Raw genomic sequence first — 115,343 nt, 5'->3', positions numbered from 1 at the left:
TCCAAAAATCATTCATCATTGGTACTACATGCTTAGTCGATCTTTAATTTCACCAGCAACCTGCGAACCGACACGCTAGTTAAAGGCTAACCTGAATTATAATTCGCGCTTTTCCTCTCAGGTGGGAGAAGCCACGCTAGCTAGTTTGGGTTTGATCTCTTATTGGTCCCCGTCTTACGAGCGGAAGCTAGGGTAAGAGAGCTCTGAGCAGGTTATTAAGCTGCTAGTGCGTAGTTTTCGTCGTTTGCGACTATTTTTTTGCGGCTTTTAACGTGGCCAACCGCCCCACGGCATGCACCTCAGACTTCAAAATTCCTGTCGAATCCTAAATCAGCCCCAAGTGTTATTTGCATAGTACCAGAAAAGCTTACCCTGTCTAGCACTGTGCGTTTAAGTGCTTAAAATTAACGCAAATTACTCTTCATAATTCGTGCTTTATCTCTCGCCCAATCTTTTTCTTTCATATCAGTACGTTTATCGTGCAGTTTTTTACCTTTCGCTACGCCAACTTTAATCTTCGCCCAAGAGCGAGACCAGTAAAGTGCGGTTGCGACAAGTGTCATGCCTTCACGGTTAATACGACCGATAAGGTTGTCGAGCTCTTTTCTCGACATAAGGAGTTTACGGATACGTGTTGGGTTCGCCACGATATGAGTACTCGCTTGAGTAAGCGGAGTAATCGTCATACCACTGATGAATGCTTCGCCATCTCGGATGTAAACGTAGCTTTCTGCGATATTGGTTTTGCCTTCACGTAGGGATTTTACTTCCCAGCCTTGTAGCTCAAGCCCCGCTTCTATCTCATCATCGATGAAATATTCGTGGCGAGCTTTCTTATTAAGCGCAATGGTATTGCTACCGGCTTTTGATTTTGATTTATTCTTTGCCATAATGGCCTCATTATACGGATTGCACCCTAGTTGGGGAATCCTTTTTATTTGCGCTCTGGCCCAATACAATTAAAATTGCAGTTTGTGTTAATGTAACGCTGTCTTTAACAGGAGTCTATATGCCAAAGGTTACTCGTTCAGCATTAGTGTCGTTTAGTGCCGACCAGATGTTCAGCTTGGTCAATGATGTTGCTCGTTATCACGAGTTTTTGCCAGGGTGTTCTGGTTCACGTGTGATCGAATCTTCAGATTCAACTATGGTAGCTTCGGTTGATGTCTCTAAAGCGGGTATCAGCAAAACATTTACCACATCGAATCGCTTAGCGGATGGTGCTGAGATTTTGATGGAGTTGGTGGACGGCCCGTTCAAAAAGCTGCAGGGTGGTTGGTACTTTACTCCGCTCGACGAGCAAGCTTGTAAGGTTGAACTTAAGCTAGAGTTTGAGTTCTCTAGCCGAATGATTGAAATGGCATTTGGTAAGATTTTCAATGAGCTGACGAGCAATATGGTCAGTGCTTTTACTCAACGCGCGAAACAGGTCTACTAAGCCATGACTATTGAATCGGATATGATCCACGTAGAGGTTGTCTTTGCACTTCCTCAAGAACAGCGTGTGTTTACTTTGGTAGTGAACAAGCACGCGACCGTTGAAGAGATCATTGCGCAGTCTGGCGTTTTGGAATTGTACCCAGAGATCGACTTAGCGAAAAATAAGGTTGGTGTATTCAGCCGCAACGTTAAGCTAGATGCGACGGTTCGTGATAAAGACCGTATCGAAATCTACCGTGCATTGTTGGCCGATCCAAAAGAGATTCGTCGTAAGCGTGCTGAACAAGCGAAAGCGGCCGCAGCTAAATCGTAACGCAAAACAAATTTAACTAAGAAGAGAGCTCGCTATATTGGCGAGCTTTTTTGTGGCTGTTAGTTAGACACAGCAGCTAATTTGTAGCAGATATTAAAAAACCTGCTCATGAGCAGGCTTTGACGATTCTTGCTTGAGAGCTTTGTTGGCTGAAAGCTAGCGAAGGCTTTCGAAGAACTCATCACTGGCTTCAAAATCACCATTGATCGTTACTAGAGTGCCTGTAGCATCAAAGTTCACGACAAGGTTTTTCTGAATAGGGTCGTTGTGACCTTTTTGATGGTGGTAAATGTAATACCACGTATCTGGGTAGCCATTTTCGATAAGCATAGGTGAGCCCATAACGTAACGAACTTGTGTTTTTGTCATGCCAAACTTGAGCTGGTCGACAGCTTCTTGTTCAACATAGTTACCCTGATTGATGTCAATTCGATAAACCAACTTCTCTAGTAGAGAGCAACCGGTCAACATTGTTAGTGCAAGTGGAACTGCAACTAACCACTTTTTAATTCGCATAGTTTGAGATCTTTCTTCGCTAAAATACTGCCTGATAATAAACAAGCTCCAGCAAGAAGTAAAAAGCTCCTTGCGCTTTGAGCTTGTTATGACTGGCAATTTTGAATTAAGTTGCAAAATTGCCAAGAATTTTCGGTAAATTATCAGAAAGTTGCTGAATATGTAACCTAAGCTGCGATTAATAACTCTTTTGCGTTGGCAAGCGTCGATTCGGTAATTTGGCTGCCACCAAGCAGTCGAGCAAGCTCTGAAATGCGCTGTTGTTGATCCAAGGTGTGCATTTGGGTCTCTGTCTTACCCGATTTAGTGTTCTTAGCTACGAACAGTTGTTGGTGCCCGCAACCTGCCACTTGAGGTAAGTGCGTCACACACATCACCTGCGTAGATTCGCCCAGCTTACGTAGCATTTTTCCGACAACAGCCGCTGTTGGACCACTGATACCCACATCGACTTCATCGAAAATCAGGCTTGGTGTATCCACTTTTTGCGCCGTGATTACCTGAATCGCCAATGAGATTCGTGATAACTCGCCACCAGAAGCTACTTTAGCAATAGGCTGCATTGGCTGGCCTGGGTTGGTCGAAACAATGAAGGTCACGTTATCCATACCCAATGGAGAAGGGTGGGTGTTGGTGTTGTTCACTTCAATGGCAAACTGTGCTTTTTCCATGCTCAGTTCGTGCATGCTTTGCGTGATCAGTTTGTTTAGTTCTTTTGCGTAACGAGTTCGAGATTTATGAAGCTTCTCTGATTTAGCAACGAACGATTGGTATTGGTTTTCTACCTCGTTTGCCAATTCTTCCAACTTTTCATCAGAGCAATCAAGCGCTTCAACTTGTTGTAGTAAGTCTTGATGATGCTTATAAAGCTCTTCAGGCAACACGTGGTGTTTACGAGATATCGACATCACTTTTGAGAAACGTTCTTCAACATAAGCCATACGACCGGGATCGACATCAATGCTGTCTAGGTATGTTCTTAACTCGTTGTTGGTTTCTTCAATCTGAATAATCGCTTCAGAGAGTAAATTCGGTAATTCAGCCAACCTTTCATCGAGCTCAGCTAACTGAATTAAGGAGTTATTGGCCGATTGCAGAATACCAAGCGCATTAACTTCTTCGCCTTCATAAATAAGCTCGATAGCTTGCTGGCAGGTTGTGGCCAGTTCTCCGCTATTGGAGAGGCGCTTATGCTCTTGTTCGAGGTCTTCATATTCTTCCTCCCCAATAGACAGCTCATTTAACTCTTTGATTTGGTATTCAAGAAGTTGTTTTTGAGCTTGGTTTTGCTGGCTATTTTCACGTAACTCTTTTAAGTGATTATCCGCTTGTCGCCATGCTTGGTAAGCGTTACGTGTCGACTTCAATAGGTTCAAGTGGCCTGCGTATTGATCAAGCATGGCCATTTGGTAGTCGCTCTTCATTAACTGATGATGAGCATGTTGACCATGAATGTTGATCAGCAGTTGGCCAAGTGATTTCAATTGCGAAAGAGGAACCGGGCTGCCGTTGATGAATGCGCGAGAGCGACCTTCTTTAGAGATAGTTCTGCGTAAGATGCACTCACTGCCATCAAGCAGTTCGTTGTCTTCTAACCAGCGGGTAGCGTGCAGATTGTTCTCAAGTAAAAAAGCGGCACTGACTTCGGTTTTTTCTTCACCCTGTCTAACCATTCCTGCATCTGATCGTCCTCCAAGACATAAGCCTAAAGCGTCGATAGCGATAGATTTACCTGCACCAGTTTCCCCGGTGATTGTTGTCATGCCTTTAGAGAGTTCTAGCTGTAAAGACTTAACAATAGCGAAATTATTAACACTTAAATGAGCCAGCATTTTATTTACCTGTATAACTGAACATACTGTATATAAGCTCAGTATATACTGTTTCTTTATACAGTAAAGTCGACAGGTGAAAATTTTTTGCGATAGCTCTCAGAATTGAACTTGTCTGTAGATCACTGAAAGCAATATAGATTCCCAACTCACTCGTTCCTCCCTCTTGGGAATGACTGTGTGATGGGTTGGCGTGAAGATATAGATGGTGGGCTTTTAATCGGCAATAAAAAAGGCTGACGAATGTCGTCAGCCTTTCAAAATTATTCACTATTTACTTAGAACAGCTTACTCGACCAGCCTAGCTTGTTACGTAGGACATGGTAGTAATTGTAGTCTTTAGGGTGGATCAGCTTGAGCACATTTGGGCTTTGGTAAATGTGAATCTCATCGCCAGGAGAAACAGGCAGCGAGATTTGACCATCACAGCTCACTTCCTGAGTTCCGCGGTTATCAGGCGATACGATAAGCTTGATACGACGCTTGCCATCCACCACAAGTGGGCGACTTGAAAGGGTGTGCGGGAACATTGGTACTAGTGAGATAGCATTTAGGCTTGATGACAGGATAGGGCCGCCGCCAGAAAGCGAGTAGGCGGTAGAACCTGTCGGTGTTGAGACGATCAAGCCATCAGAACGCTGTGAGAAGGCGAAGCTGTCATCGATATATACTTCGAACTCGATCATGTGAGCAACTTGGCCGGGGTGAAGTACCGCTTCGTTGAGTGCCGCATTATGGCTTTTTATTTGGCCGTGACGGTGAATTTCTGTTTCAAGCAGGAAGCGTTCTTCTTCCATGAACTCGCCTTTGAGAACATCAGTAAGCGCACTCTGGAAATTTTCAGGGTTGAGGTCGGTAAGGAAGCCAAGATTACCTCGGTTAACCCCAATCACTGAAATGTCGAAACGTGACAAGATTCTAGCGGCACCGAGCATATTTCCGTCGCCACCGACCACAATGGCGAGATCGGCGCGCTTACCTAATTCAATCAGGCTAGAAAAATGTTCTTTTGGGATGTCGTCTAAAATAGTGGCGAGTCTGTCATCAACAAACACTTGATAACCCTCAGCACTTAACCACTGATAGAGCTCTCTATGAGTCTGAATTGCTTGCTGATCTCGAGGTTTACCGATAATGGCGATGACTTCAAATGGCTTTTTCATAACGTTTCCAAACGAATTAGGCTTGAATCAAAATTCTTCATCCCCATAATAAAGGCAAGTTGAACGTCTATGCGAGTGTTTTATATCAATTTGGGGCGCAAACACGCCTGTCACTTGCATTGAAAACGAATTCTGGAGATATCATGAGCAACGAAGAAAACAAAGTAACCGAAGAAGAGCTAGATCAGATCATCGCTGAAGCTGAGAAAGTTGAAGAAGCTGAGCTGAATGAAGACGCTGCTGATGAGCAGGAAGCAAAAATCGCTCAACTGGAAGCTGCACTGCTTTCTAGCGAATCTAAAGTGAAAGAGCAGCAAGATTCTGTTCTTCGCGCTAAAGCTGAAGTTGAAAACATGCGTCGCCGTAGCGAACAAGAAATTGATAAAGCGCGTAAATTCGCTTTGAACAAGTTTGCTGAAGGTCTGCTTCCTGTAATCGACAACCTAGAGCGTGCAATGCAAGCGGCAGACGCTGAAAACGAAGTGGTTAAGCCACTGTTTGAAGGTGTTGAACTAACGCACAAGACGTTCGTAGACACAGTTGCTAAGTTTGGTCTTAAAGAGATCAACCCTGAAGGTGAAGCGTTCAACCCTGAATTCCACCAAGCAATGTCTATCCAAGAAAGCCCGGATCACGAATCAAACACGGTTATGTTTGTAATGCAAAAAGGCTATGAACTAAACGGCCGTGTGGTTCGCCCAGCGATGGTTATGGTTGCTAAGTAATTACTTATTACGTTGCCAGCTGATTGATTAGCGTATTGACTGAGTAAGTCGTGGTGGCAAAATAAATCACTGGTTTACGTGAAATGAAAAGAGAGGCATATGCCTCTCTTTTTTTATGTCTATAGCTTGAGAGTCCACGTAAATAAGCATCAAAACCGTATTGAGAATGTCGTTCTTTTTATTTCATTTAGATCAGCGATTTAGAGTTTTGTGTTATGAAACTTGTTGTGAATGAGTAAATGTTTTGATGTCACATTTGTGATGTTTTTGTAAATAAACACTTTTAATTGTTATCTTTGTATGTAAAATCCACTGCCATATAGCGATTTTGATCGCATATATAACTATAAAAGTACAAATTTCAAACACAACAAACTGGAGAAGAACGATGGATAAATCGCTCTCAAGTAAAATTTTTGTAGGCTTGTTTGCTGGTCTACTTATTGGTACTGCTATTCAGTACCTATTCAGCGGTATTGCTATTTTTGATACGTATCTACTTGGTGCTGCAGAAGGTGCTGGTGGTATGTTCGTATCACTTATCAAGTTACTTGTAGTTCCTCTTGTATACGTATCTATTGTTTGCGGTATTGTTGAGCTAAAAGATATTCGTTCATTTGGTCGTCTTGGTGGTAAAACCTTTGGTCTTTACATTATTAACACCATCATCGCGATCTCAGCAGCGCTAACGATTGGTCTTATTTTCCAACCAGGTGCAGGTGCGAATCTAGCGGGTACGGTTTCTGAGACAATTGCGCTTACAACAACTGAAACACCAGACATCTTCTCTCTTGTTGTTAACATCGTTCCTAGCAACCCTGTAGAAGCGTTCGCAAGCGGCGACATGCTGCAAATCATCTTCATGGCAATTTTGACAGGTCTTGCTATTCAAGCGCTTGATTCTCGTGGTGGCCCAGCTATCAAGACATTCAAGATGGCTAACGAAATCATGATGAAGCTTATCGGCCTAGTAATGAGCTTGGCGCCTTACGGTGTATTTGCTCTGATGATTCAACTGGGCGCAACACTGGATGCAGACACGCTAATGTCAGTTGCTGGCTATGTGGCGCTTGTGGTTGCAATGCTAGTGTTCTGGATTTTCTTCTTCTACCCAATGATGGTTGGTTCATTCACTGGTATTTCTCCAAAGCAGTTCCTACGTGCAACGCGTGAGCAAGTTCTATTCTCACTATCTACAGCAAGTTCGAATGCAACAATCCCAGTAACTATGCGTACTCTTACTGACAAACTAAACGTATCTAAGTCAGTAGCAGGTTTCGGTGTACCACTAGGTGCAACAATGAACATGTCTGGTGTATCTATCTACATCGCACTAGCGACTATGTTCGTAGCAAACGCATTTGGTCAACCAATCAACACTGCTGATATCTTCACTCTAGGTCTAACTATCCTGCTTCTTTCTATCGGTGCTGGTGGTGTTCCAGGTGGCGGTGTAGTAATGGTAGGTGTTCTATTGCACCAACTAGGTCTACCACCAGAAGGTCTAGCGATTGTTGCTGCTGTTGACCGTATCTGTGACATGTTCTGTACTTCTTCAAACGTAGTAGGTGATACAGCGGTGAACACTATCGTTGCTAAATCTGAAAACGAAATTGGCGTTGAAGCTAATGAAGAAGCTGAGCTACAGAAAGCAGAAGCTTAATTCAGAGACTCTTTCCGCTATAGATTTAATCTGAGCTGAAACCCTGAGTAGATAAACGGAGCCCAAGTGGCTCCGTTTTTTATTGGGTGAGAAGGTCACTTTATCTACTTTTACTCAACAAACGATAGTGCGGCCTTAATTGTTGTGTGTGGGAGCCTCTTTGAGAGCCCGTTTACAGAAACAAGACTTTGCTACAAGAAAGGATAGTCGAGGGTGAATAAACCCAGTTATGGGACTTATATAGGCGGTAATGATATGTATTCGTGCCTAATCATTCCTTTTATTAAAATAAATGTAAAAAAATCCATTTTCACCCTTGAAAAGGCTTCGTGAGCCCTTATCTATGGTGCATACGAAAGCAAATTACATTTGCACTTAAATTTTGTGTATTAGGGTTGAATCCCTGATTACCGCCCCCCACATATGTGGGTATAGCAAAAAACTAATATAGATTATATTTCGGAGATAGCCTGATGGGTCGAATCATTGGTATTGATTTAGGTACTACTAACTCTTGTGTTGCTGTTTTAGACGGCGACAAACCACGCGTACTAGAAAATGCTGAAGGCGAACGCACAACAGCATCGGTAATCGCATACACTGACGGCGAGACGCTAGTTGGTCAACCTGCGAAACGTCAAGCAGTTACTAACCCTCAAAACACGCTATACGCAATTAAGCGTCTAATCGGTCGTCGTTTTGAAGATGAAGAAGTTCAACGCGATATCGAAATCATGCCTTTTAACATTGTTAAAGCTGATAACGGTGATGCATGGGTTGAAGCGCAAGGCCAAAAAATGGCTGCTCCTCAAGTATCTGCTGAAGTTCTTAAGAAAATGAAGAAAACAGCTGAAGACTTCCTAGGCGAAGAAGTAACTGGCGCAGTTGTTACTGTTCCTGCTTACTTCAACGATGCTCAACGTCAAGCAACTAAAGATGCTGGCCGTATCGCTGGTCTAGATGTTAAACGTATCATCAACGAACCAACTGCTGCTGCTCTAGCTTACGGCCTAGACAAGCAAGGTGGTGATCGCACTATCGCTGTATACGATCTTGGTGGTGGTACATTCGATATCTCTATCATCGAAATCGATGAAGTAGAAGGCGAGAAAACTTTCGAAGTTCTTTCAACTAACGGTGACACTCACCTTGGTGGTGAAGATTTCGATAACCGCATGATCAACTACCTAGTAGATGAGTTCAAGAAAGAGCAAGGTATCGACCTTAAAGCTGATCCACTAGCAATGCAGCGTGTTAAAGAAGCAGCAGAAAAAGCGAAAATCGAGCTTTCTTCTACTACTCAAACTGACGTAAACCTACCTTACGTTACTGCTGATGCGACTGGTCCTAAGCACATGAACATCAAAGTGACTCGTGCGAAGCTTGAGTCTCTAGTTGAAGACCTAGTTCAACGTTCTCTTGAGCCACTAAAAGTAGCTCTAGCAGATGCTGACCTATCTGTAGGCGAAATCACTGACGTTATCCTAGTTGGTGGTCAAACTCGTATGCCTATGGTTCAAGCTAAAGTAACTGAATTCTTCGGTAAAGAGCCACGTAAAGACGTGAACCCTGACGAAGCTGTTGCAATGGGTGCTGCTGTTCAAGGTGGTGTACTAGCTGGTGACGTTAAAGACGTTCTACTACTAGACGTTACTCCTCTATCTTTCGGTATCGAAACGATGGGCGGCGTGATGACTAAGCTTATCGAGAAAAACACAACTATCCCTACTAAAGCGGATCAAGTGTTCTCTACAGCTGAAGACAACCAAAACGCAGTAACTATCCACGTTCTTCAAGGTGAGCGTAAGCAAGCGACTTACAACAAGTCTCTTGGTCAGTTCAACCTAGAAGGTATCCAACCAGCACCACGTGGCATGCCACAAATCGAAGTAACATTCGACCTAGATGCTGATGGTATCCTGAACGTATCTGCTAAAGATAAAGCAACAGGTAAAGAGCAGAAGATCACTATCCAAGCATCAGGCGGCCTGTCTGAGGAAGAGATCGAAGCAATGGTACAAGAAGCAGAAGCTAACAAAGAAGCGGACAAAAAGTTCGAAGAGCTAGTAACTGCACGTAACCAAGCTGACCAAATGATTCACGGCACTAAGAAGCAAGTAGAAGAAGCTGGTGAAGCTCTACCTGCAGACGAGAAAGCTAAAATCGAAGCAGCTATCACGGCACTAGAAGAAGTTAAGTCTGGTAACGACAAAGAAGCTATCGACGCTAAAGTTCAAGAACTTATGCAAGCAGCTCAGAAGCTAATGGAAATTGCTCAACAGAAAGCTCAAGCTGAACAAGCTGGTGCTGACGCTGGTGAACAACCTAAGCAAGACGACGATGTGGTAGACGCGGAGTTTGAAGAAGTTAAAGACGACAAAAAATAATTTCGTCACAGAGTAGCCTGATTTCGTTGTCGGAAGTGCTCACCTACTAGCGTAGGCTCCGCGCTTCCTCCTAGAACTCAAGCTATCTGCTTAGAAATTTGTCTCGAAGACTTATTAATACGGGCGTCAGAGGTAACTCTCACGCCCGTAAATTTGTATTTAGACTTGTCGATCTAGATAATAGCTTTATTCGGCATTTCAGCCGGCAGAACTTTTATCTAGATTGATACACAGACTACTGAAGTGATCATTCGGTAGTAGCAATTATTTTGGTGACCTAGAACATGTCAAAACGTGATTTTTACGAAGTATTAGGCGTAAGCCGCGATGCATCAGAGCGCGATATTAAAAAAGCGTACAAACGCTTAGCGATGAAATTCCACCCGGACCGTAACCAGGGTGACGAGACCGCAGCAGATAAGTTTAAAGAAGTAAAAGTAGCGTACGAGATCCTAACTGACTCTCAAAAGAAAGCAGCTTACGACCAATACGGTCACGCAGCCTTTGAACAAGGTGGCATGGGCGGCGGCGGTGGTTTCGGCGGCGGTGGCCAAGGTGACTTCGGCGATATCTTCGGTGACGTATTTGGCGATATCTTCGGCGGCGGTCGTCGTGGTGGCGGTCAACAGCGCGCACAACGTGGTTCTGATTTGCGTTACAACATGGAGCTTTCTCTAGAAGAAGCCGTTCGTGGTGTATCTAAAGAAATCGAAGTACCAACTCTTGTAGAGTGTGATATTTGTGACGGTAGCGGCGCGAAAGCAGGTTCTTCTGCACAAACGTGTGGTACTTGTCATGGCCACGGCCAGGTACAAATGCGCCAAGGTTTCTTTGCGGTTCAACAGACTTGTCCTACTTGTAACGGTAAAGGCAAGATCATCAAAGACCCATGTAACTCATGTCATGGCCAAGGTCGCAAACAGAAGACGAAAACGCTTAACGTTAAGATCCCAGCAGGTGTTGATACTGGTGATCGCATTCGTCTATCTGGCGAAGGCGAAGCAGGGGAGCACGGCGCTCCAGCTGGCGACTTGTACGTACAAGTACACGTAAAAGAGCACAACATCTTTGAGCGTGACGGCAACAACCTTTACTGTGAAGTGCCAGTAAGCTTCTCTATGGCTGCTTTAGGCGGTGAAGTTGAAGTTCCCACACTAGATGGTCGTGTAAACCTTAAAGTGCCAGAAGAAACACAAACGGGCCGTATGTTCCGTATGCGTGGCAAAGGCGTGAAAGGCGTTCGTGGCGGCGGTGTGGGTGACCTAATCGTTAAACTAGTGGTTGAAACACCGGTTAAGCTAAGCTCTCGCCAGAAAGAACTACTGCGTGAATTCGAAGAAACATGTTGTGGTGAAGCGGCAAGCAAGCACAAGCCAAAGTCTGAAGGTTTCTTCAGCGGCGTGAAAAACTTCTTCGATGACCTAACTAAGTAATTGATAGTGATTTGAAACTTTTAAAGCCTGCCAGTGTGCAGGCTTTTTTGTATCTGTAGATCAAAGAAAGAAGCTCAGAGAATAAAGAGTCTAGATTTCTCAGATAGATTATCGAGCCCTTTGGTGGTTGCTCTTGTTACTTCCAACACGCTTCTGGCTCTGAAACACCCGAGTGGTGTAATTCCAATATATCGGTAATCGAATTTAAACATCCATCATTCACTTGCTGTGAAAGTGGTTCTGCTTGAATTGCATAGGTTGTACTACTCGCCGAAATCGCTAACGTGTATCGGCTGGTGTCGGTATCGCAAAACAAACATGTCCCTCCGGAAATAATATTCTCCGCTGCGGATGCATAGTTCCCCGTGTACAGCGTCTCCATTTCCAATTGTATCTTTGTCATATCAGCTATCGCGGTGACTCGGTGCGCTTTAATTACATGGCTCGTATAACTTGGATAGGCAATGGCACCAAGTATCCCCACGATGGCGACAGTGATCAATAATTCGATCAATGTCATCCCTCTAATGCTTAAGTTGTTGTTGTTGCATATATTTCTTCGAATCATCGCGAGTAGTTTCCTTTAATATCTCTGCCTATTTTTCTCCGGTGGTAGCATCGGCGCAAGATTAAATACGGTTACGAGCGGTATTACATAGGAAATTGGGAAATGACTCGCGGGTTTACTTTATTAGAGCTTTTAATCACGGTGTCGGTGTTATCGATACTGATAGCGACGGCTGCCCCGAGTTTTAGTTCAGTAACGCAAACTGTGAAGATGCAGCGATTGGCTAGCGAGTTGAATGGTTTCCTTATTCAGGCCAAGTCAGAATCAGTAAAAAGGAATCAAGATCTTTGGGTTCATTTCTCTATGGATAAAAATGAAGAGCAATCAACTGGAGATTGGACTATTTGGTTAAAACCGACCGAAGACTTGTCAGGAGAAACCTTACTGCAGTTGACGGGTGAACCTTTTCGTGACCTTTCTTTTTCTCATAATTACACCGGAGACAGAATTACTTTTGAGAGCGTTCGTGGGAGGCCTGCTCGTGGGACTCTCTATTTAGCTCCTAATACGGCTTCAACCGATCGGGTTTTGATCAAATTATCCAGCCCTCCAGGGCGAATTAAGGTGTGCGGTGAGTCGAGTGCGCAGTATGGCTATGATGCGTGTTAAATCGACAACGGTAGCTCTTAGCAAGCAGCAAGGCACATCATTAATTGAGTTAATGGTGGCGTCTGCGATTGGTGTGTTCGCGATTTCGATTATCGGTAGTGTTTTTATAACAGGGCAGAGAATAGCCAAAGACAAAGGCATTGAATTATTGCTGCTACAAAACCTAACAAGCACGATGCAGGTGATGAAGGAGGATATCCAACGGGCGGGCTATGATGGTTCTAATGGTTACTCAATCAAGCTGTCTGGAGCGAGTAACACCATCCAAGTGAGTGGCGGTGTTGCCGTTGGTTTTGTTTACTTCCGAGAGGGCTCAAGCGCAAGTAAAGAACATCGAAATATCGTTTACAGAAAAAATGGAACCAAACTGCAAATATGTGAGAAGGGCACCACTGTATCGGAGGCAATTCCTACATTTCATGAGGTTACTGGATGTTACTCACTGTTCGATGACAATCTCATTGATGTTGATGAGTTCAGCATTAATTCCCAAGTATTGGAGCAGAATTCTATCAAGAGCACGCTCACTGATATCAGTATTACAGCGTCAATCCCAACCGCAGGTGTTTCCAAATCTGTTTCGGTTTCCGTTAAGCAGAGGAACTGGCAATGATGATATTTAGAAAGCAGCGTGGTGTGGTGACGTTATTGATTACGTCAGTGCTTTTAATTGGTGCTTTAGTGGTGACATTAGGCACGTATCGCAGTGTATTCCATCAAATTAAAGTCGCACAGAATGAAGTGCAGGGCAGACAAGAACACTGGCGATCGGAAGGAGGCTTAGAGTGTACCTACTCCTACTTACTTGAATTAGACAAGACAATTGCTGATATCAAAGACGCGAGTACTCGTCCTGCAGATTTTTCTGATTGGTGTTCTCCTTACGAAAATAAACCGCAGATCGAAATCTCGGATAGTGCAATTTCTAGCGCTTACATCGTAGCGTCATCCTCAAACGTACAGTCACTTTTTAAGACAATAAGAGAAAGATCTCAGCTCGGTAGTGGGGCAATTCAGTCTACTGGTCCTATCGAACTTATTGGAACTTTGAGCCTGAAGCCGACAGTAAAAGAAGAACCGATCAGTGGTAATGAATATGAATGCGTGAGTGTTACTTTTGCCGACCTTTTTACTTACCAATACGATTCAATGCATGGTGATTCAGGACAAACGTTAGGCTTAGAAGTGCTCGACCCAAGTGCGGATGGTCCGTTTTCTGGTTTTGATGGCGTGTGTGACAGTGAATATAAAACGGAGATACCCAAAGGTAATTCGGGAAGTCGCTATTCAATCTATGCACCTGATTCCTCTCAAGGAACGAATCCGCCTCCCTTCCAAAAAGACTTTAACCCTGATCCTAATATGAACCCGTTTTACACCTTTTTTGGTGTTGCTAAAACCGAGCAAAATATTGTCGACCTGTCACAAGATACGGATTTGTTTAAGCATGTTCAGCTATTGAATGCGACTGAGTGCGGCACTGAGATTATGGAGCACTTTACGGCAGGGCAAACCAAGGGGCTGTGGGTTGAAGGCAACTGCCATATTAATGCTGCGGTTGCGGCCACAATCAATCCATCACAGCTGTTGGTTGTGCAAGATGGTGTGTTGGCACTAAATGGAGCCATGGCTTACAACGGAGTGATTTATCATTTGGTCGATTATCAAAAGAGCCATGTAAAAACGCGTGTCGATGACTTTTGGAAGAACCTTTTGCCGAATAACGTATTTGCGCCTTTTATTAAAGACATAGATAACGCCAGTGTCGTCAAAAAAAGTGTCGGGATTCAGTTTGCATCTGGTTTGCCTTCTGGTGGCCTTATTTTTGATTCACCTGCAGGTGTGACGACCATTGTTGGTGACATGGACTTAGATTTTCGTGCGGATTCTAATCCGATTGATCTGCCTTCAACTTATCAGTGGAAGCGAGGATCATGGAATGATTTCTAAGAACTCAGGTTTTAGCTTGATAGAGGTTCTTATCTCTTTTCTGTTGATTGGCGTTGCCTCGTTAGGTCTGGTTAAATTGCAGGTCTACGCTGAACAAAAATCGGATTTTGCGCTCCACAGCGTAGAGGCGCTGCATTTTGCTGAAAGGCAGATGGAGTATTATCGAACTCGGGTATCTAATGCAAGTGGGGCGGTAGGTTTAATTCCTTTTTCGGAACTAAATCAGGCGAGTCACTGTCTCAATAGAGGCAGTTCAGATCCTTTATCCGGTTTGTCGGGTTCTGCCTATGCCATGACCTGTGAAGTGACTAATGCAGGCGGTGCTTTGTCCGATGCGTTAAAAAATATTACTGTCACAATTGCATGGCGAGATCGTATGAACCATGCGCAAAGTATTTACCTCGAAACTATGCTCTCCAAATACAGTGAGTTTGATTGACCTTCAAGCAAACGTTTACTGCATGCCAAGGCTCATGCCACTTCTTTTACTGATAATTTTCACTCCTCGGACATTGTTTGCGTGCTAGTTAAAACTCTGTATATGGAATGGTGTTTTTTGTGTTTTTATATTGTTGTGGTTGTATGGTATTTTTGCAAAATATGTCTCCATTTATGGAAAATTAGGTGGAATCTTGTGCTTTTTAACAACGACTTTAATAGAATATGTGCTGTACCAATAGGCCGTGGTCAAAACTTATATTAGGCCTAAACAAAACAACATCACATATGGAGTTACAATGAGTAACCAAGCCGTAAAAAAAGCACCATCGACTGAGAAGATCAGTGGTATGGACCGCTTTCTAAACTTCATTGAACGCGCCGGCAACAAAATTCCAGATCCAGCAATTCTGTTCTTCTGGGCTCTAGTTATTGTATGGGTAGCATCTGCACTTTTATCGAATCTTTCATTCGACTTAATCAACCCTCAAACGGGTGCTGCTCTTGAAGTAAACAACCTACTAACTGGTGAAGCACTTGCTAGCTTCCTAGCGAATATGGTTACCACGTTCACAGGCTTCGCACCTCTAGGTATCGTACTTGTTGCTATGCTAGGTGTAGGCGTTGCTGACTCTTCAGGCTTCATTACGACTGGCCTTAAGAAGATGCTTAACTTCACGCCAGCTAAGCTACTAACGCCAATGCTAATCCTTGTTGCTATCGTGTCTCACACAGCAGCAGATGCAGGTTACGTTCTAGTCATCCCTCTTGGTGGTATCATCTTCCACGCTGCGGGTCGTCACCCTCTAGCGGGTATTGCAGCAGCGTTTGCTGGTGTATCAGGTGGTTTCTCTGCGAACTTCATCCCTTCAGGTATTGACCCGTTACTAGCTGGTTTCACTCAAACAGCGGCAAACGTTCTTGACCCTGAATACGTGATTAACCCTCTAGCGAACATCTTCTTTACTGGCCTATCTTCAGTTCTTATTGTTGCTATCGGTTGGTACGTAACTGAGAAAATTATCGAGCCTCGTCTTGCTAATACGCCAGTTGATGAAGATGCAGAAGCGGCACCTGATCTTGGTACGTTCACTGCAATCGAATCTAAAGCATTCCGTTACGCTGGTTGGGCAATGGTTGCGGGTATTGGTCTGCTTATCGCGGCTCTAGTTCCTGAAAACTCAGCGCTTCGTTCACCTGAAGGTGAGCTAACAGCGTTCTCTGCTCCAGTTATGAAGTCTATCGTTCCTCTGATCTTCATCCTGTTCATCATTCCAGGTATCGTCTACGGCCGTGTAGCAGGTACTTTCAAGAACAGCAATGACGTAATCAAAGCAATGTCAGAGACAATGGCTACGATGGGCGCATACATTGTAATGTCGTTCTTCTGTGCACAGTTCCTATCTGCATTCGGTCAATCAAACATCGGTACAATGCTTGCGCTTTACGGTGCTGAAGGTCTGAAAGCGATGGACCTTCCTGGTGAAGCAACGGTTGTTGGTATGATTCTACTAACGGCTTCAGTTAACCTGCTTGTAGGTTCGGCTTCGGCTAAGTGGGCGCTTATCGGTCCAATCCTAGTTCCAATGCTAATGGTTGTGGGTATCTCTCCTGAGCTATCTCAAGCGGCTTACCGTGTAGGTGACTCAGTGTCTAACATCATCTCTCCACTAATGGTGTTCTTCCCACTGGTTGTTGTTTACTGTCAGCGCTACGTTAAGTCGACAGGTATCGGTACTCTAGCTTCTCTAATGATGCCATTCTCGATTGCCATGCTAATCGGTTGGTCTTTGTTCTTGCTAGCTTACTGGGCTCTTGGTATCCCACTAGGTATCCAAGCACCTTATACTTACACTATGTAAGATTGAACTAAGCGATATTAAGCTTTATTCATTGCTAAGCCCGCACCGAAATGTGCGGGCTTTTTTTCGCTATCTTTTTCTATTTTTTTTATATCCAAGACTTTTTATATCAAAAACTTTTTATATTCAAAATAAAGGCACTCAGCTTATAATCCGGATTACGGCTAATTGTTGGCCGGTAAATTTAGGAAATCCAAGCCACATGAAAATTCTGCTTTTAGTAGGGTTAATTGTTTTAAATGGTCTGTTTGCCATGTCAGAGATTGCATTGGTAGCAGCAAAAAATAGTCGGCTGAAACGCTTAGCCGAAAAACACCGTTCCGCTCAGATTGCTCTTGAGCTCAAAGAAAACCCAACCCGCTTCCTCTCGACTATTCAAATCGGTATCACAGTAATCGGCCTGCTCAGCGGTATTGTGGGCGAGGCAACGCTATCGGCTCCACTGGCCGTTCAACTTGAACTATGGGGACTCGATCCAACACAAGCGAATATCTTGTCTACTGCGGTTGTGGTGGTGGGTATTACTTATTTCGCCATCGTTGTCGGTGAGTTGGTACCAAAGCGTTTTGCTCAATCTCAAGCTGAAAACATTGCTGTGTTAGTCGCGCTGCCAATCTTCTGGTTATCTAAAATCGCGACGCCGTTTGTGTTTGCGCTGTCGGCTTCTACGGAAGGCATTCTCAAGTTGATGGGGCGAGGTGGTGACGAAGATAGCGTAACTGAAGATGATATCCATGCACTTGTGAAAGAGGGCTCTGAATCGGGTGTGATTGAACGCGGCGAACAAGAGATGATTCGTAATATCTTGCAGCTTGATGATCGCCTTGTGAGCTCTTTAATGACTCCGCGTCGAGACATCGACTTTTTGGATGTCGACCAACCAGTAGAGCAAATCTTAAAGAAACTACGTTCATCAAAGCACAGTGTGTTTCCATTGTGCCAAGATCACCTCAATAAAGTGGTGGGTACGGTGTCAGCCAAAGCCTTGCTGAATCAGGCAGGCAATCTAAGCATTCAAGTGATCATGGGGCTGTCTCGCTCACCGATCTATGTTCCAGAATCGATGAAAGCTCTGCGTTTACTTGGCTACTTTAAAGAGTCGGGTACTGAGATGGCATTCATTGTCGACGAGTATGGCGATGTTCAAGGTCTTGTGACTCATTACGATATTCTTGAGGCGATTGCTGGCGAACTATCGAATAACCCGAACGATCTTTGGACTGAGCAAGTGGAAGACGGTTTGCTGGTGGATGGATTGATTCCGATCAGTGAACTGAAAAACCGTTTAGAGCTGTCGGATTCTGAGGGTGAAAGCGAGAGCTTCCAAACGTTGAATGGCCTTGTGACTTGGCTAATAGGACGATTACCTGATGCAGGCGAGGTTGTTCAATACCAACAGTGGCAGTTTGAAATTATCTCTGTTGAGAACAATCGCATTGTGAGCATCAAAGCGACGCCAATAGCCGATAGCATAGAAGACGCTAATAGCTAACAGTTCGACCAACTAGCAAGCGGCAATCGTTCATTGTCTCTTGTTGTCTATTATCTCTTTATTGTTCATTATCACGAAGATTAGGTATGCTTCACCGCATACCTAATTTCGTTTTAATCCTTTGTTTTCTGGAGTTCCCTTTGTCAGACCATCAATTCACCCCTCAAGATGAAATCTTCATGCGACGCGCCATCGAGGTAGCTAAGCAAGCAGAGAGTGAGGGAGAGGTTCCTGTGGGTGCTATATTAGTGAAAGATGGGGAGATTATCTCTGAAGGGTGGAACCGTTCGATTGGCAGCCACGATGCAACGGCACACGCAGAAATTGAAACTTTGCGTAAAGCTGGCCAAACCTTAGAAAACTATCGGCTGCTTGATACCACCTTGTATGTCACGCTTGAGCCATGTCCTATGTGTGCTGGTGCCTTGCTACACAGCCGAGTAAAGCGCATTGTGTTTGGCGCTCCAGACTTAAAAGCGGGCGCTGCAGGTACAGTGTTGAATTTGTTTGAAAGTCAGGCCTCATACCACTATGCCGACGTTGAACATGGCTTGTTAGAGGAAGAGTGCCGTGAGCAATTACAATCGTTTTTCAAGCGTCGTAGAAAAGAGATAAAAGAGAAGCGCAAGCAAGAACGTCTGCTGGAAGAGCAGCGTGTAGAAGCAGATATGAAGGCTGGTAACAAGAAGTAGCAGCGAGCTATCGGCACTCTCAATCGCACGAGTGCCAAGCAAACTGACTTGGTAATTACATTTACTCAGCAATCATCTGCATGAAAGCGCGATTGCGCCAAATGATCTTCTTCTTATTATTTGAAAGCATACGCTTACGACGGTTTGCAGCAACGGTCTTATCAAGGCGTTTCGATTTCAGTTTCTTCATCATTTCAATGATTTCCTATGTGTCGTCTGACTTTTTAGTTTGGACTAACGATTTAATTATAGTGTTATTCGTTTGTTTGGCCTGTCGCACACTTGGCTTACTTAGAAGAGCTGTTCTAGTCTAAAGCCAGCATCGCAGTGCAGCAGAGCATAATCTTGATTGTGGTGTGCCGTTATAAGGTTCGATTGTTACTGCAATATGACACTCGAGATCTCACCATTATTTTCCTGCTTGCGTCCCTTATCCCGTAGCGACGAAAGAAGAGTCGAAAAAAGTAATAAAAAAGAGCAATGCTAGATGGCATTGCTCTTTTGGTTTTACTGCGAAGGCTCAGAACTGCTTACTGTCGATTGAGCTGCGCTGATACTTGATTCAGCACCTGAGGTTTCTAAAGGTGGGATCACCACCAAACCTTCAAGGCTTGCTTCTTGTTCTTTATTACGCTGATTTACATGGCCAATAATGCTCTGGTAATAGCGGCGAATGTTCTCAACGTAATTCCTTGCTTCATCACCACGCGCATAGCCGTATCGAGTTTGGCTGTAGTACTTCTTCTGTCTCAACAGAGGAAGTCGATCTTTTACATCACCCCAAGCGTCAGGGTTGCCGCCTTGTGCTTTGGTTAAGCGGCGAGCATCCATCATGTGACCGTAACCTACGTTATATGACGCGAGGGCAAACCAGATCTTTTCATGTTGAGTAATAGAGTCTGGAACTCGGTTAACGATACGGCGCAGGTACTCGACACCGCCTTGTACTGACTGTTTCGGGTCAAGACGATTGGTAACACCTACGCTCTTCGCGGTTGGCAGCGTCAACATCATCATGCCTCGAACACCAGTAGGAGAACGCGCGACTGGGTTCCAGTGTGACTCTTGGTATGCCAAAGCAGCAATCAAGCGCCAATCAAATTCTTGCGAGTATTGCTGAAATAGTGGTGACCATTTAGGTAGCTTGCTATCCAATGCGCGGATAAAGGCACGAGTATCAACGTAGTCAAAGGTACCAATGTGGCCGATGTATTTCTCTTCCAATGAAGCCAGTTCACCAGACTGTTTAAGGTTACCGAAGAACTCAATCAGCAATGCATACAGACTCTCATCTTCTGAACGCTCTAAGTACCAAGAGATAGGTTGGTCTTCTGTTAGTTCAAAAGCCAAAGCTACATCAGGGTATAAACGCTGCGCCAACGAGAGCTCAATGGAGTCTGCAACGGTAAACAGTCGCTCTCCGGTTGATACTTCTTTTAGCAGGTCATTGATGTCCGCATTACCGACCGCATCGTAGATAAAGTCATCGTGTATGTTCTGAAGCTGTTTTAGTGTTGGTTCAAAGTGTGAGTCTTTCACCACAACTAAAGATGGCGTCAGTGTTTCATTTGATGCCGTTTCTTCTGATTCAGATTGTTCTTTTACAAATTCGGCCTGACGCTCGTTCTCAAACTTGATCAGTTGATCGAGGTTTCTTGGTCGCCATTGACCTTTCTTGTACACGACTTGTTGGCTTACATAGTAATAAGCAGGTGCGGCGCGATAAGCGCGTGTCAGGTTGTTATTTTGCGTTAAGCCAGTCGCGATAAGATCGATCTCACCTTTCTGCAGTGCAGGGAACAAGCCAGACAAACGGTAAGCGGGTTTAACCTCAAGCTTTACACCAAGCTCTTGCGCAAACTCACGAGCTAATTCGTAATCTAAGCCGGCAGGGCCATCAGGACCGATGTAATAAGAGAGTTGGTTATTTAGGGTGCCGACACGAAGAACGCCACGATCTCGTATCTGCTCAAGGACACTTTTAGGTTCAGATTCAATCTGACATCCAGCCAACCCAACTAGGGCGATGGTGAGCAGAAGGAACTTAGACGAAAAGATGAGCGTAAATTTAGGCATCAAAATGAAATCTCGAAAAGTGGAAGCCCCTTTATACCAAACCCCGCAAGGCTGGCAAAGCAGGTTTAATTAAACAGTTGTAAAAGTGGTGATAAATGCAGCAAAAGTACCATTTACGGAGAAAGATAAAAAAATCACGCAAACGGTTGCTTTTGGTGTTACGTCACAAAAAGAAATGCTTTATAATGCGCTCGCATTGAAGAGGTGGAATCGGCATAGGTTTGGCAACCTTCGGGAATAGCTTCGAAGAAAACAGTTAGGTTGCTCCTATAACCCACTGAATTTATTCCAATACTACCTTAATCAACTGCATAAGAGACGTAAGCACATGAGAATTTTGCGTGGCTCCCCAGCTCTATCTGAGTTTCGTGTTAACAAGCTTTTAGAGCTTTGTCGTGAATTAAGCTTACCTGTAACAGGTATTTACGCTGAGTTTGCCCACTTTGCTGATCTAACGGCAGACCTAGATGAGTCTGAAGTTGAGAAGCTAGAAAAGCTACTGACTTACGGTCCAACGATTGAAGAGCATGAACCTGAAGGTTTACTGCTGCTTGCAACGCCACGCCCGGGCACTATCTCGCCTTGGTCTTCAAAATCAACAGATATCGCACATAACTGTGGACTGGCTAAAGTGTCACGTCTAGAGCGCGGTACTGCTTTCTACATTGAAACCTCTGCTGAACTTTCTGAGCTTCAACTTGTTGAGCTGAAAGCAATCCTGCACGACCGTATGATGGAAGTCGTTTTCACTGACTTCGAATCAGCGGCGGCGCTTTTCACTGTTGCTGAGCCTGCTCCTTATGCGGAAGTTGACCTATTAGCTGGCGGACGTAAAGCGCTTGAAAAAGCAAACGTTACCCTAGGTCTTGCTCTTGCAGAAGATGAGATTGATTACCTTCTTGAAAGCTTCACTGAGAAGCTAGGTCGTAACCCGACTGACATCGAGCTAATGATGTTTGCACAAGCGAACTCAGAGCACTGTCGTCACAAGATCTTTAACGCTGACTGGACTATCGACGGCGTTAAGCAAGAAAAATCACTGTTTAAAATGATCAAAAATACGTTTGAAGTTACTCCTGATAACGTACTTTCTGCATATAAAGATAACGCAGCAGTTATGACTGGCTCTGAAGTCGGTCGTTTCTTCCCAGATCCAGAAACTCGTCAGTACAACTACCACCAAGAGAAAACACACATCTTGATGAAAGTTGAAACGCACAACCACCCAACGGCAATCTCTCCATGGCCGGGCGCATCTACAGGTTCAGGCGGTGAAATCCGTGATGAAGGCGCAACAGGTATTGGTGGTAAACCAAAAGCTGGTCTGGTGGCGTTCTCTGTATCTAACCTTAAGATCCCGAACTTCGTTCAACCTTGGGAAACTGACTTTGGCAAGCCAAGCCGTATCGTTACTGCTTTGGATATCATGCTTGAAGGTCCTCTTGGTGGCGCGGCATTCAACAACGAATTTGGTCGTCCAAACCTACTAGGTTACTTCCGTACTTACGAAGAGAAAGTAAACTCTCACGCAGGTGAAGAAGTACGCGGTTACCACAAGCCGATCATGCTAGCTGGTGGCCTAGGTAACATCCGTGATGAGCACGTTCAGAAGAAAGAGATCCCAGTAGGTGCAAGCCTAATTGTTCTGGGTGGCCCTGCAATGAACATCGGCCTTGGTGGCGGTGCGGCATCTTCAATGGACTCTGGTTCTTCTTCTGAAGATCTTGATTTCGCTTCTGTTCAACGTGAAAACCCAGAGATGGAACGTCGTTGTCAGGAAGTGATCGACCGTTGTTGGCAGCTAGGTGATGCGAACCCAATCGCATTCATCCACGATGTGGGCGCGGGCGGTATCTCAAATGCACTTCCTGAGCTAGTAGACGATGGCGAGCGTGGCGGTATCTTCAACCTACGTGACGTGCCAAACGATGAGCCGGGCATGAGCCCACTTGAGATCTGGTGTAACGAATCTCAAGAGCGTTACGTAATGGCGGTTGCTGACAAAGACATGGCAACGTTCGACGCTATTTGTAAGCGTGAGCGCGCACCTTACGCTGTGGTTGGTAAAGCAACAGAAGAACGTGATCTTAAACTAGAAGATTCACACTTCGACAACACGCCAATCGATATGCCGATGGACATCCTATTAGGTAAAACCCCTAAGATGCACCGTGACGCGAAAACGCTAAAAGCGAACAACCCAGCGATTGACCGCTCTGGTATCGAAATGAACGAAGCGGTTGACCGTGTTCTTCGCCTACCAACTGTCGCAGAGAAAACATTCCTAATCACGATCGGTGACCGCTCGGTAACAGGCCTTGTAGCTCGTGACCAAATGGTTGGCCCATGGCAGGTTCCTGTAGCTAACTGCGCAGTAACAGCAGCAAGTTACGACTCTTACCACGGTGAGGCGATGTCTCTTGGTGAGCGTACGCCAGTGGCACTTCTAGACTTTGGCGCGTCAGCTCGTCTAGCCGTTGGTGAAGCAATCACTAACATCGCAGCGACGAACATCGGCGATATCAAACACATTAAATTGTCGGCTAACTGGATGTCTCCAGCAGGTCACCCTGGTGAAGATGCAGGCCTTTACGAAGCGGTTAAAGCCGTAGGTGAAGAGCTATGTCCAGCACTGGGTCTAACTATCCCTGTGGGTAAAGACTCAATGTCGATGAAGACTAAGTGGGAAGAGAACGGCGAGCAGAAAGAAGTAACTTCTCCGCTATCTCTTGTTATTACTGCGTTTGCACGTGTTGAAGATGTTCGTAAGACGATTACGCCTCAGCTTCGCACTGACAAAGGTGCTTCAAGCTTAGTACTTATCGACCTAGGTAACGGCAAAAACCGTCTAGGTGCGACAGCACTTGCACAGGTTTACAAGCAGCTTGGTGATAAGCCAGCTGACGTAGACAACGCAGCACAGCTAAAAGGTTTCTACGAAGGCGTTCAAGCTCTAGTTGCGAACGACCAAGTTGTGGCTTACCACGATAAAGGCGATGGTGGTCTGTTCGTAACACTGGCTGAGATGGCGTTCGCAGGTCACTGTGGTGTTAATGCTGATATTGCAGCGCTTTTATCTGCATCAGAGAATAGCGAAGACACGCTAGCAGCACTATTCAACGAAGAGCTAGGTGCGGTAATCCAAGTTCGCAACGACGACCTAGACGCAGTACTTTCTACGCTTGCAGCCAATGGCCTAGAAGCATGCTCACATGTTATTGGTTCGGTTCAAGATTCTGATGAGTTGGTGATTAAGTCTGGTGCAGACGTTGTGGTTCAACGTAACCGTACTGAACTGCGTACTATCTGGGCTGAGACGACGCATAAGATGCAAGGTCTACGTGATAACCCAGTTTGTGCTGACCAAGAACATGAAGCGAAGAAAGACAACTCAGACCCAGGTCTGAACGTGAAACTAAGCTTTGACGTAAACGAAGATATTGCTGCTCCTTACATCAACACGGGCGCTAAGCCTAAGATGGCAATTCTACGTGAGCAGGGTGTTAACTCTCACGTTGAAATGGCAGCAGCATTCGACCGTGCAGGCTTCGAAGCGACTGATATTCACATGAGCGACATCCTAACGGGTCAAGCGGTACTCGAAGAGTACAACGGCCTTGTGGCTTGTGGTGGTTTCTCTTACGGTGATGTACTGGGCGCTGGTGAAGGTTGGGCTAAATCAGTTCTGTTTAACGATTCTACTCGTGACCAATTTGAAAACTTCTTCAAACGTGAAGATACTTTCTCTCTAGGTGTATGTAACGGTTGTCAGATGTTGTCTAACCTGCGTGAACTTATCCCTGGAGCTGAATACTGGCCACGTTTCGTTCGCAATGAGTCTGAGCGTTTTGAAGCACGTTTCAGCCTCGTTGAAGTTCAGAAGTCAGATTCTGTATTCTTCAACGGCATGGAAGGTTCTCGTATGCCAATCGCAGTTTCTCACGGTGAGGGCCGCGTAGAAGTGCGTGACAACGACCACCTAAACGCGATTGAGAACTCAGGTACGGTTGCACTACGTTACGTTGATAACAACGGTAACCAAACGCAGCAATACCCGAACAACCCGAATGGTTCGCCAAACGCTATCACTGGTTTAACGACTACAGACGGCCGTGTGACTATCATGATGCCGCACCCAGAGCGTGTATTCCGTACGGTTGCAAACTCTTGGTCTCCGGAAGGTTGGGGCGAGAATGGCGCTTGGATGCGTATGTTCCAAAACGCACGTAAGAATGTGGGTTAACCACTCTCTTACAGGCCGCATTAATCTAGGCTAGGTTAAGCAAAAATGAAAAGCGCAGATCGAAAGGTCTGCGCTTTTTTATTTCTCAAAATTTAGGAACCAGAGCGAAGAAATTAATGGTTGCAGTTTGCTGTTCTAAAAATCTCCACTACGCTAAATGTTATGGAATCAATTTGTTAGGCCATCAAATTCTGCATTTATGCAGAGAGTATCGTTTGGCTATGCAAAAAATTGAATCAATCATCGTGGCATAAGAGGGAACTATGAAAACAACAATCACAAAAGCAGTAGCAGTGGCAGCGATTGTCATGTCGTTAGCTGGATGTGTCGGTAGCAACGCCGTTACTGGTAAATTAATGAAGTTCAACGTTGAGGTTGTAGACAACCGCTACGCTCGTGCGGGTGTCAACTTCTTGCTTGCTCCGGTTTACGCACTCACCACCGCAGCCGATTACATTGTCTTTAACTCAATCGAATTCTGGGCGGGTAAAAACCCACTCACAGGCGCACCTCACATCTTTGATAGCAAAGTCGATACCATGATTGATGTGAATGACAGCCTTGATGATTCACTAAAAGAAGCCCCACTTGGTTTCAATAATCGTCAGATCGAATGGGGTGAGATGCAGCAAATTGATGAGAACACGATTCGTATGGACATCACTTATAACGATGGTCAGAAAGCCGTTCTGACTGGTGTTCGTGATGGCGACAAGGTCAGCTACTACATGGATGGTACGCTAGTATCAGAAACCTCTATTCAAGCGCTTGAACAGCTAGCCGCAGAGAAAGCGTAATCCTTTCAGCTAGATACCAATAAAAGAAAAGCCGCTGGATTTAACTCCAGCGGCTTCGTACTTTCTAGCATCTAGCGCTTAGATTAGTTGTTGCTGTGTAGCTCGCTGTTCAGTTCAACAGCAGACTTGTTCGCTAGACATTCAATTTGACCAGTGATCGAGTTGCGACGGAACAGAAGGTCAGAAACGCCAGCTAGGTCGCGAGCTTTAATGATTTCTACTTCGTTGCCTTCTTTATCTAGCATGCGAACTTTCGTACCAGCAGTCACATATAGGCCAGACTCAACAGTACAGCGGTCGCCCATTGGGAAGCCAAGACCCGCGTTTGCGCCTAGTAGGCAGTTTTCGCCGATAGAGATAACCATAGTACCGCCACCAGACAAAGTACCCATGATAGAAGCGCCGCCGCCGATGTCTGAACCGTTACCTACAACAACACCTGCAGAGATACGACCTTCAACCATGCTTACGCCAGTTGTACCTGCATTGAAGTTGATGAAACCTTCATGCATTACTGTTGTGCCTTCACCCACATGTGCGCCTAGACGAACACGAGAAGTATCAGCAATACGAATACCTGTAGGTACCACGTAATCAACCATTTTAGGGAACTTGTCGACACAATCTACAGATAGGGCACGACCAGCAAGGCGAGCTTCGATTTGACGCTCAGCCAGCTCAGGAAGGTCGATTGGACCCTCGTTTGTCCATGCGATGTTGTGCAGTAGACCGAAGATGCCGTCTAGTACTGTACCGTGTGGTTGAACTAGGCGGTTAGAGATGAGTTGCAGTTTTAGGAAGCCTTCAGCAATAGATGTTGGCTTCTCGTCTGTCGCAAGAACAACAAGAACAAGTGGCTGTTCAGATGCTGCTGCTTTTTCTGCGAAAGATGCGTTAGCTGCATCATCGTTTGCTGCGAATGCTTTCGCGAGTTCTGCGCTTTGTGCTGCAGAGATTTCGATAGCTTGGTTGCCTTCAGAGTAACCTGATACTTCTGCCACAGCGGCTACAAGAGCATCGCTTGGGTTTAGAAGTGGGTTAGGGAAGAACGCTTCAATGATTTTATTGTCGCGATTTTTGGTTGCCGTACCGAAGGCTAGTGAAAAGTAAGCCATGTTGAATCTCCATGTGTTGAGTCTTGATTTTGCTATTCCAAAACAACGGCTCGAATAACAAGCGCTGCCGCTAGCAAAGTTAATTTAATTGCGTTCATCATAAAGAGAGCGCCCTCGTTATGAAAGGGCGCATTGGGATAAAGTCTGTAAAATGATATTGCTTGTCTTTCTGGCGATAGTTTTCATTATCCGGATACTGCACCATGTTCTTAATGCTACGGCGTTTTATTCAACCACTCAGTATGCTTTCATTTCTATATCCGTCACTCATATTCAACTCACCTTGTTGTTAGCAGTATCAATAGGCTGAGTCACACTTTCTTTATAAATTTATGTTTATTATCAGAATTATTCGACTTCTGTTGATTAATCGCTTGTGCCTACAGTCCGAGTAAATACTCAAATTTTCAGCTGCGTAATTAAGATGAAGATCACTATAACCCTATATTAATTAAGTATATTTCCAGCCATAACGACATTAAAACGATTAATAAAGGATCTTCTATGAATTTTACTAAGTCTTTACTGGTGCTCTCTATCGGCGTAGCGATGGTTGGCTGTGGCTCGGACAATGATGATACGGCAGTGACATGTGATACTGCGGCTTCTTGTACCAAGTTTACCGTTTTACATACCAATGATAACCACGGTCGTTTTTGGGAGAATAGTAAGGGTGAGTACGGAATGGCTGCTCGCAAGACTTTGATCGATAGCATTCGTGCAGAAGTCACTCAAAACGGTGGTGAAACCATTCTATTGTCTGGTGGTGATATTAATACCGGTGTGCCTGAGTCTGATATGCAGGACGCGGTACCAGATTTTGTTGGTATGAACCTTCTTGGTTACGACGCAATGGCATTAGGTAATCATGAGTTCGACAATAGCTTAGATGTGCTAGAGATGCAGGCTGAACTGGCTGATTTCCCAATGCTAGCGGCGAATATTTATATCAAAGATGGAGACACAGTTACTGATGAACGCCTTTTCTCTCCATACAAAGTATTCACTATTAATGGGTTAAAGGTTGCGGTTATTGGCCTGACAACTAAAGATACGGCTAAATTAGTTAATCCTGACAACGTCGCGACAATTCACTTTGCCGACCCACAAGTTGAAATTAAAAAAGCCATAAAAGAAATCGAGGCCAATGAAACGGTTGACCTGATTTTTGCTACCACGCATATGGGGCACTACGCCGATGGTCAACATGGTAGTGAAGCTCCTGGTGATGTGTTACTTGCTCGTTCACTGGAGGAAGGGCAATTGGATGCCATTATTGGCGGGCACTCCCAAAACCCTGTCTGTATGGAAGGCAATGAATACGCAGACTTTAATCCGGGAGATGATTGTAAGCCAGATCAGCAAAATGGTACTTACATCATGCAAGCTCATGAATGGGGTAAGTATGTAGGCAGAGCTGACTTTGAGTTTTATGACGGTAAACTGCATTTAGCGAAGTACGACTTAGTGCCGGTGAACTTGAAAGAGAAAGACGAAAATGGTGATTATCAGTTTATCCAAGCTGAAATTGAACCCAACGCAACAGTTATTGCTACCCTTTCCGCGTATCAGCAACAAGGCCAAGAGTTGCTTGATGAAATTATTTCAAACACCGATGCGAAGCTTGAAGGTGATCGTAATGTTGTTCGATCTGAGCAAACCAATCTTGGTCATTTGTTAGGTGAAGCATACCGTACTTACGACTTAGTGAATGCTGACTTCGGTGTTATGAATTCTGGTGGTGTTCGTGATTCTATTCAGGCGGGAAATGTTACATATCGTGACGTGCTGACTGTGCAACCTTTCGGAAATTTCGTGACTAAAGCAACGATGACTGGGGCTGAGGTGAAAGCGTACTTAGATGTTGTTGCGACTATGACTGCAGGCTCAGGCGCTTACGCTCAATTGGATAATATTAGTTTAACCGTAGACTGTGATTTGGGTGATGTGACCATTCGTGACATCAACGGCAAAGGCTTTGACTTCGCGGACACCTACACGTTCTCCGTGATAAGTTTCAGTGCTGCTGGTGGTGATGACTACCCAGTAATTGATGTTGAATCGACGCAGTTAACGGATGCCTCAGTGCTACGCGAGTTCTTTGTTAAGAACCCCGATGTCACTGCAGCGAATTATGCACCAGTGGATGGTGATCTAATCTACATGAGTAATGGTTCAGAAGTAAAAGGCTGCCCTGCGAACTAATTTATAACTCATAAACAAAAACGACAAAGAAAATAGCCAGCAAATAGCTGGCTATTTTTGTATTAGATTTTCGTAGTTTGAGCTTAAACAAACAGCGCCTTGTAAGCCTGTTCTATCCCCTCAATCAGCATCTGCATACCGATAACGGCGAGTATCAAACCCATCATTCGTGTAATTACATTCAATGCGCTTGGTCCAACTGCTTTAACGAAGCGCTCGCCGAATACAAATAAGACATAGGTTAGGGTGCAGAGGAGGCCAAATGCCACAATGGTAATGATGGTCTCGTAAATCCCCTCTGTGCTGGCAAAGTTCATCGCAGTGGCAATGGTGCCGGGGCCTGCCAGAATTGGCATGGCTAAAGGTGATACTGCGATGCTTAGCGCCGCGTCTCGTTGGGCGTCTGAGTTGACTTTCTCTTTCGCTTTGGCGTGTGTTGAGTCACCTTGCAGCATGTGGAAGCCAATCAAAAAGACCAGAATACCGCCTGTGATGCGCAGTGCATACAGTGTGATACCAAAGAGATCAAAGATCAGTTTGCCAGAGAGCGCAAAAGTACTGACGATGATGAATGCGATAAACACTGAACGGAAGGCGATGGATTTGACCGTTTCTCTGTCATTGTCACCGGTTAATCCAAGAAAGATCGGAGTGTTGGCGATAGGGTTCATTATGGCAAAAAAGCCCATGAACACGGTAATGGTATGAATGATGAGCTCTTTCATATTAATCCTTTGAAAATATGCAGTTAAATGCGACAGCTGAATGTCTTTAATCTTAGATACAAATAATTATTAGAAATAGATAGTAGATGAAGTGTGAATAAAAAACAGCCAGCATAAGGCTGGCTGTTTGGTTTTAGTGATAGGTGTAGAGTTTTGGTCGTCTGTTACTGCTTGTTTCTCAGTTAACGGATTCTATTCTATGAATAGATCGTGGTGCTTGATGTTGCCGTTATGCGTTTTGAGATTCGCTTACTGCCACAGCTAATGCAACCGTCGTACCGACCATTGGGTTGTTACCCATACCGATGAAGCCCATCATTGCCACGTGAGCCGGAACAGAAGAGCTACCGGCGAACTGAGCATCAGCGTGCATTCTGCCCATGGTATCTGTCATGCCGTAAGACGCTGGGCCTGCTGCTACGTTATCTGGGTGCAATGTACGGCCGGTACCGCCGCCTGAAGCAACTGAGAAGTAAGGTAAACCTTGGCGAGTACGTTCTGCTTTGTAGATACCTGCAACAGGGTGTTGGAAGCGAGTTGGGTTAGTTGAGTTACCCGTAATACTTACATCCACTTCTTCTCTGTGCATAATTGCCACGCCTTCTCGTACATCATCAGCGCCGTAACACAAGATCTCTCCGCGAGGGCCTTGTGAGAAGCGGCGACGTTCTGTTTCAACAAGCTCGCCTGTTTGGTAATCGTATTGAGTGCGAACATAGGTAAAACCATTGATGCGAGAAATTAAGTAAGCCGCATCTTTACCTAGACCATTGAGGATTACCTTTAATGGGTTGTGACGTGATTTGTTGACGTTGAGTGCAATTTTAATCGCACCTTCTGCAGCAGCAAAAGATTCATGGCCCGCAAGGAAAGCAAAACAGTGACTTTCTTCATTTAGAAGACGAGCTGCTAGCGCGCCATGCCCAATACCAACTTGGCGTTGCTCAGCAACACTGCCAGGTTTGGTGAATGCTTGAAGGCCTTCACCAATGATATTCGCAGCTTGCTCAGCGTTGCTTGCTTTGCGGAATAGAGCTAGTGCTGAACCAAGGATATAAGCATCGGCAGCACTTTCAAAAGCAATAGGTTGGGTGTCCATCACCATGGCTTTTGGATCAACGTTGTGGGCTTTACAGTATTGGTTCGCTTGCTCCAAAGAGTCGAAGTTCATCTCTGCCAATACGCGAGTTACTGATTCATTAAATTGAGTGTTCATCATATCTTTCCTCTAAATTGGCAAAAATTATTGTTGGCGTGGATTAATGGTGGTTACAGCTTCATCGAAGCGACCGTAAGTCCCCGTCGCAAGGTCAGCAGCTTCATTGGCTGGTACACCTTGATTAATCGCCTTCATCATTTTTCCGAGGTTGAGATACTCGTAGCCAATCACTTCGCTGTGATCATCAAGTGCAAGCTTGGTCACGTAACCTTCTGCAAGCTCTAGGTAACGAACGCCTTTCGCTGAGGTTGAGTAGCTAGTACCTACTTGGCTGCGCTGTGTTTGACCTAGGTCTTCTAATGCGGCGCCAATTTCTAGGCCGCCTTCAGAGAATGCAGACTGAGTTCGACCGTAAACAAACTGCAGGAAGATTTCGCGCATCGCTACGTTGATCGCATCGCACACCAAGTCTGTATTGAGTGCTTCGAGAATGGTTTTTCCAGTGAGGATTTCGGCTGCCATCGCGGCTGATTGAGTCATGCCTGAACAACCAATCGTTTCGATTAGCGCTTCTTCGATGATGCCGCTTTTTACGTTAAGTGTCAGTTTGGCTGCACCTTGTTGTGGTGCACAAGTGCCCACGCCATGGCTTAAGCCAGAAATAGCGATGACATCTTTTGGGCTAACCATTGCGCCTTCAACTGGAATTGGCGCTGAATTGTGAAGATCACCCCTTTGAATAGGGCACATGGATTGAATTTCTGAAGAGTAGTGCATAATGTTTTCTCACTTATTAGAGTCATTTAAGACCTAGGGCGTTGAGAAAACAGGACGTGTTGGAAGAGGTGCGGCTAATTCACTACAGATCTTGAGTATCGATAATCCAAAGGTGTCATGAAGCTCGGTCTTAATAGACCAAGTCCATTTAAAATGGAGGAATAGCGATACATCCAACAGTATAACCTGTTTTCGATTCTGTAGGAGTCATTAGCACGGTTCGAAAGAACGGGCGGTTGAAGCAAAAGCTTAGGTGGAACCCCATCACCTGATGGCTATAGATTAGATCTGCATCACACTTTCGTGCAAGTGAATGTTTAGAGCGATTTCGACTATAAACAGAGTTCATTATATTTCGATAAGCATAAAAAAACGCCAATAACGGACTCTGATTAGAGGTGTCATTGACGTTTTTTAGAGAACTCCAGCTAGTTACGCTGCATCTTCTTCTGCGTCTTCAACAGCTTCAAGCTTCTTAGCTTTTTTCGGAGCTGGCTTACGCTTAGCACCTAATGCGTAAAGAACTTCTTCTTTGTTCTTTGCTAGGTACATTGCAAGTTCTTCTTGCTTGCCTTCATCTTCAACTAAATCGCTTTTGCCTAACAGTTCAAAAAGCTCATCAGCCATATCCAGCATTTTGTCGTATGCGTCGGCTTCGGCTTTAGAGGTAAAAGTCATTTTCTCTTCTCCGTTGCGTTCCACCACGTACTTGACGATAACAGCCATGGTTAATCCTCTAAGTTTGATAAATTTTACTGGCTTTTTATACAGTTTCTGATGTTAAAAGTCCAGTTGGAGCCCCAACTATGCGGCCTCAATCTTGATGTGTAGCCCAGTCTTCACAATAACTCATGAAAGATTTCAGTAGTGGGCTCTGGTATTTGTCCTTGTGTACCAGCATCCAGAAACGTCGTTTCATGTCGAGTGGCACATCGAGCGCTTTCACTCGGCCTGAATCAATCGCTCGTTGCGCCGCCAATCGTGATAAACAAGCGAATCCAAGATTGGCTGAAACTGAATTGATGATCGCTTCAGTGGTGTTGAGTTCAAAGGATTCATACCAATGTTCGATGCGAGGCGCAACGGCACGAAGGAAAAACTCGCGGGTCCCTGAGCCTGATTCACGTAGAATCCAGTGACTATCTTCCAAATCGCTTAAAGTCACTTTTTCTTTTGAAACGAGAGGATGTTGATTACTAACAATAATACACATTTCATCGCTGCTAAACTGACTCGAAATGAGTTCAGGGTGTAATGTTTTTCCTTCAATTAGCGCGATATCAAGTTCATAATCCACCAACTTTTGGCAGATCAGGGCACTGTTTGAAATGAACAAGCTTTGATCCTGATGCTGAGTTCGTTCACGAAAGCCAGATAGAATAAATGGCGCAACCTGATTACCTATTGTGTCACTCGCGCCTACCTTTAGATTGCCACTTAAGGGCTGGTCGTCACGGAACAAAACATCAATACCAGCAGCACGATGTAATATCTCATCGGCCAATGGGAGCAACTTATGCCCTTCTTGGTTGAGAATTAATCGGTTGTTGACCCGGTCAAATAGAGAGTGACCGAGTTGTTTCTCCATTTCGCCTAGTGCCATGCTGACCGCAGCTTTAGACAAAAACAGCGCTTCTGATGCGGCGGTAAGCGTCGAATGCTGGGTAATGGTGACAAACACTTTGAGTTGTTTAATTGAAATATTAGCCATCAGATCCCTAGTTTTACTCTGCTGGTGAAAATGGGTTATGTTCAGTGTTGATGAACACTTGTTATATATAATTGGATATTGTTTAACGAAGCGCAAGCGTATTATGGCTTCAACAAGCTGATGAGTTCACAAGTTTAGTGAATTAAGTTTAAGAGAGGCTGACATGATTCAACGTATTAAATATAGATTAACAGGAGCTCCAACACCCATGGCAGGGTTAGCACTAGCAATCGCAAGCTTAGGCTGGTGCTGGGATGGAGTTTTAGTCGCACAAGGTATTTTGCACACTCCAGGCTTAGTCCAGTGGATCAGTGCAGGTATTGCAGCGGTATTGCTTCTTGTTTTAGCTGTGAAATTTTTGATTCATGGCCACCTATTGCGTGAAGATCTTGCTCACCCTGTTGTCGGCAGTGTGGTACCAACATTTGCGATGGGGTGCATGGTGGTGTCAGCGTCTTTGGCGCCAATCTCTCAATTCTTACAAGAAGCTATGTGGTTGGCTTCTGTGGCTTTGCACGTTGTGTTTCTAATGAGCTTTTTGTACCACAGAGCTAAAAACTTTGAGATTCACCACATGGTACCAAGCTGGTTTGTGCCACCGATCGGTATTATCGTCGCTGACGTTTCTTTCTCTGGTAATCCAGTTTTAGAGCCAGTAGCTAACGCGACTTTGGTATTCGGCTTATTGGTTTACGCAGTAATGCTACCAATAATGGTTTACCGCTTGATCTTCTCTCACGAAGTGCCAGATGCGGCAAAACCAACGATTGCGATTATGGCAGCACCGGCAAGCCTATCTTTGGCGGGTTATCTAACAGTGACAGCAAGCCCTTCACCAGTGATTATTGGTTTGCTATTTGGTATTGCAGTGTTGATGACGTTCATTATCTATATGGCGTTTTTCAAACTACTTCGTCTTCCATTCAGCCCTGGTTATGCAGCGTTTACCTTCCCAATCGTGATTGGTGCAACAGCCTTGTTTAAACTGGCTGCGTGGATGCAAGCACAAGGTATTGAAGCGCATTACATCAATCAAGTGTTTGGCCTAGCGTATCTTGAATTGATTGTGGCTACATTGGTAGTGGGTTATGTCGCTGTTCGTTATTACATGAACTACAAACCTCATCGTGTTTTAGGCGCGGTAGCGGGTAGATTGTAAGAGGCGATAGTTCAAAAGATAAACGAAGCTTAAGTTTTCAGTATTTCATAAGCTTATATTGCTCATCCAAACTTAGCACTTATGCTAATCTGGCTTTATATTGTGGCAAGATTAGCGTGAGTGCACTTTGTTTACTGTTTACCATTCCAATAAAGTTGATACTTTAAAAATTCTTCTCGTTCACTTAATCAAAAGTGACCCTTTAGCCAATCCCTTCGAAAAAGAGCAGATTCTGGTTCAGAGCCCGGGTATGTCTCAGTGGCTTAAGATGGAACTCGCCAAAGAATTTGGCGTAGCAGCAAATATCGATTTCCCACTCCCAGCAACCTTCATTTGGGATATGTTTACCCAAGTGCTTCCTGATGTGCCTAAACGCAGTGCTTTTAACAAAGAAGCGATGACGTGGAAGCTGATGAGTTTGCTACCCGCGAAACTTGACCACCCTGATTTCTTACCCTTACAACGCTATCTTGAAAACGACGAAGATGATTCGAAGCTGTATCAATTGGCTGAGAAGATTGCCGATATCTTCGATGGATACTTGGTATATCGTCCTGAGTGGATGGCGATGTGGGAAGCGGGCGAGCCCGTTACAGAATTGATTGATGGTGAAGGGCAGCAAGAACACCCTTGGCAGCCAATTTTGTGGAAGGCACTCTACGAGCAAACCCTGTCTCAAGGCCAATCGAAATATCACCGTGGTAACCTGTACCACGACTTCATTGAAGCGCTAGCCAACCAACAAGGTCAGCTACAACGCTTGCCGAAACGTCTGTTTGTGTTTGGTATATCGTCGCTGCCTCCTCGTTACATGGATGCCTTGAAAGCGCTGGGTGAGCAGATTGATGTTCACCTGATGTTTACCAACCCTTGCCAACATTACTGGGGCGATATTCGTGACCGTAAATACTTGGCTAGAGTGGAAGCGCAACGTCGTAAGCAGTTTGCTCTGATTGATGGCTTGCCTCAGCTAGAAGGCGAAGTCTCACCATTGAAAGACGGTATTGAAGCCAACGTTGAAGACGAACTGCATACTAGCCAAGCGGTAGGCAATAGCTTACTCGCGTCTATGGGTAAGTTAGGTAGAGATAACCTGTTCTTGCTATCTCAATCAGACAGCGAAGAGCACGAGTTCTTTATTGATGTAGAGAGAGACAGCCTGCTGCATCAACTGCAAGCCGATATTCTCCAGTTAGAAGAGCACCAAGACGATCACATCTTAGATTCCAGCAACCACAAACAGGTGGTTGAGCTGGGCGATCGCTCGTTGACGGTACACGCTTGTCACAGCCCTATGCGTGAGGTTGAAGTTCTTCATGATCAGTTGTTAGCAATGTTTGACGCTGACCCGACATTAAAGCCACGCGACATCATCGTGATGGTGGCAGACATCAATGCCTACAGCCCTGCGATTCAGGCGGTATTCGGTAATGCTCCGGGGGAACGTTATATCCCTTACTCGATCTCGGATCGAACGGCAGACCAAGAGAGCCCAATTCTGACCGCGTTCATGCAGCTGGTCGCGTTGCCGAACACGCGTTGTTTAGCGTCTGAGCTGCTAGAGCTACTAGAAATCCCAGCGATGATGGCACGCTTTGGTATTGATGAATTTCAATTTGAGCAAGCTAAGCAGTGGGTTGAAGAAGCGGGGATCCGTTGGGGAGTTGACTCGTCTACTGCAACCGAGTTCGACTTACCTGCTACTGAGCAAAATACCTGGCTATTTGGTATCCAGCGAATGTTATTGGGTTATGCGATGTCGGATTCTGCGGGTCTGTTTGAAACCGAACACTCTCCAATTGCAGCTTATAACGAAGTTCAGGGCATTAACGCTGAACTTGCAGGTAAGTTAGCGCACTTTATTGACCGTATTGCCCATTACCGTCAACGCCTTACTGAGACGCAATCCATCGATATGTGGCGTGAAACCTTGCTGCAAATGATTGACGATTTCTTCGCCGTTGAGCTAGAAGGCGAGGTGGTACTTAAGTCGATTCGCGATGCGCTTTCTCAATTGAATGAACAGCTTGATGATGCCTTGTACGAACAAGAGTTATCGCCAAGCATCATTTATCAGTATTTAAATAATAAACTGTCGGGCGCGCGTATCAGTCAGCGTTTCTTAGCGGGGCAAGTTAACTTCTGTACCCTGATGCCGATGCGTTCTATCCCGTTCAAAACCGTTTGTCTATTAGGCATGAATGACGGTGTTTACCCTCGCTCAATGCCGCCAGAAGGTTTTGACCTAATGAACGGGCGCACACGACCGGGTGACCGTTCTCGTCGTGATGATGACCGCTACCTATTTTTAGAGGCGATGTTGTCGGCCCAAGAATGTTTGTACATCAGTTATGTTGGCCGCTCGATTCAAGATAATACTGAGCGAGTACCGTCGGTATTGGTTTCAGAGTTGATTGAGTACTGCCAGCAAAACTACTGCCTAAGTGAAGACCAAGCGCTACCAAGTGATGATTCAGGCAGCAAGCTGACTCAAGCGATCAGCTTTGAGCACACAATGACGCCGTTTAGCCCGGCAGCCTTTACTCAAGGTGATGCAAGCCATGTATTGAGTTACGCCAAAGAGTGGCTTCCTGCGGCTAACCGTTCCGGTGAACGCAGTGGCGAATTCAATCGTGCTTTGGATGACTATTTGCTTGGTGCGACTTATCCGTTAGAACTCGATCTGGTTGAACTGCAGCGTTTCTGGCGCTTGCCGGTACAATACTTCTTTAATCGTCGCCTAAAAGTAGTGTTTGAGCCACCGCTTCCGGTAATGGAAGACGATGAGCCGTTCGTGCTTAATGGCTTAGAAAGCTTCCAGCTTAAGGATGCTCTGCTGCAAGTGTTGCTAGACCATCCAGAAGGGGCTGATGAAGCGGTTCGCTTGTTTGTTTCTGAGCAAAAAGCTCAAGGTCGATTACCGGTTGGTGCTTTTGGTGACATTGAATTTGAAACCAACCGTGTTCAAGCGGAAGACTTAGCCAAAGAGATTCGATTTGTGAGTGGATCACCGCAACAAGATCTCGAAGTTAATATCGAATTTGATGTGTTAGGCGAGGGTAAACCCGTTCGTTTGATGGGTTGGCTTACTCAAAACTATCAATCGGGGCTGGTACGTTTTCGTAGTGGCAAAATTCGTTCGCAAGATTACTTGGGCGCGTGGATCGATCACTTGTGTTGCGCAGTGATGGGGCACGGCAAAACGACTCATATTATTGGTTATGACAGAAAAGAAGGTGTGGTTCACCAAACGCTACAACCTATCGGTGATGCGCAGCAGGCGAAGAGTTTATTGGCTGAGTTAGTGCGACTGTTTTATCAAGGTATGACGGCACCACTGCCGTACTTCCCGAAAACCGCCTTGGCCGGCGTTGAAGCGGGTTTTAGCCGCGGTAAATGGGTCGATGATGAAGAGAAGTCGCTCAAGAAAATGGCCGATACTTTTAATGACAGCTTCGCTTTCACGGGCGAGGGTCGAGATACCTACATCTCGCGTATTTGGCCTAAGTGGGACGATGAGCTGGCGGCTGAGTCGCGTATGTATTCAACGCTTGTGTTACAGGCGGCAAGGTTGGCTGCTGCCGATCTGGAAGATCAGGAGTAAGTGGCTGTGATCGATAAGATCAATTGTGTGTACGCTGAACTAATGAAAGACGAAAGAGAGTCGTTGGTAAGCATTTGGGACGCTTGCTTTCAAGGTGAAGGGAATCAAGATGAAGAGAAGCAAGGTACAGGAAATAAAGTGGCCGCCAGTAAATCATTATTAGTGTAGGGCGTTCGCTGTACGGCCACAGGTCAGAGGGACCATTATTCTGTGGTTCTAAGTAGGCAATGAGTACAAAACTCGAATCGCGCTCCTGAACTCGTGGGCGCATAGTAGCGAGGCGATCCGAATTGATCCGTGAGAGAGATCGCACTAACTATTAACAAATCAGCGTAGGACGTAAATTGAATGACGTTTTCCACGCTAGGTCACATTTGTAACAACATATTTATCAGAAGGCAGTAAGGCATGACGACCACAAGCAGTGTTCAGGTAATTGCTCCACAGACACTCAATACCATGACGTTTCCACTTCATGGCGCGCGTTTAATTGAAGCATCGGCGGGTACAGGTAAAACATTTACCATCGCTGGCTTATACTTACGCCTACTGCTCGGACACGGCACGGCCGCACCACAAGGCGAGCTTACAGAAGCTACCCGACATCACGAGCCGCTCACTGTAGATCAAATCCTGGTCGTGACTTTTACCGAAGCGGCAACTGCAGAGCTACGTGACCGTATCCGTGCTCGAATCCATGATGCTCGCATTGCGTTTTCTCGCGGGCAAAGTGACGACCCAGTGATTGCTCCTTTGCTGCAAGAAATCGAAGATCATGCTGGCGCTGCAAAAACACTGCTCAATGCCGAAAGGCAAATGGACGAAGCCGCGGTCTACACCATTCACGGCTTTTGTCAGCGAACGTTGACTCAAAATGCCTTCGAGTCTGGCAGCCGATTTGATAATGAGTTTGTGACAGATGAAAGCCATCTTAAAGCGCAAGTAGTAGCCGACTATTGGCGTAAGCAGTTTTACCCGCTACCTATTCAGCTAGCAGGTGAGGTGCGTAATATCTGGGGTTCACCGGCTGCATTGTTAGCAGACGTCAATCGTTATCTGACGGGTTCTCCATTGAAGCTCACCGTCGACGCGATGTCGGGTGATTTGCAAACTCTGCACAACCAGAACCTAGACAAAGTGAAGCAGCTCAAAGCGCTGTGGTGTGAGTCTGAAGCGGACTTTTTGGCTTTGATCTCTGGCTCGGATGTGAACAAACGCAGTTACACCAAGAAATCTCTGCCGACATGGCTAGAGGCGGTGACGGCATGGGCGCAAAGCGACACCCATGATTATCAATATCCAGACAAGTTAGAGAAGTTCTCTCAAGCCACTTTAATCGAGAAAACACCGAAAGGCACCGCACCGCAGCATGTCGTTTTCGAAGCGATTGAAGATTTCTTAAATAACCCTGCCGACTTGAAAGCTCCGTTATTGGCGCATGCGATTACCCATTGTCGAACTATGCTAGCCAAGGCTAAACAGCAGAAGCAGTGGTTGTCGTTTGATGACTTGCTGACCCAGTTATCCGCGTCGATAGATGTCGATGAGCAATCCTTGCTGGTGGAAAGAATTCGCACACTCTACCCGGTGGCGATGATCGATGAATTCCAAGATACCGATCCGCTGCAATACAGTATTTTTAGCCGAATCTATCTCGATAATCCGCAGTGCGGCTTGTTTATGATCGGTGACCCGAAGCAGGCGATTTATGGCTTTCGTGGCGCAGATATCTTTACCTATATCAAGGCGAGAAACCAAGTTAGTGCTCACTACACCTTAGGCACTAACTGGCGTTCAAGTGCGGATATGGTCAGTGCAGTAAACCAAGTGTTTATGAATTCAGACAGTCCGTTTATCTATGATCAAGATATTCCATTTTTGCCTGTTGCAGCCAGTCCATCGGCTGATAAGCGCCAATGGGTGATGAACGGAGAAACTCAGCACGCACTCACCTTTTGGCTACAAGAGGCTGAAGACAAGCCGTTGCCAAAGGGCGAATATCACAAGGCAATGGCTGAGGCGACGGCGAGTCAAATTCAAACCATTCTGACTGCTTCTCAAAACCAGCAAGCCTATTTTGATAACGGCAAAAAACAACATGCCGTGAATGCGGGTGATATTGCTGTCTTGGTTCGAACTGGTAGTGAAGGTCGTCTGATCAAGAATGCACTCTCTGAACAAGGCATTGCAAGTGTGTATTTGTCTAACCGAGACAGTGTATTCACCAGCTTGGTTGCGCAAGATATTCAACGCTTGTTACAAGCGGTGCTGACACCTGAGAATGACCGTGCATTGCGCGCGAGTTTAGCCTCTGAGTTGTTTGCTCTGGATGCGTCTTCATTGGATGAACTCAACAACGATGAAGTCGTGTGGGAAAACGTCGTTAACGAATTTCGAGAATATCGTAAGTTGTGGCTACAGCGTGGCGTACTACCAATGCTTCGTAGCGTGATTAGCAAGCGACATCTCGCGGAACGCTTACTGGAAGAAGAAAATGGTGAGCGCTCACTCACTGATTTGATGCACATTGGCGAATTGCTACAACAAGCAAGGCAGGAACTCGACAGCGACTACGGCTTGTTACGTTGGCTGGCAGAAGCGATCTCTGATGCTCAAAATGGTTTAGGCGGCAGTGAAGATGACATTCAGCGTCTTGAGTCAGAAAGAAATTTAGTTCAAATCGTTACCATTCATAAGTCGAAAGGTTTGGAATATGACTTAGTATTTCTGCCATTTGTCGCGAGTTACCGAGAAGCGAGCGAAGGCAAATTCTACGACCATGATTCAGATACCACAGTACTGGATATTACAGGTAGTGACAGTGCCTTAGCTCAAGCGGATAAAGAGCGTTTGGCGGAAGATCTACGCTTGATTTATGTAGCACTGACTCGTGCGGTTTATGGCTGTTTTATTGGTATGGCGCCACTGCGTAAAGGGCGTTCAACCAAAGAGCCGACCGGCGTGCATTTGAGTGCGATGGGCTATTTGGTTCAAAACGGTCAAGAGCAAGGTATTGCCGAATTGCATCAGGCTCTTGCAGCCATTGAGGGCAAGAACTCAAGTGTGCTGCTAGCCGAGACTCCAACCGCGCACGAGCAAGTGTTTGTACAGACAGAGCAAGTGAGCGAAGACTTACATGCGAACGAGCTAAAAGCTTCAATCGACAGGGCTTGGCGTATCACCAGTTACTCGGGGCTTGTAAAGCAAGGCAGTCACGGTGCGAGTCATGACGCGACCATTGAGGTATCTGGCTTTGATATTGATTCGGCTGATGAGCAGGATGAATCTGAGTTGATTGAACCTGAACGATCTATCTTTACGTTCCCACGTGGTGCTCGCCCAGGTACTTTCTTGCACACCTTGTTTGAGGAGGTTGAATTTACCGAACCAGCAACCAGTGAGCATAACACGCAAGTAATCACTCACTTATTAGAATCAGAGCAATATGAATTAGAGTGGCTACCTGTGCTTCAGCAACTGGTCGACACGGTGCTGAACACCGCGTTGGATGGCAAAAATCTAAAGCTAAGTGAGAAAGACTCGACTCAACGATTAGTCGAAATGGAGTTCTTGTTGCCTATCGAAGTGTTGGCCGCATCTGAACTGAATCAAACCATTCAATATCACGACCCGTTATCGGCTAAAGCCGGCGACCTAGGTTTCCAAACCGTGCAAGGTATGCTGAAAGGTTTCATCGATTTGGTGTTTGAGCACCAAGGTAAATACTATGTACTCGACTGGAAATCGAACCATTTAGGTGATGATGTTGCTGTCTACCATGGCGAAGCATTGAAATCAGCGATGGCCGACCATCGCTACGATCTGCAATATCAAATCTATGCATTGGCTCTGCACCGCTTTTTACGTAGTCGTGTTGCCAATTACAGCTACGAACAACATTTTGGTGGTGTTTATTACTTGTTCTTACGAGGCATGGACGGCCAATCTCAGCAAGGGATTTTCTCGGCGAAACCAACATTGGCTTTACTTGATGAAATGGATCAATTGATTGACGGTAAAGTGATAGACCGACGTTCAGCACAATTGAATGACGATGAAACTGGACAGATGGGGCTCTTATAATGACAACAACGACCACTAATACCAGCATAGAGACTGCGAACACAGCAAAGCCAGTTTCACTTATCCCTGAGCAACTTGTGGATGTACTCCAGTTTCTTGCGGATAAGGGTTCTATTCGTCAGTTGGATTATCAATTTGCTCGTTTTATTGCTCAGCAAGCCACGAGTTACTCTCAAGAGATCGGCTTTCTTGCTGGGGTAGTGAGCCATGAATTAGGCAAAGGACACATTTGTACTCAGCTGATACAGCAGCATACGACAGGCCATGAACAAACGGCAGATCTAGCCCAGTTACTTGGGTTGTACGGTGAAACGGCTCTGCAATTGAACCAAAAGTTGTTAGGTATTGATTGGTTGGCGGTACTTCAATCGTCCAATTTAGTTGGAGCAACCAATGACTGTGTTAAGCCGCTGATGTTTGATGGACAGCGTGTCTACTTACAGCGTTATTGGAACTACGAGGTGGTACTGGCAAACACGTTAAACCGTTTAAGTAAGCCGGTAGAGTTTAATACTGAACAGAAAAAGGCGCTGACGGAAACACTCAATCAGCTCTTTGCACGTAGTTATCACTTTCTGTTTAACGCTTTAGCCAAGGCTGAAGCAAACCAACAAACGTCTCAGGTACTGCGTCAACAGCTGGTATGTGATCATCTTGATATCGTCGATGAGCAATCTCTGAATTGGGGCGCAATCGATCAAGCGATCGTCCAAGCTAAGCAGGTAGCGGACTTAGGTGTTCTAGACAGTTTGGTACCGATATCGGCATGTTTGAACTGGCAAAAAGTGGCAGCAGCAGTAGCTCTGAGTCGTCGCTTTGCGGTGATTTCTGGTGGACCGGGTACTGGTAAAACAACCACGGTAACCAAGTTATTGTCGGCGATGGTCGAGCAATCACTCAGCCAAGGTAAAACCCCAACGATTAAGCTAGTGGCACCAACGGGTAAAGCGGCGGCGCGTTTAACTGAGTCGATTGGTAAAGCGATTGAGCAACTGCCTTTAGCGCCTGAAGTAAAAGCCAACATACCAACGGAATCGAGCACTTTGCACCGATTGCTTGGTGCGATTCCTAACCGGGCTGAGTTTAGACACAACCGACGCAATCCACTTCACCTTGATATCTTGGTGGTGGATGAAGCATCGATGGTCGATCTGTCGATGATGTATAAGCTGGTGGATGCGCTTCCTGAGCATGCAAGGCTTATCTTGCTGGGGGATAAAGACCAACTCGCTTCCGTTGAAGCCGGTGCGGTGTTAGGTGATATCTGTTCATTCAACTCTGCGGGTTACAGCAGTGCACAAGGCAACTTGATTGCGGAGATGACGGGTTTTGATGCGATAGCCAATACACAGCAGGCAAAAGCGGGAGCCGTTAATTCTCCGGCGATTGCAGATAGTCTGTGTATGCTGCAGAAGAGTTACCGTTTCGATGCGCGTTCTGGTATTGGGCAGTTGGCAAAAGCAATCAATAACGGCTCTGCAAATCAAGTCGACCAAGTGTTCGGCAAAGGATTTGGCGATATTGAGAACCATCCTCTATCGAGCGACAGCTATAACTTGATGCTACGTACCTTGGTTCATGAGTATGGTGCGTATCTCAACCGAATGAATGTGCCATTGGAAGAGTTAGAGACTCAAGACGCGAGAGCCAAATCGGTACTCGATTTGTTCAGTCAATGCCGACTGTTGTGTTCTATTCGTGAAGGTGATTTTGGTGTTAAAGGCCTCAACCACCGAATTGAAAGAGCGCTTGCCGCAAGACGTTTAGTGAACCCACACAACGACGAGCTGTGGTATCACGGGCGACCTGTCATGGTGACGCGAAATGATCATGGCTTGGGATTATACAATGGTGATATTGGTATTTGTATGCTTGAGGCGGATTCAAGCCAACCTGATTCAACTCCTCGCTTGAAGGTCTATTTTGAGTTGCCCGATGGCAGCGTGAAAGCTGTGCTACCAAGCCGAGTGCCCGATCATGAAACAGCTTATGCGATGACGATACATAAATCTCAGGGTAGTGAATTTGATCTGACCTTAATGATCTTGCCGCCGGATTTCAGCCCTATTTTAACGCGAGAGCTTATCTATACCGGTATTACACGTGCCAAGAAACGACTGATGATGTTCAGCGACACAAATGTGTTGAAGCGTGGGATTAAGGTGAAAACAGAGCGAGTGAGTGGTTTAGGCAGTCGCTTAACGAATTAGTTGTTAATTACTGCTAGAAAGGACTTGAACTTAAGCTAGATAAACACAAAGCAACCATCCCTGGTTGCTTTGAACGTTATTAAGACTCTTTGCTTAAAAACGCTCGAGTAAACGATATGTGGTTTATCTTGTATTTTGCTTGGCAATTCAAAATAAACTCTTTTAGATTCTCGCTCACAGGGAACACGCAGTGTACGTCTAGCCCTTCTAAGAATTGGTTATCAGCCATATCCCAAAAACTTTGCAGCGAGTTACAAACAATGGTTCTCATATCAATGTTGCTCTTTTTGCTGTTTATATTAACGAGCAGAGCTAATGTTAGCGTGCTGACCGTCAACGGGTATAGCAATCCGTGCAGTGACCACCTCAATGCATGTGATATGACAACCGAGATGGTAATTCCAATAAAAACATTTGTTATTTTGTTAAAGCGACCAAATTCTATACAACTTTACGTGTGAGTTAAAGTGCATAGTTAATAAATCTCATATAGAAAACGATTACGTTTACAATTATTTTTATGTTGAAGTGAGATTTTGCTCCAAAACTTTATTTATACGTTAAGTGCTAGGATCTTTGAGTTACGTTGATAGTTGTATAGCCCTTGTTTTTCCATCGGTAATTCATCAACTGCTATCTCGTAAAAACCTTGTTCACGGAACCAATGAAGGCTGTGCGTAGTAAGGACAAAGATCTGGTCGATATCACGAGATTTTGATTGGTGGCGCATGTAATCCAGCAGTAATTGCCCACGATTTCCATCACGATAATCAGGATGAATTGCAACACACGCCATCTCTGCCATGTGATCTTCCGGGTAGGCGTATAGCGCTGCGCAACCAATAATTAGCCCGTCTTTTTCGATAATGGTAAATCGATGGATCTCTTGCTCTAATTGTTCTCTTGATCGGCGAACCAAGATGCCTTGTTCTTCTAAAGGGCGAATGAGATCAAAGATACCACCGATATCATCAATCTGAGCTTGTCTTACTTGCTCGGCACTCGCCATGACCACTTGCGTGCCAATACCATCAAAAGAGAACAGCTCTTGGATTAATGCGCCATCGACTTTGTAGCTGATGAGGTGACAACGAGGGACTCCGGCACGACAAGCAGAGATCGCTCCTTTCAAGAAGCGCAGTGTTCCTGTGCTCATGTCTTCGGCAGGCTTTTGAGATTCCGTTAAGCGTTCTAGAATTTGCTTGGCGTCTTTAGGGAAGAGTTCGGCGAGTACAGTGCCGCTTTCATCTGTTACCCCTTGTTCGGAGCAGAAACCAATCAGTTTGTCGGCTTTTAAACGAATCGCAACTTGGGTGGCGACTTCTTCAGAAAGCAGATTAAAGCTTTCGCCTGTCACGGAACTAGCGATAGGGCCCAGCAGTACGATGGATCCTTGGTCGAGTGTGCGATTTATTCCTTCGATATCGATTCGACGAATACGCCCGCTGTGGCAATAATCCGTACCGTCATCCACACCTAGCGGCTGAGCCGTAATGAAGTTACCACTCATCACATTGAGTTGAGTACCTGCCATCGGAGTGTTGTTCAAGCTCATCGAAAGGCGCGCGGTGATAGCAAGTTGCAGCTGTCCAGCAGCTTGCATTGCTACACCCAGAGAATATTCATCAGTGACCCTAATGTTCTTATGATAAGGCGTATGGCAATCTTGTTTTGCTAGCAGTTGGTTGATCTGTGGCCTTGCCCCGTGAACGAGAACAATCTTCACGCCAAGGCTGTGGAGTAGGGCAATGTCGCTAATAATGTTACCAAAGTTTCTATCGGCAACAGCTTCGCCTCCCAGCATAATGACCATGGTTTTGCCACGGTGAGCATTCACGTAAGGGGTTGATTGTCTGAAACCTTTTACTAGCGCTGTACTTCTTAATTTCACAGAACAAGTCCATTTGTGTTTATTTATTCGTTAATTTAGCATTTAAATTCAAATCTAAACAACACCTTTTTGGAATAAAGCGCAAACTATTCTTATGTAGGCTTCAATATATAAACTGTCTCAGTGTAGAATGCGCATAGCATCCTTATGAGTCGTAAACGAATGCAGCAAGCTCCAGCTACAAAGAACAAGATCGATGAGATCACTAAAGGCCTCTATAGTGAAGCAGATCAGCGCAATCAATCTAAGTTGAAGCGTAAGATCATTGAGCGCTGCTTAATGGTTTTAGCCTTGGTGGGTTCATTTGCTGTGGTTTCTTTATTTGGTGATGTGCTTTCCCGAGTGCAAGATGCGGCGACGCCTGATCATCTAATATATGGCACTTGGATAGAGCAGGATGTTGCACATTATGCGACAGATGAGTTTGTACTGAATGCTAATGGTGTGTCAGTTCGTGGATCTGTTGTTTCGACGACCTTTGATTTTGACGGTAATTACTTTGAATACAAGGCGGGTGATAAAACCTATCGCTTCCGCATGACCAACTCTGACAATACAGAAATGGTGCTCGATTCTGACAGTCACTACAATCCCATCTTCCGTCTTAAAGGTCACATCGATAACTCCGTCCGATAGGTTATCTTATTGTAAACTCTTACAATCTACGATTGTGTTATCTGACTGTTTTTGTCATCCTCGATGCATAGAATTTTTAGGATGACTCTTGTGATTAAAAAATGGCTTCCCCTAGTCGCGGCCTCTTTGTTATTTGGCTGTGCTCAACCCACTGATCTTGCTCAACAACACCTTGATGACGAATTTCCTCGTACCTTGAATAAGGTCGATCAGGTTGAATCCAATAAACCAAGAGACTATACCGCATTTGCAGAACAAGCTGAGATGGTGGTTTCTAAATCCCCTTCAATGGCTAAAATTTATGAGCCGCTTTATCAACAACTCAATGAGTGGGCGATGCTGAGTGGAGATCCAAGCGAACTCGCTAATTTTGGCGTTCAAACTGCTCAACTAGGTGGTGGTGATAAACAAGGCAATGTTTTGTTTACAGGCTACTTTTCTCCTGTTATGGAACTGCGCCACGAAGCGAATGAAGAATACCGTTACCCAGTTTACGGGCTTCCTGAGTGTGGTAAAGAGTGTCCAACACGCGAAGAGATTTACAACGGCGCATTAGAAGGTCAAGGCCTTGAGTTAGGTTACTCAGCAAACCGTATCGACCCATTTATGATGGAAGTGCAGGGCAGTGGGTTCGTGCACTTCGGTGATGATGATACGCTGCAGTATTTCGCATACGCAGGTAAGAACAATAAAGCTTATGTAAGCATTGGCCGTGTTTTGATTGAGCGAGGCTTAGTTCCACGCGAAAAAATGTCACTAAAAGCAATCAAAGAGTGGGTGTTGGCAAACGATCCTGAAGTGGTCAAAGAGTTGCTTGAGCAAAATCCATCTTTCGTGTTTTTTGAAGCGAGAGACGACTTGTCAGTAATGGGCAGTGCTGGGATTCCTCTATTGCCAATGGCTGCAGTAGCAGGCGATCGCTCTATCTTGCCTATGGGAACTCCAATTTTGGCTGAGGTTCCTTTATTGAATGCGGATGGTACTTGGAGCGGTGCGCACCAATTAAGATTGTTATTGGTTTTGGATACGGGCGGCGCGGTTAAGCAGAACCATTTGGATCTCTACCATGGTATGGGGCCGCGAGCAGGCACTGAAGCGGGTCACTACAAGCATTTTGGTCGCGTGTGGAAGCTCGGCTTAGATGGCAGCGCAACCGAAGCGCCTTGGGCTTTGCCTCCTGAAAAGGTTGAGTAAGCGACAATAAAATAGGGCATTGAAAGCGAATCGCTAATCCCCTAGACTTTTTATTCAAGAGTGCGTATAAAACGCACTCTTTTCTTTTTCTCAGAAATAAATTGGCGGCAACAATGCGTGAATTGACCACTCCAGCTTCAGAAAACTATGACCAACGATTTGGTGGCACTCGTCGTCTGTATGGCAATAGTGAAGTCGACATACTTAGAGCTGCACACGTGTGTGTTATCGGTATTGGCGGTGTAGGTTCATGGGCTGTTGAAGCACTTGCTCGTACTGGTTTAGGTGAGCTTACTTTGATCGATATGGATGATGTGTGTGTGACTAACATCAACCGTCAAATTCATGCAATGTCGGGCACGGTTGGTAAGAGCAAAATCGAAGTGATGGCCGAGCGTGTTAAGCTGATTAACCCTGAGTGTAAAGTTAACCTGATTGACGATTTCATCGGTCCTGATAATCAGGCGGAATACTTATCGAAAGAGTTCGATTTTGTGTTGGATGCGATCGATAGCATGAAGGCTAAGGCTTCGCTATTGGCGTATTGCCGCAGTAACAAAATCAAAGTAATCACCACTGGTGGTGCGGGGGGGCAAATCGACCCAACGCAAATCAAAGTGGCTGATTTGACCAAGACGATTCAAGATCCGCTAGCGAAGAAGCTTAAAGATACCCTTCGTCGTCATCATAATTTCCCTAAGAATCCAGCACGTAAGTTTGGTATCGATTGTGTGTTCTCGACTGAACAGCTGAAATACCCTCAAGCTGACGGTAGTGTATGTGCTGCGAAAGCAACAGCTGAAGGTCCAAAGCGCATGGATTGTGCGACGGGCTTTGGTGCGGCAACCGTAGTAACGGCGACTTTTGGTTTTGTGGCTGTTTCACGTATTGTAGAAAAGCTGATTCAAAAGCACGCTAAGTAACGTCTCTATTCAATTAATAATCGACTGGATATTAAAATGACCACATTCCCAAGCTCTCCATTCGGCACTGAAATTACCAGTGATGATATCGTCGCGAAGATGCAGACATTCAGCGGCTGGGAAGACCGTTATCGCCAAGTGATTCAATGGGGTAAGAAACTGCCAACTATGCCTGATGAACTGAAAAGTGAACAGGTGATTGTCTCTGGCTGTGAAAGCCAAGTGTGGTTGGTTTCTCAGAATATCGATGGTGTTTGGCACTTTTGTGCTGATTCTGATGCTCGCATCGTTCGCGGTCTGATTGCATTAGTGATGGCTGCGTATGATGGTAAAACATCAGAGCAGGTTCAAGCGTTCGATATTGACGGCTACTTTGAAAAAATCGGTCTAATCACACACCTAAGCCCATCTCGCGGTAATGGATTAAAAGCGATCGTTGCTCAAATCCAAGAGCTAAGTGCGTAGTCCATTACGAACAAGCAAATATAAAAAGGGTTGACGAAGAACATCAACCCTAAACAATTTTGCTACTCGCTACAGCATATCAACGGCTTTTTCTATCGCCGCTATGAGTTTTTCAACATCATCCATGTTGTTGTAAATACCAAATGAAATTCGAACCGTTCCTTTCACTCCAAGTGCATCCATTAATGGGTGAGCACAGTGGTGCCCTGCACGTACCGCGATACCTTGCTGATCCAACAGCGTAGCAATGTCTTGGTGGTGAACGCCATCCATCACAAAAGTAATCACACTTGAATTTGGTTTGTAGCCAAGTATTTGGATGTCATCCAATTGATTGAGTGCTTGGTAGGTTTTCTGTTGTAGCTGGTGGACATGATTCTCGACATCTTGCTGTGCAAAACTACTTAACCATTCTATTGCGGTGCTTAATGCTATCGCACCGGCAACATTTGGTGTGCCCGCTTCAAACTTGCCCGGTAACTCTGAAAAAGTGGTACCAGAAAATGATACTCGCTCAACCATCTTACCACCACCGTGCCAAGGTGGCATCGCTTCGAGCAATTCAAGTTTGCCATAAAGCACACCAATACCGGCAGGGGCATAGAGCTTGTGCCCTGAGAATACGTAGAAATCCGCACCTAAAGCAGCAACATCAACTGGCTCATGAACGATGCCTTGTGCGCCGTCGACCACAACAATCGCATTCATCTTGTGTGCTTTTTTGATGACTTGTTCAATTGGCTGACGAGAACCTGTGACATTGGTGATCTGAGCTAAGGCAACAATCTTGGTCTTATCATTAAGCAGATGATCAAAAGCTTGTAGATCAAATTCGCAATCTGATGTCATTGGTACTTTAATGACTTTAGCGTCGGTTTGTTCTGCCACAATTTGCCAAGGCACTATGTTGGCGTGATGCTCCATTTCACTCACTAAGATCTCATCGCCTGGCTGAAGGGTACTTCTTGCATACGTTTGAGCAATTAGGTTGAGCGCTTCGGTTGCACCGCGAGTCCAGATGATCTCTTTTGAAGAGCTTGCACCGATAAACTGAGCGACCTTATCTCTAGCCGATTCAAATTGACTGGTCGCGTTCGCTGTTAAGCTATGACTGCCACGGTGAACATTAGCATTTTGTTTGGAGTAATATTGGCTAATGGCATCAATAACTACCTGAGGTTTTTGTGTTGTTGCCGCGCTGTCTAAGTAAATCAATGGTTGTTGATTGATGGTTTGTGATAGCGCAGGAAACTGCTCTCGGATGTGATTGATATCAAGCATCTATTCTTACCTAAAATCTTGGAAATTGGTGCTAGCGTTGTGCTTAGCGGTATTGTTATTTTATCGCGACTTGTTAACCGTTGCTGACTAATCTTGATGATTCCAGCTATTTTCTTGCTCTTTGACCTGATCGAACAGCTTTTGGTTAACGGGAACTTTTATCTGATGCTTAAGCGCTGTTTTTATTAGGTGCCCAGTGATGAAGTCGATCTCTGTTTTGCGTTGGTAAAACATATCCTGCTTCATGGATGAGTTGTTCTGCGCTGTGGCTTGGATTACCTGTTTGACGCTGGCTTCTAATTCGTCGAATGAACAAGCGATCTCTTCGGCTTGCATAACTTTTGTGAGCTCTTCAACGATAGAGATTAAAGTATCCCCAAACTTTTGGTCTGCAAGTTCGCCATTCTTGATTTGTTCCAACCCAGTCAGTGGATTGATAGCACAATTGATGGCGAGTTTGGTCCAAAGCGCGGTTTTTATTTGTGGATTCCAACTCACAGCGGGGAGAGCATGTTCCAATACATCAACTAAAAACGTGCACTGCTGACCCGTTTGATTAAAAGCACCCAGTTGAGTTTGTCCTAACCCTGTGTGACAAACATTATTCTTGTCGGGCTTGAATGCGGCTTGAGTGGTGGTTGCTAGTACTACCGGGTGGTCATTAATTTGAGAAGCTATCTGATCAACTGCGCCCATTCCGTTATGCATGAACATGAGAATGGTATCAGAGTCGAGATATTGAAGTAACGGAGTGGTGGCTTCTTCTACTTGCCAAGCTTTGACTGTGGAGATCACTAAGTCACTCGCAGATAGCTTTTCGATATTGTTATTACTGAAGGAAAGTGAAGCTTGCTCATCAAGTGATAGGTCCATTGAGGTTTCAGGGGAGCGGCTCCACAAAGAGACATTATGACCAGCTTGAAGTAGTTTTATTGCCCATAAAGAGCCAATTGCTCCAGGTCCAACAATCGTGATGTTCACAGCAATACCGAGATAAGAAAGTGATGCTGCAAGGATAGCGAGGCATTAAATGAAAGCAATAAAAAATGGCACCCGAGGGTGCCATTTTGGAAACTTTCTTAGAAGTTCGATTAGAACTTGTAAGTTACTGCTACGTAGTGACCTACGCCAGAAGATTCAGCTTGTGTAGATGCATCCCATGGAAGGTTTGCGCCATCTTTAAAGCCGTATACATCGCTGTATAGTTTCAAGCCGTAACCAACTGCAAAGCGATCTGAGTGCCAGTAAAGACCGTTAAACATCGCGCCGCCGTTGCTTACTTGAGAGTACTCATCTTGCATACCGAATTGGTAATCGATGTAACCTTGGTAAGAGATGAATGAACCGTTCTCGAAGAAGTAGAATGGCTTGAACCAGTTAGTCGAGATTTGGAAACCGTTCCAGTCTTTGTTGTTTGAGTCGTATGTACCGTAAAGGTTTAGCCCCATTTTGCCAAACCATGGAACCATTACATCAGAACCAAGACCAACTTTTTGAGTGTTAACGCCAGAGTTACCACCCCATTCCATAAGCGTAGATACGTAAAGCTCTTGAACTGGACCGAAAGAAAGATCTTTACCTGTTAGCCCGTCAAGAGACATACGAGGAGCAAACTTCATGAAGATTTTTTCTTGGCCATTTTTATCACTACCTGGATCAGAAGTTAGGTTGAATACGTCAACGTAACCGTAAAGATCAAAGATTCCAGAGCGACCACCAAATTCCATCTCTAGGTAATCATGAGTAGACTCAGTAACGCCTTTCTCATTGAATGCACCCATAAGGTTGAACTGCATCCATTTGTAATCGTTCTTATGGATGTCGCCGTCAGAATAATCAGCTGCCATTACTGGAGCAGATACTGCTGCAAGTAGGCCAAGAGTTAAAAGTGATTTACGCATAATGGAACTCTCTATGTTTGAAATAAGTAACCCGCTAATCCGTGCGTGTTTATGATGTCCGAATGCCGAGCATAATAGCGATTTTGTTCTCAAATAAAAGTGAGACAGAGTGAAAACTACAATTATTAAGGTGAGGTCGATCACACTACTGATCTAAATGATGGAACTTTAAGATAGCAATGCATCTCGATGCACCTCTAATTCTATTGATTTTGTGAAATTCGATTATTTTATGGATAAATAGGTGAAATACTGCTCTAAGCAAACGATTCTACTAATTAGAGTGATATGCATATCAAAATCAACAGTATTCTTTTCTAAGCGTTTTCTCTTAAAAAATGACTCATTCAAATCACCTCTCAATCTTGTCTTTGATCTATTTTTGACCAATTGCGTAATGATGTTGGAATCAATTGATGACCAACTCATGTGATGACTGACTAGGGATTAAAACTAACTACTTTTTGAATCACGGAGAACCAACGACAGTTCACTGCACTAGATTTTGAAACAATTTTTAAAGGTTAGTTATTGGACTAACTATTTGTGTGACGAACTGGTCTAACTTTTTTGGAGAGAAGACCATGAAATATTCACCATTATTAGCGGTAGCAATATCAACTCTGTTCATTGTTGGGTGTGACGATGACGATGAACCTACTACACAACTACAAGCTGTTCATGCATCCCCCGATGCTCCTTTAGCTAATGTTATCGTTAACAGTCAGGCTCGTTGGACTGGCGTCGATTATGCTCAAGCGTCTGGGTACGCTTCAGTAAATCAAGGCCAGACAACTCTTCAAGTCGATGTCCAACTCCCAGGTGACGCAGTTGCCACTGTAATTTCGCCAAGCCAATTCGATTTGAGCGGTGAATTAGATTACACCGTGATGGTGGTCGGTGACGCTGACGGTTCTAATAACCCGGTTGAGGCTTTAGTTGTGACGCGACCTTCTGAGGGAACGACATCGAGTTCAAGTTTAGATGTGCAAGTTGTTCACGCGGCAACAGGGGTTGGAGATGTGAACTTATACGTAACGGCGCCGAATGATCCATTGGGTGCTCCACTTGGCACTCTCGGTTATAAAGACTTTACTGACGTACTCAATATTCCAGCAGGGCAATACCGAGTGAGATTAGAAACCGTGAGCGGCAATGCTATTGCTTTTGACTCCGGAGAAATAACTCTGTCTGGCGGTAGCGAGCTAACGATCGCGGCTGTGCCAAGAGCTGACTCCAATAGCACTTCCCCAGTAAAATTGATGGTAATGGACGGTTCGGGCTCATCTTTAATCTACGACATGGCAGAAACTGCAGAAGTAAGAGTCGGTCATCTCGTTGATGGCGCCCCAGATGTAGATGTTTTTGTCAACGGAGCTGCATTTGCACCTCTTGCTGATTTGATGTTTAAAGAGATCCGCGGTTTTATCGATTTAGCCGCAGGAAGTTATGACATTGACATCTTTGCTGATGGCACTACAACCAATGCACTGATTGATGCAGACGGAGTCGCGGTATTTGCTGGTATGGATTACAGCATCTATGCAGTAGGGACGGTAACTCCACTGAGTTTGGAACCATTGGTTATTCCTGAAAACCGTCGTCCGGTTGCGACCAGCGCGGTGCTAAACATTACCCACGCCGCTGCTAACCCAATAGCGGCTTCGGTGGATATTTACTTAACAGAAAACGCGGGGATCTCTGGTAGCACTCCAGCGCTAAGTGATGTGAAGTTCAAAGATTATGCGAATGGCATTTATGTTGCGGCGGGGTCTTATTTTGTGACGATTACTGTAGCGGGTCAGCCGTCGGTTGTGGCTATCGACTCTGCGCCCGCAACCTTAGCTGATGGTGTAGTGTATCAAGTGGTGGCGATCGATGACTCGGCTGGCACAGGCTTCAACCTTATTGTGAGTGATACAACAGACTAGTTCTTACAGGTTACTAGTGACAAAGAAAAAGAGGGTAGCGTGATGCTACCTTCTTTTCTTTTGCTTTTTTGTTCAACTACTCTTGGTTGGTTTTTGCTTTTTCCAGTAAATCTGTGAAAAAGTGGCGCAACGAATAGAGCATGATCAAACTTGGAATCACCATAAGTGCGGTTAGTATAAAGAAGGTTGACCAATCATTGAGGTAATCAACCAACTCACCACTGAATGAAGCCAGCGTTGTTCGACCGAAATTCCCCAACGATGCTAACAAGGCATACTGTGTCGCTGAGAAAGCTTGCCCGGTTAATAGTGTTAAGAAAGAGACAAACGCTACGGTTGAAAACGCAGTTGTAAAGTTATCGACAATGATGGTTGCCAAGAACAAGGTTTCACTCGGGCCAGTGTGAGCGATCCACGCAAACATTAGATTACTGGCCGCCATTGCCACACCGCCGATCATCAGTCCGCGTACAATACCGAATTTCACATTGAAGACACTGCCTACCAAAGTGAAGAATATCGTCGCGCCCCAGCCAATTAACTTGGAGTAATGACCGATCTGTTCATTACTGAAACCTATCTCTTTATAGAAGGTGATCGACATGCGACCTAGGAAGGCTTCACCTATCTTAAATAGGAACACAAACAGCAATAGAGTAATGGCAACTTGAACTCCGTTTCTTTTGAAGAAATCATAAAATGGTTCAATTACCGTCACACTGAACCAAGCGACAAGCTTTGAGCCGACCACTTTATTGTGTCGCTGTTGTGCTTGTTCTTGTAGGGCTTCACGTTGTGTATTTGGCTCTCCGACAAAAAGAGTAAACAGCATTAATACAACAACGACACCTGCCATTCCGTAATACACGCCATTCCAACCGATTGAGTCTGCATTAATAAAGGCAAGGTAGCCTGGTAGTGAATAACCCGTCCACCACCCAATTACGGCCATTGCGGAAGCTTGCGGCAGTTTTGATGCTTCGGATTTTGGGAAGGTATCAATACGAAATGCATCAATCGCGATGTCTTGCGTGGCTGAGGCAATGGCAATAGCGAGCGCCAACATTGAGGTAAACGCCAAATTCTCTGCGGGATTGACGCCTGCGATGAATAAGGTGCCGATTAAAACAATGGTTTGGCAGAAAAAGATCCAACTGCGGCGCTGGCCGAGTATTGCGTGAAGCACCGGCAGTTTTACTCGGTCTACCAATGGTGCCCATAAAAAGTTAATCGCATACACGGCAAACACACTACCAAAGTAGCCAATGGCAGCACGCGTTAAACCTGCATCTTTTAGCCAGCCAGACATGTTGGATCCAATAAGAACCCATGGGAAGCCACTCGAACAGCCGAGCATAAACACCCAAAGTAGACGTTTATCTAGGTAGCTGCGAAAAGTCTGCATCCAAGAAAGAGAGGGAGTGCCTGATGACATAGGGCGTCCTTGTATAGAAAAACGCCCTTAAGAAATAAGGGCGCTACATTGGATTACTTAAGAAGGGTCACTTTAGTGATGACGATTGGGTCGACTGGAATGTCTGACATGCGGCCCATTCGCTTAGTTGGGAGCGTTGCCATTTTTTGAACAACGTCAAAGCCTTCGGTTACTTTGCCGAATACAGCGTAACCAGGGTTGCCACCTTTAGCGTTTAAGAAGTCGTTATCTGAAAAGTTAATGAAGAACTGGCGAGTTGCAGAATCAGGCGCATTGGTACGAGCCATTGCGATCGTTGCTGTATCATTCTTTAGGCCGTTACTGCCTTCATTTTTGATAGGAGCATAAGTCGCTTGTTGATTCATATCTTGATCGAAGCCGCCACCTTGCGCCATAAAACCAGGGATAACACGGTGGAAGATAGTGCCTTCGTAGCTGCCGTCTGCGACGTATTTTAGGAAGTTCTCTGCGCTAACCGGTGCTTGTTCTTGGTTTAGCTCAATTGTGAAGTCGCCTAATGTTGTTTCTACGTTCACTTTAGGACCAGCCCAAACGCTCACGCTCACCAGCATTAATGCGATAGAAGATAAAATACGAACCATTAGAAACGTTCCTTCATGTAAGTTTGTAGCTCTTGGTCGTTAGCGATTTCCGTAAGAACCAAGTTAATTACGTCATTAAGAACCATAGAGATGTCGTCATTTGAGGCACTCAAAGCACCAGTGCGCGTTGCAGTACCGTTGAATGTTTTCACTAACTTGCCTTCAGGCGTTTCAGCCGTAACTTCAAGCGTCACTTTACCGTCCATTTTGTTTTCCATAATGGTGTGTTCTACGGTAACAAGCGCTTCTTGAATCTCCAAAACAATTGAGTTTTCACTGTTTACGCTTGCACGAAAACCTTGAGACTCTAACTGCTGAGCAATAGCGTTTTCTAGAGAAATACGCATGTTTTGCTTAGCATGAATTGGTTGAATGTTTGAACGGCCACTATCAACCAATGCAACATATTGAGCGGCACGAACATCTTTACTGGTTAGTGTGTATGTTTTGCCTTGTACAAGGTTGCTTGAGCTTAGTGAAGCTTCTGGCATTACATTGATTTGTTCTTGCTGAGGGGCTGAACATGCTGTCAAAGCCATAATAGAAGCAGCCAAAATCAGTTTTTTCATTCCTTTATCCTTTCTAAATTCACACCAGAAGCTCGGTATCTTAAATTCTTGTGAAGTCGTTTCTGCTTATTTATTAAAATTCGCAGGCTCTCTTGTTGCTTGTAATATCTCAAATTTTTGGTTTAGTTCAAGCGTTTCAACGTTAGCTTCACCAAATAGTCTCGCTAGTTTGACATCGTATCCGAGGTGTCGGTTGCCAATAACAATTAATTTGCCTCCATTGCTAAGAACATGCTTTGCATCACAGAACATTTGCCATGCAATGTGATCAGTAATCGCTTGTTGCTGATGGAATGGAGGATTACACATCACTAAGTAGGTGCTGTTTTTCTTAAAGCCATCTAAACAGTTGTTGGCGATGAACTGGAAGTTGCCGTCTTCACCAAGGTTATCCTTGACGTTTTGGCGTGCTGACTCCACAGCCATAAAGCTTTCATCCACACAGGTAATACGAGCTTGTGGGTTCAATTGCCCTGCTTTTACGCTCAATACACCGTTGCCACAGCCTAGGTCGATGATATGACGCAGCTCTGGATCTTGAGGGATATGCTCTAGCATATAGCGAGCGCCTTGATCGAGTGCTTCCCCTGAGTAAACATTTGGTAAATTTTTCAGGCGGATATCTTCACCGTCTACATCCCACTCCACAAAAGGCTCTACCGTTTGAACAGGTTGGCAATTTGGAGAAGAGAAAACCAAGCGGTGCTTTTTCTTCGCTAACGAGGTTTTGGTCTCGCCTAGGTACTTCTCGAAAAGGTTAAGTGTAGAGGTGTGGATCTCTTTGACTTTGTTGACACCGATCACTTGGCAGCCTTCTGACAGTGCTTGGCGTAACTGACTTAACTGCCATACAAGGTGGCGGTTGGTCTTTGGTAGCTGCATGATCACAAGGTCGATACCGTGCGGGATATCATCCATGGTGTTTAAAAAGTTGACTCGATTACATTGATTACGCTGTAAGTTTTTTAGCGCACCGCGATGAGAAATAAATGAGTCGCTTATCATGGTGACATCATGATCTTTCGAGAACCAAGCGGATAGGGCACCAAAGCTGTCGTTCATGATCAGGATGTGTTTGCCAGGTTCAAGATTCATCTCTTCAACATGACTGATCAGGTATTCGTCGCCCGCATCCCAAGCTTGAAGGGTTTCATTTGAACGTTTTGGGAAACGATGTAAGGTCAAAGTTCTGTCGTGAAAGGTAAGTTCGGTTTTCATTGCTTGAGATACTTATGTAAGAAATAACAAAGATATTGTCTCAAATGCGGCCTGAACAAGATAGATAAAACTCAACCAAACCTATGCCATTCGCTATTAAATACTCGGACACTCGACCTATTAGGGTTTATACTCACCCCACGGATAATGCCAATACGTTATAAAGGAATCACAATGATCCAAGAAGTTATCGAAACAAAATTGCACAATGAGTTTTCACCAAGTCATTTAAACGTGATCAATGAGAGCTATATGCACAATGTTCCGGCCGGTTCTGAGAGTCATTTTAAAGTGATTGTTGTCAGCGATGCGTTTGAAGGTTTACGCCTTATTGCTCGTCATCGAGCGGTAAATAAAGCTCTTTCAGAAGAGCTTGCGAACAATATTCACGCACTGTCCATTCACACTTATACAAAAGATGAATGGTTGAAGCAGCTAGATAACGTGCCAGATAGCCCAATGTGTATGGGCGGTGGGAAATAGTAGAGTAATCGAATATAGAAGAGGTGGCGATGCCACCTTTTTTGTTGCCAAATACATCTGTTTTTCGTTGTTATATCACTCAAACTGATGGTAAATCGAGCGGTTGAAAATACCCACAACGAGTAGTGTTTTTATTAACAGTGTTTCAACATAACTCGAAAAATATGAGTTTGTGACAGAGTATTAATCTCTTGTTTAAAACACGATTCAAAAGCCATTTTATCTGTGCGGCTCGTCAAATTTATACATATTTTAGAGTCCATATGCTTCAAATCTCACCAAATATAGGCCGTATTCAAGTTATTGGTCATGGCATCAAGTTGTCAAAAAATGCTAGAATACGGCACCTGATAAATCTCACATAATCTTTGTGGTGAATTTATTAATGTAATGTTGCGATTTTGGTATCTCAAATTTACCAAGACCGGACACTGTAATGTCGTGTCTAAGGGCGATTTTAAAACGTCCTGAATTTACGCAATTAAAAGAATCTTTTTCCCGATAAAGTAGTGCAAGTGCGTATGATTACAATAAAGAAGGGTTTGGATCTTCCTATCGCAGGAACTCCATCCCAGGTGATTAATGATGGTAAGTCCATCACTAAAGTCGCCTTGCTTGGCGAAGAGTACGTTGGTATGCGTCCTACGATGCATGCTCGCGTTGGTGATGAAGTGAAGAAAGGCCAAGTTCTTTTTGCAGATAAAAAGAACCCAGGTGTTGTATTTACTTCTCCAGCAAGCGGTAAAGTTATTGAAGTGAACCGTGGTGCTAAGCGTGTTCTTCAATCAGTAGTGATTGAAGTAGCAGGCAATGAGCAAATCACGTTCAATAGCTATGAAGCTAACCAACTAGCAAGTCTTGACCGTGAAACGGTTAAAGCTCAGTTAGTTGAGTCTGGCGCATGGACCGCTTTGCGAACTCGTCCGTTCAGCAAGGTTCCAGCAGTTGATTCTGAAACTCAGGCTATTTTCGTTACTGCTATGGATACTAATCCGCTAGCAGCTGAGCCAGAATTAATCATTAACGAGCAGTCTGATGCTTTCGTTGCTGGTTTAGATCTTCTTTCAACTCTGACTAACGGTAAAGTGTACGTTTGTAAAAAAGGTACTAGCTTGCCTCGTTCAGCTCAGTCTAACGTTGAAGAACATGTTTTTGATGGCCCACACCCTGCAGGTCTTGCAGGCACGCATATGCATTACCTATACCCGGTAAATGCACAAAATGTAGCGTGGAGCATTAACTACCAAGACGTTATCGCATTCGGTAAGTTGTTCCTTACTGGTGAGATTTACTCTGAGCGTGTTGTTTCTCTGGCTGGTCCAGTAGTTAATAACCCACGCCTAGTTCGTACTCAAATTGGTGCTAGCCTTGAAGAGTTGACGGACAGCGAGTTGATGCCAGGTGAAGTTCGCCTGATCTCAGGTTCAGTATTATCTGGTGTTCACGCTTCAGGTCCACATGCTTACCTTGGCCGTTACCATCAACAGGTTTCGGTTCTTCGTGAAGGTCGTGATAAAGAGCTATTTGGCTGGGCTATGCCTGGTAAGAACAAGTTCTCTGTTACTCGTTCATTCCTTGGTCACGTGTTTAAAGGTCAGTTGTTCAACATGACAACGACAACAAACGGTAGTGATCGCTCTATGGTTCCAATTGGTAACTACGAGAAAGTAATGCCATTAGATATGGAGCCTACTTTGCTGCTTCGCGATCTATGTGCTGGCGACGTTGATAGTGCACAAGCACTTGGTGCGCTAGAGCTAGATGAAGAAGATTTAGCACTGTGTACCTTTGTATGTCCTGGTAAGTACGAGTACGGTCAGTTACTTCGTGAATGCCTAGATACAATTGTGAAGGAAGGGTAATTTTCATGGGCCTTAAAAAGTTTATTGAAGACATCGAGCATCATTTTGAACCAGGTGGTAAACACGAAACGTGGTTTGCGCTTTACGAAGCTGCAGCAACACTTTTCTACACACCAGGTACAGTTACAAAGAAAAGCTCGCATGTCCGTGATAGCGTTGACTTAAAACGTATCATGATCATGGTTTGGCTTGCGGTATTCCCAGCAATGTTCTGGGGTATGTACAACGCAGGTGGTCAAGCTATTGCAGCACTAAACCACATGTATTCAGGTGCAGAACTAGTTTCTATCATTGATGGTAACTGGCACTACTGGCTAACCGAAATGCTTGGAGCCTCCTTAGGAGCCGATGCAGGTTGGGGCAGTAAGATGCTCTTGGGTGCGACTTACTTCTTACCTATCTACGCGACGGTCTTTATCGTTGGTGGTTTCTGGGAAGTACTGTTCTGTATGGTGCGTAAGCACGAAGTTAACGAAGGTTTCTTTGTTACTTCTATCTTGTTCGCGCTTATTGTTCCGCCAACACTTCCTCTATGGCAAGCTGCACTAGGTATTACCTTCGGTGTTGTTGTTGCTAAAGAGATCTTTGGTGGTACGGGTCGTAACTTCCTAAACCCTGCACTTGCTGGCCGTGCGTTCCTATTCTTTGCATACCCTGCTCAGATTTCTGGTGACGTAGTTTGGACTGCAGCTGACGGTTTCTCTGGTGCAACAGCGCTTAGCCAATGGGCTCAAGGCGGTGGTAGCGCGCTAATGAACACGGTATCTGGTGAGACGATCACTTGGATGGACGCATTCATTGGTAACATTCCAGGTTCTATCGGTGAAGTATCAACGCTTGCACTTATGATCGGTGCTGCAATGATCGTATACATGGGCATTGCTTCATGGCGCATCATTGCTGGTGTTATGATCGGTATGATTGCTGTATCAACATTGTTTAATGTGATCGGTTCTGACACTAACGCAATGTTCAGCATGCCTTGGCACTGGCACCTAGTTCTAGGTGGCTTCGCATTTGGTATGTTCTTCATGGCAACAGACCCTGTATCAGCGTCATTTACCAATGGTGGTAAGTGGTGGTACGGCATCCTAATCGGCGCAATGTGTGTAATGATTCGTGTAGTTAACCCTGCATACCCAGAAGGCATGATGCTTGCGATCCTATTCGCAAACCTATTTGCTCCTCTGTTTGACCACGTTGTAATCGAGAAGAACATTAAGCGGAGACTAGCGCGCTATGGCAAGTAATAACGATAGCATTAAAAAGACGCTGTTTGTTGTTATCGCATTGAGCTTAGTGTGCTCAATCATCGTTTCAACAGCTGCAGTTGTTCTTAAACCTAAGCAACAAGCTAACGCAGTTCTGGATCAGCAAACTAAGATCCTTGAAGTTGCGGGCATTGAACTTGCGGGTAATATTCCAGCACTGTACGCAGAGAACATTGAACCTCGTCTAGTTGATTTCGCTACTGGCGATTTCGTTGACGGCGACGCTGCTGCATACGACCAACGTAAAGCGGCAAAAGATCCAGCTCAGTCAATCAAGCTTTCAGCTGAAGATGACATCGCTAAGATCATTCGTCGTGCTAACACGGGTACTGTATACCTAGTGAAAGATGGCGCTGAAACTTCTAAAGTTATCATCCCTGTTCACGGTAACGGTCTATGGTCAATGATGTACGCATTCGTTGCGGTAGAAACTGATGGCAACACAGTTTCTGGTATCACTTACTACGAGCAAGGTGAAACTCCTGGACTTGGTGGTGAAGTTGAGAACCCAACTTGGCGTGCTCAATTCGTTGGTAAGAAATTATTCGACGAAAACCACAAGCCTGCTATTCAGGTTGTTAAAGGTGGCGCTCCTCAAGGTTCTGAGCACGGTGTAGATGGCCTTTCTGGTGCAACACTGACTAGCGTTGGTGTTCAACATACATTTGACTTCTGGTTAGGTGATATGGGCTTTGGTCCGTTCCTAGCAAAAGTTCGTGACGGAGGTCTGAACTAATGTCTAGTGCAAAAGAAATTAAAAAGAGCATCTTAGCGCCGGTGTTGGACAACAACCCAATTGCGCTACAGGTTCTTGGTGTGTGTTCTGCTCTTGCGGTAACCACTAAGCTAGAAACAGCATTTGTTATGACTATCGCGGTAATGTTTGTTACTGCTCTGTCTAACTTCTTCGTTTCTTTGATCCGTAACCACATTCCTAACAGTGTGCGTATCATCGTTCAGATGGCAATTATCGCATCACTAGTAATCGTGGTAGACCAAGTGCTTAAAGCATACCTATACGATATCTCTAAGCAGCTATCTGTATTCGTTGGCCTAATCATTACTAACTGTATTGTAATGGGTCGTGCTGAAGCATTCGCAATGAAGTCTGCACCAATCCCATCTCTAATCGATGGTCTTGGTAACGGTCTTGGTTACGGTTTCGTTCTTATCACTGTTGGTTTCTTCCGTGAGCTTCTAGGCTCTGGCAAACTATTTGGTATGGAAGTACTACCTCTAGTGAGCAACGGTGGTTGGTATCAGCCAAACGGCTTGATGCTTCTAGCACCTTCTGCATTCTTCCTAATTGGTTTCTTGATTTGGGCAATTCGTGTGTTCAAACCAGAACAAGTAGAAGCGAAGGGGTAAGGTAGTCATGGAACATTATATTAGTCTGCTAGTTAAATCGATTTTCATCGAAAACATGGCGCTTTCTTTCTTCCTAGGTATGTGTACATTCCTAGCGGTATCTAAGAAAGTTAAAACTTCTTTTGGTCTTGGTGTTGCGGTAGTTGTAGTACTTACAATCGCTGTTCCTGTAAACAACCTTGTTTACACACACATCCTAAAAGAAAACGCGCTTGTTGAAGGTGTCGATTTAAGTTTCCTTAACTTCATCGCATTCATCGGTGTTATCGCGGCACTTGTGCAAATCCTAGAGATGGTTCTAGACCGTTTCTTCCCACCTTTGTACAACGCACTAGGTATCTTCCTTCCACTGATCACAGTTAACTGTGCAATCTTTGGTGGTGTATCTTTCATGGTAACTCGTGACTATAACTTTGCTGAATCTGTTGTTTACGGCTTCGGTTCTGGTGTGGGTTGGATGTTAGCTATCGTTGCTCTTGCGGGTATCCGTGAGAAGATGAAGTACTCTGACGTACCTCCAGGTCTACGTGGCCTTGGTATCACGTTCATTACTGTTGGTCTGATGGCGTTAGGCTTTATGTCTTTCTCTGGTGTTCAACTGTAGGGTAAGCACCCAGTAATAAGGAATAACAAATGCAAAGCATTATTCTTGGCGTAGCGATGTTTACCATTATTGTATTGGCTCTAGTACTAGTGATTCTTTTCGCTAAGTCTAAGCTGGTACCATCAGGTGACATCACTATTTCAGTAAACGGCGACCCTGAAAAGGCGATCGTTACTCAACCTGGTAGCAAGCTACTTGGTGCCCTAGCTGGCGCTGGTATCTTCGTATCTTCTGCTTGTGGTGGCGGTGGCTCTTGTGGTCAGTGTCGTGTAAAAGTTAAGTCTGGCGGTGGCGACATCCTGCCAACTGAACTTGATCACATCACAAAAGGCGAAGCTCGCGAAGGCGAACGTCTTGCATGTCAAGTTGCTATGAAAACTGACATGGAGATTGAGCTAGACGAAGATATCTTTGGTGTTAAAAAGTGGGAATGTACTGTTATCTCGAATAACAACGAAGCTACTTTCATCAAAGAACTTGCTCTAGCAATCCCTGAAGGTGAAGAAGTACCGTTCCGCGCGGGTGGTTACATTCAGATTGAAGCTGAACCACATCACGTGAAATACGCAGATTACGATATTCCTGAGGAATACCGTGGTGACTGGGATAAGTTCAACTTGTTCCGTTACGAGTCTATCGTTAAAGAGCATTCGATCCGTGCTTACTCTATGGCTTCATACCCAGAAGAGAAAGGCATCATCAAGCTTAACGTGCGTATCGCAACTCCGCCGCCAAACAACCCTGACGTAGCTCCTGGTGTGATGTCTTCATACATCTGGTCTCTTAAAGAAGGCGACAAATGTACTATTTCTGGTCCATTTGGTGAGTTCTTTGCTAAAGACACAGACAATGAAATGGTATTCATCGGTGGTGGTGCAGGTATGGCGCCAATGCGTTCACATATCTTCGACCAACTTAAGCGTCTTAACTCTACTCGTAAGATGTCTTACTGGTATGGTGCACGTTCTAAGCGTGAGATGTTCTACATTGAAGATTTCGATGGCCTAGCGGCTGCAAACGAGAACTTCGTGTGGCACTGTGCACTGTCTGATCCTCAACCTGAGGACAACTGGGACGGTTACACAGGTTTCATCCACAACGTATTGTACGAGAACTACCTGAAGGATCACGAAGCTCCTGAAGACTGTGAGTACTACATGTGTGGTCCACCAATGATGAATGCGGCTGTTATCGGCATGCTGAAAGATCTTGGTGTAGAAGATGAAAACATCCTACTAGATGACTTCGGTGGTTAATCCATTTAAGTGATTGATATTATGGCTGACTCTCACGAGTCAGCCATTTGTTTTTCTAAGACTATTTTTGACAACATACTGGCTTATATAAGAAAGAGTAAGGCATTCAAAATACCTATTTTTTACTCTTATTTTTCCTTATATAAATCCTCAACATTAGACAGGAGTAAGCAAGTGAGAATTTGGCTTGTTGCATTAACTTCTTTAATTTTTCTTGCTGGCTGTGAACAGCCAAGAGAGCAAGTGCATTTAAGTGGCCCGACAATGGGCACCAGTTACAATATTAAATACATCAATGGTGATGAATTTCCGGAGTCTAACGAAGTTCATACTGAGATCGATCGTCTACTTGAAGAAGTGAATGATCAAATGTCGACTTACCGTGAAGACTCAGAGCTGAGTCGTTTCAACCAACACAAAGGTGCGGACGCATTCGAAGTCTCTGAACAAACCGCTATCGTTGTGAAAGAAGCAATTCGTTTGAACGGTCTTACTGAAGGTGCGCTGGATGTTACGGTTGGTCCATTAGTTAACCTTTGGGGTTTTGGTCCTGAAGCTCGTCCGGAAGTGGTTCCATCAGATGAAGAGCTTGCTGCTCGTAAAGCTAAAGTTGGTATTCATCACTTGAGCGTTGAAGGCAACAAGTTAACTAAAGACTTGCCTAATTTGTACGTCGACCTGTCAACCATTGCAAAAGGTTGGGGCGTTGATGTTGTTGCTGATTACCTTGATTCAATTGGTATTCACAACTACATGGTAGAAGTAGGTGGTGAAATCCGCTTGAAAGGCCTAAACCGAGAAAATGTAGGCTGGCGTATTGCCATCGAGAAGCCAAGTATTGACGAACGCAACATTCAAGAGATCATCGAACCTGGTGATATGGCGATCGCAACGTCTGGTGACTACCGCAACTATTTTGAGCGTGATGGTGTTCGTTACTCACACATCATCAACCCAGAAACAGGAAAGCCTCTTCATCATAAAGTGGTTTCTGTGACTGTTTTAAACCCGTCTTCAATGACTGCAGACGGCTTATCTACTGGCCTTATGGTCTTAGGTGAGGAAAAAGGAATGGAAGTCGCAAACCAACATAACATTCCAGTGTTCATGGTGGTAAAAACAGCAGATGGCTTTAAAGAAATTGCTTCTGAAGCATTTAAGCCATACTTAGGTAAATAAGGTAAGCGAGATAATTATGAATACATTTCTGATTACATTTGGTGTTTTTCTTGCAGTAATCGCAGCAATGTCAATTGGCTACATTATCCAAAAGAAAGTTGTGAAAGGTAGCTGTGGTGGCTTAGGTGCTGTTGGTATTGATAAAGTATGTAACTGTCCTGAACCCTGTGACGCGCGTAAGAAGCGTGAAGCACGTGAAGCTTACCGTGAAGAGAAGCTAGCTGAACGCCAACAAAAAGAAGCGGCTTGGAGTAAAGACCGTATCGCCTAATTAGTGACAGTCATAGGGATAGAGTTATCTGTGCCCTTAAATTGAAAAGCTCAAGATTATCTTCTTGAGCTTTTTTGGTTTTGAGGCTTAGTCATTTATCTTGGCAGATTAAAAATGGAAACAAAAACGAATGCCTATTGTTCGATTTGCATGCTGTTACGCGCAAACACTAGCTGGTTTCTACCTTGCTCTTTTGCCGTATAAAGAAGCTCGTCAGCGGCTTTGATCTGTTCATCTAACTTCGCGTCTAAATCGGTTACGCCGATACTGATACTGACCTTGATTCTTTGAGAGTCATGTACAACAACGTGGCTTTCAATGGCTTCTCTCATGGACTCTAAATTGTCAACAAAGCTCTCAAACGCACCGCATGACTGAATACAAAACTCTTCCCCCCAAAGCGTACAGCGACATCGTCTTTAAAATGATCTTTGATGATTTTCCCTACATCGATCAGCACGGCATCACCACCATCGTGGCCAAAGGTATCATTCACTTTCTTAAAGAAGTCGATATCCATCATCGCGATATTTCGTTGATCGCAGCCCTTACAAGGATGATTGAACAGGTAGCGACGATTCCATAAGCCAGTAAGAGCATCCTCGTTGGCATGTCGAAACAGCTCATTGGCCGCTTCTTTCATATCAAGCAGTTGATGGATTCGGCAGAAAAACTCTTCTTGGTTAAAAGGTTTGTAAAGGAAGTCGTTAGCTCCTGCTTTCAGAAATCGAGCTGTCATGGTGCGGTCATCGCTGCCTGACAGTCCTAGAATAGCTAATTGGTTTCTATCATGATCACGTCGAATATCACGGATCATCGCTATACCATCTTTCTTCGGCATATCATGGTCTGTAACAACGAATGTAATCTCAGGGTCGTTATGAAGAAGCTTTAATGCTTGTTCGCCGTCTTCGGCTTGGATAGTTTGGATATATTGGTGTTCTAGAAGTTGAGCTATGTAACGGCGAACGACCGCAGAATCATCGACAACCAATGCTTTGTGGTGACGATTATTTGAAATTCTTTGAACCAGAGGGAGTAGGTAGCTTACTGATGACATACTGTCTTTAAGTATGTAGTCAATAACGCCTTTTGCTAGGACTTGCTCTCGCAGTTGATTGTCGAACATCCCGGTAAGAACAATTATTTTCTGTTGATAGCTTAATACGAGATCAATGATCTCACCGTCTTGCCCGTCAGGTAAGCAGTAATCTAATACGGCACACAAGAAATCCGTCTCTTGTTCCAAGATGTTTTTTGCCTCTGCAATCGATTCAGCAAGTGCGACCTCATAACCGCTATTTTTAAGCTGTTGGTACAGGTAGTTGCGGAATGCTCGGCTATCTTCCACTACTAGTATTTTTTCACTCACAAGCGATCCCTACTTATAGACTAAATACTCGTTAACAATAGTATCAGAAGAGCTTATGACTATTGAAGCGAAACCTCTTTAGCTGGACTCGAGATCGTTTTAAATCTGATAATAATTGGATTATACTGTTTATAGATACAGTTGTAAGGTCGAGTAATTCCTAGATGTGTAGCGCGGGTGAAGAGAGAGTAAGAAAAATAATTCATGTCGATATGGATTGTTTTTACGCGGCTGTAGAAATGCGTGATAACCCTGCTTACCGAAATCGCCCGTTAGCTGTTGGTGGGCATGAAAAGCAACGCGGCGTTTTGAGCACCTGTAATTATGAAGCCCGCAAGTTTGGTGTTCGCTCTGCAATGCCGACAGGAAAAGCCCTACAGCTTTGTCCTAACCTATTGGTTGTGCCGGGAAGAATGTCGGTCTATGTCGAGATATCTAAAAAGATCCGTGAAATCTTCTCTCGATACACATCAGTCATTGAGCCTCTTTCTTTGGATGAAGCTTTCCTTGATGTCACCGATTCTAAGCAGTGTCATGGTTCAGCTACACTTATTGCTGAGTCGATTCGCCGTGATATTTGGAATGAACTAAATCTGACGGCTTCTGCAGGTATTGCGCCGATTAAATTTTTGGCGAAAGTGGCCTCGGATCTGAATAAGCCCAATGGTCAGTTTGTTATCCCTCCACAAGATGTGCAATCAGTGATCGATGAGCTACCACTTGAAAAGATTCCTGGTGTCGGCAAGGTGAGTATTGAAAAGTTGCATCAAGCAGGCTTTTTTACTTGTAAGGATATCAAGGAGTCTGACTATCGAGACCTGCTACTCAAGTTTGGCCGTCAAGGTGCATCACTCTGGAAGCGCAGTCATGGCATTGATGATCGAGAAGTTATCATCGAGCGCGAGCGAAAATCGGTAGGCGTAGAGCGCACCTTTACCCAAAATATTTCAACCTACGCCGAATGCTGGCAGGTAATCGAAGACAAGTTGTTTCCTGAACTCGAAACTCGTTTAGAAAAAGCCAGCCCAAGCAAAGCGATCATCAAACAGGGCATTAAGCTCAAGTTTGCCGACTTTCAACAAACTACTATTGAGCACATCCACGCCTCTTTAGATCGTGAACACTTCAAAGAACTGTTAAGTGAAATACTGAAAAGACAACAGGGGCGAGAAATACGTCTGCTTGGTTTAAGTGTGATGCTGCAACCCAAAGATCAAATGCGCCAGTTGAGTTTCTTTTAGGGTAAGGCGTTGGGAGTATAGATTTAGAAGTGTTGGTATTTGAATGCCGACTAGGTTTGATAACCTAGTCGGTTTTTTCTAATCAAGGAAATTAGCTTATCTAGGAAGTTGCTTAACTCGCGCTAAGGTATCACTGAATGGTTGCTGCTCTAGCTTACCGTAACCAACCATTTTGCTGGCTTTAAGCTTGGTTGAAAGTGGGGTGGCGATTCCGCATAAGAAGCGAGTAATAGCTTCGTCGGTAATCAATTGTTGGCTAGCAGAAATAAATTCATGTATCCATGTCATCACCGTCTCATCATCGACAGGTTCAACATCAACGGTTGGTAAGATTGCCACTTCTCCTCGACATACAGAGCAGTGACCGCAGTTTGTTGGTGCTTTATCATCAGCAAAGTAACTCGCAAGGCGTGAGCTAAGGCAAGTATCCGCCTCAAAGAAATTCAGCATTTGGCTAAGACGGTTTATCTCGCTGTTCTCTTTTGCTTTAAACAACTCAGTTAGACGCTCGGACAGTTGCATCATATCTTCAGAAGTATTGTGGATCGTGTAGACATCCGTGATCTGCTTGCTCTCCAATTCAATCCAACCTTGTTCATTGAAGTAATCGATAGCTGCAATTACGCGCTGACGATCGGCTTGGAAGTGAGTCCAAAGTGCATCGAAGTCGACTTGGCACCACACTCTTGCTTGAGGAGAGCATTGGAAAATTGCTTCTACAAATTGACGACGTTCACTTTGAAATTGCTCTGTGATCTGCTGCTTTGGGCGAATGAACTTAAATTTGTAATCAGCAAAGTAGCTGTACTTCGGCTCAATCACACCTTCAATTTCGAGATACACCAGTAGTGTTTTAAGCGGTAATTGACGAATGTTGGATTCACGTGATAGCTGGTTAAGCATGATCTCCCATTGGTTCGAGCCAGAAGCGCCAATGTTTTGATTTTCGTAGATCTCTTTCAATACTGCCTGGATCGATATGTTGTCGGGCGTATCACCAAAAACGAAGTTCTCGAGTGTGCTTAAACCATGTTTGTTAGCGAGTAGAATACATTCAGACGCTTGACCATCTCGGCCAGCTCTGCCGATCTCTTGTGAGTAGTTCTCTATCGATTTTGGTAAATCAAAGTGAATTACTCGGCGAATGTTGGACTTATCCACGCCCATACCAAACGCAATGGTTGCGACGATACAGCTCACTTCATCATTCATGAATTGATGTTGAATAGCATCTCTATTTTCAGGCTTAAGACCCGCATGGTAAGCCACCGCATTAACGCCAGCATTGCGAAGTTGCTGAGCCACCATCTCTGCTGTTTGTTGAAGGGTGACATAAACAATAGTTGGAGCGAGAGAAGCTTGGTTAACGACATTACACAAGGTTTCTAGCTTGCTGGTTTGTTCGCAAGGTTGAATCGACAGGTCGAGGTTTTGACGATAGAACCCCGTAACCACAACGCGTTCCTCATCAATTTCGAACTTCGATTTCATATCTTGGATAACAGATGTCGTCGCGGTTGCTGTCAGTAGCAGCACTTGAGGAATATTGAGCTGTTTCTGATATTGAGGAAGCTTCAGGTAATCTGGTCTGAAGTTGTGTCCCCATTCTGAAATACAGTGCGCTTCATCGACCACAAGCAGTGAGAGCGGCACTTGAGAGATAAACTGACGAAAGCGCTCGTTCTTCAAGCGTTCAACGGAGATCATGAGGATCTTTGTATCACCGTTACGTACCGACTGCATGACCTGTTGGGTGATTTGTCTGTCTTGGCTTGATTCGATTGCTGCCGCGCTAATGCCTTTACTGTGCAGGAAAGCGAGTTGGTCTTTCATCAAGGCTAACAGCGGTGATATCACCAAGGTTAAGTGCGGCAATTCTAATGCTGGTAATTGATAACACAGAGATTTACCTGAGCCTGTAGGGAATATGGCCGCAGTTGAGTGACCAGATAGAACATTATTAATGACTTGCTTTTGTCCATTACGCAGTGAGTCGAATCCGAATACTTGTTTTAGCTTCTGCTCAATCATTTATGTTCTACCTGAGTTATTAAGTGTCGTATTGATGCTAAAGCGGGCGCCTATTCATGATAGCGTCGCTTGATGAATCAAATGTCTTGCACCTGATTGTACCTAATTCTATTCTGTAGCTCCTATAGAAAAGCACCCCAATAGTATGAATAAGTCTGAGCTTCGCCAAATAATTATAGAGCAACTCGAATCCCGATTACGTATCGCACAATCTGCCACTCAATGCGCGATTGACGCTGCGACAGATGAAGAGACAGTGCCTGAACATAAGTACGATACATTGGCGCTAGAAGCTTCATATCTTGCCCATGGTCAAGCGGTGAGGGTGCAAGAGTGTGAGGACGATATTCAGTGTTATCGTAACTTAGTGCTGCGTGATAGTGAGAAGATTACGGTGAGCAGCTATGTTGTGGTCATTGACGAGCGAGATAAATATAAACACTTCTTTATGGGGCCGAGAGTTGGGGGGCTGTCTGTCACGTGGAATGATAATGAAGTAGCTATCGTGACGGCAAATGCACCTTTTGGTCAGGCGTTAATGGGTAAAGAAGTCGGTGATGAAATTGAATTTAAAGTTGCTGATAAACAGTTTTGCTACGAAGTGATATCGGTTGACTGAATAATTGGCTAAGGAATATAAGACGTTGCTCTGACAAAGAAGTATAAACCCAAGGTATAGTAATTTGTCAGATTGATGAGAGGATGTTATGAAAAAAAGCGTATTAATTGCATCATTAACAGCGGTAATCTCTGTTGTGAGCCTGCCAACTTTTGCTGCTCAGTGTCGCGTTGATTTGAAGAATGAATTACGAATCGATGATCAAAAAGTCGAAATCCATCAAGTGAATGGCGATACTGCCGTTTTTGATGGCAACAACGATCTCTATATTCATGGTGAGAAGGTTGAGCTTGATGCCAACCAACAAGCGGCGATTGAGAAATACCGCGAAAACATGAGTGAGTACTTACCACGCGCAAAACAAATGGCGAGCGATAGCCTAGCGTTAGCCAATGACGTGATTGATGATATTGCGGCTAGTCTGGATTCACCTGAGTCATTTGATAATGTAAAAGAATCAATGAAAACCTACTTTGCTGAGCTGGAAGCGCGTTACTATAAAGATGGCGAGTTAGTGCTACCAGCAGAAAGCTTTGATTCGATGGCCAATGGTTGGTCTGAAGATTTCGAGAAGGCTAAAGAGATCTTTAACCAAGAATTTATTTCTAGCGCTTTTAATGCGATGTCAGAAAAAATGAAACAAGACGGTGGTCTAAACCTTACCGAACTAGCTGACAGTATGGCTGAATTAAAGCTGAAAGTTGAAGAGCGAATGAAAGAACACTCTCAACAAGTACAAGAAGAAGCAAACGAGTTCTGTGATTCTCTTGATGAGATGGCGGAACAAGAGCAAGAGTTGCATGAAATCATTCCGAACCTAAAAGACTATCAAGTCTTCACGATCTAATCTGGATCGACTTATGAATAGCAAGAGCATCGGTTGGTGCTCTTTTTGTTTGTACAAATGTAGCCACACGGCGAGTATTTATCTCAATTTAATCCATTTCCTTTTCAAGCCTGCCACCTCGCTTTATTGCTTTTAATTGAACGATAAGACTGGTCGTTTGTTAATTTTATGGTTCTAAATAGCGTATTGATTGTAAAAATTAGATAATTGTTCATTTATTGGTTGTACCTATCATTGCTTTTTATTACTGTACTCCTCAACTAGTTCACTGATTTTTAATGCGGGCGATATGGACCAACAATCTTCCTCTTCAAGAGAGCATTTTAGCTCTCGTTTAGGCTTTATTTTAGCAGCGGCTGGTGCAGCGGTTGGCTTAGGTAATATTTGGGGGTTCCCGACTCAAGTTGCCAGCAATGGTGGCGGTGCTTTCCTTTTGGTCTATTTGATCATGATCTTTGTGGTTGCTTTCCCAATGCTAGTGGTTGAGATGGCGATCGGTCGTCACGGCCAAGCAAATCCAGTTGATAGCATGCGCTCGTTGACGGCAAACCCTTTAGGTAAAAAAGTCGGTGAGTTTGTCGGTTGGATTGGCTTAAGTGTACCAAGTGCCGTATTGGCGTTTTATAGTATTGTTGGTGGTTGGTTAATCTGCTTCCTAATTGGCGCCGTCGCTGATCTGATTGGTTTAGAGGCTGCTGCTGATTGGTTTAAAGGCTTCAGCGTTGAGCGTAATGTATTTGGTACCGTCGCGTTCTATGTGCTGACGATTCTGATTGTACAGGGTGGTGTTAAGCAAGGCATCGAGAAGTGGTCGACGCGTTTGATGCCAGCACTGTTTGTGTTGTTCGGCCTATTGTTTGTCTACATCATGACGCAAGCTGGTGCGATAGAAGGCTTAAAACATTACCTAGTTCCAGACTTTGAGAAAGTGTGGGATAGAAAGCTGATTCTAGCGGCGATGGGGCAAGGCTTCTTCTCGCTAACGATTGGTGGCTGTTCAATGTTGGTTTATGGCTCTTACTTAAGTAAGAAAGAAAACCTGCCAAAAATGGCGATGAACGTGACGCTGGTAGATACTGCAGTGGCTTTTATTGCTGGTTTGGTAGTAATGCCTGCAATGTTTGTTGCGATGCAAAAAGGTGTTCAAATCTACGCCGAAGATGGATCGCTGTTAAGTTCTGACACGCTGGTGTTTACAGTTCTGCCTTTGATGTTTGATAGTTTAGGTGTGCTTGGTCAGATCTTCGCGATTGTTTTCTTCTTGTTGCTAACCATTGCCGCGCTGACTTCTTCGATCTCAATGCTAGAGGGCCCGGTGGCGTTAGTGAGTGAGCGTTTTAATACTAGACGCACGCCAACAAGCTGGGTGATTGGTGGCGCTATCGCGCTGTTTAGTGTGGTGATTGTTTACAACTTTGCTGCGATGTTTGGCATGGTAGCGACGATTGCAACTCAGTACCTTCAACCGATCGCCGCATTGATGTTCTGTTTGTTCGGCGGCTGGGTATGGAGCCGAGCTTCAAAAGTGAAAGAGCTTGAGCAAGGTTGCTCTGATTTCCAATTGGGTTGGTTTGGTAAGGTTTGGCCTATGTATGTGAAGTTCGTGTGCCCAATCTTGGTAGCAACGGTAATCTGGGCTTCTTTCGGCTAATTAGCCATTATTGTCCATTTGTCTATTGTTCACTCGTCTTAATTTAACAAAGCCGCTCTCATTGAAGTGACCCCGTAAAGTTGGACATTTCTGTTAAGCGGCTTTCAAGGCCTGAGTTCGATATTCTATCGGAGTCAGGCCTTTTAGTTTCACTTTTATACGTTTGGTATTGTAGTACTCGATGTATTCTTTAATTTGCTCTATCAGAGCATCTGCATCTTCAAAGCTTTGGTTGTGATACATCTCTGTTTTGAGTAAAGCAAAAAAGTTTTCAGCAACCGCATTATCCAAGCAGTTACCTTTTCTCGACATGCTTTGTGTTAACCCACTCTCCGCTACCTTTTTTTGATACTGTCGATGGCGATATTGCCAACCTTGATCGCTATGTATAATTGGCTTTGAGTTGGGTTTAAGCTTTGATATGGCTTCCGTCAGCATATCCGTGACTAGCGGCAAGCAGGCACTTTTGGCCACTCTATAAGCAACCACTTCCTGAGTAAACAAGTCGACAACGGGAGACAAGTATACTTTCTGCTCTTTGACTTTGAACTCCGTGACATCAGTTACCCACTTTTCGTCGGGTTGAGTCGCACTAAAATCTCTTTCAAGCACGTTGGGAGCAGCTGTTCCAGACTCTCCTCGGTATGAACGATACTTTTTAATCCTGACCGTCGATTTAAGGTTGAGCTGAGCCATAAGCCTTTGAACCGTTTTGTGGTTAAGCACGAACCCCTGATTTTTTAATTCCAAGTGAATACGGCGGTAGCCGTATCGGCCCTTATGCTCATGATAAATTGACTTTATCAACCGCAGCTCACGTTCGTAGCTATTTGGGCGCTTGCTCGTTTGAGCCTGATAATAAAAGACACTTTTTGCCAGCTGTAGAGTGTGCAGTAAGTGCTTCAACGGGTACTTGCCTTTAAGAGTTAGAGCTATGACCGCTTTTTCTTTGTTCGACGGTTTTTTTCCTGCTCCAACTCTTCCAACTTTTTTAGAACGGCATTCTCGGTTCGTAAGTAAACCAACTCCTCTTTTAGCTCCTCAAGCGTCATTTCATTATCAGGCTTAGTGGTACGTTGAGGTTGCTGTTTCATTGAGGGTCTTCCTTTCTGGCGCATTTTGAGCCCTTTGATACCGAGCTCATTAAATCGTTTGAGCCAGACTGAGAGTATCCCAGGGGATGAGAGGTTTAATACTGCGCTAGTGTGCGTGAGAGACCATTCATTCGTCCACATTAAATTCAATGCTTTTCGTTTTGTCTGAGCAGTAGCCGCATGGTTAGTTGGTAAAAATGAATCAGTACCATGGATGGCAAAGACTTGAGCCCAATACCGTATCTGTCTTGAAGAAATTGAATATTGTTTTGCTAAGTAGAGAGATGACGTGCCATCTAAGTATTGCTTAGCAATGATACATTTTAGCTCTCGGCTATATTTGGACATAAAAAGACCCCCAATAATTGGTGTCCAACTATTGGGGGTCAGTTCACATAGAGCGGCTTTGTTGTATCTGAATGATGGCGATGTAACGTGACAGTTTGTCGATACTAAAAAGGCGCATACCTGAGGGGATGCGCCTTTCAAATAGAGGGGAGTTAAGTAATGGCTTACTTAATTTCCATACCTTGAGCTTGTAAGTCTGCATGGTAAGAAGAACGTACAAATGGACCACAAGCTGCGTGAGTGAAGCCAAGCTCTAGAGCAATCTCTTTCAGCTCATCGAACTCAGAAGGCGGCACGTAGCGTTCTACTGGTAAGTGGTGGCGGCTTGGTGCTAGGTATTGGCCTAGTGTCAGCATAGTCACACCATGTTCGCGAAGGTCTTTCAGTACTTGAACGATCTCTTCTTTCGTCTCACCAAGACCCATCATCACACCTGATTTTGTTGGAATATCAGGGTGCTGCTCTTTGAATTTCTTCAGTAGATCAAGAGACCACTTGTAGTTCGCACCTGGACGCGCTTTACGGTATAGACGTGGCGCTGTCTCTAGGTTGTGGTTGAAAACATCTGGCGGGTTGTCTTTCATTAGATCAAGCGCAACATCCATACGACCGCGGAAGTCTGGAACCAGTGTTTCGATACGAATATGTGGGTTTAGTTCGCGAATCTCACGGTTACAGTCAGCAAAGTGCTGAGCACCGCCGTCACGCAAGTCATCACGGTCAACTGAAGTGATTACTACGTACTTCAGTTTCATGTCTTTAATCGTCTTAGCCAGTTTCTTCGGCTCTTCTGCTTCAGGAGCAACAGGACGACCATGGGCAACATCACAGAACGGGCAGCGACGAGTACAGATAGCGCCAAGAATCATAAACGTTGCCGTACCGTGATTGAAACACTCGGCTAGGTTAGGGCAAGACGCTTCTTCACAAACTGAGTGCAGGTTGTTTTTGCGCATTGCTGATTTGATTTCTTGAATACGATGGCTGTCTGAAGGAAGTTTAATCTTCATCCATTCAGGCTTACGTAGAACTTCTTTCTGTTCAGCAGGCATATTCTTTACGGGAATTAATGCCATTTTGTCAGCGTCACGATATTTAACGCCTTTTTCCATTTGGATTGGTTTGCTCATGATTTTATGCTTCTGCTGTAATGTTACTGGTGGCTTGAATGTCTACTTGGTCATAGCCGAGTAGCTCTACGAGCTCTTGTATTAACTGTTGTTCAACGTTTTCTAGTTCACTTGGTCCGCCAAGTTGGCTGACCTGTGCCATTTCCATACCTTGATAACCACATGGGTTAATACGTAGGAATGGAGACAGGTCCATATCGACGTTGAGTGCTAGCCCGTGGAACGAGCAGCCACGTCGAATACGTAATCCGAGTGAACAGATTTTCTTGCCATCGACATAAACACCAGGAGCGTCAGGTCGGGCAGCTGAATCTATATTGTAAGCTTTCAGAGTATTGATTACGAGGTTCTCGATATGAGTAACCAAATCACGCACTCCGAATTTCTTGCGGCGAATGTTAATCAGAAAGTAAGCAACTAACTGACCTGGGCCGTGATAAGTCACTTGGCCGCCGCGGTCACTTTGTATCACAGGGATATCACCGGCATTTAAAACATGCTCAGCTTTGCCTGCTTGTCCTTGAGTGAAGACAGGGTTGTGTTCAACCAACCAAACTTGGTCTACGTCTTCTTCCGTGCGTTCGTCTGTGAACTTATGCATGGCTTTCCATACAGGTTCATAATCCTGACGGCCTAATTTTTTTACGATTAGCTTATTTTGCAAAGCGGCACTCCCTCAAGGATTAATAAAGTGAACGCATTATAAACGCGAAACATGATTCTAACTACAGACGGACTGCAAGGTTTTTCAACTTTCTTTGTATTTATTTAAAATTAAGTTGAATGAATTTGGTGTCGATACTGTGCTTTAAACAAAAACAGCGGCAATAAGCCGCTGTTTTTCATGCGTAATCAAAGACTACAGAACCATACGAACGATTTCGATCTCGCCCAGTTCTTTATAAAGAGTTTCTACTTGTTCAATTGAAGTCGCAGTAATATTGATAGAAATAGAGTGGTAGTTACCTTTCGCACTCGGTTTTAGCGTTGGGCTGTAGTCACCAGGAGCGTGGCGCTGGATCACTTCTAGCACTAGCTCAGTCAGTTCTGGCTTAGCGTGGCCCATTACTTTGTAAGTGAATGAACAAGGGAACTCTAAGAGGTCTTTTAGTTTTGCATCAGAATTGATGTTCATGATTAGCTCCAAAAGGCTAGACTCTCGCAAATTGGCGAAATGTCGATAAAAAGCGTATTCGGTCAACAGACACGAGTAATAAGGCGGAATATTACGTGTAAATATCACCGAACTCAAGATCAACAAAAGCCGCACATGGCGGCTTTTGGTTCACTAATGAGTAAATCATGAACTTACTCATTAGGTTAGCTAGACAACAAGCTTAGGTTTTACTTAGAACAAACCTTTGGCTGGTTTAGAATAAACCCTTGAACAGAAGAACTAGGTAGTCCCATAGGCGGCTGAATAGGCTGCCTTGGTCTACATCTTCAAGTGCTAGTAGTGGGTATTCAGCAACGTCTTCACCGTCGACTTGGTAGAATAGTTTACCAACCACATCGCCTTTGCTGATTGGCGCTTCTAGCTCTTTCTCAAGAACGAAGCTTGCCTTCAGGTTCTTAGCTTGACCACGAGGTAGCGTAACGAAAGTATCTTCGTCGACACCCAGTGCAACGGTGTCTTTACTGCCCATCCAGATCTTCTCTTCTACGAAGGTTTCACCCGCTGTGTGTGGTGCCACTGTTTCGAAGAAGCGGAAGCCGTAGCTAAGCAGCTTTTTACTTTCTGTCTTACGAGCATTAGCATTCTTGGTACCCATAACTACAGCAACTAGGCGCATTTTGCCTTCGGTCGCTGAGCTTACTAGGCTGTAACCTGCATTGCTTGTGTGGCCCGTTTTGATGCCATCAACGTTCATGCTCTTATCCCATAACAGACCGTTACGGTTGTACTGGGTGATGCCGTTGTAAGTGAATTTCTTCTGTGAGTAGATACGGTACTCGTCTGGTACGTCGCGAATCAGAGCCTGACCAAGTAGCGCCATATCGTAAGGCGTTGAGTATAGGTTCGGGTTGTCTAGACCGTGCACGTTAGCGAAGTGCGTGTCTTTCATACCGATAGAGCTTGCCCATGCGTTCATTAGGTCAACGAATGCATCTTCAGATCCGGCGATGTGTTCAGCCATCGCAACACAAGCATCGTTACCTGACTGAACAATGATACCGCGGTTCAGTTCTTCAACTTTAACCGTTGTACCTACTTCAACGAACATCTTAGATGAATCTGGGAAGTTTTTAGCCCAAGCATTTTCACTGATTACAACATCGTCGTTTAAGTTGATGTTGCCACGTTCTAGCTCTTGGCCAATTACGTAGCTCGTCATCATCTTGGTTAAACTTGCTGGAGAAAGTTGAGTATTCATCTCTTTCTCTGCTAGTACTTTGCCTGAATGGTAATCCATCAGAACAAAACCTTTAGCGGCGATTTGAGGTGCATCAGGAACAACAATAGGAGCGGCGAATGACGATGTAGCTATCGTTGCAGAAAGAGCAACAGAAGTAGCAAAAATCGATTTAACAAGTTTATTAGATTTAATCATTTTGAATGCAATTATTTGGTGAACTATTCATATATTAACAGAATCACTCTGTCACACCAGAGCGCTGATTACCAGAAGTAACTGTTAGATTAATTAGCGAGTTAGGGTGTGTTTTTTTATATAAGCTGACGGGTAACCTATTAGCTTAACTTGTTCTAATTTTTCTTGAGTCAGAGCATAGTCATGAAATGGCCCAATCATCAGACGGTAGTTGTCATCATTTGGCTGCAAGAACGTTGCTACTTCTAGCTTTTCGGCTAGATCTTTAGCTAACTTCTCGGTTCTATCTTCATGCGGAGATGTTGCGACTTGAATGATAAATTGCGGTAAAGCGGCCTTTTTATTTGCGTCGGTTGGCATAGCCACAGTAATGACTTCAATCTCAACATTTGCCGTGCCCGTTCTCAGTACATCGAGCTTATAAGCTGCCGCATAACTAAGGTCAATGATTCGGCCTTCATGGAATGGGCCACGGTCATTGATACGAACAATAGTGGTTTTGTTATTGTCGGTATTCGTCACTTTTACATAGCTTGGAATTGGCAATGTTTTGTGAGCTGCTGACATCGAATACATGTCGTAGATCTCGCCGTTAGACGTTAAGTGACCATGAAATTTCTTACCGTACCAAGAGGCCTTGCCTTTCTCAGTAAACCCTTCGGTCTTTTTTACGATCTTGTAGTCTTCGCCACGCAGAGTGTAATCCGTATTACCACCTAAACTATAAGGTTCATACTGAGGGTGAGCATCTTCTAAATGCTCTACCGAAATCGGTGCGTCTGGTGCAATATCTGAATCAATATCGTAGCGACCTGTTGGCTTTTGTGAAGAACACCCATTGATTAAAACCGCTAGCCCTAAGATAGAGACTATTTTTTTGATTGGCAGCTCATCAACTAAGGATGCTTTTTTGGAAACGTTGTAATAGACATCGATTAGGTCGCCTTTGAGAATGCTTTTCTGTGTGTATGGATCGACATTAAAATACCAAAACCAGCCATAAGGGTAACCATTGAAGTACCGCCATAACTGACCAGAGGAAGAGGAACACCTACAACAGGTAGAATGCCACTTACCATGCCAATGTTTACAAAAATGTAGACGAAGAAGCTCAGTACAATGCTGCCGCCCATCATTCGGCCGAATGCTGTTTGAGCTTGGCTAGCGAGCACTAAGCCACGTCCAATAATAAACAGGTAGATGGCAAGCAAGAACAAGATACCAATCATGCCCCACTCTTCGGCAATTACCGCAAAAATGAAGTCGGTATGGCGCTCTGGAATGAACTCTAGTTGGGATTGAGTGCCTTGCAGCCAACCTTTTCCTGATATACCACCAGAACCTATCGCAATCTTACTTTGAATGATGTGGTAACCCGCACCTAATGGATCGGATTCAGGAGCAAAAAGGGTTCTTACACGTACTTTTTGATATTCACGCATCAAGAAGAACCATAAGATTGGGATAAATGCCCCCAACGCTATTGCCGCACTAGCAATGATTTTCCAACTGATACCTGCTAGGAATATCACGAAGATACCGGATGCGGCGATAAGGATAGATGTGCCTAGGTCGGGTTGCTTTGCGATTAGAATCGTAGGTACAAACACCATCACTAGCGAGATCGCTAATGTTTGGAAGGTGGGTGGAAGTGAGCGCTTACCGATAAATCGCGCCAGCATCAAAGGTACCGCCAGCTTTAACAGCTCTGAGGGTTGGAATCGAACAAAGCCGAAGTTTAACCAACGCTGTGCACCTTTAGAGGCTTCACCAAAGAACAATACGCCTAATAGCAAGATGACACCACCTGCAAACAGTAGTGGTGCCAAGGTCTCATAAGTGCGAGGTGAGATTTGCGCTAGGAAGATCATCACACCTAAAGACAAAGCCATACGCATCGCCTGGCGATCCATCATCGCAAGGCTTTGTCCGCTTGCGCTGTACATGATCAGTAGGGCAAAGCCCATTAAAACCAGAATGCCAAGTAAAAGCGGCAGGTCGATATGCAGCCTTTCGAATAAGGCTCTATTTCGTCCAGTTGAAGGATCAAGTTTCATTATTTAATTGGCTCACTTTGATAATCTTCTGCAAGGATAATATGGTCTAAAATCCTTCTTACTACTGGGCCGCCGTTAGAAGAGCCGCCACCTGCGTTTTCTAGAACGATAGTCACGACGGCTTCAGGATCTTCAAAAGGCGCGTAACCCGTAAAGAGGGCGTGATCGCGTAAGTGCTCTGCGATTTCATCCGCGTTGTACTCTTCATCTTCTTTTAAGCCGAACACCTGCGCGGTACCCGACTTACCAGCGGTTTGGTAAGACATCTTCTGGAATGAACGTCTTGCTGTGCCTTTCTTACCGTGGTTAGCCAGTCTCATGCCTTCCTGAGCGATATCCCAATACTTCTTCTTAACCCCGGTTAGTGGTGGGTAAGTTTCAATATCCGACATAATTTGTTCATCGAATGGGCGACCGTTGTCAATGGTTGAACGCAGTAGGTGAGGGGCTGTTACTTCCCCTTCATTAACTAAAACTGATGTGGCTTTTGCAATCTGCATTGGTGTTGCTGTCCAGTAGCCTTGGCCAATGCCGACAGGGATAGTGTCACCTTGGTACCAAGGCACACGGTGTCTTGCCATTTTCCAATCACGAGTTGGCATATTGGCTTTACTTTCTTCATAAATATCGATGCCGGTATAATCACCGAATCCGAACATCATCATCCATTTGGATATGCGATCAATACCAAGGTCATAAGCAATTTGGTAAAAGAAAGTATCCACTGACTCTTCTATCGCTTTCTCGATATCAACGACACCGTGTCCCCAACGCAACCAGTCACGGAATGGTCTTGTTTTTGAGTTAGGGATCTTCCAATAACCTGGGTCATTACGCGTTGTATTGGGCGTAATCACGCCTTCTTGCAGAGCCGCAACAGCAATGAAAGGTTTGATCGTCGACGCTGGTGGATAAATACCTAGCGTTGCACGGTTAACCAAAGGTCGGTCTTTGTCTTGAAGTAGCGCGTTATAACCTTTAGAGGAGATACCATGCACAAATGCATTTGGGTCGTAGCTTGGGCTAGACACCATGGCTAACACGCCATTGTCCTTAGGGTCGAGAACGATGGCTGAGCCACGGCGACCATCAAGTAATTTATGTACGTATAGCTGTAGCTTGATGTCCAAGTTGAGCACGATATCTTTACCCGGAACCGAAGGCACAAACTTCAGAGTGCGGATCACTCGTCCACGGCTGTTTACTTCGACTTCTTGATAACCAGCGGTACCGTGCAACATGTCTTCGTAGTAGCGCTCAATGCCAAGTTTACCGATGTCACGAGTCGCTTGGTAATTAGCGTCTTTCTCTTCTCGTGCTAGGCGCTGCATATCACGGTCATTGATACGCGAAACATAACCAATAACGTGAGTCAGCACATCACCATAAGGGTAGAAACGTTTTAATGTGCCTGTGACCTCAACACCAGGGAACTTATGTTGGTTTACAGAGAAGACCGCAACTTGTTCTTCTGTGAGTTGATTCAGAATCGGTACTGACTTGAAGCGTCTTGAATTACGGCGATCACGATTAAAACGCTCGATGCGTTCTGGTGGGATCTCGATTAACTCTTGTAGACGGACAAGCGTGTCATCCATATCGTTGATTTTTTCTGGTGTGATTTCTAGGTTGAAAACGGGGCGGTTTTCGGCAAGAAGTACACCGTTGCGATCGTAAATCAAACCACGGTTAGGCGCGATTGGAACGACCTTGATACGGTTGTCGTTAGAGCGGGTTTTATAGTCCTGATATTGGTTGACCTGAATGTTGTACAGGTTAACAACCAACATCGACATCATGACTATGATCCCCGCAAACGCAACAAAAGCACGACTAGTAAATAGTCGTGCTTCTGCTTTGTAATCACGGATTTGGCTACGTTTACGTAACATTAACGCTTATTCTCGATGATAAGGGTGGTTAGCAGTGATGCTCCAAGCTCTATACAAGCTTTCAGCCATGATAACGCGTACTAATGGGTGAGGGAGAGTAAGCGCAGACAGAGACCAACTTTGGTCTGCTGCCGCTTTACATGCCGGTGCTAATCCTTCAGGCCCGCCAATCAGGATAGAGACGTCGCGTCCATCCAATTTCCAACTTTCCAATTGCTCTGCTAGCTGTGGGGTATCCCATTTTTTACCTGGGATATCAAGCGTGACAATTCTGTTGCCTTTTGGAACGGCTGCCAGCATCGCTTCACCTTCTTTCTGAAGAATGCGTGCAATATCGGCATTTTTACCGCGCTTTCCTGCAGTAATTTCAATGAGCTCTAACGGCATATCGTGAGGGAAGCGACGTTTGTATTCTTGAAACCCTTCTTCAACCCACTTTGGCATTTTTGTGCCAACTGCGATTAACTGGATCTTCAAAGCTTATCCCCAAAGTTTTTCTAGCTGGTACAGTTCACGGTGTTCTTCTTGCATAACGTGAAGCATGCTTGTGCCCATATCTAGAACAACCCATTCACCTTCTTGCTGGCCGTCCATGCCTAGTGGTTGCATGCCTGCTTTACGTACTTCATCAGCAACATGCTGTGCAATAGAAGCAACATGGCGTTTAGAGGTGCCAGTACAAACAATCATGTAATCAGTAACACTTGATTTGCCTTCTACATCGATAGTCACAATCGATTCTGCTTTCATGTCGTCGGCTTTGTCTGCAAGAAAATCTTTTAGTTCTTCACGTAACACGGGGTGTTCCTTTAATCTGAATTTAGCTTTTTAGGGGCTGTTGACCCTAGAATATACCACGCTTTTATGCGTGAAATGGTATTGAAGCTGAAGGGATACAAAACTCTACGCTTAACTGATGAATTAGTGGCCAAGGCGACTGCTCATATTGAGTTTTTGTCATCAATTCAGCTTGAGTGAGCAACGCGAACAAAGAGTGTAATTGAGAAATCGAAACTCTTGTTAGCGCGGCGTTATAAAGAGGCTTTTTAGATTGCCAGATACGGTGTTTGTCGAAGACTTGACCAATCGGCATCTGTTTCATTTGTTGCTGCATTTGCAACAATAAGGCAAGTTCACGTTGGATACTACGCAGTAAAATGACTGGCTCTATACCCTCGGCTTCTAGCTGACGCAGGATCCGTTGTGCTCGGTTTCCTTTGCCCGCCAGTAAGGCGTCACTCCAGTGGAATGGAGTAAAGTGGTTGTGTCGACTCAGCGATTCTTCTAAGCGTACTAATGTGAGCTTTCCATCTGGGTATTGGAGAGCCAGCTTTTCTAGGCTCTGAGTCAATGCAAAAAGGTTGCCTTCGTGCCATTGTGCCAACATTTGAATCGCCTCAGGATCTGGCGTTAAACCTATTTGACGGCAGCGAGCTTGGACAAATTGAGGTAATCGACTGACATCTGGCGTTAAGCAACTGACCCAGTGTCCTTGATTCGAGAGCGCCTTAAACCACTTAGCGTTTTCTTGAGCTTTAGTTAATTTAGTACCCACTAAGATCAACAAAATATCGTTATGGATATACTCGGAGATTGCGAGTAGCTCTTTTGCTATTGCGGCATTGACGCCTGACTCTGGCAATTCAAGTTCGATGACTTGACGGCTAGAGAATAGGCTCAGTGCTTGAGTGCAGTCGTAGACTTGATTCCAGTCGAGGCTGCTATCAATAGCAAAGCGGTGACGCTCTTCGAAACCTTGCTGTTTTGCAGCTTTTTGAATTGCTTCTCGGCTTTCTTGTAACAGCAGAGGTTCGTTACCAAAAATGAGGTAAACACTGCTTAGCTGTTTAGCAAGTTGCTCTGGTAAGCGGTCAGCAAAAATACGCATTAAATAAACCTATTATTGAGCAGGTTCGCTGAGTGTTGGTTGCTCTGCTGAAGCCGGTACGATCTCAACGTCGTCAATTTCAACATTCTTGATGTTGTATTGCTTTTCAAGCTCTTTAACTTGAACGTTTTCTAATGACTCTAGATTCATGCTACCAGCGGCAATATTGGCTTTAAGTCGAGCCATCTGACGGAGGATTTGGCTTGTAGCCAACTTGCGCATTTCATCTTCAATCATGTCTCGTTCAACCGACTTCGCAAGTGCAGTTAGTGGGTTATCTAGGTAACTACGGGTTACGCTGGTTGAAAATGTCTTTGAGCCTAGATCTGGGATAGTTACGCGATATGAAGCGCGAAACGTTAGTTCTTTTTCTGCAGCACGAGTGTTTTGGTACAGAGACAGAGTTCGCTCACCAACGCTCTCACTAATAATGTGCAGGTTAGGGGTATTCTCAGCCGGTGGCACAATTTCTACATCATTCATACGTAGCTGACCTTTCATCATACGTGTAAACGTACTGTATTGGTCGTAACTGGTTACGGAGATCTTGTTGAGTTCTTCTGGTACGGAGTAATCACCACGCAGGTGGAAACCACACGCACTTAACAGGCTGACGGTTAAAACAACAATAGTAACTTTCAATGAAGATAGTGAAATCAGGCGCATTATTTGATGGCTCTCATGAAGGTAGAATACTTATTTAAAGGCTTTAGCTAGATTGAGTTGTTAGGCTCAAATCTAAAGCGCTTAAATAAGTAGACAGGGCAATTAGCTACCCTGTCTACAGACTGCTTTTGATGAATTAAGTTCGTTAATTCTTTAGCAATTGCACTGTACTAACGAAATTAGCTAGCAACAATGTTTAGAAGCTTACCAGGAACGAATATAACTTTACGAATCGTTAGGCCATCTAGGAACTTCTTAGCATTCTCATCGTTTAGACCAAGTTCACGAACTTGCTCTTCTGTCGCGTCAGCAGCAACCGTTAGCTTCGCTCGTAGCTTACCGTTGATCATTACAACGATAGTCTTCTCGTCTTCAACTAGCGCTTTCTCATCGAAAGTTGGCCATGTTGCTGAGTCTACGTTTGATTCACCAAGTGCAATCCACATTTCGTAAGAGATGTGTGGAGTCATTGGGTAAAGCATACGAACTACTGCTTTTAGCGCTTCATCAAGAATTGCACGATCTTGTACTGACTCTTGAGGTGCTTTCGCCAACTTGTTCATCAGTTCCATGATTGCAGCGATAGCTGTGTTGAACGTTTGGCGACGGCCGATATCGTCCGTTACTTTCGCGATAGTCTTATGGATATCACGACGAAGTGCTTTTTGGTCGCCAGATAGAGCAGAAGCGTCAACAGATTCAGCGGCACCTTTAGAAGAGTGAGCGTGAACCAATTTCCAAACACGCTTAAGGAAGCGGTTTGCGCCTTCAACGCCAGACTCTTGCCACTCAAGCGTCATGTCTGCAGGTGATGCAAACATCATGAATAGACGTACAGTATCAGCGCCGTACTTATCTACCATCTCTTGTGGGTCGATGCCGTTGTTTTTAGACTTAGACATTTTGATCATGCCTGAGTGTTCAACATTGCGACCTTCGCTATCAACTGCTGATTCAATGCGACCTTTACCGTCACGCTCAACCGTTACGTCAGTCGGTGCGATCCACTCTTTAGTGCCTTTTTCGTTTTCGTGATAGAACGCGTCAGCCAAAACCATGCCTTGACATAGTAGTTGCTTGAACGGTTCGTCAGACGTTACGTAACCAGCGTCGCGTAGAAGCTTATGGAAGAAACGAGAGTAAAGTAGGTGCATACAAGCGTGCTCGATACCACCAACGTATTGGTCAACTGGCAGCCAGTAGTTTGCTTTCTCTGGATCTAGAATGTCGTCTGCTTGTGGTGAACAGTAACGAGCGTAGTACCAAGAAGATTCCATGAACGTATCGAATGTGTCTGTCTCACGTAGAGCAGGCTCACCGTTGAATGTTGTTTCAGCCCAAGACTTGTCAGCCTTGATTGGGCTCGTTACGCCATCCATTACCACATCTTCAGGAAGAATGACTGGTAGTTGGTCTGCTGGTACAGGGTGAACTTCACCGTCTTCAGTCGTTACCATTGGGATTGGCGCACCCCAGTAACGCTGACGAGATACACCCCAGTCGCGTAGACGGAAATTTACTGTCTTCTTACCTTTGCCTTCTGCTTCAAGCTTCGCAGCGATTGCATCGAATGCTTCTTGGAAAGCAAGACCATCGAATTCACCAGAATCGAACAATACACCTTTCTCAGTGTACGCCGCTTCAGAAACGTCTAGCTCAGAGCCATCTTCTGGCTTGATTACTGGGATGATATCGATGCCGTACTTAGTTGCGAACTCATAGTCACGTTGATCGTGAGCAGGAACCGCCATTACCGCACCTGTGCCGTAATCCATAAGTACGAAGTTTGCTACGTATACAGGAACAACACGACCGTTAAGAGGGTGGATAGCTGTTAGGCCAGTATCCATACCTTTCTTTTCCATCGTTGCCAGTTCAGCTTCAGCAACTTTAGTGTTACGACACTCTTCAACGAATGCAGCAAGCTCTGGATTGTTCTTCGATGCTTTCTCTGCAAGAGGGTGACCTGCAGCGATACCAACGTATGAAACACCCATCAGTGTGTCTGGACGAGTTGTGTACACTTCTAGTGGCGCTTCTTCGCCGTTAACAGCGAAAGACAGCTCAACACCTTCAGAGCGGCCGATCCAGTTGCGCTGCATGGTTTTAACCATTTCAGGCCAGCCTTCAAGGTTGTCTAGATCGTCTAGTAGCTCTTGAGCGTACTCAGTGATTTTGATGAACCACTGAGGAATTTTCTTTTGTTCTACCGGAGTATCACAACGCCAGCAGCAACCGTCTTCTACTTGCTCGTTTGCCAGTACAGTTTGGTCATTTGGACACCAGTTCACAGAAGAAGTCTTCTTGTAAACTAGGCCTTTTTCGTAAAGCTTAGTGAAGAACTCTTGTTCCCAACGGTAGTACTCTGGAGTACATGTTGCGAATTCACGGTTCCAGTCGTAACCAAAGCCTAGAAGCTTAAGCTGGTTTTTCATGTACTCAATGTTTTCGTAAGTCCATGGCGCAGGCGCTGTGTTGTTTTTAACAGCTGCGTTTTCTGCAGGTAGGCCGAATGCATCCCAACCAATTGGCTGCATTACGTTTTTGCCTTGTAGACGTTGGAAACGAGATACCACATCACCGATGGTGTAGTTACGCACGTGACCCATGTGCAGTCGGCCACTTGGGTAAGGGAACATAGAAAGACAGTAGAATTTTTCTTTGTTTGGGTCTTCACTTACAACGAAAGTTTCGCTGTTATCCCAGTGTTGTTGAACCTTTTGTTCAATCTCTTGCGGGTTATATTGTTCTTGCATCGATGGTATCCGGTTATCTTGGAATTTGTGAGTTCGGTTAGAACAGAATCTTACAGATCGTCATAGAATACCTAAAGGAGCTGAGTACAACAATAGTTATACCCTTCATACTTGCAGTTGCTGCCTAGTAGATTGTGTAATTTTCACTGAATTTCGCAGGGCAACTATACTTAAGAGTATGAATTGCATTTGTTTGTGAGCGGGAGTGCATTGCGGCGCATCCGTTTGCTCGCTTCAAGGTTGGTTATCTTAAGGAGGTTGTTATGCCGAAGAAAAAAGCACTCTATGAAGAAGTTGTTGAAGAGGTCATCGAAACGCTGAAGCATAGTCCTGAAGAGCTCAACAACAAAATCGAAACGTCAGGCAAGTATGCGAAAGCAGCCAATGACATGACCAAAGATGAATTATCGCTGATTTCAGCCTACGTGAAGTCGGACTTGAAAGAGTTTTCTGAAAGCTATGAAGAGAGTAAAAGCGGTCCATTCTATTTGATGATTGCAGACTCTATATGGCAAGGTCTTCTAGACATAACCGATCGAACGAAAGTTGAATGGGTTGAGCTGTTCCAAGATCTTGAACATCAGGGCTTATATCAAGCGGGTGAAGTCATTGGGTTAGGCACCTTGGTATGTGACGAGTGTGGCCATCAAACTGAATATAACCACCCAACCAATATCATTCCATGCATTAAATGTGGCTCTACAGGGTTTAGCCGCAAAGCACTTAAGCCGTAAACATGTAATTAACTTCAAACCGCGGCAATAAAAAAGGGTTGACCCACCGGTCAACCCTCGAATCTAAAATCACTTTTCGTCGAATCTAGCTCTTTGGCTGTCTTATTAGCCAACCAATCACCAAGCTGAGCATCGCCCAAATATACAGTGGCCAAGTACCTACTGTGTGATAAGGCGTTTGCCCATCCGTTGAAATGAGCTCGGCTTTTAACACTGCCGTTTCGAACTGAGGTATTTGCTTGATGATGTTGCCTTTGTAATCGGTAACTGCCGTCACACCATTGTTGGTAGAGCGAATAAGTGGCTTACCAAGTTCCAGAGCGCGCATTTGTGCGATTTCCATATGTTGTAATGGCCCAATAGAACGACCAAACCACGCATCGTTAGAGAGTGTGAGGATAAAGTCAGTCTCATCAGTCACATTCTGTCTAACTTGATCATTAAAGATGATCTCATAGCACAACGCTGGCGCTAAGTGGCGTCCATTTGCCACGATGTTTGGTTGAACAAAATCACCACGGCTGAATGATGACATCGGCAAATTAAAGAATGGTGCCAACGGGCGTAGGATATCTTCAAACGGGACAAACTCACCAAATGGCAATAAGTGATGTTTATGATAGCGTTCGTCTGGATCGTAGCTGTACTCACCATATGGGTTCACGCCAAGTGAAAGAACACTGTTGTAGTATTTCTTATCTTCAGACTGATTAAGCACGCCTGTGATGATAGAGCTGTTGTTCATCTTCGCTGCGCTATCTAAGTTACGTAGGAAAGAAGGAATCTCTACCTCAAACGCAGGGATAGCGGCTTCAGGCCAGATGATGATATCAGCGTCCCAATTTTCTCGGCTTAGGTCGGTGTACTTCATCATGGTTGGCCAACGATGACTTGGTAGCCATTTGCTATCTTGATCGACGTTGCCTTGTATTAAAACGACTGACGTGGTTTTTTCAGGGTTCGGCGTTACCCAATCGATGTTGCGAATACCAAAGCCAGTACTAAATACGACCGCAGGAATAACAGCGATACTCCAGGCTCTATTGATAACAGCATAAGCAAACGCTGATGCTGAAACAATGATCGCTAGAGTTACTAACTCTACGCCGCCAATCGGTGCAAAGGACCCTAATGGCGAATCGATTTGGCTGTAGCCTAACCAAAGCCAAGGGAACCCTGTCATTACCCATCCACGTAGCCAATCACTGATTAACCATAGTGCAGGTGCTGCGAGGAAAAAGCGGCTTAGATTATTAGCAGGGAAGAACTTGTTCAAACTCCAAGTAAATAAACCTGAATAAACAGCTAGGTAGCCAACAAGTAATGCCATCAAAAATAGGTTAGCTGCCAGTGGCATACCACCAAAACCATCAATGCTGACGTATACCCAGCTGATACCTGTCGTGAATTGACCTAAACCCCATCCGTAGCCAATCCAAAGCGCACTTTTAGGAGAGCGGTTATGAATCAGTAACAGCAACAAAGCTGGGCTGAGAATAGCAAGAGGCCATATAGAGTATGGAGCGAATGAAAGGGTGGTTATAGCGCCAACAAAAACGGCCGCAAGCGGCCGTAATAGGCGATGAATAAAAGTCTTAGTCATCTAATTTCTGTCATCTCTTTAGAGAGAAGTTGTTATTCTTCGATAGTCGGAAGAGGTTGCTCGTCAGGAATGGTTACCTGTAGCTGAATCACACGGCGGTTATCTGCTGATGTTATTTTGAAATGGTAGCTTTCAATCTCTACAATTTCGCCACGAACAGGCAGGTGACCGAGTGCGGTCATAACCATGCCGCCTACCGTATCCACTTCATCGTCACTAAAGGTAGTGTTAAACGTATCGTTGAACTCTTCAATAGTGGTTAAAGCTTTTACAGAGAAGGTATGCTTACTCAGCTTACGAATATCTAGCTCTTCTTCATCGTCGAACTCGTCTTCAATTTCACCAACGATTTCTTCGAGGATATCTTCAATGGTTACTAGGCCAGAAACTCCGCCAAACTCATCGACAACGATAGACATGTGGTAGCGCTCTTCTTGGAACTCTTTAAGCAGGCGATCTACTCGCTTACTTTCAGGAACAACCACAACAGGGCGAATCACTTGTTCGATATCAAATGGGGCACTTTCTGAACCCAAATACTTAAGTAGGTCCTTTGCTAATAGAATGCCTTCAACATGGTCTTTATCTTCACTGATCACTGGGTAGCGAGAGTGTTGAGCATCAGTAATAAGCGCAATCAATGTATCTAAATCATCGGTGCGTTCAACTGTAACCATTTGAGAGCGAGGCAGCATGATATCGCGTACTCGCATCTCTGAAATTTCCATGACACCCTCGAGCATGTCGCGCGTGTCATGGTCAATTAGGTCATTAATTTCTGAGTCGCGGATTACATCCACGAGCTCTTGGCGATCTTTTACTTCACCTTGAAATAGTTGGCCTAGGCGTTCAAAGAAGGACTTTCTACTCGGACCTTCAGATTTTTTACTTCCCTCAGAAGTGGGGGGTTACCTTCGTTCATGATTTCTCAAAAAATAACGCTATCAGAAGTGTGATAGCACACGTTACAACTCAGATTCCTGCGGAAATCGCAGGTTCGATGAGTTATTGTTTCTCTGCAACCTACTTTACTAGAATCAGTTTACTTTTCTAGAATATAAGGGTCTTCAAACCCCATAGATTGCATGATTTCTGTCTCGAGTGACTCCATCTCTTCAGCTTCATCATCTTCGATATGATCATAACCTAGCAGATGCAGACTGCCATGTACAACCATATGAGCCCAGTGTGCTAGCAGAGGCTTACTTTGCTCTTCTGCTTCTTTTTCGACAACTTGGCGGCAGATAATGAGGTCGCCAAGTAGATCTAACTCGATCCCTGGAGGAGCCTCGAATGGAAAAGACAACACGTTAGTTGGCTTGTCTTTGCCACGATATTCATGATTGAGCTGGTGGCTTTCTTGTATATCAACGATACGAACCGTCAACTCAGCGTTCTCTTGAAACTGAGGAATTGTCTTGTCCAGCCAAATCTGAATATCTTGCTCAGTTGGAAGACCTTGCTCATTTTCGACCGCTAATTGCAGGTCTAGTTCAATAGACATCTATTTATCACCTTGTTCTGCAATTACAGAGCTATTTTGTGTTGCTAATTGTGTCGTAACGGCCTGCTGAGCCTCAAGAAGTTTGGCTTCGCGCTCTTCACGTTTACGCTTTTCAAACTCTTTGCGTTCTTTCTGGTCTTTCGCTTCCCACTTCTCGTAGGCGTTGACGATACGAGCAACTACAGGGTGACGAACGACGTCTTCAGACATGAAGAAATTAAAACTAATGTCATCCACTTCACTGAGCACTTCAGTCGCATGGCGTAAGCCTGACTTTGCACCACGAGGTAAATCGATTTGCGTAATATCACCAGTGATCACAGCACGTGAATTAAAGCCGATACGGGTTAAGAACATCTTCATTTGTTCTACCGTGGTGTTTTGGCTCTCATCAAGAATGATAAACGCATCATTCAACGTACGACCACGCATATACGCCAGTGGTGCAACTTCAATCACGTTACGTTCAATCAGCTTCTCGACTCGCTCAAAGCCAAGCATCTCAAACAGTGCATCGTAAAGTGGACGCAAATATGGGTCTACTTTTTGGCTTAAATCACCCGGTAGGAAACCAAGCTTCTCACCAGCTTCAACAGCAGGGCGAGTCAGTAGGATTCGGCGAACCTCTTGGCGTTCAAGTGCATCAACTGCTGCAGCAACGGCTAAGTATGTTTTACCTGTACCGGCTGGCCCAATACCAAAAGTGATGTCATGAGTGACCATGTTCATTAGGTATTGTGCTTGGTTTGGCGTACGAGGTTTGATGACGCCTTTTTTAGTCTTAATGGTCACTTCTTTGCCGTAGTCGATTTCAGACTCGACGTGTTGCTCCAAAATGCCAGACTCGGTGATCGCCAGATGCACTTGTTCTGGTTCGATATCGATTATGTTGCCTTTAACTGGAGCCGTTTCAACATAGAGGTGTTTGATGATGTCTAAAGCTGCGGCTGTCGTGTGAGGCTTACCGACAATCGTAAAAAAGTTGCTACGGTAATTAACCTCAACGCCCAGACGACGCTCAAGATGTTTGATGTTGTCGTCGAATGGCCCGCATAAACTTGCCAAGCGCTTGTTGTCTGCTGGCTCTAGATTTATCTCTAAGGTAACGATTTTATTGCTCAAATTAGCCTCTCATTTTGTGCCACTCACTCTTAAATAAAAAAAGAGCAAAAAGCCCGATTTAGACCGGGCTTCTGATGGTGATATCCCTATTTCTAAGATGGTCACTTAGTTAGGTAATTTCAAGCTTTGTGTTTGCGCTTTGTGCTCAAACAGTTGTATTGCCTATGGCGTAAATGTTGCTACACCTAGCTCGTCTTCACGTTTTGTTTTTTCCATCATTTCTGCTGGAGTCATAACAACGCGTAGACCCATGTCTTTTTCTGTACGAACTAGCTCACCACGTAGTGAGTTGGTGTAAACCTCAGTGATCTTCACATCTACGAACTGACCGATTAGGTCTGCAGAACCTTCGAAGTTCACAACACGGCTATTTTCTGTACGGCCGCGAAGTTCCATTAGGTTCTTTCTTGATGGGCCTTCAACAAGGATACGTTGCTCTGTGCCTAACATTAGACGCGAGAAACGCATTGCTTGTGTGTTTACCGTTTGTTGCAGTTCGTACAGACGATCTTTCTTCTCTTGTGCTGGTACATCACATGGGTAATCTGCTGCTGGCGTACCTGGACGAGGAGAGAAAACAAAGCTGAAGCTCATATCGAAATCAACTTCTTTAATTAGCTTCATTGTATCTTGGAAGTCTTGTTTAGACTCACCAGGGAAACCAACAATAAAGTCTGAACTGATTTGAATGTCAGGACGAGCTTTACGCAGTTTACGGATAATAGATTTGTACTCGATCGCCGTATGTGGGCGCTTCATCATTGTAAGAATACGGTCACTACCACTTTGTACTGGCAGGTGAAGGAAGCTCACTAGTTCAGGTGTATCTTTGTAAACGTCAATGATGTCGTCACCAAACTCAAGCGGGTGGCTGGTTGTGAAACGAATACGGTCGATACCATCGATAGAAGCAACAAGACGAAGCAGTTCTGCGAATGAACAGATATCGCCTTCGTGTGTTGGACCGCGGTAGGCGTTTACGTTCTGACCCAGTAGGTTAACTTCACGTACGCCTTGCTCTGCAAGTTGAGCAACTTCGAACAGTACATCATCCATTGGACGGCTAACTTCTTCACCACGCGTATATGGTACAACGCAGTAAGTACAGTATTTAGAACAACCTTCCATAATAGAAACGAATGCTGTCGCGCCTTCAGCTTTTGGCTCTGGCAGATTATCGAACTTTTCGATTTCTGGGAAAGAGATGTCCATTACTGGCTTTTCGTTAGACAGTGATGATTTAATCATCTCTGGCAAACGGTGTAATGTTTGTGGGCCAAAGATTACGTCTACGTATGGTGCACGTTGACGAATGTGATCACCTTCTTGAGTCGCTACACAGCCACCCACACCGATCACCACACCTTCTTTTTTATCTTTCAGCGTTTTCCAACGACCAAGCTGGTGGAATACTTTCTCTTGCGCTTTTTCGCGGATAGAACAAGTATTCAGTAGTAGTACATCTGCTTCCTCAGGTACTTCAGTTAGCTCATAGCCATTAGCAGCGTTAAGCAGGTCGGCCATTTTTGATGAATCGTATTCGTTCATCTGACAGCCCCAAGTTTTAATTAGCAGTTTCTTACTCATCTTTTGTTCGCTCGATCGTTAGTTTAATTTAAGGGAGCAAATCGCCCAGTATTCATCTGCGAGGACCATTTGTCATAATTAGGTATTCATTTTATGACTGGCTCTAGCAGCAAGCGGCGTATTGTACTGGTTTCAAAACCGACTGACTAGTAGTCTGATAAAATCTCTTATGTAGTGGTTTTTATTATCGTTAACGCTAGACACAGCAAGGGATAACCCTTTTTTCAAATAAGGTTTTTGGTTACAAGTTAGTTATGAAAAAGTACAATCAAAAACAGTCAAAGAATCAAACTGATAAGTAAAAAATATGAACAGTTACGATATTGTGGTCGTCGGCGGCGGCATGGTTGGTGCAGCAACAGCGATTGGTTTTGCAAAGCAAGGTCTGAGTGTTGCCGTGATTGAAGGTTTTGCGCCTCAAGCTTTTGATAAGTCGCAAGCGATGGATATTCGTGTTTCCGCTATTTCTCAAGCATCGGTCGATTTGCTTAACGATCTTGGCGCATGGCAACACATAGAAGCGATGCGAGTATGTTCTTATAAGCGCTTAGAGACGTGGGAGCACCCAGAATGTCGTACTCGGTTTGATGCAGAGTCACTTGATTTGCCTCGTTTAGGCTACATTGTTGAAAACCGACTCATTCAATTGGGCTTATGGTCTCAGTTTGATGCTTATGAAAATTTAGAACTGTTATGTCCAGAAAAGCTCGATGAGATTGAGTTTGGTGAAACCAATATCGTTAAGCTTCAATCAGGGGGAGAGCTATCCGCGAAGTGGGTGGTTGGTGCTGATGGTGCGAATTCAGCCGTTCGTCAACAAGCTGGAATTGGTATTACGGCTTGGGATTATCGACAACACTGTATGCTTATCAACGTAGAAACAGAACAGCCTCAGCAAGATATTACTTGGCAGCAATTCCTACCAAGTGGCCCTCGTTCATTTTTGCCTTTGTGTTCTCTAACCTCTGACGATCAAGAAGTCGGGCAGGGCTCGTTAGTTTGGTATGACTCTCCACTGCGTATCAAGCAACTGTCAGCAATGACCCCTGAAAAACTACGTAACGAAGTACTTACTCACTTTCCTAAAGAGTTAGGTGATATCAAAGTCTTGAATTCGGGGTCTTTTCCTCTGATACGACGTCATGCTCAATCATATTCGAAGAATAACTGTATTTTAGTCGGGGATTCTGCGCATACGATTAACCCATTGGCTGGGCAGGGTGTTAACTTAGGCTTCAAAGATGTATCAGTACTGTTGCATTCCACCAAAGAAAAGGGTGAATTGAATCAGTCTGTAGCAAGACGCTATGAAGTGATGAGAAGAGGCGACAACCTAATGATGCAGAGTGGCATGGATTTCTTCTACAAGACATTCAGCAACGACATTGGTCCGCTCAAGTTTGTACGTAATGCTGCGCTAAAATTAGCAGAAAACTCTGGGCCGATTAAAACTCAAGTATTGAAATACGCCTTAGGTCTTTAATTTATTAGTTCAGCTTATCTATATAGAGAAGGAGAGCAGAAGCTCTCCTTTTTTGTATGGTGTTGAATGTTATAACTGCTGTGTAACGCAAACAGGTGCGTCGATCTCTAAAGAGTATCCTGTATAAACCAAAGACCCATCCTCATTATCTCGCTTGAATGAGGTGATGTTGTTGGAGTGTTGGTTTGCTGCGATAAGCCATCGTCCGCAGTCAGTAATATGAAAATCACGAGGGAAGCTGCCTTCAGTATTATAGCTATCAATAAAAATAGGCATTTTCGTTGTAGGCTCGATTCTGAAGCAACTGATCATCGATTGGTGTCGACATGATACATAGAGGAATTGCTCATCCGGCGATAGCTTTATTGCAGCTGTAGCCTCTCCTTTTTCCACATTTGGGAGCGCGTCAATCTCTTCGACAATACTCCAGTTCCCAAGAGTTTTTTCCATCATCAGTATCGTTTCAGAGAGCTCACAGATCACATAGGCTTTGTCTTCATCTTTATTGAAGACGAGGTGACGAGGTCCATTGCCCGCAGGAACTTTAATAGATTGCATAGGTTCGTCTAGAAACTCTTCTTGCTCTTCATCAAAGCAATAGAAGTTGATTCGATCAGCACCAAGGTCGACGGTGACAAATTGTGGTGAATTTTGTAAGAACAGACATTGATGAGCATGTGGAGCTGTTTGGCGTTCTTTGTTAGTCCCTGAACCCACCATAGCAATCGTTTTGAGTCGCTTATCGATATTGCCATTAATACTTAAACTAAAAATATCGAATGAGCCGGATGAGTATTGAGACGTAATAGCAAATTTGTGGCTAGGATCAATTACGATGTGGCAAGGGTGAGCACCAGCGATAGTGCCGGAGTTCTTAACCGCCTTTGAGTTAGGGCTAGGTATATGAATTAACTGTGGCTGTTTTGGCTGATCAACTTCAGACGCGGTATAGATACCAAGCTCGGTTGCTACGACAAAAGATGGGTTAGTGCACTCTGCAACGAGATCTAAAGGTAATAGCTTTCCGTTTTCCAAGTCTAATTGAGCCTGATATACGCCTTGGCTTTTACTTGGCGTATCCGTGTAGCAACCGATCGTTAAAGTGAGGTTTTTCATAGGGTAGTCATACTCAATTAGAAAATGGAGCAGACATTGTCTTATAAAAAAGTCATGAAGTGATTAGATAGGGAGAAATACTTGGTGACGGGGTTATCAGATTTGCATATTCCAGATAAAACAAAACCCAGCTAAAAAGCTGGGTTTCATTCAATGATGGTGCGGTCGGAGAGACTTGAACTCTCACACCTCTCGGCGCCAGAACCTAAATCTGGTGCGTCTACCAATTCCGCCACGACCGCAGCAAATCTTTATAGTTATATCGACATTGGTGGTTCGAAATAACGTTGTCTTCTTGTTTCAAAGAAAAAGTGGTGGCTACTGCGGGATTTGAACCTGCGACCCCATCATTATGAGTGATGTGCTCTAACCAACTGAGCTAAGTAGCCATAATAAATCTAATAGATTCACTATTTGTTCTCTAATGAAAGAGAAATAATGGTGCGGTCGGAGAGACTTGAACTCTCACACCTCTCGGCGCCAGAACCTAAATCTGGTGCGTCTACCAATTCCGCCACGACCGCAGCAAATCTTTATAGTTATATCGACATTGGTGGTTCGAAATAACGTTGTCTTCTTGTTTCAAAGAAAAAGTGGTGGCTACTGCGGGATTTGAACCTGCGACCCCATCATTATGAGTGATGTGCTCTAACCAACTGAGCTAAGTAGCCATAATAAATCTAATAGATTCATTATTTGTTCTCTAATGAAAGAGAAATAATGGTGCGGTCGGAGAGACTTGAACTCTCACACCTCTCGGCGCCAGAACCTAAATCTGGTGCGTCTACCAATTCCGCCACGACCGCAGCAAATCTTTATAGTTATATCGACATTGGTGATTCGATGTAACGTTGTTCTCTTGGTTAACTACCTAAGTAATCAGACAAAGAGTTTAAATAGTGGCTGGGCTACCTGGATTCGAACCAGGGAATGCTGGCATCAAAAGCCAGTGCCTTACCGCTTGGCGATAGCCCAACAATGATATCACTTAAGATATCTAAATAATGGTGCGGTCGGAGAGACTTGAACTCTCACACCTCTCGGCGCCAGAACCTAAATCTGGTGCGTCTACCAATTCCGCCACGACCGCAGCAAATCTTTATAGTTAAATCGACATTGGTGATTCGAAATAACGTTGTGCTCTTAGTTAATTACTGAAGTAATCAAACAAAGAGTTTAAATAGTGGCTGGGCTACCTGGATTCGAACCAGGGAATGCTGGCATCAAAAGCCAGTGCCTTACCGCTTGGCGATAGCCCAACAATGATATCACTTAAGATATCTAAATAATGGTGCGGTCGGAGAGACTTGAACTCTCACACCTCTCGGCGCCAGAACCTAAATCTGGTGCGTCTACCAATTCCGCCACGACCGCAGCAAATCTTTATAGTTAAATCGACATTGGTGATTCGAAATAACGTTGTGCTCTTAGTTAACTACCGAAGTAATCAAACAAAGAGTTTAAATAGTGGCTGGGCTACCTGGATTCGAACCAGGGAATGCTGGCATCAAAAGCCAGTGCCTTACCGCTTGGCGATAGCCCAACAATGATATCACTTAAGATATCTAAATAATGGTGCGGTCGGAGAGACTTGAACTCTCACACCTCTCGGCGCCAGAACCTAAATCTGGTGCGTCTACCAATTCCGCCACGACCGCAGCAAATCTTTATAGTTAAATCGACATTGGTGATTCGAAATAACGTTGTGCTCTTAGTTAATTACTGAAGTAATCAAACAAAGAGTTTAAATAGTGGCTGGGCTACCTGGATTCGAACCAGGGAATGCTGGCATCAAAAGCCAGTGCCTTACCGCTTGGCGATAGCCCAACAATGATATCACTTAAGATATCTAAATAATGGTGCGGTCGGAGAGACTTGAACTCTCACACCTCTCGGCGCCAGAACCTAAATCTGGTGCGTCTACCAATTCCGCCACGACCGCAGCAAATCTTTATAGTTAAATCGACATTGGTGATTCGAAATAACGTTGTGCTCTTAGTTAATTACTGAAGTAATCAAACAAAGAGTTTAAATAGTGGCTGGGCTACCTGGATTCGAACCAGGGAATGCTGGCATCAAAAGCCAGTGCCTTACCGCTTGGCGATAGCCCAACAATGATATCACTTAAGATATCTAAATAATGGTGCGGTCGGAGAGACTTGAACTCTCACACCTCTCGGCGCCAGAACCTAAATCTGGTGCGTCTACCAATTCCGCCACGACCGCAGCAAATCTTTATAGTTATATCGACATTGGTAATTCAATATAACGTTGTTTATTCTTCTTTCATAAAGAAAGAGTGGTGGCTACTGCGGGATTTGAACCTGCGACCCCATCATTATGAGTGATGTGCTCTAACCAACTGAGCTAAGTAGCCATCTGAGAGCGAAGTAATATAATATAATCTCGCTTCCAATGCCATTATCTTTTTAAAGATAATTACACTTTAAATTGTGGCTGGGCTACCTGGATTCGAACCAGGGAATGCTGGCATCAAAAGCCAGTGCCTTACCGCTTGGCGATAGCCCAACAATGATATCACTTAAGACATCTCAATATGGTGCGGTCGGAGAGACTTGAACTCTCACACCTCTCGGCGCCAGAACCTAAATCTGGTGCGTCTACCAATTCCGCCACGACCGCTTTACTTTCCTAAAAACTCTTGTCGTTAATAAACATGTGTTTAATAACAAACAGAGTGCTTAGGAAATGGTGGCTACTGCGGGATTTGAACCTGCGACCCCATCATTATGAGTGATGTGCTCTAACCAACTGAGCTAAGTAGCCATTTCCAAATTGTCGTTCATTTCGAGACGTTGCCGCTTCGTTGTGAACGGGGCGCATTATGCGTAGTTGAGCGAAACCCGTCAACTTTTTTTTGAATAAATCGCGAATAAACATCTGTTCGGTTTCTTTTTAGGCAAAGAGGCGTATTTGTCGACAAAAAACAGGTCTAAAAGGCGATATATATAGGAAGTTAAGTTTCTGATGAGGGGCAATTTAGAAAGGAGAAAAACAAAAAGGCCAGTGAATTCACTGGCCTTTTTTCTAGATGTTTAATCAGAATTATACGTTGAAGCGGAAGTGAACAACGTCACCATCTTTAACTATGTATTCTTTACCTTCAAGGCGCCATTTACCTGCGTCTTTCGCACCGCTCTCACCGTTAAACTCGATGAAGTGATCAAATCCTACTACTTCTGCACGGATGAAGCCTTTCTCGAAGTCTGTGTGGATCTTACCCGCTGCTTGTGGCGCAGTTGCACCTACAGGGATTGTCCAAGCGCGAACTTCTTTAACGCCAGCAGTGAAGTAAGTTTGAAGAGTCAGTAGTTCGTAACCAGAGCGGATCACTCGGTTAAGACCTGGTTCTTCGATACCCATATCCGCTAGGAACTCTTCGCGATCTTCGTCATCAAGTTCGGAAAGCTCAGATTCGATTGCTGCACAAACTGCAACAACTACGTTGTTTTCGTTTTCAGCGTATTCACGAACAGCGTCTAGGTATGGGTTATTTTCAAAACCATCTTCTGCAACGTTTGCGATGTACATGGTTGGCTTAAGCGTTAGGAAGTTTAGGTAGCCGATTGCTGCCGCTTCTTCTTTGCCAAGTTCAACAGTACGCGCCATACCACCTTCAGTTAGAACTGGAAGTAGCTTTTCTAGTACAGTGATTTCGAATTTAGCGTCTTTGTCGCCGCCTTTTGCTTTCTTCGCGTTACGTTGAATTGCACGCTCACAGCTGTCTAAGTCAGCCAGTGCAAGTTCAAGGTTGATCACTTCGATATCTTCGATTGGAGATACTTTACCAGCAACGTGAACAATGTTTTCATTTTCAAAGCAGCGTACAACGTGACCGATAGCGTCAGTTTCACGGATGTTAGCTAGGAACTTGTTACCAAGACCTTCACCTTTAGATGCGCCAGCCACTAGGCCCGCGATATCTACGAATTCCATTGTCGTTGGAAGGATCTTCTGTGGATTAACAATTTTTGCTAATGCATCTAAGCGTAGATCTGGAACCGGAACGATACCTGTGTTTGGTTCGATCGTACAAAATGGAAAGTTTGCTGCTTCGATGCCTGCTTTAGTCAGTGCGTTAAACAGAGTTGACTTACCAACGTTTGGTAGACCAACGATGCCACATTTAAAACCCATGATATAAACCTTATTCTGCTTTGAACGTATGTAAGCGATTTTGTGCTTTTGGTAGGCCATCTTTTAATAAGATGTCTAGGCTGCGAACCGATTCGTCAACGACGGCCTCGATACACTCTTGCTCTTTTTGAGGAGCTTTGCCTAATACATAACCTGCAACTTTATCTTTGTGTCCTGGATGGCCGATGCCTAATCTAAGACGATAGAATTCTTTATTGTTACCCTGCTTGCTGATGATGTCTTTCAGACCATTATGTCCACCATGACCACCACCTTTTTTAAACTTTCCAATACCAGGAGGAAGATCTAACTCATCGTGAGCGACCATGATCTCTTCTGGTTTAATTTGGTAGAACTTTGCTAAGGCTGCAACTGCTTTGCCTGACAAGTTCATAAAAGTCGTTGGGATCAGCAAACGAAGATCTTCACCGTGAACCATGATACGACCCGTTAGGCCAAAGAACTTTGGTTCGTTCTTTAGTGTCACGTTATGTACACGCGCTAATTCTTCAACTACCCAAGCACCCGCATTGTGGCGAGTTTTGGCGTATTCTGGACCTGGATTAGCCAGTCCAACGAGAAGTTTTATTTGTTGGCTCAAGGTATGGATCTCTCTCGGGATTTCAAAAAGCGCCGTATGATATCACAGTTTATGAAAAAGGTGCGAGCTAGCTGATAGCTGCGCGATTATTCCTGTTTGTCATAACTAGCAGTGCAATATTACTCAGACATAAAAAAAGCACTTCATTGACTGAAGTGCTTAATGTCTTTCTCTTGCGTATTTCTAAAACCAAGCTTTTGTAAAAAGCTATAAGGCTTGGATTAGTTGAACATCGCTGAGATTGATTCTTCATTGCTGATACGACGAATCGCTTCAGCAAGCATGCGAGAAAGGCTAAGTGTTGTCACTTTACCAGTCGCAGCCATCTCTGGAGATAGAGAGATAGAATCCGTTACGATAACTTGGTCTAGAACAGAGTTCTTGATGTTGTTCGCAGCAGTACCAGAGAAAACAGCGTGAGTTGCGTAAGCGAATACACGCTTAGCACCGCGCTCTTTAAGCGCTTCAGCTGCTTTACATAGTGTGCCACCAGTATCGATCATGTCATCAACGATAACACAGTCACGGCCTTCAACATCACCGATTAGGTTCATTACTTCAGAAACGTTAGCACGTGGACGACGTTTATCAACGATAGCGATGTCAACATCACCTAGCGCTTTAGCCGTTGCGCGAGCACGTACAACACCACCAAGGTCTGGAGAAACCACAACTGGGTTTTCTAGACCACGGTTAGCCATGTCTTCTAGAAGAACTGGAGTGCCGAAGATGTTATCAACAGGTACATCGAAGAAGCCTTGGATTTGCTCTGCGTGTAGGTCGATAGTAAGAACGCGGTCAACGCCAACGTTAGAAAGGAAATCTGCAACAACTTTTGCAGTAATTGGCACACGAGCAGAACGTACACGACGATCTTGACGGGCATAACCGAAGTAAGGGATTACAGCAGTAATACGGCCAGCAGAAGCACGGCGCATTGCGTCAATCATTACCACCAATTCCATTAGGTTGTCATTGGTTGGTGCACAAGTTGATTGAATCAGGAATACATCGCTACCACGAACGTTTTCATTGATTTGAACAGCGACTTCGCCATCAGAAAAACGGTCTACAGTAGCATCGCCAAGAGAGATGTATAGACGATCAGCAATACGTTGGGCTAGTTCAGGTGTTGCGTTACCAGCAAATAGCTTCATATCAGGCACGGTGGAAACCTCGGGTTGCGTCCAGTTTTAAATAGATTGTGGGTGGGCTGATTGGTATTCAGCCAGAGTTTCTTTTAAAGGAGAAATGTTTCTTCCTTTCGCTACGAAAGCGGAAACTGTGTCAGGCAGTTGTTCTCGCACCAATTCGGCTTCTTTTTTGCTGTTAAATTCAGCAAAAACGCACGAACCTGTGCCAGTCAATCTCGACGGCGCGTATTGTAGCAGCCATGAAAGTTGCTTATCAACCTCTGGGTACAGCATTCGCACAATTTTTTCGCAATCGTTTACGTATTCTTGCTCTAGAAGCGTTGATAACGCTCGCTTTGGCGTGTTTCGAGTTAATTTTGAGTGTGTGAATATGTCTACCGTTGCTATGCTCACTTGAGGCTTAACCACAAGATACCATTTTTCATTCGGATTAGCGGGTTGTAGCTGTTCGCCAACGCCTTCAGCAAAGGCAGCATGACCACGAACAAATACCGGGACATCTGCTCCAAGCTTTAAACCGATTTCGGCGAGCTGATCATCTGAAAGATCGAGTTGCCATAAATAATTCAGCGCGACTAATACAGTTGCTGCATTTGAAGAGCCTCCGCCAATACCGCCTCCCATAGGAAGAACTTTCTTTAATTGAATATCCGCACCGAAAGTCGTCGACGTATATTGTTGAAGAGCAGTAGCGGCTTTCCAAATCAGGTTATCTTCTGTCGCAACGCCTGGAATTTCAGGTGTGATTGTTATCGAGCTTGTTTCTCGGTTTGCGGTAACCGTAAGTTCATCGCCAAAGTCGACAAACTGAAATAGGGTCTGAAGTTCGTGATAGCCATTGTCGCGTCGGCCAGTAATATAGAGAAATAAATTCAGCTTAGCTGGCGAAGGCCAGTGCGTTGGCGTTGTTATCATTTTTTCAGTGTCCACTTCGAAACTACAATGTTGATTTTGTTCTCGTCTTGCTTGAATGACAATCGAGTAGGGAGGGGAATTGTCTCTACGCTCGCGTTATCTTCACCCGATAGCTGTTTACTCGGCATTTCTGTATTTCGGTAGTTAGCAAAATTCAGTGTCCATAATTGACTGCTGACTTGTTTAGACAGAGATTCAAGCGTGTTGGTGGTGTTCAATTGGTAGCTGTCTGCTTGGTCGGGAATACCAAGAAACCATTGTGGCAGATGATCAATAGGGATCTGCAACCCAGTTAGTTGCTCTACCAATACAGATGCACTTGCGTGAGTGAATACCTGATCATCATAAGTGACTACCTTGGCACCCGAGCTGTCAATCGTGAGGTTCAAGGCGGTTTGACCAAGGAAAGTGGTCAGTCTTAATTGGCTTTGATTTGGGGAGTGCTTCCAAATGAAATTAAGGCTTTGGCGTTGCTCTGGAGAAATGTAAGCGAGCTTGCCTGAGGCTTGGTAGTTTTCTATCTGTAGAAGGCGGTTTTGGTGACTTTGCCACTCTACACTGGTCGGTTGTTCTGGGATAGACGAGCAACCCACCATAATTATGGTCATAAAAATAAGAGACGTGATTTTACGAAGCTTGCTCATATTTGCTCACAACTTGTTCAAATTTATCTAAAAAACGTCTCAACTATAGCATTGAATTCACGAAGTCAGGAAAACAAATCCCGCTTGCTCTTTAAATAGAGCCATGCATCAAGTAAAATTCGCCCCTTGTTTCCATTCCCTGATCGAGAACTTCTGATACATGTCTTTGCTTGCCGTAGGTATCAATCACAATACAGCGTCGGTTGAATTGCGAGAAAAAGTCGCTTTTGGTCCAGATAAATTATCTGAGGCACTCAAGCAACTTAACGCAAATGCACACGTAAATGGAAGTGTCATACTTTCTACCTGTAATCGAACTGAAGTGTATTGTGACGTCAAAGGCGTGGCAAAAAACAAGTTGATCGATTGGCTGTCAGTTTTCCATCAAGTTAGTCCTGAAGAGCTAAAACCAAGTCTTTATATCCATGAAGAGCAGGCTGCGATTAAGCATTTAATGCGTGTAGCTTGTGGTTTGGACTCTTTAGTATTGGGCGAGCCACAGATCTTAGGTCAGGTGAAGCAAGCTTATACAGACTCGCGAGAGAACAAATCTGTTGATGCTTCAATGGAAAAGCTGTTTCAGAAATCATTCTCTGTCGCGAAGCGTGTTCGAACTGAAACGGAGATCGGCGGAAGCGCGGTTTCGGTTGCTTACGCAGCTTGTACGTTAGCCAAACATATTTTTGAATCAATTGCCGATTCAACTGTGTTATTGGTGGGTGCGGGTGAAACGATTGAGTTGGTGGCTAAGCATCTTTCAGCGAATGGCTGCACCAAGATGATAGTGGCTAACCGAACTCGTGAGCGTGCTTTAGGGTTGGCTGAAGAGTTTGGTGCTGAAGTGATCAGCCTCAATGAGATCCCTGATCATCTGCATCGAGCGGATATCGTGATCAGTTCAACCGCCAGTCCGTTACCTATTATTGGTAAGGGTATGGTGGAGACCGCACTGAAAACAAGAAAACATCAACCTATGTTGTTGGTTGATATTGCGGTTCCGCGTGATGTGGAATCTCAGGTCGGTGAGTTAAACGACGCCTACCTTTATTCAGTGGATGATCTGCAGTCGATTGTTGATGGCAACATTGAACAACGCAAAGTGGAAGCGATTCAAGCGGAAGCAATAGTTAGCGAAGAAAGTGCGGCATTCATGAGTTGGATGCGTTCACTGCAAGCGGTAGACAGTATTCGTGACTATCGCAAATCGGCCAATGAAATCCGAGAAGAATTATTAAGTAAGAGTTTACAATCACTTGCCGCTGGTGGTGACCCTGAGAAACTCTTACTTGAGCTAAGTAATAAGCTCACAAACAAATTGATCCATGCTCCAACGCGTGCACTTCAAAGTGCAGCAGAGCAAGGAGAACCTGCAAAATTAATGGTCATTAGACAGAGTTTGGGCTTAGAAAACCCTCAATAATATTAGACCTCCAACAGAATAAGACATTATGAAAGCCTCGATTCTAGTAAAGCTTGAAACACTTGTTGAACGCTATGAAGAAGTTCAACATCTACTTGGTGATCCAGATGTAATCGGGAATCAAGACAAATTCCGTGCACTTTCTAAAGAGTACTCTCAACTAGAAGAAGTGACAGCTTGCTTCCAGTCATACCAGCAAGCTCAAGAAGATCTAGAAGCTGCTGAAGAGATGGCAAATGAAGATGACGCTGAAATGCGTGAAATGGCTCAAGACGAAATCAAAGACGCAAAAGCGGCGATTGAACGTTTGACTGATGAGCTACAGATTCTTCTGATTCCAAAAGATCCAAACGATGAGCGTAACTGTTTCCTTGAAATCCGTGCTGGCGCGGGTGGTGATGAAGCGGGTATCTTCGCGGGCAACCTGTTCCGTATGTACTCTAAGTTTGCTGAGAAGAAAGGCTGGCGCGTTGAAATCATGAGCAGTAATGCTTCTGAACAAGGTGGCTACAAAGAGATGATCGCTAAGGTTAGTGGCGATGCTGTTTACGGCACAATGAAATTTGAGTCGGGCGGTCACCGTGTACAACGTGTACCTGAAACTGAGTCTCAAGGCCGTGTTCATACGTCAGCATGTACGGTTGCCGTTATGCCTGAAATCCCAGAAGCTGATCTTCCAGAAATTAAAGCGGGCGATCTTAAAATTGATACTTTCCGTGCATCAGGCGCGGGTGGTCAGCACGTTAATACCACGGATTCAGCAATCCGTATTACTCACTTACCAACGGGTACAGTAGTAGAGTGTCAGGACGAGCGCTCTCAGCATAAAAACAAAGCGAAAGCGATGGCTGTTCTTGCTGCTCGTATTGTTCAAGCAGAAGAAGAGCGCCGCGCGGCAGCTGTTTCTGATACACGTCGTAACCTACTAGGTTCTGGTGACCGTAGTGACCGTATTCGTACGTACAACTACCCACAAGGTCGTGTTTCGGATCACCGTATCAACCTTACTATCTACCGTCTTAACGAAGTACTTGAAGGTGACATGCAAAGCTTGCTTGATCCTGTACTTCAAGAGCACCAAGCCGATCAGCTTGCTGCACTTGCAGAGAACAACTAACCTGTATGCAGTCAGCATATACGGTTGAAAGTGCTTTAAAAGCAGCAATCGTAAAGCTTCAAGAGGGTGATAACACATCACCCTCAATTGATGCCGCGGTACTGCTTTGTCACGCCTTAGATAAACCAAGATCTTACCTGCTTACTTGGCCTGAGAAACACCTCACCTCAGAGCAAGAGTCTGAATTCAATGCCCTTCTAACACGTCGCTTAACTGGTGAGCCTGTGGCTTACATTATCGGTGAGCGTGAGTTTTGGTCACTGCCGTTAAAAGTTTCCCCTTCTACCTTAATCCCACGCCCAGATACTGAGCGTTTGGTTGAGGTAGCTTTGGATAAAACTTACGGCAAGCAAGGTGCGATTCTAGATTTAGGTACAGGTACAGGTGCTATCGCGTTAGCATTGGCGTCTGAGATGCCGAATCGACAGGTAACGGGGATTGATCTTCGCCCTGAAGCACAGCAGCTTGCGACAGAGAATGCACAACGTTTAAACATCACCAACGCTACTTTTTTGCACGGCAGTTGGTTTGAGCCTTTGAGCTCTGAGGAAACTGTGAAGTTCTCTCTGATTGTCTCTAACCCGCCATACATTGAGAAGAATGATCCTCATTTGTCTCAAGGCGATGTGCGTTTTGAGCCGATCACAGCACTAGTTGCTGAAGAGAAAGGGCTTGCTGATATCCGATACATTTCTGAAAACGCACGCGGCTTTTTGGAAAATGAAGGTTGGTTAGCATTTGAACACGGCTATGACCAAGGCTCGGCAGTTCGTGAGATTATGCAGACGCTCGGTTATCTCGATGTTGTAACAGAGAAAGATTACGGTGGTAATGACCGAGTGACATTGGGTCGTTATTGTTCATAGTTCGTAGCTGTATTCGATTACGGATATTCGCTTATGAGTAATAGACGATGAACTTGCCAAATTGATACCTTTAGCTCGACAATACATTTAACTCGGTAATGCATTTAACGAAGAAATATAGGGCATTAACGGGTATTGTGAGGCTCGTGTTAACGAAAGCACATATAAAAATATAAAGGAATACCATGTACGAAGGTCTAAAACATTTTCACCTATTAACGATTGCGATAAGCGCGCTACTTCTTTCGATTCGATTCGCTCTTATGATGGCCAATTCGCCGAAGCTTAAACATCCTTTCTTGCAGCGTTTCCCTCATATCAATGACTCGTTGCTGTTGCTATCGGGTATTGGTTTGATTTTTATCACTGGCTTTATTCCATTTACACCAGCCGCACCATGGTTAACTGAAAAACTAACCTGCGTAATGGCCTACATCGCATTAGGTTTCTTTGCGCTTAAGTTAGGTAAAAACAACCTATTAAGAGTGTTCTCTTTCTTTGGTGCGCTAGGTTGGCTAGCAATGGCTGGTAAAATCGCAATGACGAAGACACCAACATTTTTCGGTTAATTATCTCCTTATTTCGGTTAACTACCTATGTACGAATTTTTTGATGAAGACTTTGACCAGCTAGAGTTAGCTGAAGGTGCATTGATCTTAAATAAAGCGATTAACCCAGAAACTCAAGACAGCTGGGCAGAGCAAGAGCTGGCTAGATTGTTAAAAGACGCCGAGTTTGCTTTGGTTAATGAAACCGATGAACAGCAGAAGTTTGAATCTTTTATTCGACTATTCTTTTATGAATGGGGTTTTGCTGGTGATAAAGATGCGTATTTCTCTTCGGAAAACGCGTTCATCGATAAAGTGCTTGAGAGAAAGAAAGGCATTCCTGTGAGTCTGGGAGCGGTCTTTCTTTTTCTAGGTCGCAAGCTAGGCTTTCCTGTAGAGGGTGTATCTTTCCCTACTCAATTCTTACTTAAAGTAAGCTGGTACGGGCAAGCTGCGGCCTATATTAACCCTTATAACGGTGAGTACGTTGGTGAACAAACCTTGCGAGCATGGTTAATTGGACATGACGGTCCATTAGCTAAGGTGAAACCTGAACACTTAGAAGTTGCAGACCACCCAACGATTATTGGTAAGTGGTTAGCACTGCTCAAGAGTGCACTGCTGAGAGAAGAGCGCTATACGCTTGCATTGAAGTGTACTGATCTTGCTTTAACCTTTGTACCGGATGACCCATATGAAATCCGTGACCGCGGTTTTATCTATCAGCAGCTAGACTGTCATCAAGTTGCTGCAACGGATTATCAATACTTTATCGACCAATGCCCAGATGACCCGGCATCTGAGTTACTGAAATCTCAAGTGAATGTCATGAACGAAAAGACCGTGGTTGTTCACTAATTAATAATTATTTAGAGAGAATATGATGGAACAGAAAACAGTTCACATTGGCGATATGCCAATTGCTAACGACAAGCCATTTACGCTATTTGCAGGCATGAACGTTCTTGAATCTCGCGATCTCGCTATGCAGATCTGTGAGCACTATGTGAAAGTAACAGAGAAGCTGGGTATTCCTTACGTATTTAAGGCGTCTTTTGATAAGGCGAACCGCAGCTCAGTTCATTCATACCGTGGTCCTGGCATGGAAGAAGGTCTTAAAATCTTCCAAGAGCTGAAAGACACTTTCGGCGTGAAGATCATTACTGATATTCACACAGAAGCTCAAGCTCAACCTGTTGCGGATGTGGTTGATGTAATCCAACTACCTGCATTCCTAGCTCGTCAAACTGATCTTGTTGAAGCAATGGCTAAGACTGGCGCAGTAATCAACGTGAAGAAGCCTCAGTTCATGAGCCCGAACCAAGTTGGCAACATCGTTGATAAGTTCGCTGAGTGTGGTAACGACAACATCATCCTTTGTGAGCGTGGCGCTTGTATGGGTTACGACAACCTTGTCGTTGATATGCTTGGCTTTGGCGTAATGAAGAAGTCTTCAAACGGTAGCCCTATCATCTTCGACGTGACGCACTCTCTACAAATGCGTGACCCATCAGGTGCTGCATCTGGCGGTCGTCGTGAGCAAACGGTTGAACTAGCAAAAGCTGGTCTTGCAACAGGTATTGCTGGTCTATTTATTGAAGCGCACCCGAACCCAGACCAAGCTCGTTGTGATGGCCCTTCTGCGCTACCTCTAGACAAACTAGAGCCGTTCTTGAAGCAGATGAAAGCACTGGATGATCTTATCAAAGGCTTTGAGCACATCGATATTAAATAGCTGAAGCTGATGTTAAGTAACTCGCTAATGTGAATTAGTTAAAGTGGTTATTTAACGGTATCAAATAAACGCCTAACTCTAAGAGTTGGGCGTTTTTGTTTATCTGGGCATCAGCTTGTATCGCTGGGTACGTCTCTGTTTGGTAATTGCTAAGTTGTTTAACTGATCGTTAATCTGTTTGGTAGAGCGCTAATCAGAGGAGATGATTAAATCATTGTTAACAAAGCCTTTGATGACCTAAGAAATAGGCATGAGTGTGTGAGGTCTGTCCTGTTTTTGGTAAATTGCTGATGTGTATCACACTTTGTAAGTAAACGATTGCCTGTGATGCAGGGGAAGTTTGAGTGTAATCTCATAATTTTGTTACACTTAACTGTTGATCTATGCGTGACCAATTCGACATAAATATGAAATCGTCGTGTTACATCTAAAATGTTAATTTAAGATTAGTCATGTTGAAGTCTTATTGTTCGAACTCCAGGAAAGGGGTCGCAATAGATTAAAAAAGCAGTGGATTCCCCTAAAAAGTTCAAAGGTATGACAATGAAGCAACGCCTTATTCTAAAGACAGCACTAAGTGCTGCAATTCTAGCTACTCTAGCTGGGTGTGCGTCTCAATCAGCTCATGATTGGAACCAAGACGAAACTTATAAGCTAACGATTCTTCACACGAACGATAACCATGGTCGTTTCTGGCAGAACAAATACGGCGAATACGGCATGGCTGCACGTAAAACGCTTGTTGACCAACTTCGTGCAGAAGTTGAAGCTGAAGGCGGTAGCGTGTTGCTTCTATCTGGTGGTGACATCAACACGGGTGTGCCAGAGTCAGATCTTCAGGATGCAGAACCTGATTTCAAAGGTATGAACAAGATTGGTTACGATGCAATGGCACTGGGTAACCATGAGTTTGATAACTCACTAGACGTACTACAAAAGCAGATCGATTGGGCTAACTTCCCAATGCTGTCAGCAAACATCTACGATAAAGCTACGGGCGAACGTAAGTTCCAAGCTTACGAGATGTTTGAAAAGCAAGGTATCAAGATTGCAGTTATCGGTCTAACCACTGAAGATACAGCAAAAATTGGTAACCCAGAGTTTATCGCTGGCATCGACTTCCGTGACCCTAAAGAAGAAGCGAAAAAACTGATCGCTGAACTTAAAGAAACTGAGAAGCCAGATCTCATCTTCGCAGTGACTCACATGGGTCACTACGAGAATGGCCAGCGCGGTGTCAACGCACCAGGTGATGTAGCACTAGCCCGTTACCTAAATGAAGGCGATCTAGATATGATCGTTGGTGGCCACTCTCAAGAGCCTGTATGTATGGAAGGCCCTAACGTTGCTAAGAAAAACTTCAAACCGGGTGATGAATGTAAACCAGACGTTCAAAATGGTACTTATATCGTTCAAGCTCACGAGTGGGGCAAGTATGTAGGCCGTGCTGATTACGAATTCCGTAATGGCGAACTAGAGATGGTTAGCTACGATCTAGTTCCTGTTAACCTTAAGAAGAAAGTTAAGATTGACGGCAAGAAGCAACGTGTTCTTATTCAAGACGAAATCGCACAAGATCCAGAGCTACTTGAATTCCTACGTCCATTCCAAGAGCAAGGTCAAGCTCAGTTAGAAGTTAAAATCGCTGATACAAATGGCAAGCTTGAAGGTGACCGTAACGTCGTTCGCTTCCAACAAACTAACCTAGGTCGTTTGATTGCAACCTCTCACATGGAGCGCGCAAAAGCAGATTTCGCTGTAATGAACTCTGGTGGTGTTCGTGACTCAATTGAAGCGGGTGAAGTGACTTACAAAGATGTACTAACAGTACAACCTTTTGCAAACATCCTGACTTACACTGATATGACGGGTAAAGAGGTTTTAGATTACCTAAATGTCGTGGCGACGAAACCAATCGATTCTGGTGCTTATGCTCAGTTTGCTGGTATCTCTATGACAGTAGCAAACGGTGAAGTATCGAATGTATTCATCGGTGGCAAACAGCTGCGTTTAGACGAAACATACCGCTTCACAGTACCAAGCTTTAACGCTGCTGGTGGTGACGGTTACCCTAAACTGTCTGACCACCCAGGTTACGTGAATACTGGTTTTGTTGATGCTGAAGTACTGAAAGAGTACCTAGAAGCGAATAGCCCAGTTGACGTGAATAAGTACGCGCCTTCTGGCCAAATGGTTTACAAGTAATTGAATCCAAGCAATTGTATCAATAGGTGCTAAATTAGATTGACTCTAGCACCATGATAAATTTAACTAAAGCGACGCCTCGGCGTCGTTTTTTGTTTATCTACCGTTTGGATTTGTTATGACCCCTGCAATCAATCTCGCCAAGAAAAAGAAAATCGCTCATAGTGTGCATCAGTATCATCATGATGCGAATAATACGAATTATGGATTAGAAGCCGTTGAAGCGCTTGGTCAAGATCCCAAACGTGTATTCAAAACGCTGTTGTTCTGCTTGAATGGTGTGGCGAAAGATTTGGCGGTTGCCGTTATTCCTGTCGACCAGAAGCTCAATCTAAAGCTGGCAGCAAAAGCGGCGGAAGGAAAAAAAGCAGAGATGGCTGATCCAGATATTGCTCAGAAAACCACGGGTTATGTTGTTGGTGGCATCAGCCCGCTTGGTCAGAAAAAAGCGCTGCCGACTTTTGTTCATTCTAGTGCGACAGAATTTGAAACAATATGTGTGAGTGCGGGAAAGCGAGGTTTAGAAATTGAACTTGCCCCTAAAGACTTAGCTCAACTGACTCGAGCTCAGTTTACTGATTTGTGCTTGCAAGTTGATGGTTAGTCGTTAAAAGCCATGACGTACCGAACAATAAACAAAAACGCCCACTCATTAGTGGGCGTTTCTGTATAAGGAGTCATTCTACTTTTTCAGACCTAAAGTGCCACTAACACGTTTCTGAACTGGTTTATTTGGTCTGTTTGAATCTTGACTACGGTTTGCTGGCTTACCGCTTCTGCGATCGTTATTGTCGCGATCTGTACGATTGCGATCCGAACGGTTTCTATCTGAATTAGAACGCTCTGAACGAGAGTTCGATTTCCAGTTCTCGGTGTTGCCGCCGCTTTCACTATTCGACGAATTACGACCACGCTTCGAGTTTGGCGCATGGCGGAATTCATCCGCGTTATTACCACGGTAAGTGCGAGTACGGTTCTCGTTTTGATTACGGCGCGCTTTTGAAGTTTGGTTCTCTTCACGGCTGTCAAAAAGTTTCGCGTCAGTCGCTTTACGAATACGTTGACCTTTCGCGTTCATTTTTGACGCATCTTCAGTACTTACTGAGCCTTCACACATCGCTAATATTTCAGTGATCTCTTCGTCGCTCAGGTAGCGCCATTTTCCGTTAGGAATACCGTCTAGTGAGATGTTCATAATACGAACACGGCGCAGTTTAAATACTTCGTAACCCAATGCTTCACACATACGGCGAATTTGGCGGTTAAGGCCTTGCGTTAATGTGATTCGGAACGAGAACTTGGTTTCTTTCTCGACCTTACATGGCAAGGTCACAGTATCGAGAATATGAACGCCAGCGCCCATTTGCTTCAAGAACTCAGTCGTAATCGGCTTGTCGACA

At 44.6% G+C, this 115,343-nt stretch carries 97 protein-coding genes, 19 tRNA genes, 1 other RNA gene, 2 pseudogenes and 1 riboswitch (2 of these 120 cut by a window edge); of the genes and pseudogenes, 49 read left to right on the top strand and 70 right to left on the bottom strand.

Going from position 1 to position 115,343, the window contains the following annotated elements:
* Both ssrA and smpB read right to left on the bottom strand, forming a co-directional pair.
* Positions 1-338: a transfer-messenger RNA gene (ssrA, locus tag AB8613_RS05225) on the bottom strand; it reaches 29 nt to the left of the window's first position.
* 66 nt (positions 339-404) lie between these two features.
* On the bottom strand, positions 405-890 hold the full coding sequence (smpB, locus tag AB8613_RS05220) for an SsrA-binding protein SmpB (RefSeq protein WP_004735156.1): 486 nt from the start codon (positions 888-890) through the stop codon (positions 405-407).
* A gap of 119 nt (positions 891-1,009) precedes the next feature.
* Here smpB and AB8613_RS05215 point away from each other — a divergent pair, with 119 nt between their 5' ends.
* Complete coding sequence (locus tag AB8613_RS05215) at positions 1,010-1,438, top strand: SRPBCC family protein (protein WP_017106599.1); 429 nt, start codon at positions 1,010-1,012, stop codon at positions 1,436-1,438.
* Positions 1,439-1,441: 3 nt separating this feature from the next.
* Positions 1,442-1,753 (top strand): RnfH family protein, encoded by a 312-nt coding sequence (locus AB8613_RS05210; RefSeq protein WP_146491359.1) that lies wholly within the window; start codon positions 1,442-1,444, stop codon positions 1,751-1,753.
* Positions 1,754-1,909: 156 nt separating this feature from the next.
* On the opposite strand, the gene bamE is transcribed toward AB8613_RS05210, so the two are convergent.
* From bamE to nadK, 3 genes are all read right to left on the bottom strand, one after another.
* Positions 1,910-2,269, bottom strand: coding sequence for an outer membrane protein assembly factor BamE (gene bamE, locus AB8613_RS05205; RefSeq protein ID WP_009848326.1), 360 nt, complete (start codon positions 2,267-2,269; stop codon positions 1,910-1,912).
* Between the two features lie 167 nt (positions 2,270-2,436).
* The gene (recN, locus tag AB8613_RS05200) at positions 2,437-4,101 is read right to left on the bottom strand and encodes a DNA repair protein RecN (RefSeq protein ID WP_146491360.1); all 1,665 of its coding nucleotides are present in this window, start codon (positions 4,099-4,101) and stop codon (positions 2,437-2,439) included.
* 278 nt (positions 4,102-4,379) lie between these two features.
* Positions 4,380-5,264, bottom strand: a complete 885-nt coding sequence (gene nadK / locus AB8613_RS05195) for an NAD(+) kinase (protein WP_017066747.1) — start codon at positions 5,262-5,264, stop codon at positions 4,380-4,382.
* 143 nt (positions 5,265-5,407) lie between these two features.
* Here nadK and grpE point away from each other — a divergent pair, with 143 nt between their 5' ends.
* The 4 genes from grpE (at position 5,408) to dnaJ (ending at position 11,472) form a co-directional block, all read left to right on the top strand.
* Positions 5,408-5,989, top strand: coding sequence for a nucleotide exchange factor GrpE (gene grpE / locus AB8613_RS05190; protein WP_019823922.1), 582 nt, complete (start codon positions 5,408-5,410; stop codon positions 5,987-5,989).
* A gap of 388 nt (positions 5,990-6,377) precedes the next feature.
* Positions 6,378-7,652, top strand: a complete 1,275-nt coding sequence (locus AB8613_RS05185; RefSeq protein WP_019823920.1) for a dicarboxylate/amino acid:cation symporter — start codon at positions 6,378-6,380, stop codon at positions 7,650-7,652.
* Positions 7,653-8,125: 473 nt separating this feature from the next.
* Positions 8,126-10,039: a molecular chaperone DnaK gene (gene dnaK / locus AB8613_RS05180; RefSeq protein WP_019823919.1), complete on the top strand. Its 1,914-nt coding sequence runs from the start codon at positions 8,126-8,128 to the stop codon at positions 10,037-10,039.
* 284 nt (positions 10,040-10,323) lie between these two features.
* Entirely contained in the window at positions 10,324-11,472 is a 1,149-nt protein-coding gene (dnaJ, locus tag AB8613_RS05175) for a molecular chaperone DnaJ (protein ID WP_372384597.1), read from the top strand.
* Between the two features lie 136 nt (positions 11,473-11,608).
* On the opposite strand, the gene AB8613_RS05170 is transcribed toward dnaJ, so the two are convergent.
* Positions 11,609-12,040 (bottom strand): type IV pilin protein, encoded by a 432-nt coding sequence (locus AB8613_RS05170; RefSeq protein ID WP_372384596.1) that lies wholly within the window; start codon positions 12,038-12,040, stop codon positions 11,609-11,611.
* A 102-nt stretch (positions 12,041-12,142) separates the two neighbouring features.
* Between AB8613_RS05170 and AB8613_RS05165 the strand changes: the two genes are divergently transcribed.
* The 7 genes from AB8613_RS05165 (at position 12,143) to tadA (ending at position 19,083) form a co-directional block, all read left to right on the top strand.
* Positions 12,143-12,649, top strand: a complete 507-nt coding sequence (locus AB8613_RS05165; protein ID WP_372384595.1) for a GspH/FimT family pseudopilin — start codon at positions 12,143-12,145, stop codon at positions 12,647-12,649.
* Complete coding sequence (locus AB8613_RS05160; protein WP_372384594.1) at positions 12,630-13,262, top strand: PilW family protein; 633 nt, start codon at positions 12,630-12,632, stop codon at positions 13,260-13,262. The genes AB8613_RS05165 and AB8613_RS05160 overlap by 20 nt, the downstream gene beginning before the upstream one ends.
* On the top strand, positions 13,259-14,599 hold the full coding sequence (locus AB8613_RS05155; RefSeq protein ID WP_372384593.1) for a hypothetical protein: 1,341 nt from the start codon (positions 13,259-13,261) through the stop codon (positions 14,597-14,599). Before AB8613_RS05160 ends, AB8613_RS05155 begins: the two co-directional genes overlap by 4 nt.
* Complete coding sequence (locus AB8613_RS05150; protein WP_146491364.1) at positions 14,589-15,038, top strand: prepilin-type N-terminal cleavage/methylation domain-containing protein; 450 nt, start codon at positions 14,589-14,591, stop codon at positions 15,036-15,038. Before AB8613_RS05155 ends, AB8613_RS05150 begins: the two co-directional genes overlap by 11 nt.
* Before the next feature lie 298 nt (positions 15,039-15,336).
* Positions 15,337-16,899 (top strand): AbgT family transporter, encoded by a 1,563-nt coding sequence (locus tag AB8613_RS05145; protein WP_060983336.1) that lies wholly within the window; start codon positions 15,337-15,339, stop codon positions 16,897-16,899.
* A gap of 202 nt (positions 16,900-17,101) precedes the next feature.
* Complete coding sequence (locus AB8613_RS05140; protein ID WP_019823903.1) at positions 17,102-18,391, top strand: hemolysin family protein; 1,290 nt, start codon at positions 17,102-17,104, stop codon at positions 18,389-18,391.
* An 86-nt stretch (positions 18,392-18,477) separates the two neighbouring features.
* Complete coding sequence (gene tadA / locus AB8613_RS05135) at positions 18,478-19,083, top strand: tRNA adenosine(34) deaminase TadA (RefSeq protein WP_371714501.1); 606 nt, start codon at positions 18,478-18,480, stop codon at positions 19,081-19,083.
* Positions 19,084-19,144: 61 nt separating this feature from the next.
* Here tadA and AB8613_RS05130 read toward each other — a convergent pair whose 3' ends face one another.
* Together AB8613_RS05130 and mltF are read right to left on the bottom strand one after the other, a co-directional pair.
* Positions 19,145-19,276: a hypothetical protein gene (locus tag AB8613_RS05130; RefSeq protein ID WP_017059878.1), complete on the bottom strand. Its 132-nt coding sequence runs from the start codon at positions 19,274-19,276 to the stop codon at positions 19,145-19,147.
* Between the two features lie 314 nt (positions 19,277-19,590).
* A complete protein-coding gene (mltF, locus tag AB8613_RS05125) occupies positions 19,591-21,159 on the bottom strand; it encodes a membrane-bound lytic murein transglycosylase MltF (protein ID WP_146491366.1) in 1,569 nt (522 codons plus the stop codon).
* Between the two features lie 328 nt (positions 21,160-21,487).
* Between mltF and purL the strand changes: the two genes are divergently transcribed.
* Together purL and AB8613_RS05115 are read left to right on the top strand one after the other, a co-directional pair.
* Positions 21,488-25,402: a phosphoribosylformylglycinamidine synthase gene (gene purL, locus AB8613_RS05120; RefSeq protein ID WP_372384592.1), complete on the top strand. Its 3,915-nt coding sequence runs from the start codon at positions 21,488-21,490 to the stop codon at positions 25,400-25,402.
* A gap of 263 nt (positions 25,403-25,665) precedes the next feature.
* Entirely contained in the window at positions 25,666-26,199 is a 534-nt protein-coding gene (locus AB8613_RS05115; protein ID WP_008223831.1) for a DUF3332 domain-containing protein, read from the top strand.
* A gap of 83 nt (positions 26,200-26,282) precedes the next feature.
* Here the strand turns inward: AB8613_RS05115 and dapD are convergent, their stop codons facing one another.
* Positions 26,283-27,314 carry a 2,3,4,5-tetrahydropyridine-2,6-dicarboxylate N-succinyltransferase gene (gene dapD, locus AB8613_RS05110; RefSeq protein WP_285955018.1) on the bottom strand — a complete coding sequence of 344 codons (1,032 nt, stop codon included), beginning with the start codon at positions 27,312-27,314 and terminating at the stop codon, positions 26,283-26,285.
* A gap of 504 nt (positions 27,315-27,818) precedes the next feature.
* Here dapD and ushA (AB8613_RS05105) point away from each other — a divergent pair.
* The gene (gene ushA, locus AB8613_RS05105) at positions 27,819-29,519 is read left to right on the top strand and encodes a bifunctional UDP-sugar hydrolase/5'-nucleotidase UshA (protein ID WP_372384591.1); all 1,701 of its coding nucleotides are present in this window, start codon (positions 27,819-27,821) and stop codon (positions 29,517-29,519) included.
* 83 nt (positions 29,520-29,602) lie between these two features.
* Here ushA (AB8613_RS05105) and AB8613_RS05100 read toward each other — a convergent pair whose 3' ends face one another.
* From AB8613_RS05100 to AB8613_RS05080, 5 genes are all read right to left on the bottom strand, one after another.
* Entirely contained in the window at positions 29,603-30,244 is a 642-nt protein-coding gene (locus AB8613_RS05100) for a MarC family protein (RefSeq protein ID WP_285955020.1), read from the bottom strand.
* Positions 30,245-30,473: 229 nt separating this feature from the next.
* Positions 30,474-31,463: a GGGtGRT protein gene (locus AB8613_RS05095; protein ID WP_372384590.1), complete on the bottom strand. Its 990-nt coding sequence runs from the start codon at positions 31,461-31,463 to the stop codon at positions 30,474-30,476.
* A 24-nt stretch (positions 31,464-31,487) separates the two neighbouring features.
* Positions 31,488-32,180, bottom strand: a complete 693-nt coding sequence (locus tag AB8613_RS05090; protein ID WP_285955022.1) for an iron-sulfur cluster assembly scaffold protein — start codon at positions 32,178-32,180, stop codon at positions 31,488-31,490.
* A gap of 194 nt (positions 32,181-32,374) precedes the next feature.
* Positions 32,375-32,458: riboswitch (Fluoride riboswitch) on the bottom strand.
* A 154-nt stretch (positions 32,459-32,612) separates the two neighbouring features.
* Positions 32,613-32,906 carry a YebG family protein gene (locus AB8613_RS05085; protein ID WP_008223840.1) on the bottom strand — a complete coding sequence of 98 codons (294 nt, stop codon included), beginning with the start codon at positions 32,904-32,906 and terminating at the stop codon, positions 32,613-32,615.
* A gap of 88 nt (positions 32,907-32,994) precedes the next feature.
* Positions 32,995-33,891: a LysR family transcriptional regulator gene (locus AB8613_RS05080; RefSeq protein WP_048608012.1), complete on the bottom strand. Its 897-nt coding sequence runs from the start codon at positions 33,889-33,891 to the stop codon at positions 32,995-32,997.
* A gap of 208 nt (positions 33,892-34,099) precedes the next feature.
* Here AB8613_RS05080 and AB8613_RS05075 point away from each other — a divergent pair, with 208 nt between their 5' ends.
* The 5 genes from AB8613_RS05075 (at position 34,100) to recD (ending at position 44,947) form a co-directional block, all read left to right on the top strand.
* A complete protein-coding gene (locus AB8613_RS05075) occupies positions 34,100-35,050 on the top strand; it encodes a TDT family transporter (protein ID WP_123322672.1) in 951 nt (316 codons plus the stop codon).
* A 127-nt stretch (positions 35,051-35,177) separates the two neighbouring features.
* Positions 35,178-38,654, top strand: coding sequence for an exodeoxyribonuclease V subunit gamma (recC, locus tag AB8613_RS05070; protein WP_372384589.1), 3,477 nt, complete (start codon positions 35,178-35,180; stop codon positions 38,652-38,654).
* A gap of 6 nt (positions 38,655-38,660) precedes the next feature.
* The gene (locus AB8613_RS05065; RefSeq protein ID WP_285955028.1) at positions 38,661-38,822 is read left to right on the top strand and encodes a hypothetical protein; all 162 of its coding nucleotides are present in this window, start codon (positions 38,661-38,663) and stop codon (positions 38,820-38,822) included.
* A gap of 240 nt (positions 38,823-39,062) precedes the next feature.
* A complete protein-coding gene (recB, locus tag AB8613_RS05060) occupies positions 39,063-42,737 on the top strand; it encodes an exodeoxyribonuclease V subunit beta (RefSeq protein WP_372384588.1) in 3,675 nt (1,224 codons plus the stop codon).
* Positions 42,737-44,947 carry an exodeoxyribonuclease V subunit alpha gene (gene recD, locus AB8613_RS05055; protein ID WP_372384587.1) on the top strand — a complete coding sequence of 737 codons (2,211 nt, stop codon included), beginning with the start codon at positions 42,737-42,739 and terminating at the stop codon, positions 44,945-44,947. The genes recB and recD overlap by 1 nt, the downstream gene beginning before the upstream one ends.
* 79 nt (positions 44,948-45,026) lie before the next feature.
* On the opposite strand, the gene AB8613_RS05050 is transcribed toward recD, so the two are convergent.
* Together AB8613_RS05050 and argA are read right to left on the bottom strand one after the other, a co-directional pair.
* A complete protein-coding gene (locus AB8613_RS05050; protein ID WP_004735192.1) occupies positions 45,027-45,218 on the bottom strand; it encodes a hypothetical protein in 192 nt (63 codons plus the stop codon).
* Positions 45,219-45,500: 282 nt separating this feature from the next.
* A complete protein-coding gene (gene argA, locus AB8613_RS05045; protein ID WP_146491375.1) occupies positions 45,501-46,838 on the bottom strand; it encodes an amino-acid N-acetyltransferase in 1,338 nt (445 codons plus the stop codon).
* Positions 46,839-47,000: 162 nt separating this feature from the next.
* Here argA and AB8613_RS05040 point away from each other — a divergent pair, with 162 nt between their 5' ends.
* The 4 genes from AB8613_RS05040 (at position 47,001) to csdE (ending at position 50,056) form a co-directional block, all read left to right on the top strand.
* On the top strand, positions 47,001-47,474 hold the full coding sequence (locus tag AB8613_RS05040; protein ID WP_060983350.1) for a DUF2850 domain-containing protein: 474 nt from the start codon (positions 47,001-47,003) through the stop codon (positions 47,472-47,474).
* Positions 47,475-47,555: 81 nt separating this feature from the next.
* Positions 47,556-48,668, top strand: a complete 1,113-nt coding sequence (mltA, locus tag AB8613_RS05035) for a murein transglycosylase A (protein ID WP_017059898.1) — start codon at positions 47,556-47,558, stop codon at positions 48,666-48,668.
* 113 nt (positions 48,669-48,781) lie between these two features.
* Complete coding sequence (tcdA, locus tag AB8613_RS05030; RefSeq protein ID WP_017059899.1) at positions 48,782-49,591, top strand: tRNA cyclic N6-threonylcarbamoyladenosine(37) synthase TcdA; 810 nt, start codon at positions 48,782-48,784, stop codon at positions 49,589-49,591.
* A gap of 36 nt (positions 49,592-49,627) precedes the next feature.
* Positions 49,628-50,056 (top strand): cysteine desulfurase sulfur acceptor subunit CsdE, encoded by a 429-nt coding sequence (gene csdE / locus AB8613_RS05025; protein WP_372384586.1) that lies wholly within the window; start codon positions 49,628-49,630, stop codon positions 50,054-50,056.
* A gap of 69 nt (positions 50,057-50,125) precedes the next feature.
* Here csdE and csdA read toward each other — a convergent pair whose 3' ends face one another.
* From csdA to AB8613_RS05010, 3 genes are all read right to left on the bottom strand, one after another.
* Positions 50,126-51,337 (bottom strand): cysteine desulfurase CsdA, encoded by a 1,212-nt coding sequence (csdA, locus tag AB8613_RS05020; RefSeq protein ID WP_372384585.1) that lies wholly within the window; start codon positions 51,335-51,337, stop codon positions 50,126-50,128.
* A gap of 87 nt (positions 51,338-51,424) precedes the next feature.
* Positions 51,425-52,318 carry a 2-dehydropantoate 2-reductase gene (panE, locus tag AB8613_RS05015; protein ID WP_372384584.1) on the bottom strand — a complete coding sequence of 298 codons (894 nt, stop codon included), beginning with the start codon at positions 52,316-52,318 and terminating at the stop codon, positions 51,425-51,427.
* Positions 52,319-52,428: 110 nt separating this feature from the next.
* Positions 52,429-53,238 (bottom strand): outer membrane protein OmpK, encoded by an 810-nt coding sequence (locus AB8613_RS05010; protein ID WP_146491379.1) that lies wholly within the window; start codon positions 53,236-53,238, stop codon positions 52,429-52,431.
* Between the two features lie 584 nt (positions 53,239-53,822).
* Here AB8613_RS05010 and AB8613_RS05005 point away from each other — a divergent pair.
* Positions 53,823-55,169 (top strand): DUF4397 domain-containing protein, encoded by a 1,347-nt coding sequence (locus tag AB8613_RS05005; RefSeq protein WP_372384583.1) that lies wholly within the window; start codon positions 53,823-53,825, stop codon positions 55,167-55,169.
* A gap of 76 nt (positions 55,170-55,245) precedes the next feature.
* On the opposite strand, the gene AB8613_RS05000 is transcribed toward AB8613_RS05005, so the two are convergent.
* The 4 genes from AB8613_RS05000 to AB8613_RS04985 form a co-directional block, all read right to left on the bottom strand.
* Complete coding sequence (locus tag AB8613_RS05000) at positions 55,246-56,604, bottom strand: MFS transporter (RefSeq protein ID WP_146491381.1); 1,359 nt, start codon at positions 56,602-56,604, stop codon at positions 55,246-55,248.
* Between the two features lie 53 nt (positions 56,605-56,657).
* Positions 56,658-57,206, bottom strand: coding sequence for a peptidylprolyl isomerase (locus tag AB8613_RS04995; protein WP_372384582.1), 549 nt, complete (start codon positions 57,204-57,206; stop codon positions 56,658-56,660).
* On the bottom strand, positions 57,206-57,775 hold the full coding sequence (locus AB8613_RS04990) for a YajG family lipoprotein (protein ID WP_017067736.1): 570 nt from the start codon (positions 57,773-57,775) through the stop codon (positions 57,206-57,208). Before AB8613_RS04990 ends, AB8613_RS04995 begins: the two co-directional genes overlap by 1 nt.
* A gap of 66 nt (positions 57,776-57,841) precedes the next feature.
* A complete protein-coding gene (locus AB8613_RS04985) occupies positions 57,842-58,993 on the bottom strand; it encodes a methyltransferase (RefSeq protein ID WP_372384581.1) in 1,152 nt (383 codons plus the stop codon).
* Between the two features lie 174 nt (positions 58,994-59,167).
* Here AB8613_RS04985 and bolA point away from each other — a divergent pair, with 174 nt between their 5' ends.
* The 9 genes from bolA to nqrM all read left to right on the top strand — a co-directional run bounded on the left by bolA (position 59,168) and on the right by nqrM (position 67,287).
* Entirely contained in the window at positions 59,168-59,476 is a 309-nt protein-coding gene (gene bolA, locus AB8613_RS04980; protein ID WP_004737616.1) for a transcriptional regulator BolA, read from the top strand.
* A 521-nt stretch (positions 59,477-59,997) separates the two neighbouring features.
* The gene (locus tag AB8613_RS04975; protein WP_032545690.1) at positions 59,998-61,338 is read left to right on the top strand and encodes a Na(+)-translocating NADH-quinone reductase subunit A; all 1,341 of its coding nucleotides are present in this window, start codon (positions 59,998-60,000) and stop codon (positions 61,336-61,338) included.
* 5 nt (positions 61,339-61,343) lie between these two features.
* On the top strand, positions 61,344-62,588 hold the full coding sequence (locus AB8613_RS04970; RefSeq protein ID WP_010439046.1) for an NADH:ubiquinone reductase (Na(+)-transporting) subunit B: 1,245 nt from the start codon (positions 61,344-61,346) through the stop codon (positions 62,586-62,588).
* Positions 62,578-63,345: a Na(+)-translocating NADH-quinone reductase subunit C gene (locus AB8613_RS04965; protein WP_004735209.1), complete on the top strand. Its 768-nt coding sequence runs from the start codon at positions 62,578-62,580 to the stop codon at positions 63,343-63,345. Before AB8613_RS04970 ends, AB8613_RS04965 begins: the two co-directional genes overlap by 11 nt.
* Entirely contained in the window at positions 63,345-63,977 is a 633-nt protein-coding gene (locus AB8613_RS04960; RefSeq protein ID WP_008223083.1) for an NADH:ubiquinone reductase (Na(+)-transporting) subunit D, read from the top strand. The genes AB8613_RS04965 and AB8613_RS04960 overlap by 1 nt, the downstream gene beginning before the upstream one ends.
* A gap of 7 nt (positions 63,978-63,984) precedes the next feature.
* Positions 63,985-64,581, top strand: a complete 597-nt coding sequence (nqrE, locus tag AB8613_RS04955; RefSeq protein WP_009848375.1) for an NADH:ubiquinone reductase (Na(+)-transporting) subunit E — start codon at positions 63,985-63,987, stop codon at positions 64,579-64,581.
* A gap of 29 nt (positions 64,582-64,610) precedes the next feature.
* On the top strand, positions 64,611-65,837 hold the full coding sequence (gene nqrF, locus AB8613_RS04950; RefSeq protein WP_010439056.1) for an NADH:ubiquinone reductase (Na(+)-transporting) subunit F: 1,227 nt from the start codon (positions 64,611-64,613) through the stop codon (positions 65,835-65,837).
* Positions 65,838-66,011: 174 nt separating this feature from the next.
* Positions 66,012-67,016: an FAD:protein FMN transferase gene (locus AB8613_RS04945; protein WP_146491383.1), complete on the top strand. Its 1,005-nt coding sequence runs from the start codon at positions 66,012-66,014 to the stop codon at positions 67,014-67,016.
* Positions 67,017-67,032: 16 nt separating this feature from the next.
* Positions 67,033-67,287 (top strand): (Na+)-NQR maturation NqrM, encoded by a 255-nt coding sequence (nqrM, locus tag AB8613_RS04940; RefSeq protein WP_009848378.1) that lies wholly within the window; start codon positions 67,033-67,035, stop codon positions 67,285-67,287.
* 134 nt (positions 67,288-67,421) lie between these two features.
* On the opposite strand, the pseudogene AB8613_RS04935 reads toward nqrM, so the two are convergent.
* Positions 67,422-68,659: pseudogene (locus AB8613_RS04935) on the bottom strand (response regulator).
* A gap of 164 nt (positions 68,660-68,823) precedes the next feature.
* Here AB8613_RS04935 and dinB point away from each other — a divergent pair.
* Positions 68,824-69,900: a DNA polymerase IV gene (dinB, locus tag AB8613_RS04930; protein WP_372384580.1), complete on the top strand. Its 1,077-nt coding sequence runs from the start codon at positions 68,824-68,826 to the stop codon at positions 69,898-69,900.
* A gap of 96 nt (positions 69,901-69,996) precedes the next feature.
* On the opposite strand, the gene AB8613_RS04925 is transcribed toward dinB, so the two are convergent.
* Entirely contained in the window at positions 69,997-71,931 is a 1,935-nt protein-coding gene (locus AB8613_RS04925) for an ATP-dependent DNA helicase RecQ (RefSeq protein WP_372384579.1), read from the bottom strand.
* A 145-nt stretch (positions 71,932-72,076) separates the two neighbouring features.
* Here AB8613_RS04925 and AB8613_RS04920 point away from each other — a divergent pair, with 145 nt between their 5' ends.
* The 3 genes from AB8613_RS04920 (at position 72,077) to AB8613_RS04910 (ending at position 75,048) form a co-directional block, all read left to right on the top strand.
* Positions 72,077-72,550, top strand: coding sequence for a GreA/GreB family elongation factor (locus AB8613_RS04920; protein WP_372384578.1), 474 nt, complete (start codon positions 72,077-72,079; stop codon positions 72,548-72,550).
* 88 nt (positions 72,551-72,638) lie between these two features.
* Complete coding sequence (locus tag AB8613_RS04915) at positions 72,639-73,397, top strand: YggN family protein (protein ID WP_372384577.1); 759 nt, start codon at positions 72,639-72,641, stop codon at positions 73,395-73,397.
* Positions 73,398-73,686: 289 nt separating this feature from the next.
* Positions 73,687-75,048 (top strand): sodium-dependent transporter, encoded by a 1,362-nt coding sequence (locus AB8613_RS04910; RefSeq protein WP_372384576.1) that lies wholly within the window; start codon positions 73,687-73,689, stop codon positions 75,046-75,048.
* A 93-nt stretch (positions 75,049-75,141) separates the two neighbouring features.
* On the opposite strand, the gene AB8613_RS04905 is transcribed toward AB8613_RS04910, so the two are convergent.
* The 14 genes from AB8613_RS04905 to leuS form a co-directional block, all read right to left on the bottom strand.
* Positions 75,142-75,984 carry an IS3 family transposase gene (locus tag AB8613_RS04905; protein ID WP_327784266.1) on the bottom strand — a complete coding sequence of 281 codons (843 nt, stop codon included), beginning with the start codon at positions 75,982-75,984 and terminating at the stop codon, positions 75,142-75,144.
* On the bottom strand, positions 75,981-76,490 hold the full coding sequence (locus tag AB8613_RS04900) for a helix-turn-helix domain-containing protein (protein WP_146492455.1): 510 nt from the start codon (positions 76,488-76,490) through the stop codon (positions 75,981-75,983). The genes AB8613_RS04905 and AB8613_RS04900 overlap by 4 nt, the downstream gene beginning before the upstream one ends.
* Positions 76,491-76,654: 164 nt before the next feature.
* On the bottom strand, positions 76,655-77,620 hold the full coding sequence (gene lipA, locus AB8613_RS04895; protein ID WP_146491390.1) for a lipoyl synthase: 966 nt from the start codon (positions 77,618-77,620) through the stop codon (positions 76,655-76,657).
* A gap of 4 nt (positions 77,621-77,624) precedes the next feature.
* The gene (lipB, locus tag AB8613_RS04890; RefSeq protein ID WP_004737632.1) at positions 77,625-78,284 is read right to left on the bottom strand and encodes a lipoyl(octanoyl) transferase LipB; all 660 of its coding nucleotides are present in this window, start codon (positions 78,282-78,284) and stop codon (positions 77,625-77,627) included.
* Positions 78,285-78,479: 195 nt separating this feature from the next.
* The gene (gene ybeD / locus AB8613_RS04885) at positions 78,480-78,758 is read right to left on the bottom strand and encodes a DUF493 family protein YbeD (RefSeq protein ID WP_372384800.1); all 279 of its coding nucleotides are present in this window, start codon (positions 78,756-78,758) and stop codon (positions 78,480-78,482) included.
* Positions 78,759-78,990: 232 nt separating this feature from the next.
* Positions 78,991-80,172: a serine hydrolase gene (locus AB8613_RS04880; RefSeq protein WP_017067140.1), complete on the bottom strand. Its 1,182-nt coding sequence runs from the start codon at positions 80,170-80,172 to the stop codon at positions 78,991-78,993.
* A gap of 93 nt (positions 80,173-80,265) precedes the next feature.
* The gene (locus tag AB8613_RS04875) at positions 80,266-81,108 is read right to left on the bottom strand and encodes a septal ring lytic transglycosylase RlpA family protein (RefSeq protein ID WP_372384799.1); all 843 of its coding nucleotides are present in this window, start codon (positions 81,106-81,108) and stop codon (positions 80,266-80,268) included.
* The gene (gene rodA, locus AB8613_RS04870) at positions 81,108-82,229 is read right to left on the bottom strand and encodes a rod shape-determining protein RodA (protein ID WP_372384575.1); all 1,122 of its coding nucleotides are present in this window, start codon (positions 82,227-82,229) and stop codon (positions 81,108-81,110) included. The genes AB8613_RS04875 and rodA overlap by 1 nt, the downstream gene beginning before the upstream one ends.
* Positions 82,229-84,121 (bottom strand): penicillin-binding protein 2, encoded by a 1,893-nt coding sequence (gene mrdA, locus AB8613_RS04865; RefSeq protein WP_372384574.1) that lies wholly within the window; start codon positions 84,119-84,121, stop codon positions 82,229-82,231. Before mrdA ends, rodA begins: the two co-directional genes overlap by 1 nt.
* A 6-nt stretch (positions 84,122-84,127) precedes the next feature.
* Positions 84,128-84,598 carry a 23S rRNA (pseudouridine(1915)-N(3))-methyltransferase RlmH gene (gene rlmH, locus AB8613_RS04860; RefSeq protein ID WP_048657916.1) on the bottom strand — a complete coding sequence of 157 codons (471 nt, stop codon included), beginning with the start codon at positions 84,596-84,598 and terminating at the stop codon, positions 84,128-84,130.
* A gap of 3 nt (positions 84,599-84,601) precedes the next feature.
* A complete protein-coding gene (rsfS, locus tag AB8613_RS04855; RefSeq protein ID WP_004735247.1) occupies positions 84,602-84,919 on the bottom strand; it encodes a ribosome silencing factor in 318 nt (105 codons plus the stop codon).
* A 64-nt stretch (positions 84,920-84,983) separates the two neighbouring features.
* Positions 84,984-86,009 (bottom strand): DNA polymerase III subunit delta, encoded by a 1,026-nt coding sequence (gene holA / locus AB8613_RS04850; RefSeq protein ID WP_372384573.1) that lies wholly within the window; start codon positions 86,007-86,009, stop codon positions 84,984-84,986.
* A 12-nt stretch (positions 86,010-86,021) separates the two neighbouring features.
* Complete coding sequence (gene lptE / locus AB8613_RS04845; protein WP_372384572.1) at positions 86,022-86,675, bottom strand: LPS assembly lipoprotein LptE; 654 nt, start codon at positions 86,673-86,675, stop codon at positions 86,022-86,024.
* A 179-nt stretch (positions 86,676-86,854) separates the two neighbouring features.
* The gene (gene leuS, locus AB8613_RS04840) at positions 86,855-89,431 is read right to left on the bottom strand and encodes a leucine--tRNA ligase (RefSeq protein WP_372384571.1); all 2,577 of its coding nucleotides are present in this window, start codon (positions 89,429-89,431) and stop codon (positions 86,855-86,857) included.
* Positions 89,432-89,694: 263 nt separating this feature from the next.
* On the opposite strand from leuS, the gene AB8613_RS04835 reads away from it, so the two are divergent.
* Positions 89,695-90,165 carry a zinc ribbon-containing protein gene (locus AB8613_RS04835; protein ID WP_012603380.1) on the top strand — a complete coding sequence of 157 codons (471 nt, stop codon included), beginning with the start codon at positions 89,695-89,697 and terminating at the stop codon, positions 90,163-90,165.
* Positions 90,166-90,250: 85 nt separating this feature from the next.
* On the opposite strand, the gene lnt is transcribed toward AB8613_RS04835, so the two are convergent.
* From lnt to miaB, 5 genes and pseudogenes are all read right to left on the bottom strand, one after another.
* Positions 90,251-91,768 carry an apolipoprotein N-acyltransferase gene (gene lnt / locus AB8613_RS04830; protein WP_285954347.1) on the bottom strand — a complete coding sequence of 506 codons (1,518 nt, stop codon included), beginning with the start codon at positions 91,766-91,768 and terminating at the stop codon, positions 90,251-90,253.
* A gap of 32 nt (positions 91,769-91,800) precedes the next feature.
* A pseudogene (gene corC, locus AB8613_RS04825) lies at positions 91,801-92,676 on the bottom strand (CNNM family magnesium/cobalt transport protein CorC); the annotation flags it as partial.
* A 134-nt stretch (positions 92,677-92,810) separates the two neighbouring features.
* Positions 92,811-93,272: an rRNA maturation RNase YbeY gene (gene ybeY, locus AB8613_RS04820; RefSeq protein ID WP_146491396.1), complete on the bottom strand. Its 462-nt coding sequence runs from the start codon at positions 93,270-93,272 to the stop codon at positions 92,811-92,813.
* A complete protein-coding gene (locus AB8613_RS04815; RefSeq protein ID WP_285954349.1) occupies positions 93,273-94,394 on the bottom strand; it encodes a PhoH family protein in 1,122 nt (373 codons plus the stop codon). It abuts the gene before it with no gap.
* Positions 94,395-94,556: 162 nt separating this feature from the next.
* Positions 94,557-95,981, bottom strand: coding sequence for a tRNA (N6-isopentenyl adenosine(37)-C2)-methylthiotransferase MiaB (miaB, locus tag AB8613_RS04810; protein ID WP_060983373.1), 1,425 nt, complete (start codon positions 95,979-95,981; stop codon positions 94,557-94,559).
* Between the two features lie 307 nt (positions 95,982-96,288).
* Here miaB and AB8613_RS04805 point away from each other — a divergent pair, with 307 nt between their 5' ends.
* The gene (locus tag AB8613_RS04805) at positions 96,289-97,464 is read left to right on the top strand and encodes a 2-octaprenyl-3-methyl-6-methoxy-1,4-benzoquinol hydroxylase (RefSeq protein WP_372384570.1); all 1,176 of its coding nucleotides are present in this window, start codon (positions 96,289-96,291) and stop codon (positions 97,462-97,464) included.
* 69 nt (positions 97,465-97,533) lie between these two features.
* On the opposite strand, the gene AB8613_RS04800 is transcribed toward AB8613_RS04805, so the two are convergent.
* The 25 genes from AB8613_RS04800 to lolB form a co-directional block, all read right to left on the bottom strand.
* Positions 97,534-98,580 (bottom strand): lactonase family protein, encoded by a 1,047-nt coding sequence (locus AB8613_RS04800; RefSeq protein WP_372384569.1) that lies wholly within the window; start codon positions 98,578-98,580, stop codon positions 97,534-97,536.
* 157 nt (positions 98,581-98,737) lie between these two features.
* Positions 98,738-98,822 (bottom strand) — tRNA-Leu (locus tag AB8613_RS04795).
* A gap of 70 nt (positions 98,823-98,892) precedes the next feature.
* Positions 98,893-98,969, bottom strand: a tRNA-Met gene (locus AB8613_RS04790).
* Between the two features lie 50 nt (positions 98,970-99,019).
* Positions 99,020-99,104: transfer RNA gene (locus AB8613_RS04785), tRNA-Leu, on the bottom strand.
* Between the two features lie 70 nt (positions 99,105-99,174).
* Positions 99,175-99,251, bottom strand: a tRNA-Met gene (locus AB8613_RS04780).
* 50 nt (positions 99,252-99,301) lie between these two features.
* Positions 99,302-99,386: transfer RNA gene (locus AB8613_RS04775), tRNA-Leu, on the bottom strand.
* A gap of 94 nt (positions 99,387-99,480) precedes the next feature.
* Positions 99,481-99,555: transfer RNA gene (locus tag AB8613_RS04770), tRNA-Gln, on the bottom strand.
* Between the two features lie 30 nt (positions 99,556-99,585).
* Positions 99,586-99,670, bottom strand: a tRNA-Leu gene (locus AB8613_RS04765).
* Between the two features lie 94 nt (positions 99,671-99,764).
* Positions 99,765-99,839, bottom strand: a tRNA-Gln gene (locus AB8613_RS04760).
* 30 nt (positions 99,840-99,869) lie between these two features.
* Positions 99,870-99,954: transfer RNA gene (locus AB8613_RS04755), tRNA-Leu, on the bottom strand.
* A gap of 94 nt (positions 99,955-100,048) precedes the next feature.
* A tRNA-Gln gene (locus tag AB8613_RS04750) sits at positions 100,049-100,123 on the bottom strand.
* A 30-nt stretch (positions 100,124-100,153) separates the two neighbouring features.
* Positions 100,154-100,238, bottom strand: a tRNA-Leu gene (locus AB8613_RS04745).
* A 94-nt stretch (positions 100,239-100,332) separates the two neighbouring features.
* Positions 100,333-100,407: transfer RNA gene (locus tag AB8613_RS04740), tRNA-Gln, on the bottom strand.
* A 30-nt stretch (positions 100,408-100,437) separates the two neighbouring features.
* Positions 100,438-100,522: transfer RNA gene (locus AB8613_RS04735), tRNA-Leu, on the bottom strand.
* A 94-nt stretch (positions 100,523-100,616) separates the two neighbouring features.
* Positions 100,617-100,691: transfer RNA gene (locus AB8613_RS04730), tRNA-Gln, on the bottom strand.
* Positions 100,692-100,721: 30 nt separating this feature from the next.
* Positions 100,722-100,806 (bottom strand) — tRNA-Leu (locus tag AB8613_RS04725).
* 74 nt (positions 100,807-100,880) lie between these two features.
* Positions 100,881-100,957: transfer RNA gene (locus AB8613_RS04720), tRNA-Met, on the bottom strand.
* Between the two features lie 77 nt (positions 100,958-101,034).
* A tRNA-Gln gene (locus AB8613_RS04715) sits at positions 101,035-101,109 on the bottom strand.
* Between the two features lie 29 nt (positions 101,110-101,138).
* A tRNA-Leu gene (locus tag AB8613_RS04710) sits at positions 101,139-101,223 on the bottom strand.
* Positions 101,224-101,290: 67 nt separating this feature from the next.
* Positions 101,291-101,367, bottom strand: a tRNA-Met gene (locus AB8613_RS04705).
* Between the two features lie 279 nt (positions 101,368-101,646).
* Positions 101,647-102,738, bottom strand: coding sequence for a redox-regulated ATPase YchF (ychF, locus tag AB8613_RS04700; RefSeq protein WP_010439159.1), 1,092 nt, complete (start codon positions 102,736-102,738; stop codon positions 101,647-101,649).
* 10 nt (positions 102,739-102,748) lie between these two features.
* Positions 102,749-103,339 (bottom strand): aminoacyl-tRNA hydrolase, encoded by a 591-nt coding sequence (gene pth / locus AB8613_RS04695; RefSeq protein WP_004739815.1) that lies wholly within the window; start codon positions 103,337-103,339, stop codon positions 102,749-102,751.
* Positions 103,340-103,560: 221 nt separating this feature from the next.
* Positions 103,561-104,505, bottom strand: a complete 945-nt coding sequence (locus tag AB8613_RS04690; protein WP_004739814.1) for a ribose-phosphate pyrophosphokinase — start codon at positions 104,503-104,505, stop codon at positions 103,561-103,563.
* Between the two features lie 27 nt (positions 104,506-104,532).
* On the bottom strand, positions 104,533-105,408 hold the full coding sequence (gene ispE / locus AB8613_RS04685; protein ID WP_285953000.1) for a 4-(cytidine 5'-diphospho)-2-C-methyl-D-erythritol kinase: 876 nt from the start codon (positions 105,406-105,408) through the stop codon (positions 104,533-104,535).
* Positions 105,405-106,052, bottom strand: coding sequence for a lipoprotein insertase outer membrane protein LolB (lolB, locus tag AB8613_RS04680; RefSeq protein ID WP_146492352.1), 648 nt, complete (start codon positions 106,050-106,052; stop codon positions 105,405-105,407). The genes ispE and lolB overlap by 4 nt, the downstream gene beginning before the upstream one ends.
* Before the next feature lie 160 nt (positions 106,053-106,212).
* Between lolB and hemA the strand changes: the two genes are divergently transcribed.
* The 8 genes from hemA (at position 106,213) to ybaK (ending at position 114,547) form a co-directional block, all read left to right on the top strand.
* Complete coding sequence (gene hemA / locus AB8613_RS04675; protein ID WP_060983584.1) at positions 106,213-107,472, top strand: glutamyl-tRNA reductase; 1,260 nt, start codon at positions 106,213-106,215, stop codon at positions 107,470-107,472.
* A gap of 28 nt (positions 107,473-107,500) precedes the next feature.
* A complete protein-coding gene (prfA, locus tag AB8613_RS04670; RefSeq protein WP_019821589.1) occupies positions 107,501-108,589 on the top strand; it encodes a peptide chain release factor 1 in 1,089 nt (362 codons plus the stop codon).
* A 5-nt stretch (positions 108,590-108,594) separates the two neighbouring features.
* A complete protein-coding gene (gene prmC, locus AB8613_RS04665; RefSeq protein ID WP_132787417.1) occupies positions 108,595-109,455 on the top strand; it encodes a peptide chain release factor N(5)-glutamine methyltransferase in 861 nt (286 codons plus the stop codon).
* Between the two features lie 185 nt (positions 109,456-109,640).
* The gene (locus AB8613_RS04660) at positions 109,641-110,024 is read left to right on the top strand and encodes a SirB2 family protein (protein ID WP_060467244.1); all 384 of its coding nucleotides are present in this window, start codon (positions 109,641-109,643) and stop codon (positions 110,022-110,024) included.
* Positions 110,025-110,051: 27 nt separating this feature from the next.
* Complete coding sequence (locus tag AB8613_RS04655; protein ID WP_060983586.1) at positions 110,052-110,861, top strand: SirB1 family protein; 810 nt, start codon at positions 110,052-110,054, stop codon at positions 110,859-110,861.
* Positions 110,862-110,883: 22 nt separating this feature from the next.
* Positions 110,884-111,738: a 3-deoxy-8-phosphooctulonate synthase gene (gene kdsA / locus AB8613_RS04650; protein ID WP_017069619.1), complete on the top strand. Its 855-nt coding sequence runs from the start codon at positions 110,884-110,886 to the stop codon at positions 111,736-111,738.
* A 543-nt stretch (positions 111,739-112,281) separates the two neighbouring features.
* Entirely contained in the window at positions 112,282-113,943 is a 1,662-nt protein-coding gene (ushA, locus tag AB8613_RS04645; protein ID WP_123322811.1) for a bifunctional UDP-sugar hydrolase/5'-nucleotidase UshA, read from the top strand.
* Between the two features lie 118 nt (positions 113,944-114,061).
* On the top strand, positions 114,062-114,547 hold the full coding sequence (gene ybaK / locus AB8613_RS04640; protein WP_146492349.1) for a Cys-tRNA(Pro) deacylase: 486 nt from the start codon (positions 114,062-114,064) through the stop codon (positions 114,545-114,547).
* 78 nt (positions 114,548-114,625) lie between these two features.
* Here the strand turns inward: ybaK and rluF are convergent, their stop codons facing one another.
* On the bottom strand, positions 114,626-115,343 hold the 3' portion of the coding sequence (gene rluF / locus AB8613_RS04635; RefSeq protein WP_372384568.1) for a 23S rRNA pseudouridine(2604) synthase RluF. It continues 416 nt past the right edge of the window; the window shows 718 of its 1,134 coding nt (coding positions 417-1,134); its start codon lies beyond the right edge, outside the window; the stop codon is at positions 114,626-114,628.

The organism is Vibrio sp. BS-M-Sm-2, assembly GCF_041504345.1.
GTDB classification, from domain to species: Bacteria; Pseudomonadota; Gammaproteobacteria; order Enterobacterales; family Vibrionaceae; genus Vibrio; species Vibrio satsumensis.
The sequence above is the reverse complement of the archived record's forward strand: the minus strand, read 5'-3'. Positions and strand labels throughout refer to the sequence as shown.

Coding starts and splice junctions, on each gene's coding strand:
- AB8613_RS04975 (WP_032545690.1), top strand. CDS start 59,998: ATGATTACAATAAAGAAGGGTTTGGATCTTCCTATCGCAGGAACTCCA.
- grpE (WP_019823922.1), top strand. CDS start 5,408: ATGAGCAACGAAGAAAACAAAGTAACCGAAGAAGAGCTAGATCAGATC.
- miaB (WP_060983373.1), bottom strand. CDS start 95,981: ATGAGTAAGAAACTGCTAATTAAAACTTGGGGCTGTCAGATGAACGAA.
- AB8613_RS05115 (WP_008223831.1), top strand. CDS start 25,666: ATGAAAACAACAATCACAAAAGCAGTAGCAGTGGCAGCGATTGTCATG.
- AB8613_RS04800 (WP_372384569.1), bottom strand. CDS start 98,580: ATGAAAAACCTCACTTTAACGATCGGTTGCTACACGGATACGCCAAGT.
- ushA (WP_123322811.1), top strand. CDS start 112,282: ATGAAGCAACGCCTTATTCTAAAGACAGCACTAAGTGCTGCAATTCTA.
- dapD (WP_285955018.1), bottom strand. CDS start 27,314: ATGGCTTACTTTTCACTAGCCTTCGGTACGGCAACCAAAAATCGCGAC.
- AB8613_RS04990 (WP_017067736.1), bottom strand. CDS start 57,775: ATGAAAAAACTGATTTTGGCTGCTTCTATTATGGCTTTGACAGCATGT.
- nqrF (WP_010439056.1), top strand. CDS start 64,611: ATGCAAAGCATTATTCTTGGCGTAGCGATGTTTACCATTATTGTATTG.
- tadA (WP_371714501.1), top strand. CDS start 18,478: ATGCTTCACCGCATACCTAATTTCGTTTTAATCCTTTGTTTTCTGGAG.
- AB8613_RS04900 (WP_146492455.1), bottom strand. CDS start 76,490: ATGTCCAAATATAGCCGAGAGCTAAAATGTATCATTGCTAAGCAATAC.
- recN (WP_146491360.1), bottom strand. CDS start 4,101: ATGCTGGCTCATTTAAGTGTTAATAATTTCGCTATTGTTAAGTCTTTA.
- mrdA (WP_372384574.1), bottom strand. CDS start 84,121: ATGTTACGTAAACGTAGCCAAATCCGTGATTACAAAGCAGAAGCACGA.
- tcdA (WP_017059899.1), top strand. CDS start 48,782: ATGCGTGAATTGACCACTCCAGCTTCAGAAAACTATGACCAACGATTT.
- lnt (WP_285954347.1), bottom strand. CDS start 91,768: ATGACTAAGACTTTTATTCATCGCCTATTACGGCCGCTTGCGGCCGTT.
- AB8613_RS05080 (WP_048608012.1), bottom strand. CDS start 33,891: ATGGCTAATATTTCAATTAAACAACTCAAAGTGTTTGTCACCATTACC.
- smpB (WP_004735156.1), bottom strand. CDS start 890: ATGGCAAAGAATAAATCAAAATCAAAAGCCGGTAGCAATACCATTGCG.
- csdE (WP_372384586.1), top strand. CDS start 49,628: ATGACCACATTCCCAAGCTCTCCATTCGGCACTGAAATTACCAGTGAT.
- recB (WP_372384588.1), top strand. CDS start 39,063: ATGACGACCACAAGCAGTGTTCAGGTAATTGCTCCACAGACACTCAAT.
- AB8613_RS04910 (WP_372384576.1), top strand. CDS start 73,687: ATGGACCAACAATCTTCCTCTTCAAGAGAGCATTTTAGCTCTCGTTTA.
- ushA (WP_372384591.1), top strand. CDS start 27,819: ATGAATTTTACTAAGTCTTTACTGGTGCTCTCTATCGGCGTAGCGATG.
- AB8613_RS04985 (WP_372384581.1), bottom strand. CDS start 58,993: ATGAAAACCGAACTTACCTTTCACGACAGAACTTTGACCTTACATCGT.
- AB8613_RS05050 (WP_004735192.1), bottom strand. CDS start 45,218: ATGAGAACCATTGTTTGTAACTCGCTGCAAAGTTTTTGGGATATGGCT.
- AB8613_RS04920 (WP_372384578.1), top strand. CDS start 72,077: ATGAATAAGTCTGAGCTTCGCCAAATAATTATAGAGCAACTCGAATCC.
- kdsA (WP_017069619.1), top strand. CDS start 110,884: ATGATGGAACAGAAAACAGTTCACATTGGCGATATGCCAATTGCTAAC.
- lolB (WP_146492352.1), bottom strand. CDS start 106,052: ATGAGCAAGCTTCGTAAAATCACGTCTCTTATTTTTATGACCATAATT.
- recD (WP_372384587.1), top strand. CDS start 42,737: ATGACAACAACGACCACTAATACCAGCATAGAGACTGCGAACACAGCA.
- AB8613_RS04805 (WP_372384570.1), top strand. CDS start 96,289: ATGAACAGTTACGATATTGTGGTCGTCGGCGGCGGCATGGTTGGTGCA.
- mltF (WP_146491366.1), bottom strand. CDS start 21,159: ATGCCTAAATTTACGCTCATCTTTTCGTCTAAGTTCCTTCTGCTCACC.
- purL (WP_372384592.1), top strand. CDS start 21,488: ATGAGAATTTTGCGTGGCTCCCCAGCTCTATCTGAGTTTCGTGTTAAC.
- AB8613_RS05215 (WP_017106599.1), top strand. CDS start 1,010: ATGCCAAAGGTTACTCGTTCAGCATTAGTGTCGTTTAGTGCCGACCAG.
- ispE (WP_285953000.1), bottom strand. CDS start 105,408: ATGATAACAACGCCAACGCACTGGCCTTCGCCAGCTAAGCTGAATTTA.
- holA (WP_372384573.1), bottom strand. CDS start 86,009: ATGCGTATTTTTGCTGACCGCTTACCAGAGCAACTTGCTAAACAGCTA.
- AB8613_RS05145 (WP_060983336.1), top strand. CDS start 15,337: ATGAGTAACCAAGCCGTAAAAAAAGCACCATCGACTGAGAAGATCAGT.
- bolA (WP_004737616.1), top strand. CDS start 59,168: ATGATCCAAGAAGTTATCGAAACAAAATTGCACAATGAGTTTTCACCA.
- ychF (WP_010439159.1), bottom strand. CDS start 102,738: ATGGGTTTTAAATGTGGCATCGTTGGTCTACCAAACGTTGGTAAGTCA.
- AB8613_RS05100 (WP_285955020.1), bottom strand. CDS start 30,244: ATGAAAGAGCTCATCATTCATACCATTACCGTGTTCATGGGCTTTTTT.
- lipA (WP_146491390.1), bottom strand. CDS start 77,620: ATGAGCAAACCAATCCAAATGGAAAAAGGCGTTAAATATCGTGACGCT.
- AB8613_RS04960 (WP_008223083.1), top strand. CDS start 63,345: ATGTCTAGTGCAAAAGAAATTAAAAAGAGCATCTTAGCGCCGGTGTTG.
- AB8613_RS04660 (WP_060467244.1), top strand. CDS start 109,641: ATGTACGAAGGTCTAAAACATTTTCACCTATTAACGATTGCGATAAGC.
- AB8613_RS05185 (WP_019823920.1), top strand. CDS start 6,378: ATGGATAAATCGCTCTCAAGTAAAATTTTTGTAGGCTTGTTTGCTGGT.
- AB8613_RS05140 (WP_019823903.1), top strand. CDS start 17,102: ATGAAAATTCTGCTTTTAGTAGGGTTAATTGTTTTAAATGGTCTGTTT.
- AB8613_RS05010 (WP_146491379.1), bottom strand. CDS start 53,238: ATGCGTAAATCACTTTTAACTCTTGGCCTACTTGCAGCAGTATCTGCT.
- AB8613_RS05095 (WP_372384590.1), bottom strand. CDS start 31,463: ATGATGAACACTCAATTTAATGAATCAGTAACTCGCGTATTGGCAGAG.
- dnaJ (WP_372384597.1), top strand. CDS start 10,324: ATGTCAAAACGTGATTTTTACGAAGTATTAGGCGTAAGCCGCGATGCA.
- leuS (WP_372384571.1), bottom strand. CDS start 89,431: ATGCAAGAACAATATAACCCGCAAGAGATTGAACAAAAGGTTCAACAA.
- AB8613_RS04835 (WP_012603380.1), top strand. CDS start 89,695: ATGCCGAAGAAAAAAGCACTCTATGAAGAAGTTGTTGAAGAGGTCATC.
- dnaK (WP_019823919.1), top strand. CDS start 8,126: ATGGGTCGAATCATTGGTATTGATTTAGGTACTACTAACTCTTGTGTT.
- AB8613_RS05090 (WP_285955022.1), bottom strand. CDS start 32,180: ATGCACTACTCTTCAGAAATTCAATCCATGTGCCCTATTCAAAGGGGT.
- csdA (WP_372384585.1), bottom strand. CDS start 51,337: ATGCTTGATATCAATCACATCCGAGAGCAGTTTCCTGCGCTATCACAA.
- dinB (WP_372384580.1), top strand. CDS start 68,824: ATGTGTAGCGCGGGTGAAGAGAGAGTAAGAAAAATAATTCATGTCGAT.
- AB8613_RS04970 (WP_010439046.1), top strand. CDS start 61,344: ATGGGCCTTAAAAAGTTTATTGAAGACATCGAGCATCATTTTGAACCA.
- prmC (WP_132787417.1), top strand. CDS start 108,595: ATGCAGTCAGCATATACGGTTGAAAGTGCTTTAAAAGCAGCAATCGTA.
- AB8613_RS04995 (WP_372384582.1), bottom strand. CDS start 57,206: ATGGTTCGTATTTTATCTTCTATCGCATTAATGCTGGTGAGCGTGAGC.
- hemA (WP_060983584.1), top strand. CDS start 106,213: ATGTCTTTGCTTGCCGTAGGTATCAATCACAATACAGCGTCGGTTGAA.
- AB8613_RS05075 (WP_123322672.1), top strand. CDS start 34,100: ATGGCAGGGTTAGCACTAGCAATCGCAAGCTTAGGCTGGTGCTGGGAT.
- AB8613_RS05005 (WP_372384583.1), top strand. CDS start 53,823: ATGAAATATTCACCATTATTAGCGGTAGCAATATCAACTCTGTTCATT.
- rodA (WP_372384575.1), bottom strand. CDS start 82,229: ATGAAACTTGATCCTTCAACTGGACGAAATAGAGCCTTATTCGAAAGG.
- AB8613_RS05040 (WP_060983350.1), top strand. CDS start 47,001: ATGCAGCAAGCTCCAGCTACAAAGAACAAGATCGATGAGATCACTAAA.
- AB8613_RS05150 (WP_146491364.1), top strand. CDS start 14,589: ATGATTTCTAAGAACTCAGGTTTTAGCTTGATAGAGGTTCTTATCTCT.
- AB8613_RS04925 (WP_372384579.1), bottom strand. CDS start 71,931: ATGATTGAGCAGAAGCTAAAACAAGTATTCGGATTCGACTCACTGCGT.
- nadK (WP_017066747.1), bottom strand. CDS start 5,264: ATGAAAAAGCCATTTGAAGTCATCGCCATTATCGGTAAACCTCGAGAT.
- AB8613_RS05000 (WP_146491381.1), bottom strand. CDS start 56,604: ATGTCATCAGGCACTCCCTCTCTTTCTTGGATGCAGACTTTTCGCAGC.
- nqrE (WP_009848375.1), top strand. CDS start 63,985: ATGGAACATTATATTAGTCTGCTAGTTAAATCGATTTTCATCGAAAAC.
- AB8613_RS04655 (WP_060983586.1), top strand. CDS start 110,052: ATGTACGAATTTTTTGATGAAGACTTTGACCAGCTAGAGTTAGCTGAA.
- AB8613_RS05210 (WP_146491359.1), top strand. CDS start 1,442: ATGACTATTGAATCGGATATGATCCACGTAGAGGTTGTCTTTGCACTT.
- AB8613_RS04965 (WP_004735209.1), top strand. CDS start 62,578: ATGGCAAGTAATAACGATAGCATTAAAAAGACGCTGTTTGTTGTTATC.
- ybaK (WP_146492349.1), top strand. CDS start 114,062: ATGACCCCTGCAATCAATCTCGCCAAGAAAAAGAAAATCGCTCATAGT.
- nqrM (WP_009848378.1), top strand. CDS start 67,033: ATGAATACATTTCTGATTACATTTGGTGTTTTTCTTGCAGTAATCGCA.
- AB8613_RS05130 (WP_017059878.1), bottom strand. CDS start 19,276: ATGATGAAGAAACTGAAATCGAAACGCCTTGATAAGACCGTTGCTGCA.
- AB8613_RS04880 (WP_017067140.1), bottom strand. CDS start 80,172: ATGATTAAATCTAATAAACTTGTTAAATCGATTTTTGCTACTTCTGTT.
- ybeY (WP_146491396.1), bottom strand. CDS start 93,272: ATGTCTATTGAACTAGACCTGCAATTAGCGGTCGAAAATGAGCAAGGT.
- AB8613_RS05160 (WP_372384594.1), top strand. CDS start 12,630: ATGGCTATGATGCGTGTTAAATCGACAACGGTAGCTCTTAGCAAGCAG.
- AB8613_RS05170 (WP_372384596.1), bottom strand. CDS start 12,040: ATGATTCGAAGAAATATATGCAACAACAACAACTTAAGCATTAGAGGG.
- prfA (WP_019821589.1), top strand. CDS start 107,501: ATGAAAGCCTCGATTCTAGTAAAGCTTGAAACACTTGTTGAACGCTAT.
- bamE (WP_009848326.1), bottom strand. CDS start 2,269: ATGCGAATTAAAAAGTGGTTAGTTGCAGTTCCACTTGCACTAACAATG.
- AB8613_RS05155 (WP_372384593.1), top strand. CDS start 13,259: ATGATGATATTTAGAAAGCAGCGTGGTGTGGTGACGTTATTGATTACG.
- AB8613_RS05165 (WP_372384595.1), top strand. CDS start 12,143: ATGACTCGCGGGTTTACTTTATTAGAGCTTTTAATCACGGTGTCGGTG.
- lptE (WP_372384572.1), bottom strand. CDS start 86,675: ATGCGCCTGATTTCACTATCTTCATTGAAAGTTACTATTGTTGTTTTA.
- AB8613_RS04915 (WP_372384577.1), top strand. CDS start 72,639: ATGAAAAAAAGCGTATTAATTGCATCATTAACAGCGGTAATCTCTGTT.
- AB8613_RS05085 (WP_008223840.1), bottom strand. CDS start 32,906: ATGGCTGTTATCGTCAAGTACGTGGTGGAACGCAACGGAGAAGAGAAA.
- mltA (WP_017059898.1), top strand. CDS start 47,556: ATGACTCTTGTGATTAAAAAATGGCTTCCCCTAGTCGCGGCCTCTTTG.